General features: G+C 67.2%; 92 protein-coding genes. 36 read left to right on the forward strand and 56 right to left on the reverse strand.

The annotated features are described in order from the left end of the window. Window positions 1–308: 308 nt before the first annotated feature. Both VGV37_RS22535 and VGV37_RS22540 read left to right on the forward strand, forming a co-directional pair. Window positions 309–3866 (forward strand): NahK/ErcS family hybrid sensor histidine kinase/response regulator, encoded by a 3558-nt coding sequence (locus tag VGV37_RS22535; RefSeq protein WP_326882018.1) that lies wholly within the window; start codon window positions 309–311, stop codon window positions 3864–3866. Then, window positions 3863–4537 (forward strand): response regulator transcription factor, encoded by a 675-nt coding sequence (locus tag VGV37_RS22540; RefSeq protein ID WP_326882019.1) that lies wholly within the window; start codon window positions 3863–3865, stop codon window positions 4535–4537. Before VGV37_RS22535 ends, VGV37_RS22540 begins: the two co-directional genes overlap by 4 nt. Before the next feature lie 165 nt (window positions 4538–4702). Here the strand turns inward: VGV37_RS22540 and VGV37_RS22545 are convergent, their stop codons facing one another. Further along, on the reverse strand, window positions 4703–7093 hold the full coding sequence (locus VGV37_RS22545) for a PAS domain S-box protein (RefSeq protein ID WP_326882020.1): 2391 nt from the start codon (window positions 7091–7093) through the stop codon (window positions 4703–4705). A gap of 238 nt (window positions 7094–7331) precedes the next feature. Here VGV37_RS22545 and VGV37_RS22550 point away from each other — a divergent pair, with 238 nt between their 5' ends. Next, window positions 7332–8507, forward strand: coding sequence for a zinc-dependent alcohol dehydrogenase (locus tag VGV37_RS22550; protein ID WP_326882021.1), 1176 nt, complete (start codon window positions 7332–7334; stop codon window positions 8505–8507). 66 nt (window positions 8508–8573) lie between these two features. Beyond that, the gene (locus tag VGV37_RS22555; RefSeq protein ID WP_326882022.1) at window positions 8574–9245 is read left to right on the forward strand and encodes an HAD family hydrolase; all 672 of its coding nucleotides are present in this window, start codon (window positions 8574–8576) and stop codon (window positions 9243–9245) included. A gap of 355 nt (window positions 9246–9600) precedes the next feature. On the opposite strand, the gene VGV37_RS22560 is transcribed toward VGV37_RS22555, so the two are convergent. The 3 genes from VGV37_RS22560 to VGV37_RS22570 all read right to left on the reverse strand — a co-directional run bounded on the left by VGV37_RS22560 (window position 9601) and on the right by VGV37_RS22570 (window position 13433). Then, complete coding sequence (locus VGV37_RS22560; RefSeq protein WP_326882023.1) at window positions 9601–10503, reverse strand: manganese catalase family protein; 903 nt, start codon at window positions 10501–10503, stop codon at window positions 9601–9603. A gap of 298 nt (window positions 10504–10801) precedes the next feature. Further along, on the reverse strand, window positions 10802–11314 hold the full coding sequence (locus VGV37_RS22565; RefSeq protein WP_414638071.1) for an Hsp20 family protein: 513 nt from the start codon (window positions 11312–11314) through the stop codon (window positions 10802–10804). Between the two features lie 424 nt (window positions 11315–11738). Further along, a complete protein-coding gene (locus tag VGV37_RS22570) occupies window positions 11739–13433 on the reverse strand; it encodes a methyl-accepting chemotaxis protein (RefSeq protein WP_326882024.1) in 1695 nt (564 codons plus the stop codon). A 579-nt stretch (window positions 13434–14012) separates the two neighbouring features. Here VGV37_RS22570 and VGV37_RS22575 point away from each other — a divergent pair. The 12 genes from VGV37_RS22575 (at window position 14013) to fabI (ending at window position 27714) form a co-directional block, all read left to right on the forward strand. Continuing rightward, window positions 14013–14825: an IclR family transcriptional regulator gene (locus VGV37_RS22575; protein WP_326882025.1), complete on the forward strand. Its 813-nt coding sequence runs from the start codon at window positions 14013–14015 to the stop codon at window positions 14823–14825. A gap of 7 nt (window positions 14826–14832) precedes the next feature. After that, the gene (locus tag VGV37_RS22580; protein WP_326882026.1) at window positions 14833–15969 is read left to right on the forward strand and encodes a four-carbon acid sugar kinase family protein; all 1137 of its coding nucleotides are present in this window, start codon (window positions 14833–14835) and stop codon (window positions 15967–15969) included. Then, on the forward strand, window positions 15969–17012 hold the full coding sequence (gene pdxA / locus VGV37_RS22585) for a 4-hydroxythreonine-4-phosphate dehydrogenase PdxA (RefSeq protein WP_326882027.1): 1044 nt from the start codon (window positions 15969–15971) through the stop codon (window positions 17010–17012). Before VGV37_RS22580 ends, pdxA begins: the two co-directional genes overlap by 1 nt. Next, the gene (locus tag VGV37_RS22590; protein WP_326882028.1) at window positions 17009–18136 is read left to right on the forward strand and encodes an iron-containing alcohol dehydrogenase; all 1128 of its coding nucleotides are present in this window, start codon (window positions 17009–17011) and stop codon (window positions 18134–18136) included. Before pdxA ends, VGV37_RS22590 begins: the two co-directional genes overlap by 4 nt. Before the next feature lie 12 nt (window positions 18137–18148). Beyond that, complete coding sequence (locus VGV37_RS22595; protein ID WP_326882029.1) at window positions 18149–19027, forward strand: dihydrodipicolinate synthase family protein; 879 nt, start codon at window positions 18149–18151, stop codon at window positions 19025–19027. A 75-nt stretch (window positions 19028–19102) separates the two neighbouring features. Next, window positions 19103–20518 carry a sodium:solute symporter family protein gene (locus VGV37_RS22600; protein ID WP_326882030.1) on the forward strand — a complete coding sequence of 472 codons (1416 nt, stop codon included), beginning with the start codon at window positions 19103–19105 and terminating at the stop codon, window positions 20516–20518. Beyond that, window positions 20515–21729, forward strand: a complete 1215-nt coding sequence (locus tag VGV37_RS22605) for a sialidase family protein (RefSeq protein WP_326882031.1) — start codon at window positions 20515–20517, stop codon at window positions 21727–21729. The genes VGV37_RS22600 and VGV37_RS22605 overlap by 4 nt, the downstream gene beginning before the upstream one ends. Next, window positions 21713–22453 carry an SDR family NAD(P)-dependent oxidoreductase gene (locus tag VGV37_RS22610; RefSeq protein WP_326882032.1) on the forward strand — a complete coding sequence of 247 codons (741 nt, stop codon included), beginning with the start codon at window positions 21713–21715 and terminating at the stop codon, window positions 22451–22453. The genes VGV37_RS22605 and VGV37_RS22610 overlap by 17 nt, the downstream gene beginning before the upstream one ends. A 128-nt stretch (window positions 22454–22581) precedes the next feature. Further along, window positions 22582–24342: a PHA/PHB synthase family protein gene (locus VGV37_RS22615; protein ID WP_326882033.1), complete on the forward strand. Its 1761-nt coding sequence runs from the start codon at window positions 22582–22584 to the stop codon at window positions 24340–24342. 38 nt (window positions 24343–24380) lie between these two features. Beyond that, window positions 24381–25757 (forward strand): bifunctional enoyl-CoA hydratase/phosphate acetyltransferase, encoded by a 1377-nt coding sequence (locus VGV37_RS22620; RefSeq protein WP_326882110.1) that lies wholly within the window; start codon window positions 24381–24383, stop codon window positions 25755–25757. Beyond that, window positions 25757–26926, forward strand: coding sequence for an acetate/propionate family kinase (locus tag VGV37_RS22625; RefSeq protein WP_326882034.1), 1170 nt, complete (start codon window positions 25757–25759; stop codon window positions 26924–26926). The genes VGV37_RS22620 and VGV37_RS22625 overlap by 1 nt, the downstream gene beginning before the upstream one ends. Further along, window positions 26923–27714: an enoyl-ACP reductase FabI gene (gene fabI / locus VGV37_RS22630; protein WP_326882035.1), complete on the forward strand. Its 792-nt coding sequence runs from the start codon at window positions 26923–26925 to the stop codon at window positions 27712–27714. Before VGV37_RS22625 ends, fabI begins: the two co-directional genes overlap by 4 nt. A 43-nt stretch (window positions 27715–27757) precedes the next feature. Here fabI and VGV37_RS22635 read toward each other — a convergent pair whose 3' ends face one another. From VGV37_RS22635 to VGV37_RS22645, 3 genes are read right to left on the reverse strand one after another with little or no spacing between them, the layout of a single operon-like run. After that, window positions 27758–29362, reverse strand: a complete 1605-nt coding sequence (locus tag VGV37_RS22635; RefSeq protein ID WP_326882036.1) for a bifunctional aspartate transaminase/aspartate 4-decarboxylase — start codon at window positions 29360–29362, stop codon at window positions 27758–27760. A 14-nt stretch (window positions 29363–29376) separates the two neighbouring features. Further along, window positions 29377–31056, reverse strand: coding sequence for an aspartate-alanine antiporter (gene aspT, locus VGV37_RS22640; RefSeq protein WP_326882037.1), 1680 nt, complete (start codon window positions 31054–31056; stop codon window positions 29377–29379). Between the two features lie 31 nt (window positions 31057–31087). Then, window positions 31088–32161 carry an NAD(P)-dependent alcohol dehydrogenase gene (locus VGV37_RS22645; protein WP_326882038.1) on the reverse strand — a complete coding sequence of 358 codons (1074 nt, stop codon included), beginning with the start codon at window positions 32159–32161 and terminating at the stop codon, window positions 31088–31090. A 188-nt stretch (window positions 32162–32349) separates the two neighbouring features. Here VGV37_RS22645 and VGV37_RS22650 point away from each other — a divergent pair, with 188 nt between their 5' ends. The 4 genes from VGV37_RS22650 (at window position 32350) to VGV37_RS22665 (ending at window position 36106) form a co-directional block, all read left to right on the forward strand. Further along, window positions 32350–34218, forward strand: coding sequence for a PAS domain S-box protein (locus tag VGV37_RS22650; RefSeq protein ID WP_326882039.1), 1869 nt, complete (start codon window positions 32350–32352; stop codon window positions 34216–34218). Beyond that, complete coding sequence (fixJ, locus tag VGV37_RS22655; protein WP_326882040.1) at window positions 34208–34828, forward strand: response regulator FixJ; 621 nt, start codon at window positions 34208–34210, stop codon at window positions 34826–34828. Before VGV37_RS22650 ends, fixJ begins: the two co-directional genes overlap by 11 nt. 107 nt (window positions 34829–34935) lie before the next feature. Next, entirely contained in the window at window positions 34936–35322 is a 387-nt protein-coding gene (locus VGV37_RS22660; protein WP_326882041.1) for a response regulator transcription factor, read from the forward strand. Window positions 35323–35422: 100 nt separating this feature from the next. Beyond that, entirely contained in the window at window positions 35423–36106 is a 684-nt protein-coding gene (locus VGV37_RS22665) for a helix-turn-helix domain-containing protein (RefSeq protein WP_326882042.1), read from the forward strand. Between the two features lie 75 nt (window positions 36107–36181). Here the strand turns inward: VGV37_RS22665 and VGV37_RS22670 are convergent, their stop codons facing one another. From VGV37_RS22670 to VGV37_RS22680, 3 genes are all read right to left on the reverse strand, one after another. After that, window positions 36182–37861, reverse strand: coding sequence for a dihydroxyacetone kinase family protein (locus VGV37_RS22670; protein ID WP_326882043.1), 1680 nt, complete (start codon window positions 37859–37861; stop codon window positions 36182–36184). A gap of 28 nt (window positions 37862–37889) precedes the next feature. Further along, window positions 37890–38642: a 2-keto-4-pentenoate hydratase gene (locus VGV37_RS22675; protein ID WP_326882044.1), complete on the reverse strand. Its 753-nt coding sequence runs from the start codon at window positions 38640–38642 to the stop codon at window positions 37890–37892. A 229-nt stretch (window positions 38643–38871) separates the two neighbouring features. Next, window positions 38872–39816 (reverse strand): LysR family transcriptional regulator, encoded by a 945-nt coding sequence (locus tag VGV37_RS22680; RefSeq protein WP_326882045.1) that lies wholly within the window; start codon window positions 39814–39816, stop codon window positions 38872–38874. Window positions 39817–39904: 88 nt separating this feature from the next. Here VGV37_RS22680 and VGV37_RS22685 point away from each other — a divergent pair, with 88 nt between their 5' ends. Then, window positions 39905–40702 carry an NAD(P)H-dependent oxidoreductase gene (locus tag VGV37_RS22685; protein ID WP_326882046.1) on the forward strand — a complete coding sequence of 266 codons (798 nt, stop codon included), beginning with the start codon at window positions 39905–39907 and terminating at the stop codon, window positions 40700–40702. A 45-nt stretch (window positions 40703–40747) separates the two neighbouring features. Here the strand turns inward: VGV37_RS22685 and VGV37_RS22690 are convergent, their stop codons facing one another. The 3 genes from VGV37_RS22690 to VGV37_RS22700 all read right to left on the reverse strand — a co-directional run bounded on the left by VGV37_RS22690 (window position 40748) and on the right by VGV37_RS22700 (window position 45587). Further along, window positions 40748–44056, reverse strand: coding sequence for a DEAD/DEAH box helicase (locus tag VGV37_RS22690; protein ID WP_326882047.1), 3309 nt, complete (start codon window positions 44054–44056; stop codon window positions 40748–40750). A gap of 15 nt (window positions 44057–44071) precedes the next feature. After that, window positions 44072–45268, reverse strand: coding sequence for a DUF2252 family protein (locus VGV37_RS22695; protein ID WP_326882048.1), 1197 nt, complete (start codon window positions 45266–45268; stop codon window positions 44072–44074). A gap of 115 nt (window positions 45269–45383) precedes the next feature. Further along, window positions 45384–45587: a hypothetical protein gene (locus VGV37_RS22700; RefSeq protein ID WP_326882049.1), complete on the reverse strand. Its 204-nt coding sequence runs from the start codon at window positions 45585–45587 to the stop codon at window positions 45384–45386. A 379-nt stretch (window positions 45588–45966) separates the two neighbouring features. Between VGV37_RS22700 and VGV37_RS22705 the strand changes: the two genes are divergently transcribed. Next, window positions 45967–47037: a transglutaminase family protein gene (locus tag VGV37_RS22705; RefSeq protein ID WP_326882050.1), complete on the forward strand. Its 1071-nt coding sequence runs from the start codon at window positions 45967–45969 to the stop codon at window positions 47035–47037. Window positions 47038–47067: 30 nt separating this feature from the next. Here the strand turns inward: VGV37_RS22705 and VGV37_RS22710 are convergent, their stop codons facing one another. From VGV37_RS22710 to VGV37_RS22760, 11 genes are all read right to left on the reverse strand, one after another. Beyond that, window positions 47068–48129, reverse strand: a complete 1062-nt coding sequence (locus VGV37_RS22710; protein ID WP_326882051.1) for an ABC transporter ATP-binding protein — start codon at window positions 48127–48129, stop codon at window positions 47068–47070. Between the two features lie 19 nt (window positions 48130–48148). Continuing rightward, window positions 48149–48937, reverse strand: coding sequence for an ABC transporter permease (locus VGV37_RS22715; protein WP_326882052.1), 789 nt, complete (start codon window positions 48935–48937; stop codon window positions 48149–48151). Window position 48938: 1 nt separating this feature from the next. Then, on the reverse strand, window positions 48939–49820 hold the full coding sequence (locus tag VGV37_RS22720) for an ABC transporter permease (RefSeq protein WP_326882053.1): 882 nt from the start codon (window positions 49818–49820) through the stop codon (window positions 48939–48941). Next, window positions 49817–50878: an ABC transporter substrate-binding protein gene (locus VGV37_RS22725; RefSeq protein ID WP_326882055.1), complete on the reverse strand. Its 1062-nt coding sequence runs from the start codon at window positions 50876–50878 to the stop codon at window positions 49817–49819. Before VGV37_RS22725 ends, VGV37_RS22720 begins: the two co-directional genes overlap by 4 nt. A gap of 13 nt (window positions 50879–50891) precedes the next feature. Beyond that, a complete protein-coding gene (locus tag VGV37_RS22730) occupies window positions 50892–51857 on the reverse strand; it encodes a dipeptidase (RefSeq protein ID WP_326882056.1) in 966 nt (321 codons plus the stop codon). Between the two features lie 12 nt (window positions 51858–51869). Continuing rightward, on the reverse strand, window positions 51870–52577 hold the full coding sequence (locus tag VGV37_RS22735; protein WP_326882057.1) for a hypothetical protein: 708 nt from the start codon (window positions 52575–52577) through the stop codon (window positions 51870–51872). Next, on the reverse strand, window positions 52574–54310 hold the full coding sequence (locus tag VGV37_RS22740; protein WP_326882058.1) for a hypothetical protein: 1737 nt from the start codon (window positions 54308–54310) through the stop codon (window positions 52574–52576). The genes VGV37_RS22735 and VGV37_RS22740 overlap by 4 nt, the downstream gene beginning before the upstream one ends. 1 nt (window position 54311) lies before the next feature. Continuing rightward, window positions 54312–55028: an IclR family transcriptional regulator gene (locus VGV37_RS22745; RefSeq protein WP_326882059.1), complete on the reverse strand. Its 717-nt coding sequence runs from the start codon at window positions 55026–55028 to the stop codon at window positions 54312–54314. A 155-nt stretch (window positions 55029–55183) separates the two neighbouring features. Then, the gene (locus VGV37_RS22750; RefSeq protein ID WP_326882060.1) at window positions 55184–56167 is read right to left on the reverse strand and encodes an ABC transporter substrate-binding protein; all 984 of its coding nucleotides are present in this window, start codon (window positions 56165–56167) and stop codon (window positions 55184–55186) included. Between the two features lie 80 nt (window positions 56168–56247). Continuing rightward, the gene (locus tag VGV37_RS22755; RefSeq protein WP_326882061.1) at window positions 56248–57051 is read right to left on the reverse strand and encodes an SDR family oxidoreductase; all 804 of its coding nucleotides are present in this window, start codon (window positions 57049–57051) and stop codon (window positions 56248–56250) included. Between the two features lie 22 nt (window positions 57052–57073). Further along, the gene (locus VGV37_RS22760) at window positions 57074–57928 is read right to left on the reverse strand and encodes a TauD/TfdA family dioxygenase (RefSeq protein ID WP_326882062.1); all 855 of its coding nucleotides are present in this window, start codon (window positions 57926–57928) and stop codon (window positions 57074–57076) included. Window positions 57929–58224: 296 nt separating this feature from the next. Here VGV37_RS22760 and VGV37_RS22765 point away from each other — a divergent pair, with 296 nt between their 5' ends. Genes VGV37_RS22765 through VGV37_RS22785 form a run of 5 tightly spaced genes read left to right on the forward strand, consistent with a single transcriptional unit; the run spans window position 58225 to window position 62105 of the window. Further along, the gene (locus VGV37_RS22765; protein WP_326882063.1) at window positions 58225–59226 is read left to right on the forward strand and encodes an amidohydrolase family protein; all 1002 of its coding nucleotides are present in this window, start codon (window positions 58225–58227) and stop codon (window positions 59224–59226) included. Continuing rightward, window positions 59223–60035: a sugar phosphate isomerase/epimerase gene (locus VGV37_RS22770; protein ID WP_326882064.1), complete on the forward strand. Its 813-nt coding sequence runs from the start codon at window positions 59223–59225 to the stop codon at window positions 60033–60035. Before VGV37_RS22765 ends, VGV37_RS22770 begins: the two co-directional genes overlap by 4 nt. A gap of 25 nt (window positions 60036–60060) precedes the next feature. After that, complete coding sequence (locus VGV37_RS22775) at window positions 60061–60636, forward strand: hypothetical protein (protein ID WP_326882065.1); 576 nt, start codon at window positions 60061–60063, stop codon at window positions 60634–60636. Between the two features lie 18 nt (window positions 60637–60654). Next, window positions 60655–61428, forward strand: coding sequence for an SDR family NAD(P)-dependent oxidoreductase (locus VGV37_RS22780; protein WP_326882066.1), 774 nt, complete (start codon window positions 60655–60657; stop codon window positions 61426–61428). A 2-nt stretch (window positions 61429–61430) separates the two neighbouring features. Then, complete coding sequence (locus VGV37_RS22785; protein WP_326882067.1) at window positions 61431–62105, forward strand: ThuA domain-containing protein; 675 nt, start codon at window positions 61431–61433, stop codon at window positions 62103–62105. Here the strand turns inward: VGV37_RS22785 and VGV37_RS22790 are convergent, their stop codons facing one another. Then, complete coding sequence (locus VGV37_RS22790) at window positions 62106–63032, reverse strand: LysR family transcriptional regulator (RefSeq protein WP_326882068.1); 927 nt, start codon at window positions 63030–63032, stop codon at window positions 62106–62108. Between the two features lie 283 nt (window positions 63033–63315). Here VGV37_RS22790 and VGV37_RS22795 point away from each other — a divergent pair, with 283 nt between their 5' ends. The 3 genes from VGV37_RS22795 (at window position 63316) to VGV37_RS22805 (ending at window position 66802) form a co-directional block, all read left to right on the forward strand. After that, window positions 63316–64140, forward strand: coding sequence for an ABC transporter ATP-binding protein (locus VGV37_RS22795; protein ID WP_326882069.1), 825 nt, complete (start codon window positions 63316–63318; stop codon window positions 64138–64140). Further along, window positions 64137–65651 (forward strand): ABC transporter permease, encoded by a 1515-nt coding sequence (locus VGV37_RS22800; protein WP_326882070.1) that lies wholly within the window; start codon window positions 64137–64139, stop codon window positions 65649–65651. Before VGV37_RS22795 ends, VGV37_RS22800 begins: the two co-directional genes overlap by 4 nt. 101 nt (window positions 65652–65752) lie before the next feature. Further along, a complete protein-coding gene (locus VGV37_RS22805) occupies window positions 65753–66802 on the forward strand; it encodes a phosphotransferase family protein (RefSeq protein ID WP_326882071.1) in 1050 nt (349 codons plus the stop codon). 46 nt (window positions 66803–66848) lie between these two features. Here the strand turns inward: VGV37_RS22805 and VGV37_RS22810 are convergent, their stop codons facing one another. The 12 genes from VGV37_RS22810 to VGV37_RS22865 form a co-directional block, all read right to left on the reverse strand. Beyond that, window positions 66849–68039 (reverse strand): ABC transporter substrate-binding protein, encoded by a 1191-nt coding sequence (locus VGV37_RS22810; protein ID WP_326882072.1) that lies wholly within the window; start codon window positions 68037–68039, stop codon window positions 66849–66851. 72 nt (window positions 68040–68111) lie between these two features. Beyond that, a complete protein-coding gene (locus VGV37_RS22815) occupies window positions 68112–68807 on the reverse strand; it encodes an ABC transporter ATP-binding protein (RefSeq protein WP_326882073.1) in 696 nt (231 codons plus the stop codon). After that, window positions 68807–69514 carry an ABC transporter ATP-binding protein gene (locus tag VGV37_RS22820; protein ID WP_326882074.1) on the reverse strand — a complete coding sequence of 236 codons (708 nt, stop codon included), beginning with the start codon at window positions 69512–69514 and terminating at the stop codon, window positions 68807–68809. Before VGV37_RS22820 ends, VGV37_RS22815 begins: the two co-directional genes overlap by 1 nt. Further along, window positions 69511–70509 (reverse strand): branched-chain amino acid ABC transporter permease, encoded by a 999-nt coding sequence (locus tag VGV37_RS22825; protein WP_326882075.1) that lies wholly within the window; start codon window positions 70507–70509, stop codon window positions 69511–69513. Before VGV37_RS22825 ends, VGV37_RS22820 begins: the two co-directional genes overlap by 4 nt. Then, a complete protein-coding gene (locus VGV37_RS22830) occupies window positions 70506–71354 on the reverse strand; it encodes a branched-chain amino acid ABC transporter permease (protein ID WP_326882076.1) in 849 nt (282 codons plus the stop codon). Before VGV37_RS22830 ends, VGV37_RS22825 begins: the two co-directional genes overlap by 4 nt. Window positions 71355–71366: 12 nt before the next feature. Continuing rightward, window positions 71367–72137, reverse strand: coding sequence for a glucose 1-dehydrogenase (locus tag VGV37_RS22835; protein ID WP_326882077.1), 771 nt, complete (start codon window positions 72135–72137; stop codon window positions 71367–71369). Window positions 72138–72142: 5 nt separating this feature from the next. Next, a complete protein-coding gene (locus VGV37_RS22840; RefSeq protein WP_326882078.1) occupies window positions 72143–72916 on the reverse strand; it encodes an SDR family oxidoreductase in 774 nt (257 codons plus the stop codon). Continuing rightward, window positions 72913–73107 carry a hypothetical protein gene (locus tag VGV37_RS22845; protein ID WP_326882079.1) on the reverse strand — a complete coding sequence of 65 codons (195 nt, stop codon included), beginning with the start codon at window positions 73105–73107 and terminating at the stop codon, window positions 72913–72915. The genes VGV37_RS22840 and VGV37_RS22845 overlap by 4 nt, the downstream gene beginning before the upstream one ends. Window positions 73108–73118: 11 nt before the next feature. After that, entirely contained in the window at window positions 73119–74558 is a 1440-nt protein-coding gene (locus VGV37_RS22850) for a phenylacetate--CoA ligase family protein (protein WP_326882080.1), read from the reverse strand. Next, window positions 74555–74962 (reverse strand): Zn-ribbon domain-containing OB-fold protein, encoded by a 408-nt coding sequence (locus VGV37_RS22855; protein WP_326882081.1) that lies wholly within the window; start codon window positions 74960–74962, stop codon window positions 74555–74557. Before VGV37_RS22855 ends, VGV37_RS22850 begins: the two co-directional genes overlap by 4 nt. Before the next feature lie 2 nt (window positions 74963–74964). Next, window positions 74965–76122: a thiolase C-terminal domain-containing protein gene (locus tag VGV37_RS22860; protein WP_326882082.1), complete on the reverse strand. Its 1158-nt coding sequence runs from the start codon at window positions 76120–76122 to the stop codon at window positions 74965–74967. Window positions 76123–76139: 17 nt separating this feature from the next. Then, window positions 76140–76937: an enoyl-CoA hydratase/isomerase family protein gene (locus VGV37_RS22865; RefSeq protein ID WP_326882083.1), complete on the reverse strand. Its 798-nt coding sequence runs from the start codon at window positions 76935–76937 to the stop codon at window positions 76140–76142. A 115-nt stretch (window positions 76938–77052) separates the two neighbouring features. On the opposite strand from VGV37_RS22865, the gene VGV37_RS22870 reads away from it, so the two are divergent. Both VGV37_RS22870 and VGV37_RS22875 read left to right on the forward strand, forming a co-directional pair. Further along, window positions 77053–77883, forward strand: coding sequence for a FadR/GntR family transcriptional regulator (locus VGV37_RS22870; RefSeq protein WP_326882084.1), 831 nt, complete (start codon window positions 77053–77055; stop codon window positions 77881–77883). Between the two features lie 53 nt (window positions 77884–77936). After that, window positions 77937–79196, forward strand: coding sequence for an MFS transporter (locus VGV37_RS22875; protein WP_326882085.1), 1260 nt, complete (start codon window positions 77937–77939; stop codon window positions 79194–79196). Window positions 79197–79202: 6 nt separating this feature from the next. On the opposite strand, the gene VGV37_RS22880 is transcribed toward VGV37_RS22875, so the two are convergent. The 5 genes from VGV37_RS22880 to VGV37_RS22900 are packed head-to-tail and all read right to left on the reverse strand — an operon-like array spanning window position 79203 to window position 85260. Beyond that, window positions 79203–80504 (reverse strand): four-carbon acid sugar kinase family protein, encoded by a 1302-nt coding sequence (locus tag VGV37_RS22880; RefSeq protein ID WP_326882086.1) that lies wholly within the window; start codon window positions 80502–80504, stop codon window positions 79203–79205. A 7-nt stretch (window positions 80505–80511) separates the two neighbouring features. Continuing rightward, on the reverse strand, window positions 80512–81783 hold the full coding sequence (locus VGV37_RS22885; protein ID WP_326882087.1) for a ribulose-bisphosphate carboxylase large subunit family protein: 1272 nt from the start codon (window positions 81781–81783) through the stop codon (window positions 80512–80514). Window positions 81784–81785: 2 nt separating this feature from the next. Beyond that, window positions 81786–82337 carry a VOC family protein gene (locus VGV37_RS22890; RefSeq protein WP_326882088.1) on the reverse strand — a complete coding sequence of 184 codons (552 nt, stop codon included), beginning with the start codon at window positions 82335–82337 and terminating at the stop codon, window positions 81786–81788. A 20-nt stretch (window positions 82338–82357) separates the two neighbouring features. Continuing rightward, the gene (locus tag VGV37_RS22895) at window positions 82358–84229 is read right to left on the reverse strand and encodes a TRAP transporter large permease subunit (protein WP_326882089.1); all 1872 of its coding nucleotides are present in this window, start codon (window positions 84227–84229) and stop codon (window positions 82358–82360) included. A 20-nt stretch (window positions 84230–84249) separates the two neighbouring features. Continuing rightward, complete coding sequence (locus VGV37_RS22900; RefSeq protein ID WP_326882090.1) at window positions 84250–85260, reverse strand: TRAP transporter substrate-binding protein; 1011 nt, start codon at window positions 85258–85260, stop codon at window positions 84250–84252. Between the two features lie 148 nt (window positions 85261–85408). Here VGV37_RS22900 and VGV37_RS22905 point away from each other — a divergent pair, with 148 nt between their 5' ends. Further along, window positions 85409–86437, forward strand: coding sequence for a LacI family DNA-binding transcriptional regulator (locus VGV37_RS22905; protein WP_326882091.1), 1029 nt, complete (start codon window positions 85409–85411; stop codon window positions 86435–86437). Between the two features lie 11 nt (window positions 86438–86448). On the opposite strand, the gene VGV37_RS22910 is transcribed toward VGV37_RS22905, so the two are convergent. Genes VGV37_RS22910 through VGV37_RS22925 form a run of 4 tightly spaced genes read right to left on the reverse strand, consistent with a single transcriptional unit; the run spans window position 86449 to window position 89817 of the window. Further along, a complete protein-coding gene (locus VGV37_RS22910) occupies window positions 86449–86880 on the reverse strand; it encodes a DoxX family protein (protein WP_326882092.1) in 432 nt (143 codons plus the stop codon). 17 nt (window positions 86881–86897) lie between these two features. Beyond that, window positions 86898–87752 carry an intradiol ring-cleavage dioxygenase gene (locus VGV37_RS22915; protein ID WP_326882093.1) on the reverse strand — a complete coding sequence of 285 codons (855 nt, stop codon included), beginning with the start codon at window positions 87750–87752 and terminating at the stop codon, window positions 86898–86900. Next, complete coding sequence (locus VGV37_RS22920; protein ID WP_326882094.1) at window positions 87745–88833, reverse strand: maleylacetate reductase; 1089 nt, start codon at window positions 88831–88833, stop codon at window positions 87745–87747. The genes VGV37_RS22915 and VGV37_RS22920 overlap by 8 nt, the downstream gene beginning before the upstream one ends. Before the next feature lie 6 nt (window positions 88834–88839). Further along, a complete protein-coding gene (locus VGV37_RS22925) occupies window positions 88840–89817 on the reverse strand; it encodes an amidohydrolase family protein (protein WP_326882095.1) in 978 nt (325 codons plus the stop codon). 142 nt (window positions 89818–89959) lie between these two features. On the opposite strand from VGV37_RS22925, the gene VGV37_RS22930 reads away from it, so the two are divergent. Then, a complete protein-coding gene (locus VGV37_RS22930) occupies window positions 89960–91312 on the forward strand; it encodes an MFS transporter (RefSeq protein WP_326882096.1) in 1353 nt (450 codons plus the stop codon). Here VGV37_RS22930 and VGV37_RS22935 read toward each other — a convergent pair. From VGV37_RS22935 to VGV37_RS22975, 9 genes are all read right to left on the reverse strand, one after another. Next, entirely contained in the window at window positions 91309–91812 is a 504-nt protein-coding gene (locus VGV37_RS22935; RefSeq protein WP_326882097.1) for a MarR family winged helix-turn-helix transcriptional regulator, read from the reverse strand. The genes VGV37_RS22930 and VGV37_RS22935 overlap by 4 nt on opposite strands. 87 nt (window positions 91813–91899) lie before the next feature. After that, window positions 91900–92511 carry a glutathione S-transferase family protein gene (locus VGV37_RS22940; protein ID WP_326882098.1) on the reverse strand — a complete coding sequence of 204 codons (612 nt, stop codon included), beginning with the start codon at window positions 92509–92511 and terminating at the stop codon, window positions 91900–91902. A 2-nt stretch (window positions 92512–92513) separates the two neighbouring features. Next, window positions 92514–93704 carry a 3-hydroxybenzoate 6-monooxygenase gene (locus VGV37_RS22945; RefSeq protein ID WP_326882099.1) on the reverse strand — a complete coding sequence of 397 codons (1191 nt, stop codon included), beginning with the start codon at window positions 93702–93704 and terminating at the stop codon, window positions 92514–92516. Window positions 93705–93829: 125 nt separating this feature from the next. Beyond that, entirely contained in the window at window positions 93830–94807 is a 978-nt protein-coding gene (locus VGV37_RS22950; protein ID WP_326882100.1) for an oligopeptide/dipeptide ABC transporter ATP-binding protein, read from the reverse strand. Beyond that, window positions 94804–95802, reverse strand: a complete 999-nt coding sequence (locus tag VGV37_RS22955) for an ABC transporter ATP-binding protein (protein WP_326882101.1) — start codon at window positions 95800–95802, stop codon at window positions 94804–94806. The genes VGV37_RS22950 and VGV37_RS22955 overlap by 4 nt, the downstream gene beginning before the upstream one ends. After that, entirely contained in the window at window positions 95802–96689 is an 888-nt protein-coding gene (gene ddpC, locus VGV37_RS22960) for a D,D-dipeptide ABC transporter permease (protein ID WP_326882102.1), read from the reverse strand. The genes VGV37_RS22955 and ddpC overlap by 1 nt, the downstream gene beginning before the upstream one ends. Window position 96690: 1 nt before the next feature. Further along, complete coding sequence (locus VGV37_RS22965; RefSeq protein WP_326882103.1) at window positions 96691–97707, reverse strand: ABC transporter permease; 1017 nt, start codon at window positions 97705–97707, stop codon at window positions 96691–96693. A gap of 94 nt (window positions 97708–97801) precedes the next feature. Next, window positions 97802–99364 (reverse strand): ABC transporter substrate-binding protein, encoded by a 1563-nt coding sequence (locus tag VGV37_RS22970; protein WP_326882104.1) that lies wholly within the window; start codon window positions 99362–99364, stop codon window positions 97802–97804. A gap of 54 nt (window positions 99365–99418) precedes the next feature. Beyond that, window positions 99419–100273: a MurR/RpiR family transcriptional regulator gene (locus tag VGV37_RS22975; protein ID WP_326882105.1), complete on the reverse strand. Its 855-nt coding sequence runs from the start codon at window positions 100271–100273 to the stop codon at window positions 99419–99421. A 178-nt stretch (window positions 100274–100451) separates the two neighbouring features. Between VGV37_RS22975 and VGV37_RS22980 the strand changes: the two genes are divergently transcribed. Both VGV37_RS22980 and VGV37_RS22985 read left to right on the forward strand, forming a co-directional pair. Beyond that, a complete protein-coding gene (locus VGV37_RS22980; protein WP_326882106.1) occupies window positions 100452–101192 on the forward strand; it encodes a hypothetical protein in 741 nt (246 codons plus the stop codon). Further along, a complete protein-coding gene (locus VGV37_RS22985) occupies window positions 101192–101401 on the forward strand; it encodes a hypothetical protein (protein ID WP_326882107.1) in 210 nt (69 codons plus the stop codon). The genes VGV37_RS22980 and VGV37_RS22985 overlap by 1 nt, the downstream gene beginning before the upstream one ends. Window positions 101402–101403: 2 nt before the next feature. Here the strand turns inward: VGV37_RS22985 and purU are convergent. After that, the coding region (purU, locus tag VGV37_RS22990) for a formyltetrahydrofolate deformylase (protein WP_326882108.1) at window positions 101404–102240 on the reverse strand (837 nt) is incomplete at its 5' end.

Here is a 102240-nt window from a genome sequence, read left to right on the forward strand (position 1 = left end):
GTCTATATCGGCGTGCTCGCCGGCGCGCTCAACCTCGCCGTCAGTGCGCTCGCCCATGTCCTGTTCGGCATGCTCGGCGTCGGCATCGGCACCGATGAGACCAAGCCCGAAGACTATCTGCTGACCAAGGCGTCCTGACACCCGGAAGGCCAGCCCGCCCGCCGCCGGCTCCGTGACGTCGGCGGGCGACTGACCCCGTTCCGCACGGCGCCAGCGGGGCCGCCCGACGCGGCTTCGGCCTCGACGGGTCCGGGGCGGTGTGACAGCCTGCCATCAATCGCGGTCGAGGAACCGTTCAGGGAGGAATCGTGCAGGCGTGGTGGGTATTGGCCATCTCCGCGCTCTATCTGGCGATGCTGTTTGCCATCGCCTGGTGGGGGGATCGGCGTACGAACCGGATCCAGGCCGGCCAGCGGCGGAACACAGTCGCGGCCGTCCTGATCTACGCGCTCACCCTCGCGATCTACAATACCTCGTGGAGTTTCTACGGTTCGGTCGGCCGTGCCGCCGCCGGCGGGCTGGATTTCCTGACGATCTACCTGGGACCCCTCCTCGTGCTCGGGCCGGGACGCCGCGTGCTGACCGACGCCATCGCGGTGGCGAAGGCGCAGAACGCGACCTCCGTGTCGGACTTCATCGCTGCGCGCTACGGCAAGAGCGGGCTGGTTGCGGCGACCGTCACGCTGGTCGCGCTGATGGCGACGTTGCCCTACATCGCCCTGCAACTGAAGGCGATCGCCGTCAGCTACGACGTGCTGACCGGTGCCGTCGAAGGCAGCGGACGTCCGGACCTGCCGTTCTGGCAGGACTCGGCCTTCGCCGTCGCCATATCGATGGCGCTGTTCGCCATTCTGTTCGGCGTGCGCCATGTCGAAGCGAGCGAGCGGCATCGCGGCCTGATGCTGGCCATCGCCTTCGAGAGCCTGGTCAAGCTCGCCGCCTTCCTGGCCGTAGCGCTTTTCATCATGTTCGGCATCGCCGACGGTCCCCGCGACATCTTCGCCCGCGCGGCGGCGGACCCGCGGCTGCCGGGGCTACTCCGTCCCGGGCTGGACTGGCCGGCCTGGATCATGCAGACCGTCGTCGCGGCGCTCGCCTTTCTCTGCCTGCCGCAGGCGTTCCATGTGGCCGTGGTCGAAAACGAAGGACCGGGCCAGGTGCGGGCGGCACGATGGCTCTACCCAGCCTATCTCGTCAGCCTCAGCGTCGTGATGTTGCCGGTGGCGCTCGTCGGGCTGTTGACCTTCGGCAGCCATGCGATCAACCCGGACAGCTTCATGATTGCACTGCCGCTCCACGCCGGCAGCGCGCGAATGGGGCTCGTCACTTTCCTCGGCGGCTTGTCGGCGGCGACCGGGATGGTGATCGTGTCGGCGGTCGCCCTCTCGACGATGGTGTGCAACGACGTCGTCATGCCGCTGCTCATGCGGCTGCCGCAATTCGGCCAGCACACCCGGGTCGGCGGTGTCGCGCCCGTGCTGCTGCGGGTCCGCCGGCTGGCGGTCATCGCGGTGCTGGCGCTCGCCTATCTGACCTATCGGCTGACCGACAGGGCCTACCCGCTGACGCTGATCGGCCTCATGTCCTTCGTCGCGGTCGCGCAATTCGGGCCGGGCTTCCTGGGCGCGCTCTATTGGCGCCGGGCGACGCGGTCCGGGGTCCTGAGCGGTCTGGGCGTCGGTTTCGCGGTCTGGGCCTACACGCTGCTGCTGCCCTCGGTCGGCAATGGGGCGCTCATCTCCGACACGTTGCTGAAAGCCGGGCCGTGGGGCGTCGGCTGGCTGCGTCCCATGGCACTGTTCGGGCTGAACTGGAAGGATCCGATCTCGCATGCCGCCTTCTGGAGCCTGCTGGCGAATTGCCTGGTGTTCATTGCCATCTCGCTCATGCAGGAACAGAGCCCGCTCGAGCGATCCCAGGCCAGGGCCTTCGTCGTGCATGGCGAGCCGGGCCTGTCGCCGGCCCGTCCCTGGCGGGCGGTGCCGGCGCTGTCCGACCTGCAGGCGCTGGCCGTCCACTATGTCGGCCGCGAACGGGGCGAGACCGCGCTCGAGGCCTATCTCGCCCGGCGCCGGGCCGACGGGCCGCCGATCGACGGCAGCGGGTTGGCCGACCGGCATGCCGTCGATTTCACCGAGACCCTGTTGTCCGGCGCGGTCGGGGCCGCGTCCGCGCGGGTCATCATCGCCGGATCCCTGCACGGTCGCATGCTGTCGCGCAGCGATGCCATGGCCATGCTGGGCGAGGCGTCCGAAGCGCTCGGCTCTGGCCGCCGCCTGCTCGAAGGCGCGCTGGAGAGCGTCGGTCAAGGCATCTGCGTGATGGATGCGGCGTTCACGGTCGCCGCCTGGAACCAGCGCTTCCTCGATCTGCTCGCCCTGCCGCGCGATCTCGTCCGCGTCGGCACGCCGCTCGCCGACATCATCCGGTTCAACACGTCGCGCGGCGAATATGGCGCCGACGACCTCAACGCCCTGGTCGTCAACCGCGACCGAGACGCGCTGGCATGGCCCTATACCTACGTTCGGGAACGCCCCGACGGTACCGTGCTCGAGGTTCTCTACAACCGCATGCCCAGCGGCGGCTATGTCTCGACCTACACGGACGTGACCGAGCGGCATCGGGCGGCGGCTGACCTGAAGGAAGCGAACGAACGCCTGGAGCAGCGGGTGAAGACCCGCACGGAGGATCTGCAGCAGGCGAAAGCCCAGGCGGAGCAGGCGAATGCCGCCAAGACCCGTTTCCTGGCGGCGGCGAGCCACGACCTGCTGCAACCGCTGAACGCGGCACGTCTGTTCGCCTCGGCACTTCGGGAGGATATCGTCGCTGCGGCCGGCGCGGTGCCGGAGGGGCACCGCCAGCGGGAGCTGGAACTTTCGGCCAACCTGCTGGCATCGCTCCGCTCCACGGAATTCCTGCTGGGCGATCTGCTCGACATCTCGTCCCTCGACTCCGGCGCGATCAAGCCGGACGAGCGCGCGTTCGCGATCGGGCCAATCCTCGGCGAACTGGGCGTCGAGTTCGCTGCCCTGGCCGGAGAACGGGGCCTGACCTTCCGCATCGTGCCGTCCGGCCTCACCGTGCGGAGCGATCCGCGCCTGCTGCGCCGGATCGTCCAGAATCTCCTGTCCAATGCCGTCCGCTATACCCGGACGGGCGGCGTGCTGCTGGGCTGCCGCCACCATGCCGACCGGGTCCGCATCTCGGTCTACGATACCGGGCCCGGCATCGCACCGGAGGACCAGGCCGTCGTGTTCGAGGAATTCCGGCGCCTGCAGGCGTCCGACACGGGTGCGCAACGGGGCCTCGGCCTCGGCCTCGCGATCGTCGATCGTGCCGCGCGGCTGCTGGGCCATCGCGTCATCCTGCGCTCGGTCATGGGCCGGGGGACCTGTTTCTCGGTCGAGGTGCCGCTCCAGGATGCGGCCCTCTTTCCCGTTCCGGCGCCGACCATGCCTGTCCGGGACATGGTCGCCGGGCTGCGGGTGCTGTGCATCGACAACGAGCCGGCCATCCTGCTCGGCATGCGCGCGCTGATGGAGCCCTGGGGCTGCCGGGTGACGACCGGCCGCGATGGTAAGGAGGCCACGGCGGCTCTGGCCGGCACGATACCCGACCTCGTTGTGGCCGATTATCATCTGGGCACGGCCGAACATGGGCTTGGCCTGATCGCGCGGCTACGATCGGAATGGGGACGGCAGGTCCCGTCGCTGCTGCTGACGGCGGATCGATCGGAGGTGGTCCGGCAGGCAGCGATGGCGGCCGGCTGCGACATCCTGGGCAAGCCGGTTCGCCCGGCGTCGCTCCGGCGCTTCCTGGCCGCGGTGGCGCTGGGCGAACCATCGGACGTCGGAGGGGCGCCGTGAAGATCATCGTGGCCGACGACCACCCGCTCGTGCAGGAAGCGCTCGGTCATGTCCTCGCCCAGAGCTTCCCCGACGCCGCGATCCTGCCTTGCTTGTGCCTTGCCGACGTCACGGCAACGGTCGCCCGCCATCGGGCGGATATCGACCTCGTGCTGCTCGATCTCCATATGCCGGACTCCCAGGGCTTCGCCGGCCTGTTCCAGATGCTGTCGCTGTATCCCACGGTGCCAGTCGCCATCCTTTCCGCGACCGAGGATCCGGGCACCATCCGGCGAGCCCTCGATTTCGGGGCGTCCGGATATATCCCCAAATCATTGTCCATGGCGCGGATGGCCGATGCAATCCGTGGCGTGCTGGGCGGCGAAATCTGGGCACCCGAGCATCCGAACGATGGCGGCGGAGGCGGTCACGACAACGCCGAATGGGCCCGACGGTTCGCGTCCCTGTCCCCGCAGCAGATGCGCATCCTGGCGCTGGTACGGGAAGGCCGTCTCAACAAACAGATCGCCGGCGACCTCGGCATCGCCGAACAGACCGTCAAGGTTCATGTCTCGACGATTCTGCGAAAGCTCCAGGTGGGTAGCCGGACGCAGGCGGCCGTCGCGGCGGATCGGCTCGCCATCCACAGCCCGCAGATGGCCGATCGGCCGGTTCGACCGTCCGACGCGTGAGTTCCCGGGCGGATCGCGGGGGCGGGCTACCGATCGCCCAAGTCCGGAGCCGGGATGATTTGGCCCGGATCAAAATTGACCTCGGCCTGAGGAAGGCGGCCCATGCGCGCCGCCGCCAGACTGGTGTTCTAATCGGGCTGACGTCCAGCGTTACCGATCGCAGCGTCAACGCTCTCGAGGAGGGGCGGTCCTCTGCGCCTTCAGCGCATTTTCCAGAGTCAGGTGCAGAGTGTCTCGGCGGTAAGGCTTCACGACGAGCACCGCGTCGAGGAGTGCGGCCTCGGATCTGACCCCACTGTCACCCGTCGCGAGAACCAGGCACAGGTCGGGCCTGGCGGCGCGGGCGTCCCTCGCGAGTTGCAGGCCAGAGACTCCGGGCAGCCCGACGTCGGTGAGAAGGATGTCCACGAGACCGTCGTCCAGGATCTTCAAAGCCTCCTCGGCCGTGCGGGCCTCCTTTACCTGGCAGCCAGCCTCGCTCAGCATTTCCGCCGTCGTGGCACGGATGGGCTCGTCATCTTCGACCAGCAGGACCGTCGCGCCTTTGAGCGCGTCGGGGTGGGTCTGTTGCTGCGGCGCCCGGGCCAGGACCCGCCTCTGAGCGTGATTGGCCAGCACGTGCCGGATCTTCCGGGCCAGCGCGTCGCGTGTATAGGGCTTGGCAAGCAGCTCCACGCCAGGATCGAGCCGTCCGCCGTGCACGATGGCATTTTGGGTGTAGCCGGAGGTGAAGAGGACCGCAACATTGGGAAGCCGCTCCTTGGCTCTTCGCGCGAGTTCCGGGCTGCGCAGCGCGCCAGGCATCATCACATCGGTGAAGATCAGGTCTATCGGTATGCCGCTGTCGACGATGACAAGGGCGGCCGCGGCATCCCTCGCCTTGACCACGCGGTAGCCAAGCTCCGTCAGCATGGTGATGGCGACGTCGCGAACCTCGTCGTCATCCTCGACCACCAGGATGGTCTCTTCTCCGCCCCTCGCCTCGCCGGAGGGAGGACCGACCAAAGCATCCTCGGTCGCCGCCTCTCGCGGGAAATACAGCTTCACCGTCGTTCCGGCGCCGACCTCGCTATAGATCTTGACGTGTCCGCCGGATTGCTTGAGGAAGCCATAGACCATGGCGAGGCCCAGTCCCGTGCCCTTGTCTTCCGCCTTGGTTGTGAAGAACGGCTCATAGACCCGATCCAGGATTTCCGGTGGAATGCCGGACCCTGTGTCGGTCACCGCGATCATCACATACTGTCCCGCCGCCAGATCGTCATGCTGGCGGACATACTCGTCGTCGAGGAAGGCGTTGCTGGCCTCGATCGTCAGCCGGCCTTCGCCGTTCATCGCGTCCCGGGCGTTGATCGCGAGGTTCAGAATGGCATTCTCCAGCTGATCCGGATCGATGAGGCTGTTCCACAGCCCGCCGGCGACCACCGTCTCGACCTCGATCTCCCCACCGAGGGCGCGACGCAGCAACTCGTCCATGCCTTTGATGACGCGGCCGACGTTCACCACCCTCGGTTCCAGCGGCTGACGCCTTGCAAAGGCGAGCAACTGGGATGCCAGTTTCGCTCCGCGCGCAACGCCCGCCAGGGCGCTCTGGACACGCATCTCGGCGCGGGGATTGCCGGCGAGGTCCCTGCCCAGCAGTTGCAGGTTTCCGCTGATCACCTGCAAAAGGTTGTTGAAGTCGTGGGCGACCCCGCCGGTGAGCTGTCCAATCGCCTCCAGCTTCTGCGACCGGATCATCGTCGCATGCGCCTGCTGGAGAGCGGCCTCGGCCTCCCGGCGTTCGGTGATGTCCCGGGTCACCTTGGCAAAGCCGAGCAGCTTGCCGTCGTCGTCCCGGATCGCGTCGATCACGACGTGCGCCCAGAAGGGAGTACCGTCCTTGCGTAGCCTTTGGCCCTCGTGCTCCCAGCGTCCGTCCCGCGTCGCGGTCTCCAGGCCGGTACGCGGAAGGCCTGCGGCCCGATCCGCTTCGGTGTAGAAGTTGGAGAAATGGCGCCCGATGATCTCCTCGGGCGCATAGCCTTTGATGCGCTGGGCGCCTGCGTTCCAGCTCGCGACGTGACCGTTCACATCCAGCATGTAGATGGCGTAATCGGTCACGCCTTGCACGAGCAGCCGGAATTGCTCCTCGCTCTGCCGTAATTTGGCCTCGGCGGCTTTCCGCTCCGTCAAGTCGCGGGTGATCTTGGCGAAGCCGACGAGGTCGCCCTCGGGCGAGCGGATCGCGTCGATGACGACATGGGCCCAGAACTGTGTGCCGTCCTTGCGCACGCGCCAGCCCTCGCGCTCGAACCGACCGGTCCGCGCGGCCTCCTGCAGCGCCGAGGCAGGGACGTTCTGCGCCCGCTCGGCCTCCGTGTAGAAGGTCGAGAAATGATGGCCGATGATTTCATCGGCTTCGTAGCCCTTGAAGCGCTTGGCGCCGGGGTTCCAGCTGGTTACATGCCCGTCGCGATCCAGCATGTAGATCGCATAGTCGGTAATCGCCTCGACGAGGAGCCGGTAACGGCCCTCGCTGGAGTGAGCGGCTTCGAAGTGATTGGAGCTTTTCGTCATCGTCCTATCCAGCCCGGGGCGGGTTGCGAGACTTCTCACCGTCGAGGACCTGAAAAAGTGCCGGGGCGGCCGGGTATAGTTGGAGATCGTCGAGAGTCCCCGTTGGGTTCCCGGGCGATTGAGCGCCAGGCCATCGAGGCGCGCGGCTTCGACCGCTCCCGGCCGTCGATAGCTCCCGCATGGAACCTGCTTCCCGGCTGCATGTTGCGGATGACATACACCAACGGGAGGCGTTTCGATGCGTGCACTGTGCTGGCATGGAAAGGGTGACGTTCGCGTCGATACCGTTCCTGATCCGACGATCCAACATCCCCGCGACGCGATCATCAAGATTACGGCGTGCGCCATCTGCGGGTCGGATCTGCACCTCTACGACGGTTACCAGCCGACCATGGAAAGCGGCGACATCCTCGGCCACGAGAACATGGGCGAGGTGATCGAGCTTGGGTCCGAGGTCACCAATCTCAAGATCGGCGATCGCGTCGTCGTACCCTTTACGATCAGCTGCGGCCAATGCTGGTTCTGCCAGAAGGGTTTGTTCTCCTGTTGCGACCGGACCAACCCGAACGCCGAAATGGCCCGCAAGGCCATGGGCCAATCACCCGCGGGTCTGTTCGGCTTCAGCCATATGCTGGGCGGCTACAGCGGGGGCCAAGCGGAGTATTTGCGCGTTCCCATGGCCGACGTGGGGCCGATCAAGGTGCCGGACAGCGTGACCGACGAACAGGCGTTGTTCCTGTCGGACATCTTCCCGACCGGATACATGGCCGCAGTCAACGCGCAGATCGAAGACGGCGACACCGTCGCGATCTGGGGCTGCGGCCCGGTCGGCCAATTTGCCATCCGTTCAGCGTTGATGCTGGGCGCCGGAAGGGTCATCGCGATCGACGAGGTGCCGGAGCGCTTGGCGATGGCGGTCGCCGGCGGTGCCGAAACGATCGACTTCTCGCAAAGCGATGTGCACGACGAGCTGATGTCCCGCACCAAGGGCCGTGGCCCGGACAGCTGCATCGATGCCGTCGGTTGCGAAGCCGCGGGGCACGGTGCCGCGGATGCGGTGATGGACAAGGTCAAGGCGGCGACGTTCCTGGCGACCGACCGGGTTCACGTGCTGCGGCAGGTGATCATGGCCTGCCGCAAGGGCGGCACGGTCTCCATTCCCGGCGTCTATGTCGGCATGGGCGACAAGCTGCCGATCGGCGCCCTGATGAACAAGGGCCTGACGGTAAAAACCGGTCAGACCCATGTCCAGGCTTACACCAAGCCCCTGCTGGCTAAGATCGAAGCGGGTGAGATCGACCCCAGCTTCGTCGTGACCCATCCGGCCAGCCTGGAAGACGCGCCCGCGATGTATGAGAAGTTCCGAAACAAGGAGGACGGCGTCATCAAGGTCGTCCTTCGCCCCGAACGTTAGCAGGCGATACGACGCCGCAGGTGATTGCCCGGCCGCGGCGCCGGGCAATCACCTCTTGGAGGCAACATGGCGAAGGCAGTCATATTCGACATCGACGGCACGCTTCTGGATAGCGTCGATCTTCATGCCCGTGCTTGGGTAGAGGCGTTCAGAGATTTCGGCCACACCGTCGAATTCCAGGAGGTTCGGGGCCAGATCGGCAAGGGCGGTGACCAGCTCCTCCCCGTATTCCTGTCCCCTGCGGAGATCGGGAGCCAGGGAGAGGGTCTGGAGAAGCACCGCAGCGCGATCTTCAAGGAGCGCTACCTGCCGGAGGTAATGGCGTTTCCCGATGTTCGCCGCCTGTTCCAGCGGTTGCTGGAGCACGGAATGAAGGTGGCTCTCGCGTCGTCGGCCAAGGGCGACGAGCTTGAGACCTACAAGCAGATCGCCGGGATCGAAGACTTGATCGATGCCGAAACCTCTTCGGACGATGCCGACAAGAGCAAACCGCACCCGGACATTTTCGAAGCGGCCATCCAGCGGCTTGGCGCCGTTCCGCGCGCAGCGATCTATGTCGTAGGAGACACGCCATACGATGCCGAAGCTGCGGGGAAGGCAGGCCTCCGGACCATCGGCGTGACCTGCGGCGGCTGGTCGGAAGACGAATTGAAGAGAGCAGGCTGCATCGAGGTCTATGCGGATCCGGCAGACTTGCTGGACCGCTACGATGAGTCGCCCTTGGCAGAACCGGAATGAGCGATCCGGCTCCAGCGTCCGACGGCCCGCTCCATCAAACGGGCGGGGCGGCTCGAGCCGTCCATTTCAATGAAACGACAGCTGCTCCACGATCGAAAGGAGCGAGGGTTCGTCCGGTTCCAGCGTGATCTCCAAAGTCGCCCGCTGTTCCTGCGGTCGTCCTCGACCCAGTGCAGCCCCACAGGACCGGCAGAGTCAGCAGGGTGCCGATCGCGCCCCGCAGGAGTTGTCGATGCCTCCGCCTGCGGCGGGGACGGCCAGAAACCCACGAACTGGCGAAAAGTTTCGAGCGACAGCGAGCCGTCGCGTGCAGGGAAGGCCGCCGGGGATGGCAAAAACATCCCCGGCGAAGCCGCTATTTCTTGGTGATCTTGGTCATGGTGCCGCTGCCGGGGCCTGCCCCGAGATCAGCGCCGGTGACCGGATCGGCCTCCGGATGGGACGCCGTTCGGACAGCAGCTGCGGCGACCAGCTTTTCGGACTGCCGGTCCAGCTTGACGCTGGCAAGACCGTCCCCGCCGTCGACCGCGACCTGCTTTTCCGGATCGTCGACATGCTCCCACTGCGGGCCGCTGTTCCACGAGCCCTTGTTCATCTCGCCGTCGCCGCGCGAGAGGTGGTAATATTTGTCGGTGAATTCCGGCACGCCCGGCAGCTTGCCCGGCGGAAAGTTCGGCTCGATGGCATAGAGCGCCTTCTCGAACGACTTCTGGTGCGCAATCTCGCGCGTCATCAGGAAGCCCAGCGCATCCTTGATGCCCGGGTCGGCGGTGATGTTGATCAAACGTTCGTAGATGATCTTGGCCCGTGATTCGGCCGCGATGTTCGAGCGTAGATCGGCCGTGGGTTCGCCGATCGTGTCGACGTAGTTGCCGCTCCAGGCCTGGCCGGCCGAATTGATCAGCGCGGCGCCGCCGCCATAGAGCAGCGACGTCGTGTGGCTCTCCCCGCCGGCGGTGATGTCCGCCAGCAGCTCCATCTCCTCCATCCCTTCGGACATCTTGCCTTTCACGCCCTTGTTAAGCATGCAGATGATGGTGCCGATCACTTCGAGATGGCTGAGTTCCTCGGTCGCAATATCCTGCAGCAGATCCTTGCGGCCCGGATCGCTCTCGGCCAGCGCCTGGCTGAAATAGCGCATGGCGGCGGCAAGTTCGCCCTGCGGGCCGCCGAACTGCTCGAGCATCAGGCTTGCCAGCACGGGGTTCGGTTCCGCGACCCGGACCGTGTACATCAACTTCTTGTTATGCATGAACATTTTACGTTCCTTCACGCGAGCGAAATGACCAGTCGGCAAGACGGCCGCCTTCGGCGCTGGATGAGCATCCAGCCGTTGAGCGAAGAAATGTCCGTGCCGATGGAGTGAAGGAACAACCGCTCATATTTGGAACGGTTCCAGCAAGTCGGGGGTCCGAAGCCGTCTCGCCGCGAACTTCGTCGGCCTGCAACCGCAACGGGCTCCTGGTGTGCGGCCGCGCTGGGTCCAGTGCTATCGAAAGCCGAGCGGTGACAGGGTGTCGTCCGCCTCGCGGACGACACCCGCCGGAAGGATTGCGTTACGCAGCTTCCTGGTCGATCAGCTTCGGCTTCGACGAGCCGCCGTTGATCTGGATGGTCCGGGGCTTCATCGCCTCGGGAACTTCGCGCTTCAGTTCGATCGCCAGGATGCCGTTTTCCAACGACGCGCCAGTCACCTCGATGTGCTCGGCGAGTTCGAAACGGCGCTCGAAGCCACGGCTGGCGATACCCTGATGCAGGTACTGGCCACCTTCCCTGGGCTGACGCTTGCCAGCGACGAGCAACTGGTTGGGCCGGGCCGTGATCGTGATGTCATCCAGACCGAAGCCGGCTACCGCCAACGTGATGCGATAGGCCTGCTCGCCGGTCTTCTCGATATTGTACGGCGGGTAATTGTCGATCGGAGCCGATTGCAGAGAATCCTGCAACAAATTCAACACACGATCGAAACCGACGGCCGAGCGATAGAGTGGGGCGAAGTCGAGAACACTCATGATCCACATCCTCCTGCGAGCAACATGAAACCAGCGGGATACCGCTGCTGTGAACATCCGTCGGACCCCTTCGGGCATCCGACGACGGCAATTTAGGAAGCGACTTTTCAGCCTTCAAGGGGTGGAATCTGTTGTCGGCAATTTTTTTGAACGACCTTTGGCTTAGGAGCGCTTCGGGCCCTATCTGCTTATGGGTGTGCTTGCCATAGCGGTCGTCGCCTTGGGTCAGGTACGGGCGCTGCGCGGTCTTTCCACAGGTCGATATCCTTTGCGCGGAGGCAAGTTGCCCGGTTTCCTCCGGGGGCATCCAACGTAAGTATAATTCATGATTACGCGAATAACTCAGACGTAGCTCGACCCCGGGGGGTGTGCGCGTTACTATCGAATTTACGCGGGCGGCGGCGGACCATGCGGTGTAGGTCTTCCCCAAGGGTGGCGACCCGGTCGCCGGCCACGATCTGCAGGTCGTCGGTGTTGCTTCTCAGGCCGTGCGAATCTTGTTGAGGAAGCTGTCGACGTCCCGGCGCAGAGTCTCCGCCTGTTTGCCGAGATCCTCGGCCGAGACCAGGACCAGGTTGGCGGCGGCGCCGGTCTCGGCCGCCGCTTGGTTGACGCCGATAATGTTGGACGACACCTGACCGGTGCCCTCGGCCGCCTCTTGTACGTTGCGCGCGATCTCCTGGGTCGCGGCTCCCTGTTCCTCGACGGCGGCGGAGATCGTGGTCGCGATCTCGCTCATCGAGGCGATCGTCCCGCCGATGCTCTTGATGGCTTGCACTGCCTCGTTTGTGGCGCCCTGCATCGCGCTGATCTGAGCCGAAATCTCCTCGGTCGCCTTCGCCGTCTGCGCGGCGAGAGACTTTACCTCGGTGGCGACGACCGCGAAGCCCTTGCCCATTTCACCGGCGCGCGCCGCCTCGATCGTCGCATTGAGCGCCAGGAGATTCGTCTGGCTGGCGATGTCGCTGATCAGCTTCACCACGTCGCCGATCTTCTGGGCCGCGGCTGACAGACCCTGAACGCTCGCGTTGGTATTGTTTGCTTCTACGACCGCCGCCCCGGCAATCCTGGTCGACTGAGTGACCTGACGCCCGATCTCGCTGACCGACGAGGAGAGTTCCTCGGTTGCCGACGCGACGGTCTGCACATTGGCCGTCGCCTGCTCGGCGGCCGCGGCCACGGTGGTCGCCTGCGCGCTTGCCTCTTCCGCGGTCACCGACATGCTTTGCGAGGTGGCCCGCATCTCGGTCGCCGCCGAAGCGAGGGCATCGAGCGAGTTGCGCACGCCGACCTCGAACCCCGCGATATGCTGCTCGATGGCGGCCTGACGCCTTTCCTTCTGGTCCTGCTCCCCCTTCTGCTCAGCCTCGAGGCGGCGCATTTCGGTGAGATTGTCTTTGAACGCCTTGAGGGCCCGTGCCAGCAGGCCGACCTCGTCCTTGCGATCGCCGCCGACGACATCGACGGCGAGATCGCCTCCGGCGAGCCGATTGAGTGCGCCGGTCACACCCTGAAGGGGCCGAACCACGAGGTAGACGACGATGGCGCCGAGCAGTGCCAGCGCCGTGAAGAGGCCGATCGAGGCGACGAGGAGCAGCGAACGGGCGGTGTCGCTCCTGAGAGCGGTCGCGTCGTGCCGGGCCTGATCCATGTCGCCCATGTTCCGGGCGATCCGCTCGTCGAGAAGGGCCACGGCGGCCAGGCGATCTTTCCGCAACTCGCCGAACGATAGGGTGGTAGAGGCGCCGCGATCCCCCTTGAGGCTGAGTTGAAGACTTTTTTCGCCGGTTTCGGCGAAGGTCTGAATGGCATGTTTTACGCTCTCGACCGCCTGCCGTCGTTCGGCGGTATCCGCCAGAGCGGCGAGCTTGTCGGTGCCGGCCGCGGCGACCGCGATCTGCTTGCGGAACTCGTCCGCGAACGCCTTCGCTTCCGCCTCGCGCGTTTCCAGAATGACGTTCTTTTCGGCCGACGCCGAGGCGTTCAGGGCGGTGGCGATCTGCAAAGCGGTCACCGCGCGGGGCGCGGTCACGTCGATGACAGACTGGAGGCTGGTCCCGAGCCTGTCGACACCGCCGATGGCCTGCCAGGCAATCACGACGGCGACGGCGACGAAGATCGCCACGGGAATTATCAGCTTCTGGATGAGCTTGAGATTGGCGAAGAAATGAAGCACTTGGCCGGTTCCTTTCGCATGAGGCAACCATAGCGCCGGGCAATTTCTCAGTCGTCCATTGCATCGCGGGAGTCCGCTTGCCCGGATGCAGCGCAATTCAACGCCGGACCATGGATCGAAGGCCCGTCACACCACGATGGACGCATGATCACATGGAGAAACAGCATCTCACGTCACCAGTGGCTTTTCAACGAACCGAGATCCGCAAGTTGCAATGCTGAATAAAAGTTATTCGAAGAATTGCGATGGAATACTGGACGCGCGTCGCCGCCGGAAAGGGGCGGATGTTCGCCGGCCAGCCACGCCGGCGCGTTCGCGCCCCTGCGATGAGATGGCCCGTTGCTTCTGGTCCCTCGAGCCCACGGACCTGGGATGCGGCCTCGAAGCGGTCCTCGCCGGCATCCCAAACCCATGAATCAGGCCCAGGCGATCGCTTGACCGCATCGGGCGCGGCGGCGCCAGCCGTCGCTTTGTCGAAGTCATTTGACATTCGGTCGTTCCAAGGTGTATTTATAATCCGAACAAATGTTCGGAATCCGATCAAATGATGTCGGACCGTGCATCTCGGGAGGAGCCGCCATGGCGGACGTGGAGAACGCGAAAAACCTCGTGCAGTCGGCCGCGAAGATCTTTGCCGTGTTGCGCGCGTTCGAGCCCACGATGCCGGAGCTGACGATCACCGACGTCGCCGGTCGCGGCGGGCTGGATCGCGGCACGGCCTTTCGGCTCATCCACACCCTGGTGTCGCTCGGCTATATCTGCCCCGTCCCAGGAACCAAGCGTTTCCGGCTTGGGCTCAAATGCCTCGAGCTCGGCTTTCTCGCGCTGTCCTGTCAGGACCTGAAGGGGCATGCGGCGCCCCTGCTGCGCGAACGCGTACCGTCCGTCGCGGACGCGGGATCGCTGGGCGTGCTCGACGGCGCGGACGTCGTCTATCTCGAACGGGTGGACGACGGTGCCGGACGCCATGACGTGGACCGCCGACCGGGCCGCCGTATTCGAGCCTACGGTGCCGCGCTCGGTCATGCTCAACTCGCCTTCCTGCCCGAAGCGCGGCAAATCGAGATTCTCGAGAGTGCCGAACGGGTGAAACTGTCCGAACGGACGCTCACCAAGCTCGACGACCTGCTGGACCGGCTGCGCCAGGTGCGCAGCCGGGGCTACGCCATTTCCGATGGGGAGAACGCCTATGGCTTGCGCACGATCGCGGCGCCGGTGCTCGACGCGTCCGGTCTGCCGATCGCGGGCGTGAGCTTCACGATCGACGCGAGCCGCATGGATCTCGACGCGTTCGTCGCCCTGGCGAAACCGGAAATCCTGTTCGTGGCCCAGCAATTGACCGATGCCGTCCGGTACTCCGCCGGCGCGATCGGCGTTGCCGCGAGGCGCTAGGCCCGGCATGAGTGCGACGATCCGCCTGCTCGCCGACGACCTGACCGGGGCGCTCGACACCGCGGCCGAACTCGTCGGCCTGGCCGGACATCGCCCCTTGCTTGCTTTCTGGCACGATGCGCTGCCTGCGGCGCTGCCGGCCAATGCAGCACTCGACAGCGGCACGCGGGAACTCGACGCCAAGGCCGCCGTATCCGTGGTGGCCGAGATGTCGGCCGCCCTGTCCGATGCCACGCTCGCCTACAAGAAAATCGACAGCCTGCTGCGTGGCCCCACTCTCGCGGAAGCGGCAGCCTGCTTCCGCGCTGGCGGGTGGGACCGGGCGGTGCTGGCGCCGGCCTTCCCGTACCAGGGCCGGATGACCCGGGGCGGTTGGCAGCATGCACGGGACGCCTTCGGCAACTGGTCGCCGATCCGCGGCGGCGACATCGTGGCGCGCCTCGAGGCAGAAGGCCTTCCGGTTCACCGGGGGCGCATCGGCCAGCCGCTTCGACCCGGCATTTCGGTGTTCGATGCGGAGACCGATGCCGACCTGCGGCATGTGGCGGCACTCGGCCGTGCGGTGCCCGGTTCCATCTTGTGGATCGGGACCGGCGGCCTCGCCCAGGCACTCGCCCATGCCAAACCGGGTGAAGCCAGCGGGCTGCTGCCGCAACCGCTTCTCGGCCTGTTCGGCTCCGACCAGGCGGTGACCGCAGGGCAACTGGTCGCTTGCGGTGCGGACTGGGTTCGATTGCCCGACGGCGCGGCCGCTCAGGCAGCGGCGCTGACGTCGATGCTGCAGACCAAGGGCCGGGTGCTGGCCAGCCTCGATCTGCCCACGGGTCTTGCTCGTGCCGAGGCGGCAACGCGCATCGCGGGCGAGTTCGGCCGGCTGGTCCGGGAGATGCCGCCGCCGGGCACGTTGTTCGTCGCCGGCGGCGAGACGCTGCGTGGGCTGTGCCTCGCGCTCGATGCCCACGGCCTCGAACTGCAAGGGCGCCTCGTGCCCGGCTTGCCCCGCTCCATTCTGCGCGGCGGCCCGTGGGACGGCGTCACCGTCATTTCCAAATCGGGCGCCTTCGGCTCCCCCACCCTGCTTCGCGATCTGGTGCTGGGAGTCCTGCCCAGCAGGGCCGGCACCGAAACGGAAAGGACTTCCTGATGCCTGTGCCTCGCCCTCTCGCCATCACCATGGGGGATCCCGCTGGAATCGGCCCCGAGATCATCGTCCGGGCGGCCGCCCGGCTGCGTCCGCAGATCGAGGCGGGCGAATTGCGGTTGCTCGTGATCGGCAACAACAAGGCCTTGGAACAAGCGAGATCGCAGTTCACGCCCGAACTGCAGATCCCCGAGGTCGGGGAGACGGATGCGGTCTGGCCGGCGCTCGCTTCCCTGCAGGCCGGGCCAGAGGGCGAGCCGATCCTGCCCGGCCAATTGTCCGCCGATGGCGGCCGCTTCGCCTTCCTCGCCGTGGAGCGCGGCGTCCGCCTGGCGCAGTCCGGCCGGGTCGGCGCCATCGTCACGGCGCCACTCAACAAGGAAGCGCTCAACAAGGCCGGCTACCACTACCCCGGCCACACCGAGATGTTGGCGGAACTCACCGGCGTGAAGGGTTCCTGCATGATGCTCGCGCACGGCAACATGCGGGTGAGCCATCTCACGACGCATATCGCGCTCGAGGACGTGCCGAAGCGCGTGACGCCGGAGCGGCTGCGCCGGGTGATCGAACTGACCCACGAGGCACTCCTCCGGCTGGGCATCGGGCGAGCGCGCATCGCGTTGGCGGCGCTCAACCCGCATGCCGGCGAGGGCGGATTGTTCGGCCGGCACGACATCGACGTCGCAACGCCGATCATCGCCGAGGCCGTCGCCCGCGGGCTGGACGTCGTCGGCCCCGTGCCCGGCGATACGGTGTTCGTGAAGCTGCGCGCCGGCCAGTATGACGCGGTCATCGCGAACTATCACGACCAGGGACATATTCCCGTCAAGCTGCTCGGTTTCGAGGTCGATCCGGTCACCGGCAAATGGAACGACCTCTCCGGCGTGAACATCACCCTCGGCCTGCCGATCATCCGGACCTCGGTCGACCATGGCACCGCGTTCGACATCGCCGGCAAGGGCATCGCCAACGAGCAAAGCCTGGTCGAGGCGATAGAATATGCCTCGCGCCTTGCCGGCGCCGGTACCACGGAGACGGCAGCGTGAGCGCGCTCCTGACCCCGATCGGGATCGAGCGCCCGACTGCGATCAAGTTCGGCCCCGGCCTCGTGGCCGAGGTCGGCGCCTTCGTCCGGGTCCAAGGCTACATGCGGCCGCTCGTCGTCGCCGATCCGTTCAATGCAGGCCGCGTCGACCTGTTGGCATTGCCCGGCGATCCGGCCGTGTTCGGCAGCGTGCGCGCCGAGCCGGACATCGCCAACCTGGAGGCGCTGCTGGCCATGGCCGAGCGCGTTCGTCCCGACGTCGTGATCGGCTTCGGCGGCGGCAGTGCCATGGATCTCGCCAAGCTGGCGGCGGTCCTGCCCGGCAGCGGCCAGTCGATCCGCGATGTCGTGGGACCGGAGAAAGTAAACGGCCGGCGGGTCGCCCTGATCCAGGTGCCGACCACCTCGGGCACCGGCAGCGAAGCGGGCGCCCGCGCGCTCGTCACCGACCCGGCGACGCAGAACAAGCTCGCGGTCCAGAGCCGCCACATGCTGGCCGACCTGGCCGTGGTCGATCCGCTGCTCACGCTCACCGTACCGGCCGCCGTCACCGCGGCCACCGGCGTCGATGCGCTGGCGCATTGTGTCGAAGCCTATACGAGCCGCAAGGCGCATCCGCTGATCGACATCTACGCCATCGAGGGCATTCGCCTGGTCGGCCGCTTCCTCGGCCGGGCCGTCCGCGACGGCGGCGATCGCGAGGCCCGCGCCGGCCTGTCCCTCGCCTCGCTCTATGGTGGCTTCTGCCTGGGGCCGGTCAATACGACGGCGGGGCACGCCGTCGCCTATCCGCTCGGCACCCGCCATCACATCCCGCACGGTCTCGCCTGCGCGCTTATCTTTCCGCACGTGCTGGCCTTCAATGCGCCCGCCGTGGTCGACAAGACGGCCCACGTCCTGGACGCGCTCGGCCTGTCGGTCGAGGGCGAGGCCGCCATAGGTGCCGCCGCCCGCACATGGTGCGAGGCGCTCGGTATCGACATGCGGCTATCTCAGCATGGGGTGGCGGCGGACGATCTCGAAATCATGGCGGGCGAGGCCCATGCCATTCGCCGCCTGCTCGACAACAACCCGCGAGACATCAGCCCGGCCGAGATTCTGGCCATCTACCACGCGGCGCTTTGAGGAAACGTACCCATGGATCGACCCATTGCCGGCGTGTTCTGCGCCTCGGTCACCCCGGTCACCGCCGATCTGGCGCCGGATCATGCCGCCTTCGTCGCCCATTGCCGGCATCTGATCGAGCAGGGCTGTGACGGTGTCGCGCTGCTTGGTACCACAGGCGAGGCGAACTCGTTCTCGGGCAGCGAACGCAAGGCATTGCTCGAGGCCGCGGTCTCGGCCGGGATCGCTCCCGACCGCCTGCTGCCGGGTACCGGGGTCGCCGCCTGGTCCGAGACGGTCGACCTGACCAGGCATGCGCTGTCGCTGGGCGTCACCCGCGTGGTGATGCTGCCGCCGTTTTACTATAAGGGGATCTCGGACGACGGCCTGTTCGCGGCCTATGCGGAGATTGCCGAGCGGGTGGCCGACCCACGCCTCAAGGTCGTGCTTTACCATATCCCGCAGTTTTCCGGCGTCCCGATCACGTTTCCGGTCATCGAACGCCTGCGTGCCCGGTATCCGGACACTTTCGTCGGCATCAAGGATTCGAGCGGCGAGCTGAACAACATGCTGGCGCTCGTCGAACGCTTCCCGAATTTCTCGGTGCTGGCCGGGGCCGATCCGCTGATGCTGCCGCTGCTTCGCCAAGGCGGCGCCGGCTGCATCACCGCGACCTCGAACCTGGTCGCGTCCGATCTCGCCTTCATCTTCCGCAATCACGCCGACCCGGCCAAGGCGGCCGAGGTCGATGCCGCCCAGGCCCGTGTCGTGGCCGCCCGCACGCGCGTCTCTCAATTCGCGCAGATCGCCTCGATCAAGACGTTGCTCGCCCGCAGCACGGGGCACGCGAACTGGGCCAATCTGCGGCCGCCGCTGCTGCCGCTTACCGCGGCCGAAGCCGCGGAACTCTAGTCACCGTGGCCGAGACCACGGAACTCTAAGCAAAAAACCAAAACGGTAACGTCAGAGCTCGGGAAGGAAACGGCAATGAACAGCTTCAGCGCCTTCGACACCGGCATCATCATTCTGATGGTGGTCGTCTATATCGTCTTCACGAGCTGGCTGACGTTCCGCCTGCGCAGCCGGACCTCGGACCAGTTCATGACGGCCTCCCGGGCGTTGCCCCCGGCTGTGATTGCCGTCCTGCTGATGAGCGAATTCATCGGCGCCAAATCGACGGTCGGCACCGCACAGGAAGCCTTCAATTCCGGGTTCGCCGCCAGTTGGTCGGTGTTCGGCGCGTCGATCGGCTTCTTCCTGTTCGGGCTGTTTATGGTCAAGCGGCTCTACAATTCAGGCGAATACACGATCTCCCAGGCGATCGCCCAGAAGTACGGCCGCTCGACCATGCTGACCGTGTCGCTGATCATGATCTACGCGCTGCTGCTGGTGAACGTCGGCAACTACGTCAGCGGCGCCGCGGCGATCGCGACGGTGCTCAAGATCAACTTGCCCGCCGCGATGTGCCTGATCGCGGTGGTCAGCACATTCTACTATGTCTTCGGCGGCTTGAAGGGCGTTGCCTACGTCACCGTCCTGCACAGCATCGTCAAGGTCATCGGCATCGCGCTGATCCTGGGCGTGGCCCTCTATGCCACTGGCGGCATCAGCCCGATGGTCCAAGGCTTGCCGGCGCAATATTTCACCTGGGACGGCGCCATCGGCGGTTCGACGATCGCCGCCTGGACCATCGGTACGGTCGGTGCGATCTTCTCGACGCAATTCATCATGCAGGCGGTATCGTCCGCGAACAACGCGCGCGACGCGCGACGCGCCACCTTCTATTCCGCGGCCTTGTGCCTTCCGCTCGGCGTCGCACTGGGCCTGATCGGCGTCTGCGCGAAGTTTCTCAATCCGACGATGAACAGCCTCTATGCGCTGCCCATGTTCATGCAGGGCATGAATCCGTTGCTCGCCGGATTGGTCACGATCTCGCTGATCGCCTCGGCGTTCGTGAGCGTCAGCACTGTCGCGCTCGCCATCGCGTCGCTGGTCATGCGCGACTTCTACATCCCGCGCTTCAAGCCCGAGCCCGCACAGGAGCTGAAGGCGACCCGGATCATTTCGCTGATCATCGCCTTCGTGCCGCTGATCTGCGTCTTCTTCGTACCGGAGATCCTGAAGCTGTCCTTCTTCACCCGCGCGCTCAGGCTGTCGATCGGCATCGTCGCGGTGATCGGCTTCTATGCCCCGCTGTTCCGCAGCGGCAGGGGCGCCACGCTGGGGCTGCTGGTGGCCGCCGTATCCACATCCGTGTGGTACCTGCTCGGCAACCCCTATGGCATCGACAACATGTATGTCGCCGCGCTCACGCCGATCCTGGTGATGATGGTCGAGCGCGCCATCACTTGGCCAAATCGACCCGTCGGCGCCGAGCGGGTTGCCGGAGGAAACCTTTCATGATCGCCACGCTCGCCCCTACACCCGCCCCGAGCCTGCTTGCGCAAAAGGACGGGATCCTGCGGCCGGCGGAGGCCGATCCGGCGCGGCTCGAGGCCTATCTGCCCTCGCCATGCGTGCAGAACCATGCCGCGAACATCATGCCCTTGCCGGGCGGCGATCTCGCCTGCGTCTGGTTCGGGGGCACCCAGGAAGGCATCCCGGATATATCGGTATATTTTTCCCGTCTCGCCGCCGGCGATGAGCGCTGGTCCGACGCGGTCCGGCTCTCCGACGATGCGGCCCGGTCGGAACAGAACCCGATCCTGTTTCCGGCACCGGACGGGCTGCTTTGGCTGCTCTGGACCGCACAGGTTTCCGGCAACCAGGACACCGCCATCGTCCGCCGCCGCGTCTCCGCCGACAACGGCCGGAGCTGGGGCGAGATCGAAACGTTGTTCGACACGGTCGGGCGTTCCGGCGTGTTCGTGCGCCAGCCGCCGGCCGTGCTGGACAACGGCGACATCCTGCTGCCGATCTTCTATTGCCACGGGCGACCCGGGGAAAAATGGGTCGGCAGCTACGACACCAGCGCGGTTCGCATTTCGGCCGATGGCGGCCGTACCTGGCGGGAGCATGAGGTGCCGCACAGCACCGGCTGCGTGCATATGGATGTCTCTCAGCTCGTGGACAGCACGCTTCTCGCCCTGTTTCGCAGCCGGTGGGCCGACAACATCCATTCCAGCCGGTCGAACGACCGGGGCCGCACCTGGTCGGCCCCGATTGCGACCGACCTGCGGAACAACAATTCCTCGATACAGTCCACCCGGCTGGCCAACGGCCATCTGGCACTGTTGTTCAACGACACGAATGCGGAAGGTGTCGTCGAACGCCGCGCCTCGCTCTATGACGATATCGAGGACGATTCAGGTTTGAAGGAGCCGGATGCCAAGCCGGGCGAACGGCAGGCGGTCTGGGGCGTGCCGCGGGCACCGTTGACGCTGGCGCTGTCGGAGGATGGCGGGCGAAGCTGGCCGCGCAAGCGCAACCTCGAAGTCGGCGACGGCTACTGCATGACCAACAATTCGCGCGAGCAGCTGAATCGCGAATATTCCTATCCCTCGATCAAGCAAGGCCCCGACGGCGCGCTCCACATCGCGTTCACCTACTTCCGGCAAGCCATAAAATACGTGCGCGTCGCCGAGGACTGGGTGGGGCATGGTGACGACCGCTAGCCGGGCGATGGCGCCGCCGGACCAGCCGATCGGATCGTCAGGTCCCCGGCATGCCCTGGTCACGGGGGCCAGTTCCGGTATCGGTGAGGCCGTCGCGATGCGCCTGCTGGCGGACGGATGGGCGGTGACGGGGTTGAGCCGCAGGCCTCCCGGCGTCCACGCGCCCGGCGTCACCCATCGCGCGCTCGACCTGGCGGTTGCCGACGCATCGGCGATCCGGTCGGCGCTCGACGGGCGGCCGGCCGTCGATGCCCTGGTCCATGCGGCGGGGTTGCTGCGCGTCGGCGCGCTCGGCACGCTCGACCGCGAGGCGGGAACGGCGATGTGGCGGCTGCATGTCGAGGCGGCCTCGCTCCTGGCCGACGCGGTGGCACCCCGCATGGCGCAAGGCGGTCGCATCGTGCTGATCGGCAGCCGTGTCGCTGCCGGGGCGGCCGGCCGGAGCCAGTACGCCGCGAGCAAGGCGGCACTGGTCGGCCTGGCGCGGTCCTGGGCGATCGAGCTCGCCCCGCGCGGCATCACCGTCAACGTCGTCGCGCCGGGGGCGACCGAAACGCCGATGCTGCTGGATCCGGCACGGGTCTCGTCGCCGCCGCATCGACCGCCGATCGGCCGGTTCATCCAGCCGGCGGAGGTAGCGGCACTCGTGGCATTTCTGCTCTCTCCGGACGCTGGCGCCATCACCGGCCAACAGATCGTCGTGTGCGGCGGCGCTTCGCTTTAGCGGTTCTTGCAGGCTGTTTTTCCAAGACGGGGCCGGGGGGCAAAGACGCCCCGCCACTTGATCGAGATCAAAACCAATGGCGACTGTGCACTGCACAATCGCGATCTCATCAAAGAGGGAGCGGTCGCATGGATGGCTTGAATTCACAGACGTTGCGTGATCCCCAGGCGGCCGCCGTCCCCGGCGTAGCGCCACCGTCGCTCGACACGGTCCGCCGGCCGGCGTTGCGCGACCTGGATCGGATGTTCCATGCCGGCGAGGCGCGACTGACCTCGGGCCTGTCGCCGGTCGGTCTCTGGCTCGCCTATGCCGATTGGGCGCTCAACCTCGTCAACGCTCCGTTCCGCCGGGCGGAGCTGGCCGGCACGGCGATCAAGCAGGGTCGGCGAATGCTCGAAGCGGCGACGGGCCGGCATGTCGTCGACCCGCTGCCGGCGGACCGTCGCTTCCGCGATCCGGCGTGGCAGCAGCCGCCCTATGCCTTTCTGCACCAGGCATTTCTGCTGATGGAGGAATGGTGGGCCGAGGCCAGCGACGGCGGCGAGGCCGTCGGCCGCCATAATGCCCAGGTCGTGTCGTTCGGCATCCGCCAATGGCTGGACATCTTCTCGCCGTCGAACCTGCCCTGGCTCAATCCCGAGGTCATGGCGGAAACGGTGAAAACCGGTGGCGGCAACATTCCGGCCGGCCTCACGAACCTGCTCGAGGACATGCGGCAGAAGGTGACCGGCCAACCGCTCGCCAAGCCGGTCTATGCGGCCGGCGAAACGCTCGCCGTCACGCCGGGCAAGGTCGTGTTCCGCAACGCGCTCATCGAACTCATTCAATATAGCCCGACGACCGAGACGGTCCGGCCCGAGCCGATCCTGATCGTGCCGGCCTGGATCATGAAATATTACATCCTGGACCTGTCGCCCCATAACTCGCTGATCCGCTTCCTGGTCGGCCAGGGCTACACGGTGTTCGCGATTTCCTGGCGCAACCCGGGCTCCGGGCAACGCGATCTTTCCATGGACGACTACCGCACCCTGGGGCCGATGGCGGCGCTGGACGCGATCGGGCAGGTCTGCGGCCCGGTGCCGGTCCACGGCTGCGGCTATTGCCTGGGCGGCACCTTGCTGTCGATCACGGCAGCGGCGATGGCGCGCGACGGCGACGAGCGGCTGGCCAGCGTGAGCCTGCTCGCGGCCCAGACCGATTTCACGGAGGCGGGCGAGTTGCAGCTGTTCATCAGCGACAGCCAGCTGGCCTTCCTCGACGACGTCATGGCCGAGAGCGGGACATTGGACAGTGCCCAGATGGCCGGCGCGTTCCAGATGCTGCGTTCGAACGACCTGGTCTGGTCGCAGGCGATCAACAGCTACATGCTGGGCCGCCACACCGAGGCGAACGACCTGATGGCATGGAATGCCGACGGCACCCGCATGCCGGCGCGGATGCATTCCGAATACCTGCGTCGGCTGTTCCTGAACAACGAGCTGGCCGAAGGCCACTTCATCGCCGGCGGCAAGCCGGTGTCGCTGACCGACATCCGGGTGCCGTTCTTCGTCATCGGCACCGAGGCCGACCATATCGCGCCCTGGCATTCGGTCTACAAGGTCCACCTGCTGAACCCGGGGGAAATCACCTTCGTCCTGACCTCGGGCGGCCACAACGCCGGCATCGTCAGCGAACCCGGCCATGCCCACCGCTCGTTCCGCCTCGGCAGCCACGCGGCCGGCGATCGCTATGTCGACCCTGACGAATGGGCCGTCACGGCCGAACGGCGCGACGGATCCTGGTGGCCGGTCTGGACCGATTGGCTGGATCAGCGCAGCGGCCCGGTTCAACCGCCGCCGCGGCTCGCCGACGGTCCCGCGGCACCCGGCAGCTACGTGCTGGAAAAGTGAGCGCGCTCATGGAGTTGAACGCAGCACCTCGCGATCCGATGATCGAGAATCGCACCTTCGACGAAATCGTGGTCGGCGACAGCGCCAGCAGCGAGCGGACCTTGACGCAGCAGGATATCGACCTGTTCGCCGTCGTGTCGGGCGACGTCAACCCGGCCCACATGGATCCGGCCTATGCCGAGACGGACCTGTTCCACAAGATCATCGTCCATGGCATGTGGGGCGGCGCGCTGATCTCGGCCGTGTTCGGCACCCGGTTGCCGGGACCGGGCACGATCTACTTGTCGCAGGACCTGCATTTCCGCGCGCCGGTCGCGATCGGCGACACGATCACCACGACGGTGACGGCGCGGGAAAAGAAGCCGGAGAAGCACCGCATCATCTTCGACTGCGTCTGTACCAACCAGGCGGGCCACGCGGTCATCACCGGCACGGCCGAAGTCCAGGCGCCGACCGAGAAGGTTCGACGCCCGCGCATCGAACTGCCCGAAGTCCGTTTGAGCAGGCATGAGCGCTTCCGTGCCCTGCTGATCCGTACGGCCGGCCAGCCGCCGGTGCCGATCGCGGTCGCACACCCGTGCGATGATCTCTCGCTGGGCGCCGCGGTCGAGATGGCGAAGGCGGGGCTGGTCGTGCCGATCCTGGTCGGGCCGGCGGCGAAGATCCGCGCGGTCGCGACTGCCGCCGGGATCGATATCTTCGCCTATCGTATCGTCGACGTACCGCACAGCCATGCTGCCGCGGCCATGGCCGTGGCGCTGGTGCGCTCCGGCGAGGCGGCGCTGCTGATGAAGGGCTCGCTCCATACCGACGAGCTGATGCACGAGGTGGTGGCGCACGACACGGGCCTGCGGACCGAACGGCGCCTCAGCCATGTCTATGTCATGGATGTGCCCTCATATCCTCGGCCGCTGCTGATCACCGACGCGGCCCTCAACATCGCGCCGACGCTCGAGGAAAAACGCGACATCATCCAGAACGCCATCGACCTGGCCCATATCATGGGGACCGAACTGCCCAAGGTCGCAATCCTGGCGGCGGTCGAGACGGTCAATCCGCTGATGCGCTCGACCCTGGACGCGGCGGCGCTCTGCAAGATGGCCGACCGGGGCCAGATCACCGGCGGCCTGCTCGACGGGCCGCTCGCCTTCGACAATGCGGTCAGCCCGGCGGCGGCCAGACAAAAGGGCATCGTCTCGCCGGTCGCCGGCCAGGCCGACATCCTGGTCGTGCCGGACCTGGAGGCGGGCAACATGCTGGCCAAGCAATTGTCCTTCCTGGCCGGCGCCGATGCGGCCGGCGTCGTCATCGGCGCGCGCGTGCCGATCATCCTGACCAGCCGTGCGGATTCCGAGCGCACGCGCATCGCATCCTGCGCCATCGCCGTGCTCATGGCGCGCGCCGGAGCCGTCTGATGCCCAACGCTATCCTTGCTCTCAATGCCGGTTCCTCCAGCATCAAGTTCGGCCTGTTCGAAATTACCGATACTCCGCACCGGATCGCGCGGGGCGAAATCGGGGGCATCGGTACGGCGCCGCATTTCGTCGCCCGCGATGCCGGCGGCGCGATCATCGGGGAGCGGCGCTGGCCCGACGCGTCGGCAAACCACGAAGCCTTGCTGGGCGGCCTGCTGGAATGGATCGAAGCCCACCTGGGCCAGGACACGCTCGTGGCCGTCGGACATCGGGTCGTGCATGGCGGCCGGGATTTCACCGGCCCGGTGCGGCTCGACGACAAGATGCTGGCGGCGCTCGACCTGCTGACACCGTTGGCGCCATTGCATCAGCCGCACAGCCTGTCGCCGGTGCGTGCGCTCATGGCGGTCAAACCGGGCCTGCCCCAGGTCGCCTGCTTCGATACGTCGTTTCACCACACGCTGCCGGCGGTCGCGACCCGTTTCGCCTTGCCGCGGGCGTACGAAGCCGAGGGCATCCGGCGCTACGGCTTCCATGGCCTGTCCTACGAATATGTCGCCGGCGCTCTGCGCCGGACCGCGCCTTGGGTCGCGAGCGGTCGGGTGATCGTCGCCCATCTGGGCAATGGCGCCAGCCTGTGCGCGATGCGCGATGGCATCAGCATCGATACGACGATGGGCTTCACGGCCCTTGATGGGCTGATGATGGGCACCCGCTGCGGCACGATCGATCCGGGCGTCATCCTCTATATGCTGCAGCAGAAGCGACTTGCCGCCGCCGAGGTCGAGACTTTGCTCTATCAGCGCTCCGGCCTGCTCGGCGTCTCCGGCCTTTCCAGCGATATGCGGGTGCTCCTGGAGAGCTCGACGACGGAGGCGCGTGAGGCGATCGAGCTGTTCGTGTTCCGGATCGCGCGCGAGGCGGCAGCGTTGGCCGGCTCGCTCGGTGGGTTGGACGGCTTCGTCTTCACCGCCGGCATCGGTGAGCATGCCGCCGAGATTCGCGCGGCGGTCTGCGCGCGTCTCGCCTGGTTGGGAGTCGCGGTGAGCCGTGCCGCCAACACCATCCACGCCGACCGGATCAGCACCCGCGAAAGCCGTGTCGAGGTTCGGGTGATCCCGACCGACGAGGAAGCCATGATCGTGCGTCACACATTGGAGACGATATGACCGACCTCGCCCAGATCGCGCCGATCGTCGACCTGCGCGGCAAGCGCGGGCTGATCGTCGGCATCGCCAACGAGCACAGCATCGCCACGGGCTGCGCCCAGGTCTTCGCGGCCGCCGGCGCCACGCTCGCGGCCACATATCTGAACGCCAAGGCTGAAAGCTACGTCCGCGCCGTGACCGACATGCTGCCCTGTCCGCTGGTACTGCCGTGCGACGTGCGCGAGCCGGGCGCGCTGGAATCCGTCTTCGAGCGGGTGCACGCAGAATGGGGCAGCCTGGATTTCCTGCTGCATTCGATCGCCTTCGCCCCGACGGACGACCTGCACGGTCGGGTCACGGATTGCTCGGCGACCGGCTTCGGCGTCGCCATGGACGTGTCGTGCCATTCCTTTATCCGCATGGCGCGGCTGGCCGAGCCGCTGATGGCCGAAGGCGGCTGCCTGCTGGCCGTGACCTTCTATGGCTCGGCCCGGGTGGTCGAGCATTACAACCTGATGGGCCCGGTCAAGGCGGCGCTGGAAAGCACCGTGCGCTATGTGGCATCCGAGCTGGGGCCGAAGGGCATTCGCGTCCATGCCGTCTCGCCCGGCCCGATTCGCACCCGCGCCGCCAGCGGCATCGACCGGTTCGATACCTTGCTGGAACAGGCGGCCGCCCGGGCGCCGGAGCATCAGCTGGTCGATATCGTCGATGTCGGCAATCTCGCGGCCTTCCTGGTCAGCGATGCCGCCCGGCACATCACCGGGACGATCATCCCGGTCGATGGCGGCCAGCACCTGCTCGCGTGAGGCGGGCGGCCGGTGGTCGAACACCACTGGCCGCCCCTTCTTGCTATTGCGCCTTGAACTCCTCGTAATATTGATCCGCCATTGCCCGCAGCGCACGTCCGATGCTGGCGTATTGATATTCGTTGAGATTGGCGAGCGACACGCGGCCGGCCGGCTGTTTCGTCCCGAAGCCACGACCGGGTAACAGCACGATGCCGGTCTCGTCGGCGATACGGAACAGCAGGTCGCCGGCACTGAACTTTTCGCGGACCCAGGCAGCGAACTTGGCGCCATGAAGCTTCAGCGAAATATCCTCGAGGTCGAGCAGCGTATAGTAATCCACCGCATTCGGATCGGCCACGACCGGCAGCCCCAACTCGCGATAGAGCGCCGCTTCGCGCCGGCGGATCAGCTTCTTCAATTCGGCCTTGTAGCCGTCGCTCTCGTCCATGAGCGCGAAGAGCGCGAACAACACCATCTGCACCTGCTGCGGCGTCGAGAGGCCGGCCGTGTGGTTGAGTGCCACGGTGCGGCTGTCTGCGACGAGCCGATCGATGAAGCTCAAGGTCCGCACATCCGGCACGATCGAGCCATAGCGCCGGTCGAGCGTCCGTTTCGCCGTCTCGGGCAGCGCCGCCAGCTTCCGGTCGAGCACGTTCTGCTTGTGGGTGGCGATGACGCCCAGGCGCCAGCCGGTCGCGCCGAAATATTTCGAGAAGGAATACACCAGGATCGTGTTCTGCGGGCAGATCGCGAACAGCGAGCGGAAATCGTCGGCGAAGGTGCCATAGACGTCGTCGGTCAGGATGATGAGGTCCGGCCGATGGTCGCGGACGATCGACGCCAGCTTCTCCAGGCTGCGGTCATCCATCTTGACCGAGGGCGGATTGCTCGGGTTGACGCAGAAGAACACCTTGATCGCGGGGTCCTTCAGCTTGTCCAGCTCGGCATCGGGATATTGCCAGCCCTGGGCCGGATCGGCGTTGATCGCGACTTCCTGCAGCCCGTATTCATCCAACTGCGGGATCTCGATATAGGGCGTGAAGACCGGCATGCCGATTGCCACCTGGTCGCCCCGCGTGACCAGGCCGTTCTGCTTCAGCGTGTCGAAGATATAGGTCATCGCGGCCGTGCCGCCCTCGACCGCGAACAGATCGACGCTGTCGGTCGGCAGGGATCCGCCGATCATCTCTTTCACGATGTACTGGCGGACGATGTCCTCGCTGACCTTCAGCATCCGTGGCGGAACGGGATAGGTGCTGCCCAGGACGCCTTCGACCATCTCATGCAGGAAGGCCGAAGCCGACAGGCCCAATTGGTCGCGCACGTAGCTGAGCGCGCGGGCCATGAAGACGACGCCGTCCTGGTCGCGATGCTCGGCGGTGAAGCGCTCGAACCGGCCCTCGATGCCCTCGATCTGGGGCAGGCCACCGACGCCGTTCGGCATGTAGGAGAACGAGAGTTCCGCCTCCGCCGTGGCGAACAGCCCCAGGTGGAAGAAGGCGCGGCGCGGCAGCGTCGCCAGGAAATTCGGGTTGCCCCGGCCGGCATTCAGCATGAGCCGGTTCTGCTTGCCCTGGGCCAGCTTGATCAATTCATCCTTCAGCTCGAACGGGCTGAGCTTGGCGAACTGGCGATAGTCGGTCTGGCTCTGCTTCTGAACGGTCATCTTGCGTCTCCTATCTACGCCAGGGCCACGACGAGCGGGCCGAGCAGGGTGAGAAAGACGTTCGCCAGCGCGTAGGTGATCGCGAAGGGCACGGTGGGAATGGAGTTTCCGGCCTTGTCCAGGACCTCGCCAAAGGCGGGGTTGGCGCTGCGCGAGCCGGCAAGCGCACCGGCGAAGATCGCCGTATTGCCGTAGCGGAGCACGTAACGGCCGACGAGCATGGTGAGCAGCAGCGGCAGGATCGTGACCGCGACACCGATCAGGAAGATCGACACGCCGCTGGTGGCGATGGTGGTGACCGCCTGCCGGCCCGACTGCAGGCCGACCACGGCGACGAACCCCGCCAGGCCCAGGTCGCGCAGCAGGGTCGATGCCGCCGTGGGCATGTTGCCGATCGCGACATGCCGGCTGCGATACCAGCCGAAGGCGAGACCGGACAGCAGTGCGCCGCCGCCGCTGCCGAGCGTCAATGGAATGGCGCCGAGCCGCACGACGAGGAGCCCGATGGCGAGGCCCACGACCAGACCCAGGCCATGAAACACGAAATCGGTCTTGTCGCTGGGCAGGATCAGGGTGCCGACCAGCTTGGCGGCGCGTTGCACATCCTCGGCGGTGCCGTAGAGCGTGACGACGTCGCCGGCCGCGATTTTCGTGTCGGGGACCAGCGGCAGCGCGGTGCCCGCCCGGTTGACGGCGACGACATAAATGCCGTGGCGCAGCGCGCCGGCCGTCGCCTGCCGGATCTGCTCGATGGTCTGGTCAGCGAAGTCCTTGTTGGCGATCGCGATATCGCGCGTCACCATGGTGATCGCCATGTCGTCGGATGCCGGCAGTTCCGGCCCGAGGCGTTCGGCGCAAGCGACGACACCGGCCCGGCGGCCGACGACGAGCACGATGTCCTGGGCCTGGAGCGCCAGTCCCGGTCCGACGCCGACCGTCGCCCCGTTGCGTTTGACCCGCTCAATGGTGATCGTGCCATCCGCTTCGATCTTGCCTATGGTCTGGCCACCCCCCTGCTCGATACGGAACAGCCGGCCGACCAGATCCGAGAGTGCGGGCTGTTCGCCGACGCCATAGACCGCACTTCCGGCGAGCAACGCTGCCTGGGCCTCGATCGCATCGTCGCGGATGCCGCGGCCGGTCAGCCAGGGCAGCACATTGACGCACATGATGATCGCGCCGAACGAGCCGAAGATGTAGGTGACGGCATAGCCGACCGCGACATTGGCCTGCAGGTGCTGGACCTCGTCGGCGGCGAGCCCCAGCTTGGCGATGGCGGCGCTGGCCGTGCCGATGATCGCCGATTGGGTCAGCCCGCCCGCGGCGATGCCGGCGGCCAGTCCCTTGTCGAGACCGAACATCCGGGCCAGCACGACGACGGTCGCGAGGCCGCTCAGGGCCAGAACGGCAGCCATGGCGATCTCGCGCAGCGACTGACGGCCGAGCGAACGGAAGAATTGCGGACCGCTCTCATAGCCGACCGCATAGATGAACAGCGCGAACAGGACGGATTTGACGCCGCTGTCGATCGAGATGCCGACCTGGCTGATGACGCAGGCAACGAGCAGCGATCCGGCAACGCCGCCCAGCTGGAACTTGCCGAAATGGAATTTGCCGACCCAGTAGCCACCGGCGAGAGAGAGGAAGAGCGCGATTTCGGGCGCCTGATTTAAGAGAGAATGCAGCCAGGGCATGATTCTCGGGTCCTCTCGATGGGAGTGAAGCTCAGGGTGTGATCGCGACCTTGAGCACGCCGTCGCGCTGGTGGCCGAACAGCTCGTAGGCCGCCTCGATCTGGTCGAGCTTGAAGCGGTGGGTGACCAGCGGCTTCAGATCGATCCGGCCCGACGCGATGACCGACATCAGGCGGCGCATCCGTTCCTTGCCGCCCGGGCAGAGCGTCGTCACGATCTTCAGGTCGGCCAGGCCGGCCGCGAAAGGCGCCAACGGAATGGTGAGGTCGGTCGAATAGACGCCGAGGCTCGACAGCGTCCCGCCCGGGCGCAGGACGCGCAGCGCCGCTTCGAAGGTGGTTTGGGTGCCCAGGGCCTCGATCGCGACATCGACGCCGCGCCCTTCGGTCAGGCGCATGATCTCTTCGACCGGGTCGACGGCGTTGAAATCGACCGTGTGGCTGGCGCCCAATTTGGACGCCGCGGCGAGGCGGGCCGGTACGCTGTCGACGGCGATGATCATGGTGGCGCCACGCAACTTGGCGCCGGCCGTGGCGCACAGGCCGATCGGCCCCTGGGCGAACACGACGACCGTGTCGCCGATGCGGATTTCGCCACTCTCGGCGCCGCTGAAGCCGGTCGACATGATGTCGGGGCACATCAGCACCTCTTCGTCGGTAAGGCTGTCCGGCACTGCCGCGAGGTTGGCCATGGCGTCGGGCACCAGCAGATATTCGGCCTGGCAACCGTCGATGGTATTGCCGAACTTCCAGCCGCCGGCGGCCTTGAAGCCGTGCCTGGTACCGGCGCCATCCTGGCTGGCGCAGCCGCACAGGCAGGCGGCACTGTAGCCGCTGGGCGTGATGGCCCCTGCGATGACGCGCTGGCCCTCGTGAAAGCCTTCGACCGCGCTGCCCAGCCGCTCGATGATGCCGACCGGCTCGTGTCCGATGGTCAGCCCCCGCGCGACCGGATATTCGCCCTTCAGGATATGGAGGTCGGTGCCGCAGATCGTCGTCGTCGTGATGCGCAGCAACGCGTCGAGCGGACCCACTTCCGGGATCGGCTTGTCGTCGAGCACGATGCGTCCGGGTTCCGCGAAGATCGCCGCCTTCATCTTGGCCATGCCTGCCTCCTGTCGAAGATCGGCGTCATGAAGGCGCCGGCGGCAATCGCCTGTCCTTGATCCGGATCAAGGAGATGTGCCGCCGCGGCGGGTACCCGCACGTGCTACAAGGATGCGACGTTCCGCATGCGCTCACATGTTTTCGCGATCGGAGCACGATATTGGCCTCGAAACCCCTGGATCCCTCGATGCCGGTCGATGAGGACAAAGAGAGTCAGCTCGCGCTCGAGGCGGGCGGGACCGGGACATGGCATTGGGACTTCGCCAGCGGCACGATCCGCCTGTCCGGGCGCTCCCGCGGCTTGCTGGGGGCCCGCCGATCGTCCCTGCAATTCCAGGAATTTCTGGCGCATGTCCACCCGGACGACCGTGAGGGCGTCGATCGCGCCTTGCAGGCGGGCGTTCGGGATGGCCAGGAACACGACATTGATTTCCGCATCGTCGTCGACGATGACTCGGGCCGCTGGCTTCGCATGCGGGGGCGCCCTTTCGCCGATGGCGATCATCCGGTCGAGAGCCGGGGCATCCTGATCGAAATCGCGCGGCGCAAGGCGGTCGAGCTGGCCAACAGCCGGCTGGCCGCGATCGTCGCCTCGTCGGACGATGCCATCATCGGCAAGACGCTCGACGGCATCGTCACCGATTGGAACCGTAGCGCCGAGACTATTTTCGGCTATTCCGCCGCCGAGATGATCGGCAGCTCGATCTCGATCCTGATGCCGCCGGGGCAGGAGGACGAGACTGCCGCCATCCTCGACCGCATCCGGCGCGGCGAGCGGGTCGACCATTTCGAAACGCGCCGGCGCCGGAAGGACGGCCAGATCATCGACGTCTCGCTGACCGTCTCGCCGGTCTGGGACAATGACAGCCACTTCCTGGGTGTCGCCAAGGTCGCGCGCGACATCACCGCCGCCAAGCGGTCGCTGACCGCGCTCGCCGAGCGCGAAGCCCATCTGCAGTCGGTGCTGGATACCGTGCCCGATGCCATGGTCGTCATCGACACGGTGGGCATCATGCAGTCGTTCAGCGCCACGGCCGAGCGGCTGTTCGGCTATACCGCAGCAGAGGCGATCGGCCGGAACGTCAGCATCCTGATGCCCGAGCCCTATAAGAAGCAGCATGACGGTTACCTCGATCACTACATGACCACCGGCGAGCGCCGCATCATCGGGCTCGGCCGCCTGGTCGTGGGCCAGCGCAGGGACGGCTCGACCTTTCCGATGGAGCTGTCGGTCGGCGAGATGCGGTCGGGCGATCGGCGCTTCTTTACCGGCTTCGTGCGCGACCTGACCGAGCGGCAGCAGACCCAGCGCCGGTTGCAGGAGCTACAGGCCGGCGTCATCCACATGTCGCGCTTCACGGCTCTGGGCGAGATGGCCTCGACGCTCGCCCACGAACTCAATCAGCCGCTGACGGCGGTCGCCAGCTATCTGAAGGGCTGCGGGCGGCTGCTCGACGGCAACCAGCCGGACGATCTGCCGGCGGTGCGCGATGCGATCGACCGGGCGGCAGAGCAGGCGCTCAGGGCGGGGCAGATCATCCGCCGGCTGCGCGAATTCGTGGCGCGGGGCGAAAGCGAGCGGCAGGTCGAGAACTTGGCCAAGCTGATCGAGGAGGCGAGCGCGCTCGCCCTGATCGGTGTCAAGGAAACCGGGGTTCGGACATCGCTGGCGTTCGACGATCGGGTCGAGTCCGTGCTCGCCGACAAGGTCCAGATCCAGCAGGTGCTGCTCAACCTCATTCGCAACGCGGTCGAGGCGATGCAGGAAACCACGGTACGGCAGCTGACGATATCCACCCGCAAACTCGATGACGAAACCGTCGAGATCAGCGTGGTGGATACCGGCCCCGGCATCGCGCCCGACGTGGCTCAGCAGCTGTTCAAACCGTTCGTCACCACCAAACGACAAGGCATGGGGGTCGGATTGTCGATTTCCCGCACGATTATCGAGGCCCATGGCGGCCGGATCTGGGCCGAACCCAACCCGGGTGGCGGCACGGCATTCCATCTGACGCTCCGCACGGTCGGCGAGGAGGGCGCGGTAGATGGCGAGTAGCGCGGTGGTGCATCTGATCGACGACGACGAGGGCGTGCGCCAGGCGGTGGCGTTCCTGCTGAGCAGTGCCGGCCTGGCGGTACGCGTTCATGAATCGGCAGTGGCCTTTCTGGACGCGCTGCCATCGCTGCAGCCGGGCTGCATCGTCAGCGACGTGCGGATGCCGGGCATGGACGGGCTGGAGCTGCAGCGTCGGCTGAAAACACTGGGCGTCACGCTGCCGATGATCATCATGACCGGCCACGCCGACGTCTCTCTGGCGGTGGAGGCGATGAAGGCGGGAGCCGTGGACTTCATCGAAAAGCCGTTCGACGATGACCTGATCCTGTCGGCGATCCGCGCTGCCCTCGACCTTTATGACAAGACCGGCTATCGCGAGACCGAGATCGCCCAGACCCAGGCGAAGCTGAAGTCGCTCTCGACCCGGGAGCGTGAGGTGCTGGACGGGTTGCTGGCGGGCCATCCGAACAAGACCATCGCCTATGACCTGGGTCTCAGCGCCAGAACGGTCGAGGTTCATCGCGCAAGCCTGATGACCAAGATGGGAGCGACCAGCCTGTCCGAGCTGGTGCGCATGTCGCTGATCGCGGGACTGTTGCCGTCCGGCTGATCCCCGGTTTTTGCGCCACATCAAAGCGCCCGCGGCAATTCGCTCGTACGGTCGACGTTCTGCATCTTCACAAAAAGGGCTCGGGAGAGCCGACGGAGCCCAGGGCAATGACCTCAAGACAGGACGTCGTCTTCGTCGTCGACAGCGATCTGGCCGTCCGCCAAGCCCTAAAATTCGTGCTCGAAGTCGAAGGCTTCGTGGTTCACCTCTGCGCAAGCGGACTGGAACTGGCAGCCCATCCCGACCTGCCTCGGGCGGATTGCCTCGTGATCGAGGACAAGATGCCGCTGACGAACGGCCGCTCGGTGCTGGATCGCCTGGTGGAGCAGGGTTTTCAAGGGCCCATCATCCTCATGACGAGCCATGTCACCGACAGCCTGCGTCGCCGCGCCGTTCTGGCCGGGGTGCGGCATGTGCTGGAAAAGCCGTTCCTGAACGGCGCGCTGGTCGACAGCATTCATGAAGTGCTCGGCCATCCGGCCCCGTCGATCTGACGGGCGCGTACGTAGAATCCCGTAGGATCAAACACAATATCCGATCGGCCTCTCCCGGCAGACAAAGAGCGCATCGCGTGACGTCTTCCAGGAGATTTCGATGTCCCTAGCCTTTGCGTTCCCGACGGATCGTCCCGCTATCGCCGTTCAGACGGCGGCAGCGCGGACGCCCTGGACAATGGAGACCGGCCTGTCCACCGTCGGGCCCGTGCTGCATTTCGTGCAGGACCAGGGCATCTATGGCGAGGGCGATGCTGCCGACGCGCTGTTCAAGGTCGTGTCCGGTGTCGTCAGAACCTGCAAGTTCCTCCGCGACGGCCGCCGGCTGATCGACGCCTTCCATGTCGCAGGCGACGTCTTCGGCGTGGAAGCGGGGGCCGACTACAGCTTCTCCAGCGAGGCGGTCTGCGATTGCACGGTGGTCTCATACCGCCGCCGCAGTCTCGAAGCGTCGGCCTCGAAGGATACCGGCCTGTCCCTCGACCTGTTTTCCTATGCGATGCGGAGCCTGGCACGCGCCCAGGTTCATGCGCTGCTGCTGGGTCGGCGCAGTGCGGTCGAGAAGGTGGCGGCGTTCCTGGTCGAATGGGCAACCCATTCGACCGATACCGACACTGTCATGCTGGAAATGGCGCGCCAGGACATCGCGGACTATCTGGGGCTGACGATCGAGACCGTCTCGCGCACCCTATCCCAATTCGAGCGCGACCGATTGATCGCGTTCTCCAGCCTGCGTCATATCCGCCTGACGGAGCCGGCAGTGCTTCGGGCTCTCAATTCCTGAGCCGACGATGGCGTCGAAATTTTTTGCTGGTCTCGGTCTCGGCCATTGCCTCCGGCTTCCTTTGCTTGAGCTCGCCTACGAACGAGATGCCGAGGCCAGCGCGCCCAGCCAGATGGCGACCGCCGCGGCCCCGCCATCGACGGTCCCCACGGCCCGATGGCCCAGGTATTGGGCACGCCCCAGGCGCGGGCTCATGGCGGCCGTCGCATCGGCCCCCTGCTTCGCTGCCATGGCCGCCGCACCCAGCGCCATGGTCGGACCCTCGGCAACACGGGCCTCAAAGGTATCCACGGCCGGCTGCAGGGCATCGATCATCGTCCTGTCGCCGGCGGTGGCGCCGCCCAGTTCCTTGATCGCATCGAGGCCGGCCCGGAAGGCCTTGGCCCAGTCGCCTTGTGTCGGTGCCGTCGCGCGCGGCAGGGTGCGGGCGGCGCGGATCAGGGCCGTCGCGTAGAATGGTCCCGAACTGCCCGCGATCGCGCGGCGCAAAGTACCGCCGATCTCGCACAATGCCGCCGGCGCGCTGACCCAGGTGCTGTCGGGAAGGGCCAGAAGCGCTTCCGCGCCGCGCCGCATGCTGATGCCCAGGTCGCCATCACCCGCGGCGCTGTCGAGCGCGGTCAGATGGTCTTCCGCCGCCAGCAGGGCTTGGGCTGCGGCCGCGACGAAGTCCCGGATTCGCCCGGCGCCCGCGACCTTCGGGAAATCGCCGATGGTCTCCGCAGATGCCGGAACAGGACGCATTTGTCGCGTAGCCGGCACGCGGCCGTCGCCGACCCAGGCCGGCGCCAGGGTCGGGGCATCCAGCAGGGCAAGGCGCGCATCGTCGAGCGACAGCACCGACAGCGAGCAGCCCGGCATTTCGAGTGCGGTCATGTAGGTGCCGGCAAATGCCCGCTCGACGGTGATCCCCCGTCGCCGCAGTTCGCTGAGCGCCCGGCGGGCGACGATCGCCAGCTCCATCGGCGGCGTTCCGCCCAGGTTGTTGACCAGCAGGGCGATCCGGGCGCCGGCGCTGAGACGGCGATCCTCGACCAGGGTCGTCACCAGCCGGTCGACGATCGCGTCGGCCGGCAGGGCCTTGGTCCGTTCGACGCCGCGTTCGCCGTGGATGCCGAGGCCGAGCTCGATCTCGTCCTCGCCGAGCGTGAAGCCGGGGGTTCCGACCGCCGGCACGGTGCAGGCGCCCAGCGACACGCCCATCGAGCCCAGGGCGCCGGCGGCCGCTTCGGCGATGTGCTTCACCTCTGCGCGGGACAGGCCGGCGGCCGAGGCGGCACCGGCGATCTTGTGGATCAGCACGGTGCCGGCGATACCGCGGCGACGAGCCGGCTCGACCGTGTCGCGTAGTGCCACGTCGTCGGCCACGACCACGACATCCGTCGGGATGCCCTCGGCGCTCGCCAGTTCGGCGGCGAGGCCGAAGTTCAGCCGGTCGCCGGTGTAGTTCTTGACGATCAGGATGGCGCCGGCCGGACCGGCGACGGCGCGGATGGCCGACAGCACGGCATCGACGCTGGGCGACGTGAAGACGTCGCCCGCCACTGCCGCGTGAAGCATCCCGGCGCCGACATAGCCGGTATGGGCCGGCTCATGCCCGCTGCCGCCGCCCGAGATCAGCGCCACCTGCCGCTGGGCGGAGGGCGGCAGGTCCGCCCGGACGATGACGTTCTCGGTTTCGAGCAGGGCCTGGCCCGGATGCAGGTCGGCTTGCCCCTCCAGCAGCTCGCGCACGACGGCGCGAGGATCGTTCACCAGTTTCTTCAATTCGCGAACCTCGCGTTCAGGCGGGGAGGTCGATTTCCGCGGTGCCGAAATCGGTGAAGGTGACCGTCACATGGTCGCCCGGTTTGGCGAACGGCATGCCGGTGCACGTTCCGGTCGTGATGACCTGGCCCGCCTTCACGCCCGTCGACTTGCGCAGTTCGTTTACCAGTGCTACGGCCGGCAGCAGCGGGTCGCCGGTCGGATGCTCGCCCCGCTTGCGCACGACCGTTTCGCCGTTGATCGCCAGGGTCACCTCCAGATCGGCGAGCGCATGGTCCCGCCAATCCGGCCGCACGGTGCCGACGACATAGACGCCGTTCGACATGCAGTCCGCCGTACGGTCCAGCACGGGAACGTCCGGATAATTGCGGAAGCGGGATGCGACGACCTCGATGCCGACCAGGGCGGTCACGGCCGCCATCACCTCTTCACGGCCGTATTCCTGGTCCCGCGAGGGCAGGGCGCGGTCGAACCGGAAGCCGATTTCCCCTTCGATGCCCAGCAGGGGCACCTGGCTTGCCTGCTTGGTCGCGGGGCTTTCCAACAGGCACGAACCGAGGATGATGCCGCGCGTCACCTGGCCTTGGGGAAGGGCGACCTTCCAGCCCGCGATCGTGTCGCCGAGTGCCGCTGCAGTCGCATCCTGGATCGCATGCGCCTCGGCCAGGTCCGCGGGCTTCGCTTCCGGCGGCAGTGCTTCAAGCCAGTCGCCGGTGCGGCGGGCCGCCACCAGCAGTTTCACGGCGGCGTCGATCGTCTGTTGGCTCATGTCAGCTTGCCTGTCCGATATCCAGAACGCGGATGGGCGCGCCATCCAGGAACGCAAGCGCATTTCAATGCCTTGCTCGAAGGAGACACGATAGACCTCGGCGGTGCCGTAGCCCAGATGCGGCGTCGGCACGGTGTCCGGTAAGGTGCGCAATGGGTGTTCGCGATCTCCGCGCAGCGGGCCAGACCCCCTTCCGGGTCGGCGCAACGCCCTGGCAGGGGGGCTTCCCTCATCCGCCAGCCGCATCCGCGAGCGATCGTTTCTCGATTCCCGGCATGTCGCCGATCCGCTCGACCAGGAAGTCGACCAGCAGCCGGATCCGGGCGATGCCGGTCCGCTCCGGAACGATCAGCATGCTCAGCGGCACGGACGGCAGCGAATAATCCGGCAGGATCGCTTCGAGCCGGCCGGCGATCACCAGATCGTCGACCAGCCATCGATGGGCCGGCGCAATGCCGCGTCCGGCGACGAGCGCATCGCGCGCGGCGAGCCCATGGTCGACCCGGAGGCGTCCGCCGAATGGCACCGCGTGGCGTTCGCCGTCGGGTCCCTGCAAGACGATCGTGTCGCTGCCCGCCACGTTCGACATCCTGATGCCCTCATGCCCCGACAAATCCTGCGGGACGATCGGCCGACCGCGGACGGCCAGATAGTCCGGTGCCGCGACCAACAGGCGCCGGCTTTGTCCGAGGACCCGCAACTTCATGGAGCTGTCGGGGATCGGACCCAGGCGAAGCGCGATATCCACGCCCTCGCGCACGAGGTCGATGCGCTCGTCGGTCAGGCTGAGGTCGATCCCGATATCGGGGTAGCGGTCCTGAAACGCGAAGATCATCCGGCTCGCGTGCAACACGCCGAACGCGGCTGTGCAGGATATCCGGACCGTGCCGGCCGGCGCGCCGCGCGTGCCCTGCGCTTCCTCGCCCGCCTGCTCGACCAGGCGCAGGATCTGGACGCAGTTGGCGTAATAGAGGCTGCCTTCGTGGGTCATCGTGACCCGCCGCGTGGTCCTGCTGAGCAAGGACACGCCGAGGGCTTCCTCGAGTTCGCGCAACTGGCGCGTTACCGTCGATTGCCCGATGCCGAGTTCGCGCGCGACCGCCGACAGGCTGCCGCGCTCCGCCACGCGCATGAAGGTCCGCATGCGCTCCAGCGTGACGTCGGATCTATCCATTATTCGGCATGATCTTATGCATTATCCTTATCTACCGGATCGTGTCGGCATTGCCTACCTCGAGGGTCGTTTCCCTTGACGGTGACCCATGAAAATCCTCCTCGTCTTCGCCCATCCCGAACCGCGCTCGCTCAATGGTGCGCTCCGCGATATCGCCGTTGCGGAACTTCAGAACCAAGGGCACGAGGTGCGGGTTTCGGACCTCTATGCCGATCGGTGGAAGTCCGAAGTCGATCGAGCCGACTTCCCCTCGCTGCCGCCGGATGCGCGATTCAAGCCTGCCGCGGCCTCCGGAGAGGCGTTCGCCGCCGACGCGCTGACCGGCGACGTCCGGGCCGAACAGGGGAAGCTCCTATGGGCCGACGTCCTGATCCTGCAGTTTCCGCTGTGGTGGTACGGCATGCCGGCGATCCTCAAGGGCTGGGTCGATCGCGTCTACGCCTACGGCTTCGCCTATGGCGTGGGCGAGCATAGCGATCGGCATTGGGGCGACCGCTTCGGCGAAGGCACCCTCGCCGGCAAGCGCGCCATGCTGCTGGTCACGACCGGCGGCTGGGAGACGCATTATTCCGCCCGCGGCATCAACGGACCGATCGACGACCTGCTGTTCCCGATCAACCACGGGATTCTCTATTATCCGGGTTACGACGTGCTGCCGCCGTTCGTGGCCTACCGGGTCGATCGTCTCGACCAGGCCGCTTTCGAACCCATTGCCAAACGCCTGCGCGAGCGGATGCGGACGCTCGCGACGACCTCGCCCATTCCCTATCGTCGGCAGAACGGCGGCGACTATCTGATCCCGAACCTGCAACTCCGTCCCGGCCTGGAAGATTTCGGGGCATCCGGTTTCGCGCTCCACCTGAACCGTGCAGGAACGGCCGGTTAGGGTAGGCAGGCATGGCCGCAGCCAGGTCATTTCCGACGAGCGCGCTCAGGGTGCCAGGCGCGTCAGCAACCGCTCGACCGTGGTGAGGCGCGCATCGAAATCGTCGAAGTTCCCGGGGATGACCAGGCGTTCCTCCTTGGCCTGGGCGGCGGGGACCAGTGGCCGGATGCGCTTCAGGACGGCGCCCATGGCCTTGGGCAGGGTCAGCGCGATGCCCTTCGGTCCCGCATCGACCTGACGGACGCCGGCGGCGGCGGCCAGGCTTTGCAGGCGGGTGCAGGTGAGCAGGGTCGATGCCGCGGCCGGCAGCGTGCCGAAGCGGTCCGCCAGCTCCTCCTCGAACGCGTCGATGTCGCCGATCTCATCCATCCGGGCAAGGCGGGCATAGAGATTGATCCGAGTAATCGCGTCCGGCACGTAGTCGGTCGGGATGGCGCCGGCTTCGCCCAGGTTCAGCACGGGTTTCGCCGCGGTCTCGACGCGTTCGCCCTTCGCCAAGGCCATGGCGCGGGACAGCAGCCGCTGATAAAGCGCCGCGCCGATCAGCTTCACGTGGCCGGCCTGCTCCTCGCCGACCAGGTCGCCGGCGCCGCGGAAGTCCAGGTCACGGGCGCTGATCGCCAGACCGGATCCCAGCCGGTCGAACGCCTCGAGCGTCGACAGCCGCGCACGGGTCGCCTCCGGCATCTCCTCGTCGGGATCGGCCAGCAGATAGGCGATGCCTTGGTTCCGGCCGCGCCCGACCCGCCCGCGCAACTGGTGCAGCTGGGCCAAGCCGAAACGGTTGGGATGCCAGACGAGCATGGTGTTGGCGCGGGGCACGTCGAGCCCGCTTTCGATGATGTTCGTCGCCAGCAGGACGTCGCCGTCGCCGTCGGCGAACCCGACCATGACCTCATCCGCCTGTTCTGCCGCCAGATCGCCATGGGCGATCTTCACGGCCAGCTCCGGAACCAGCTCCCTCAGCCGGCCGGCCATGGCGTCGATGTCCTCGATGCGCGGCACGACGAGGAAGCTCTGCCCGCCACGCCGCTTTTCGCGCAGCAGCGCGGTTCGGACCGTAGCGCCGTCGAACGGGACGAGGAAAGTACGGATCGGGCGGCGGCGCGACGGCGGGCTGGCGATGACGCTGACGTCCTGGATCCCGACCAGGGCGGATTGCAGGGTCCTGGGAATGGGCGTGGCGGTCATGGTCAGCAGGTGCCCGTGTCCGGCCAACGCGTGCAGCCGCTCCTTCGCAGCCGTGCCGAACTTCTGTTCCTCGTCGATGACCATCAGGCCCAGATCGGCGAAGGCGATGCTCTTTCCGGCCACGGCATGGGTGCCAACCACGATCCGCACGGCGCCCGACGCCAGGCCATCCCGGACGGCCCGGGCCTCGGTGGACGAAACGAGCCGAGAGAGCGGAGCGACCTCGATGCCGGTTCCGGCGAAACGGCGCTGAAAGGTCTGGAGATGCTGCCGTGCCAGCACGGTGGTCGGCGCCACGATCGCCACCTGTCGGCCGCCCAGGGCCACGGCGGCGGCGGCCCGCAAGGCGACTTCCGTCTTGCCGAACCCGACGTCGCCGCAGACCAGACGATCCATCGGCCGCCCGCTGGCCAAGTCATCGAGCACGGCTTCGATCGCAGCCGCCTGGTCGGGCGTCTCGGGATAGGCGAAGCGAGCGACGAACCGAGCGAATGGCTCCCTGGGCGGCACGATGGGCGGGCAGGAGGCCGCTGCCCGCGCCTTGGCCAGGGCCACCAGATGGCGAGCCGTCTCGTCGATCTGCCGGCTGACCTCCGCCTTGCGCTTCTGCCAGGTATCGCCCTTCAGGCGATCCAGGCCGACGGCATGTGCCCCGGCCCCATAGCGCCAGACGAGGCCGATCTCGTCGATCGGCACGAGCGCGCTGGTTTCGCCATGATATTCGATGCGCAGCAGATCGCGCTCGGTCCCATTCACCTCGACGAGTTCCAGATCGCGCAGCACGCCGACGCCGTGATCCTCGTGGATCACCACGTCGTCGATCCGGAAATCGGGGTCGGCGACCAAGGTCGGCCGCGCGCTCGCCCGGTCGACGAGGCGTCCGCCGAACACGTCCGATGCCGAGACGACCAGAAGATCCAGGCCGGCGTCGAGGAACCCGGCTTCGAGATCCGCGCCGAGCACGGCGATCGACCCTGCCGGGAGGGACAAGGCAGCATCCCAGCTCTCGACCTCGCCGGGGACCAGATCCAGCCCCCGGCGCACGGCCTTGGCCATCGCCCGCGTCTCTGCGGCCACGCCCGCCAGCACGACGCGCCGGCCTTCGGCCCGATGCCGCTCGACCAGCTCGCACAAGGCCCGTCCCGGGTTTCGCCGCGTGGCAAGGCCGATGACGGGTTCGATGGTTGTCAGGTCGAGGTCAATCGCCGCCCATCGCTCCAACGACGCGGCCAAATCCTCTTTCGACAGATAGAGGTCGCTCGGCGGCGGTGCCTTTTCTTCCCGGGCGCCCAGCGTGCGGCGGGCATCGAAGGCTTCGTCGATCTGCTCGCCGACCAGCTGCAGGCGCGACAGCGCTTCCGGATCTCGCGAGAACGCGGGCTTGGGGATCAGGTCAAACAGCGTCTGCAGCCCGCCATAGGCCTGCGCCAGACGGTGCTCATCCCCGGCAGCGCGGGCCGCTTCGCCCGACAGGATCAGTTCGGAGGCCGGCCCCAGGATCAATTCTTCGATTTCGTCTTCGGTCCGCTGCGTCGCCGGATCGTAGCGCCGCAGCTCGACGAGGGTGCCTGCCTCGTCGAGCGAGAGGCGAACCGGGCGCGCGGCATCCGCCGGAAAGATGTCGATGACCTCGCCGAACAGTGCGATCTCGCCCGGCTCGTCGACGCGGCTGTCCCCCCGATAGCCGGTCGCGTCCGCGAATGCCGCTAGCGCATCCCGATCGACCGATTGGCCCCGGCGGAGCGTCAGGAAGGCGTCGCTCACGATCGACGAAGGCGGCAGGCGTTGGACGATGGCGTCCGGCGAGGTGACGAGGACGAGCGGTCGCGACGGCTTGCGCGTGAGCACGGACAGCACGCTCATGCGTCGCCCCATCACGTCGGGCGACGGGGGCGCGCGGTCGTAGGGCAGGCAGTCCCAAGGGGGCAGCACCAGCGCCTCGGCCTGGGGTGCCAGGCCCCGCAAGGCCCGGCCGATCTCCTCGGCGCGGCGATCGCTCGATGCCAGATGGACGAGCGTTTCGCTTTCCGCCTGGGCATGACGGCGGACGAGCGCCGCCGCAACGGCCGCACTCGGTGGCTGACCGGAAGCGGCACCCGTCCGGCCGACCGGCGGGTGCGCCCCCGGCTGCAGGGCCTCGCCGCCCTTGGGACGCTCGGACATCGGCGCTATGTCCGGTCAGGCGGCAAGCGCATAGCGCCGGCAATGCTCGAGATAGGCGCGCTCGTGGGTCGCGACCAGATCGACGACGCTGGCCCACAGCCACGAGGGCGCGTCGAGGCTCTTCGAGCGGTTGCGCCGCAACTCGGCCAGCCAGGTGCTGCCGTCCAAAGTCCCCATCTGGCGCGCATGGGCGCGGCCGACCACGGTCGACAGGAAGCGGGCGACGCTCATCGCCTCCTCCCGCGTCAGTCGCTCGAGATCCAGCTTCAGGTCCTGCGGCAGCAACTCCCGGATGAACACGGCCTTGTCCATGAGGCGGCGGGCCAGCATTCGGTCGCCCAGGAAGGGCGACATGTGCCGCGCGCCCTCGACCACGCGCTCACCATTGTCGCGTGGCATGGTGGCGCCCGGATGGCGCGGTGCTGCGGTGGCGATGGCTTCCTTGACGTCGACCAGGCAATGGCGCGCGTCCTTGCCCTTGCCGATCTCGACCAGGACGGCGAACCGCATCAGCCCCAGCGAACTGCAGCCCTTTTGCCAATAGGCGGCGTCCATGACCTTGATCGGGGCCGTGTCGTCGCGCTGGCGCAGTGATGTCATGAGCTTGTGCATGCCGTCTTCGGCGAACAATCGGTGGATCGCGTGCTTCTCGCCTGAAGCCAGCGGCCAGAACCGTTTGCCGAGCGGGATGGTCGGTTCGGTGCCCTCGATGCGCTCGTCCGCCAGATGTTTCCAGGACCGTCCAGCGGCCCGCCGCAGGGTCTGTTTCACCAGATCCGGCGCCGACCCGGTCGCGTCACCGTCGTCGAACGCCTCCTCGTAGCCTTCCATCATCTGCTCGAGCATATGTGCGGTCGTGATGCCGGGCAGATCGGAACCGCGGGCGGCCATCGCCAACGACAGGCCGAGTCGGACCAGGTCATGCGCTGGATTGCCGATCACGGTCTGGTCCAGGTCGCGGATCTGGATATCGATCAGCCCTTCCGCACTGGCGACCGGCCCCAGATTGCCGACGTGGCAATCGCCGCAGATCCAGACCGGCGGTCCGTCCGGCAACGAGGACCGGTCCGCCTGTTCGAGCCATTCGTAGAATTTCACGGTGCTGCCGCGGACATAGGCGTGGGCGGATTCGGCCATCTTGCCGTTTCGACGGGCCGTCAGCCGGCCCGACCGATCCTCCGGCCGCGCGGCTTGGTCTTCAGGCTTCGCCATGGGTCATGTCTCGTGATGCTGAAGCGGAAAACGCTGGAGACAGGTGAACCCTGCGGCAGGGCGGGGAGTTCCCGGGCGGCAAGGCCGGGGCGAAATGCTCGCCCCGGCCTGACGACTACTTCTTGCCGCGCGCTGCGGTGCTCTTTTCATGAGCACTGCCCGAGGCTTTGTGGGCGGCTTCGGAGTGCGAATGGGCCTTGGTCGAATGCTCGTGCGCGGCGTCCTTGTCGTCCTTGCCGTGATGCTCGGCTGCCTTGCGATGGGACTTCGCCGCTTCGTCGTGATGTTCCGCGGCCTTGGTATGATGGGTCTGAGCCATGGGTTCGTTCCTCCGAGGGTCTGGATCGCTCTGAACGGCGACACCAGCACAACCCGTCGACCCATGAATTGGCTGCGCGTATCCTGTAAAAAATCTCTGTTACCTGTTCTTCTATATTAGAAGAAGCGAAAATATATTCAAAATGGAGAGATATAGTCCGTGGCTATGCTTCTTTTGGTGGATTGACCGCCCGGAAATTCATCTGATTGTGGGCTGCCGCCAGGACAGGCTGGCAGCGGGGGGGACAGGGCTCGCGTTATTCCGCTGACGCGGCGGGCATTCTTGCGGAACCCGGTGACCGCAGTCGGGTTCTGATGGCGGGGTCCATATCGCAGCCGTCGCTGCGGGCCGTGGGCTCAATCCGCAAAGGTTCGGTCAGATGAAACTCCGTGTCGGCTACGAGCTGGTTTACGACTGCCCCTGCGCAACGCCGATGATCCTGATGCTCAATACCCACTTCTCCCGCGTGGACGCGGTGCTGAGCCCCGATGTCCTGAAGACGGAGCCGCCGGTGCCGGTCGCCCAATACCGCGACGGTTTCGGCAACCTGTGCAGCCGGATCCTGGCGCCGCCTGGCCGCATTTCGCTGTCGACCGAAGCCTTGCTCGACGTGCCCGACCAGCCGGAGACCATGCCATCCGCCGGCTGGCAGCACCCGGTGGAGGAACTGCCAGACGATACGCTCGTCTTCCTGCTGGGCAGCCGGTATTGCGAGACGGACCTGATGTCCCACCTTGCCTGGCAGATGTTCGGCCACCTGCAGGGCGGCCGCGAACGGGTTCAGGCGATCTGCGACTTCGTCCATCATCACATCGCCTTCAGCTATGCGAGCGCCCGGCCGACCCGCACCGCCTGGGAGGCGTACCAGGAACGTTCGGGCGTCTGCCGCGACTATGCCCATCTGGCGCTCACGCTGTGCCGCGCCCTCAATATCCCGGCGCGGTATTGCACCGGATACATCAGCGACGCAGGCCTGCCGCCGACCGACGCGCCCATGGATTTCTGCGCCTGGTTCGAGGCCTATCTCGGCGGGATGTGGCAGACGTTCGATCCGCGCAACAACGCGCCGCGCACCGGCCGGGTGCTGATGGCCCGCGGCCGGGATGCCGCCGACATCGCGATCAGCACCAATTTCGGCGCGACCACGCTCGTCAAGTTCCTGGTCGTCTGCGAGCCGGCGGTGCAGGGCGAGGCCCCGGCGATGGCGCTCTCGATCGACGAGGCCTACAGCAGTTCGAACGGGGATCGCTGGCAGGTCGTCCGCGATCCGTCGGCGGGACGGACCCTGGTCCGCCATATTCCGAACGCATCGTCGGGCGGGATCGCCCGGGAGTTCTCGGTCCAGGAATTCCTGAGCGTGAACGGCTCCGGTCCGGAATATGCCGCGGTGCGCCATCTGATCGAAACGGCGCCTGGCGCCGGCTTGCCGGGTCCGGGCGCGGCGCTCTGAGGCCCACACGCGCCTTCTATCGACCGTCCCTCAGATCACGTGCACGCGGGCAGCATCCCACTCGATGGTGCAGTCGTCGCCGCGCGCGACCGGGGGCATGTCGATGCCCGGGACCCGGACGCGCAGGTCGCGCCCGGCCTTGCGGCCGACGACCAGATAGCTTTCGCCATAGTTGACCACTTCCTCGATCCGCATGGTGCTGCCGGTCGGGGAGGGCGCTGTGGCCGCCGGCCGGATGCGGATCGTTTCCGGTCGGATGAGGATGGAGACGTCCCGGCCGGCCGGCAGATCGCGTGCGCCGGTCGCGATGGTGCCCAGGCATTCCACGTCCACCACGCCGTCGCCCAGGGTCCGGCCGCGCAGCAGGTTGCTGTCGCCGACGAAGGATGCGACGAAGCTGGTTCGCGGCGTGAAATAAACCTCGGTCGGCGACCCGATCTGCTCGATGCGCCCCTGGCTGAACACGGCGATCCGGTCGGACATGGCCATGGCCTCGGTCTGGTCGTGGGTGACGTAGATCATCGTCACGCCCAGTTCGCGATGGATGCGCTTCAGCTCGATCTGCATCTGCTCGCGCAAGGTCTTGTCCAGCGCGCCCAGCGGCTCGTCGAGCAGCACCAGATCGGGTTCGAACACCAGCGCCCGCGCGAGCGCCACGCGCTGCTGCTGGCCGCCGGACAGTTCGGCCGGCTTGCGCGCCGCGAATTCCGACAGGCCGATCATCGCCAGCGCGGCCGCGACCTTGCGGTCCGCATCGGCCTTGGGCACGCGGCGCATGCGCAGCGGAAACCCGACGTTCTGCGCGGCGCTCATGTGCGGGAACAGGGCGTAGTTCTGGAACACCATGCCGATGTTCCGATCGTAAGGTTCGACCGCGTCGATGGTCCGGCCGGCGATGCCGATCTCGCCCGCGGTCGGCCGCTCGAAGCCGGCGATCATCATCAGGGTCGTCGTCTTGCCCGAGCCGGAGGGGCCGAGGAACGACACGAACTCGCCCGGCTGCACGTCGAGGTCGATGCCATCGACCACGTTCTGGCCGGCGACATAGCTTTTCGAGATCGACCGGAGGGTCAGCGAACGGGCGGCGTTCATGGGCAGGCTCCAAATCGGATCAAGCGGGGTGCCGCGGCCGTCTCGCCCGGACCAGCCGCGCGGCGAGCTGCATGCCGATGACGGCCAGGACGGCGGCGAGCAGCAGCGACGAGGCCGCGGAGATCGCCGGGTCGGCCTCCATCTGGAAGCTGTTGAACATCTGGCGCGGCAGGGTGGCGCTGTCGCGGCCGGAGATGAAGATCGCGATCACCGCTTCGTCGAACGAATGGATGAACGCGAACAGGGCGGCGACCAGGAAGGCCGGGCGCAGCACCGGGAAGGTCACCAGGCGAAACGTGGTCAACGGCCGCGCGCCGAGGTTGGCCGCCGCGTTCTCCAGCCTTCGGTCGAAATTGACCAGCGCCGACGTCACGGTCAGCACCACGACCGGGATCGACAGGCAGGTATGGGCCAGGATGACGCCGGTCATGCTCTGGACCAGGCCCAGCAAGCCGAAATAGCTGTAATAGCCCAGCGCCATGACGATGTGCGGCACGATCAGCGGCATCAGTACGAGCAGCCGGAACAGGGCGCGGAAGCGGAACTGGTGGCGCACCAGCGCGAACGAGGCCGGCACGCCCAGCAGCATCGCCAGCACCATCGTGCCGCCGCCGATCAGGAAACTATTGACCACCGGCCCGGTCCAGTTGGGATCGGAGAAGAAGTGCCGGTAATAGCCCAGCCAGAATCCCGGCGGCGGAAACTGCAGGGACGGCGCGGTGCTGAACGACATCGGCACGACGATGAACATCGGGCCGGCGAGCAGGATCGCGATCAGCAGCGACAGGGTCACCGTGGAGCGCGCCATGTCACCTCCACATCTTCTCGATGCCGAACAGCCGGTCATAGAGCACGAACAGGGCGACCGCGGCGGCGAGCAGGATCATCGAGGTCGCGGACGCGGCGCCGAAATCCAGCAACTCCTCGATCTCCTGGCCGATGCGGCCGGCGATCATCTTGTCCTGCGGGCTGCCGATCAGGGTCGGCGTCACGTAGAATCCCAGGCACGTGATGAATACGAGGGTGGCACCATTCAGGACGCCCGGCAGGCTCTGCGGCAGATAGACCGTCAGGAAGGCGCGCAGCGGCCGCGCGCCCAGGCTGAGGGCGGCGCGCATGTGCACCTCGTCGATCCGCTTCATGACGGCGTAGAGCGCCAGCACCATGAAGGGCACCAGCATATGGGCCATGGCGAAGGTCGCGGCGAAGGTCGTGAACAGCAGGCGTGGCGGCGGGCTGACGCCCAGCGCCACCAGCAACCCCACGACCGGCCCGCGCGCGCCCAGGATGACCATCCAGGCATAGGTGCGGACCAGGAAGCTGGTCCAGAAACTGAGGGCGACGATGCTCAGCAGGAACGCGCTGACCGCCCCGCCGCGGCGGGCCGCGACATAGGCGACCGGATAGGCCAGCACCAGGCTCGCGATCGTGACGATGAAGGCGGTGCGGAACGTCCGGCCAAGCACGGCCAGATCATAGTGGGAGGCGAAGAACGCGGTGTAGTTGGCGACGCCGAAGGTCGGTTCGCTGACGCTCATCCAGACGACGAGCGCCAGCGGCACCAGGAAGAACGCCGTCAGGAACAGGGACGCCGGCAGGTAAAGCAGGAAGGGGCCGCGCATCAGGGCCGACAGGCGTCGCCGCCCGGCCCGGGGTGCGGCCTCGATCTGCAATGCCGGCGCTTGGCTCATGTGGACAGCCATTGCTCGAAGCGCTTCGCCATATCGTCGAGCTGCGGCAGCAGCTTCTCGGCATCGAGTACGACGGATTTCGCCAGGTTCTCCGGCGAGGTCGGCATCCGGGCGACCACCTCAGGCGGCAGGAACTTGAACGAGGCCGGGTTCATCGGCCCGTAATTGTTCTTGGCTGCGAACGTGGCCAGGCGCTCCGGCGCTACCGCGAACTCGATGAAGCGCCAGGCGCTCTCGGCCCGGGGCGTGCCGCGCGCCACCACCCAGGTCGCGACGTCGATGACCGCCTGGTTGAACACCAGCTCGACCGGCAGGTTCTGGTCGACCATGGCCTGGGCGCTGGTGTTCCACATGCCGATCATCTCGACCTCGCCGTCGCGCAGCAGCTGTTGCGACTGCGGGCTCTGGCTCCACCAGACCCGGACGTCCTTCTTGATCCGGTCGAGCGACTTGAAGGCCCGGTCGAGGTCGTAGGGGAACAGCTTGTCGGCCGGCACGCCGTCGGCCATCAGCGCGAAGGCCAGCACGCGCGCAGGATAGTTCTGCAGGCAGCGTGCGCCCGGGAACTTTGCCGTGTCCCAGAAATCGGCCCAGCTCTTCGGCCCGCCGTTCGGGAAATGGTCCTTGCGATAGGCGATAATGTTGGCGAAGGCGTGGGAATTGATGCCGTTCAGCGTGACCGCACCCGGCCAGAGCGAGGCCGCCGGGACCTTGGTCTCGTCATAGGCGTCGATCAGGTTCGCCTTGTTGGCGCGTCCCAGTTCGGCCACGCCCAGGGTCGTGACGTCGAATTCATAGACGCCGGACCGGGTCTGGGCCGCCAGCTTGGCGAAGGAGACCGGTGAGATGGTCCGGATCTCGATGCCGGTCTCGGCGGTGAACGGGTCGAACAGGATGGCGCGCGCCGCCGCTTCCCAAGGACCGCCCCAGGTATTGATGTAAAGCGTTTCGGCGGCCCGGGCACGGCCGATGAACGGCATCGAGACCGCCCCGGCGGCGAGCGCGGTCAGCAGATGGCGCCGGGTGATCGGGGTGGTCGTCGGGCGGATGTCGGCCATGATGTGCCCTCCCTCAGCCCATGACCGCGCGATAGAGCCGCAGCCAGTTGCCGGACGTGATCTGCTCGACCTCGTCGGCATTGAAGCCGACCTTGGCCAGCGCCGGGCCGACCAGGGCGAGGCCGCTGATCTTCTTCAGCCACGCGGGCTTCTCGCTGGGGCCGGGCTTCGCGGCCGATCCGGCGCCGTACTGGATCGAGCGGGTCCAGCGTCCCGAGCGCATCCAATCCAGATATTCCTGGCTGGAATGATGGCTGAAATCGGTGCCGAGGCCGACATGGTCGATGCCGGCGATCTCGACCGTCTGGGCCACCATCTGCGCCCAGGCATCGACGCTGTCGCACGCCGGCTCCGGCGTGATGTTGCGATAGGCGGCACAGCCGATCACACCGCCCTTCTCGGCCAATGCCTTGATGATGGCATCGCTCTTGTTGCGCTTGTGCGGAAACACGGAGGCCGGGTTGGCATGGGTGATCGCGACCGGCTTTAGCGACCATTCGATCGCGTCCAGCGTGGTCTTGTCGCCGACATGGGACAGGTCGACCAGCATGCCGCACTGGTTCATCTCGCGCACGACCTCGCGGCCGAACCGGGCGAGGCCGGGATCGACCGCCTCGTAGCAACTCGAGCCCAGTTCGTTCTGGTTGTTGTAGGTCAGCTGCAGCACGCGCACGCCCAGGTCGGCGAACAGCCCGACATAGCGGACGCGGCCGTCCAGCAGGTTGGTGTTCTGGTAGCCCAGCAACAGCGCCACCTTGCCGGCGCGCTCGGCCGCCAGGATGTCGTCGGCGGTGCGCACGATGGTGACGATGTCCTCGTTCGCCCGGACCATGTCACGCCACTTGGCGACGGCATCGAAGGATTCGATGGCACCTTCCCAAAAGCCCAAGGTCGGCGTCACGCAGGTGAAGCCGCCGGCCTTCAGGTCCTCGAACACGCCTCGGTCGAAAAAGCCACATTGCAAGCCGTCGATCAGCATCGTGAGGTTCCTTTACGAGACGGAGGAAACAGGGGCGCGGCGCAGCCGGGTCGGATCCGCGGCGAGCATGGAGAGGTCGGTCTCGTCCTCGTCGGGCCGGCCGACGATGCGGCCATCGGCTTCGACGCGGACCGTGCCGGCATGGCGCCGGCTTTCGAAGGAATCGGGTGCGAGTGCGGCGTGGGAGGCCTCGTAGAGCGGCCACCAGGTGGCGGCCGACACGGGGACCCCGTCGAACCGCAGCTTGTCGAGCAGGCTGAGGCGCGCGACCGGGCGCGGGGAGATCCGGATCAGCACGCCGTCCCCGTCCGGGGCGGCGGTCGCCTCCAGGCCATAGCGCTCGGCCAGGCCTGCGACGATGCGCAGTTCCTCGGGCGCCACCAGATGGAGCGCCTTCACGTCGGCCTGTCCCGTCCGGCGCGACTGGTCGACCGCCAGGTCGAGCAGGCCGTCGGCGACGAGCCAGGCGTGCTGGTTCCCGCAATCGACGGTCATCATCGGCTGTTCCGCCACGATCCGCAGCGGCGCCGGCTTGTTGGCACCCAACCGCTCCAGTTGGGCGGCGATGCCGGCGAACCCGTCGCCGGGCAGGATGGCGGAATAGAGTGCGCAATCGCGGACCGACGGCAGCAGGCCCGGCGGCGCCCCGGCCGCCTGGACCAGCCGTTCCAGGATGAGGCGGGTCTCCCGCAGCGACAGGATCAGCAGGTCGGTGGTCATGACGTCGGCTCCGGCGGGTAGAACCAGTGCGGGTCGACGGTGCCGGCGGCGAAATCGTCGGGGGTGGGCGCGCCGTGGTACAGCACGCCGCGCAAGTTGCGGTTCAGGTAGTCGCGGGCCTTGTCGATGCCGTGAATGCCGACGTTGAGCAGCCGGGTGATCTGCGCCGGCATGAAATCCTCGCTCATGATGTCGGCATGGGGCGAGTGGAACGGCAGGCCGGCCAGCGCCTGCACCCGCGTGACGATCAGGCGGTGCAGCGGATGGGCGACCAGGAAGCGGGCGACGCTGGTGATGGCCGGTGTCGCGGCCAGGTCGCGGTCGAGCGCCACCACCAGGCGCGGCAGGTCGAGGCCGAGATTGTGCGCCTCGCCGATCTCCTCGCGCGGCCCGCGCCGGGGCTCCTCGGCGGTACGCGACTTGTACCAGACGTAACGCTGGGCGCGTTCGGAGGTGAGGTCGAGATCGAACGCCCAGCGATAGTCGGCCCGCAGCAGGTCGCGCAGGCGGCCGACTGTCATCTCCGGTCGGCCGACCAGTTCCTCGTCGATGACCAGTCCGTCCGCGAGCCCGTCGGCGATCTCCGGCACCAGCTCGATCATCAGCGACAGCAGGGTCTCGAACGCCTCCGGATGGACGCGGCCGTCGAGCGACTGGGTGAATTCGACGAGCGGCGTCCGGTCCGCGCAGCCGGCCTGCACCCGCTGGATCAGCGATGCCAGTTCCCGGCGGATCTGCGCCAGGTCGTCGGCGACGATGCTGCTGGGCGCGAAGGATTCATATTCGGCGCGGTCCTGCCGGCGGGCGAGGACCGCCTTGTCCAGCAGGGTCGCCAGCAGGTGCAGCGGAGCCGCGTCGGGATCGACCGGCACGAGCTTGCCATGGGCCACCGCCTCTTCCCGGATGGTCAGCCAGCGGTCGATCAGGCGCGGATGGTTGTTGACGAAGAACATCAGCCCCAGGGCCGACCCGTTGCCGACACCCAGGAACCGGCCGAGCTCGCCCGCCATCTCGACCGTCTGCGGCCCACCCTTCAGCCGCGCCAGGTGCTGGACCAGGTCGCCGGCGAACACGCGCATCATGTAGGCCGTCAGCATCTGCGCCTGCAGCGAGGCGCGCAGCGGGTGGTCGGCCTCGTAGGCCAGGAAGCTCTTGGTGCCGAACGTGCCGTTGCCGTCGATGCCGGTGTTGCGCATCAGGTAGCAGGTGCGGCCCAGCTCCTCGACCGGCGGCTGGCGGCCTGCCGCCAGATGGTCGGTCGCGAGGTCGAACAGCCGGCCCGACCGGTTGGAACGGGACCAGGTCAGGGTTTGCGTCGTGGCGCGGCCCTCGTACAGCTTCGGCAATTCAGCCCGCAGCTGCTCGACCTCGGTCGGAGACATCGGACCTTCGACGAGCGCGCCCATCATGTCCCAGGCCCGGCCGATGATCCGGCCGGTGCGCTCGCGCGACGACGGCTCGAAGGAGAACACCGGAAAGGTGAAGCGCCAGCCGCCGGCGTCGATCGCATAGCGCGCCGTGCCGCGGCCGCGCTCGTCGATCGTGAATTCCTCGCACCGGATCTGCCAACGTTGCCGCGCGGCGCGGGCGATCAGCGAGCGCGACGCACTGACCCGGGACGGCTGGATCGCCGCCAGCTTTTCCGGGCGCATCAGGTCGGACGAAGACCGCATCAGGGCCTGCGGCCGGATGCGGCCGGTCTCGCCGAGGTCGAGGGTCGAAAGGCCCATCATGTCAGACGTTTCCAAACTGGGCGCTGAAGCGGCGTGCCGCGGCGACCGCGATCGGGCCGCAGCGCGCATGATCGAAGCGCGTGGTCGGGCCGGAGATCGCGACCACGGCGATGCATTGGGTCGCCGCGTCGAACACCGGGGCGGCGACCGCCGCGACGAATTGGGGATCGACCGGGGCGAAGATCGCATAGCCGCGGGCCCGGACTTCGGCGAGGGCGTCGTCGTCGGGCAATTCGATGCCCTGCTCGCGCAGCCGGTCGCGCATCTCGGTCGACCCGAACGCGACGAGCACCGCGCCGGACGCGCTGCCGCCCAGGGCCATCCGGGCGCCGACGCGCAGGTCGGCCCGCAGGACCTGGCGGGATTCGACCCGGTTGATGATCACGGCGTGATAGCCGTCCAGCACCGAAATCGTCGCCGTCTCGTCGCTCTCTTCCACGACCGCCTGCAGCAGTTCGGTGGTCCGTTCCCCCAGGTTCGCCTGTTCGAGTGCCCGCACCGCATAGAATTGGAAGCGCAGGGCCAGACGATAGGCGCCGTCCGCCGTCTGCTCCAGCAGGCCCGCTTCCATCAGCGTGCGCAGCCGCTGATAGACCGCGGCGCGCTGGTCGCCGATCACCTTCACGACCTCCATCAGCCGCATCGGCTTGGGCGACGCGGCGATGACGTCGCAGACTGCGAGCGTTTTCAAGGTGGAGGAAAGGGAGCGAACGGCCATTAGTATTCCATATGAATACACTGTATTCTATTTATGTTGCGCCGTCGGAAAGTCTGCGTCAAGCCGGAAGATTTCGGGTTTCCGCATGAAAAGCCCGGTCGGAACCGGGGCTCCCTTCTTGGGCGAGATCGGCGGCCGGACCGTCCGGCCCTCGTTCAGGTCTGCAGATCCTTCGGCAGGAACTGCCGGTCGATGATCTTGTCCCACTCGACCGGACCTTCCCACTGGCCCTGGCGGATCAGGCCGTTGACGACGTTCTCGACGCTCGGCTGGTCGATGTTGCCGCGGCTCCAGTATTTGAGGCCGGCAAGGTGACGCATGACCACGGTCGCGGCATCGGCCGGCAGGGTGTCGCCGTAGCGCTTGGACGTGATCTTCGCGGCCTCGTCCAGGTTGGCGTAGATGAAATCGACCGCGTCGCGCCGGCCGGCGATGATGCCGCGCAGTTCCTCGGGATGCTGCTTCATGAAATCCTGGGTCGCGATGCCCACGTCCTGGGACATGCGCGGCAGGCCTTCCTGGGTGAAGACGACGCGGTATTTGCCGGACCGTTCGGTGAACAGCGGCTCCATGATGAACATGGAATCGAGCCCGCCATTCTCCATCGCCGACAGGCCGGAGCCGATCTGGCCCACGGCGATCAGCTTCATTTGCCCGCCCATGCCGGCCGCTTCCTCGGCCATCTTCGCCAAGGTCTCGCTGGTCGATCGTGGCGAGCTGATGCCGACCTTCTTGCCGGCGAGGTCCTTGATCGACGTGATGCCGCTGTCGGGCATGGTCACCCAGACGATGTCCTCGCTGGTATTGACGCTGTCATGGACGATCCGCACGTCGATGCCGGCCTTGAAACCGGCCAGCACGCTGGCCGTGCCCATCTCGGCATAGCCCAAATTGGCGCCCAGCATGTTGCGCAGGCCCGTGCCGCCGCCGACCGACGTGATCACGCCGGTCACGTCGACGCCATGCTTGGCGTAGAGGCCCAGTTCCAGCGCGACCGCGATCGGCGCCATGGTCGGCAGCGATTTGTAATAGGGCGCCATGATTTCCAGGGAAAAGGCGGCCGAGGCGCGGCGGGAGAACATCACCCCGCCGATGGCACCCAGTCCCATGCCGATGACGCTGCGCCGCGTAAGGTCCATCTTTTCCTCCTGGTTGGCCATGCCGGCCTTCGTTATCGAGGGGGCGTCTTGCGCGCCCGTTCATGCCGACACGCATGCGATCAGCCCCCTTGTGCGGGGTCGGCCCGCTTCGAGGAGGGGCGGACGCCGCCATATTGTGCCCAGGTCGAGGCGACCTGCCAGCCGGCATCCACGATCAGGTTGATGCCGGTGATCGCCGACGCGCGCTCGGATGCCAGGAACTCGATCGCCTCGGCCACCTCGTTCGGCTCCACGGCGCGGCCGAGGGCGGTGAAATCGCCCGGATGGGCGGCATAGCGGCCGGACTCGATCCGCCGGGCCACCCGGGGCACCAGGGTCGATCCGGGCGAGATCGAATTGACCCGCACCCCGGACCGGCCCCATTCCCCGGCCAATCCCTGGGTCAGGCTCAGCACCGCCGTCTTGCTGGACGCATAGGCATGGACCGGGAACGAGCCCAGTGCCGCGATCGAAGAGATGTTGACGATGCTGCCCCAACCCTGCTCGGCCATGCGCGTGCCGAACGCCCGGTTCGCCAGGTAGGTGCCGGTCAGGTTGATCCGGAGCGTGCGTTCCCACACCGCCATCGGCAATTGCGCCGGCGGCAGCACGTCCTGGAACACGGCGGCGGTGACCACGAGGGCCGTGACCGCTCCCAGCGTCTGCTCGATCTCGGCCGCGACCGCGTCGACCGCCTCGACATTGCCGATGTCCAGCGCGAAGCCATGGCCGGCCCACAGGCCTGCCACCCGGCTCGCTGCCTCGGCATCCTGGTCGCAGATCGCGATGCGCCAGCCGCGCTCCGCCATCAGGGCGGCCGTGGTCTCGCCGATGCCGTTGCCGCCGCCGATGATGACCGCGAGCCGATCCTGCCGTTCCGTCATGATGCGCTCCGCGCCCGGGCGGTCATTGCGGCCGCGAGCCCTTGACCACGACGCGCATCAGCACGCGCCGGTATTTGCCCATTTCGTAGTTCGCGACGGCCCGATGCAGCAGGCAGCGATTGTCCCAGAACACCAGGTCGCCGTCCTTCCAGGCATGGCTGTAGACGAACCGGTCCGACGTCGCGTGAACCAGCAGTTCCTCCAGCAGCGCACGCCCCTCGTCCTCCGGCATGCCCTCGATGTGCGAGCAATACATGCCGATGTAGAGGCTCTTGCGGCCGGTCTCGGGATGGGTACGCACCAGCGGATGGACGATCGAAGGGGCCGCCGCGATGTCGTCCTCGCTCGCGGGTGCGCTGCCGGTATAGCGGCGCATGAACTCCAGGCTCTGGACGGCCTTCAAACCCTCGATCCGCCGCTTGGTCGCATCGGGCAGAGCATCGTAGGCCTTGGTCATGTCGGCGAATTGCGTGTCACCGCCGTTCGGCGGCAGCTCGACCGCATGCAGCATGGTCAGGAGTGCCGGCGTCTTCAGGAAGGATTTGTCGGTGTGCCAGAAATAGGTCGAGCTGAAGAACGGCTTCTCGACCGGGTTGCCCGCATCGTCGAGGTTGGTGATGCGATGGACCGCATCCCAGCGCGATCCGTCTTCCTGCCGCACCTTGTGCTGTTCGACGTCGCCGAAGATCGACGCCAGATCATGGATGTTCTCCGGGCTCATGTGCTGGTCGCGGAACACCAGCACGTGATGGTCGAGAAAGGCCTGGCGCGTCTGCGCGATGATGGCGGGGGTCAGCGGCCGCGAGAGATCCTCGCCGACGATGGCGGCTCCCATGACCTCGGAAACCGGAGACAGGTTGAACTGCGCGGCCGACATGGTTCCTCCCCGCTTTTCGAGCGCCCAGGTGCGACCGTTCGAGCGGTCGGCATTCCTGAGTACGGGGCAGCGGGGCGGTCGTGCATAGCACATGTTTATTACCGTCCCAGGCAGAAATTGTCTGGGGCATGGTTCCCGGGCGCGCCAGACAATTTCGGCATTGGGTGGTGCAGAACGTGTCCTGGACGGGTCTGGACGGCTGCCGTCCTATGGGTCCGTCCGCCGGATCATGCGGGTCCGCGCAGAAGAAATCAGGAGGCCAGGGCCACGCGCCAGGCCCGGGGAGGAGTCCGCGAATGGCTGGCATCGCCACCGCTTCCTGCATCGACGTCCATGCCCATGTCCGCCTCGCCGCCACCGACGGCGCTGCGGGCATCCATGGGCCGGAAAACGGTATCGACGATCAGGGCCGCCCCTGGTACCGGGTCGGCAATTACAGGATCGTCGGCGTCAAGCACAAGAACAGCCCGTTCACCGACCCGGTGATCCGGCTGGAGCGCATGGCCAAGGCCGGCATCGATTTCCAGGTGCTGTCGCCGAGCCCGCTCACCTATTTCCACCACATCGACACCGCGTCCGCCCTGTCGTTCTGCCGTCGCTACAACGACGGCGTCGCGGCCCTGGTGCGCGAATATCCCGACAAGCTGGGTGGCCTTGCCGCCCTGCCGATGCAGGATCCGGTGGCCGCGAAAGACGAGTTGCAGCGCGCGGTCGGCGATCTGGGGCTTTGGGGTGCCGCGGTCGGCACGGAATTCGCCCTGCCGCTGCACAGCGAGCAGTTCGACCCGCTCTACGAGGCGTTCGTGGCGCTCGACGTGCCTTTATTCCTGCATCCGGCGCCGGCCGGCATCGACGGTCCGCCGGGCGATCCCAGCCTGAAGCGGTTCGACCTCGACGTGGTGGTCGGCTTTGCGGCGCAGGAGACCATCGCGGTCGCGACCCTGATCTTCGGCGGCGTGCTCGACCGTCATCCGAAGCTCGACGTCTGGATCAGCCATGGCGGCGGCAACGTCGCGTTCCAGGCGGGGCGCCTCGCCTGGGCCAGCCAGAAGCGCCCGTGGGCGACCGAGGCGATGAAGAAGGACGGCGCGTTCGAACAGGCGCTGACCCGGCTCTGGTACGACACGCACCTGAACGACGACCGGGCGCTGGCGCTGCTGACCCAGGTCGTCGGCCGGGACCGGCTGGTGTACGGCACCAATTTCGCCGGCTGGGACCAGCCGGACGACGGCGACCACGGTCCGGTCCCGCCGATCTGGGCGGATAACGCGCGCCGCCTGTTGCGCCGGAAGCGATGAACCCGTTGTCGCTGTCCTACTACACGGTTCCCGAGCTCGATCCGCCGAAGACGGTCGATGTGGCGGCGGCCTGCGGCTGCGACCATGTCGGCCTGCGCCTATTGGGCGGGCAGCCGGACGGCGAGCAGCCGCCGGTCATGACGGACCCAGTCCTGCGCCGCATGACGCTCGGCCGACTGAAGGACACCGGCGTGACCGTGCTCGATGCCAATACCGCGCGGCTGACCCCGGCGACCGTCGTTTCGAAGTTCCGTCCATTCTTCGAGGTCGCATCGGCCTTCGGCGCCCGCCATGCGCTCGCCACGGCCGACGATCCCGATCGCAACCGCCTGTCGGACCGGTTGGCCGAACTCTGCGACCTCGCGGCCGAGCACGCCATGATGGTGCAGCTGGAATTCGTGCCGTGGATGGCCATTGCCAGCGTCACGGACGCGGCCGATATGGTGCGTCGTGTCGGGCGGCCGAACCTGGGTATCGCCCTCGACGCACTGCATTTCGACCGGTCGGGCGGCCGGTTCGAAGAACTCGCCGACATGCCGCCGGCCTGGTTCGCCTATATGCATTTGTGCGACGCGCCCGCCGAATGGGCACCCGACAAGGCGGCGTTGCTGCATACCGCGGTCAAGGAGCGGCTGTTTCCGGGCGAAGGCGGCATCGATCTGGTCGGCCTGCTGCGCGCTCTGCCGGCGAACATTCCGCTGGCGCTGGAAATCCCGACCGAGACCCTGGCCCGCACCGTGCCGGCAAGGGAGCGCGTCGCCCGGGCGGTCGCGGCCGCCCGTCGGGTCGCCGCCGCCGCGCAGACTTGAGGCTTGATAGGGGGAGGTCCCGGAAATGAGTGGTCCCATCGCCGATCCGGTGGAAACCGGCCGTGCCGTCCGTGCCTGCGCCACCGCCGTCATCGAGGCGGTCCAGCGCTTCGGGAACGATCCGGACGCGATCAGCGCCGCGATCGACCCGGCGTTCCAGGCGCTGCTGGCGCGGTCCGACCTGCTGTCGATCGGCGTGCCGCGGCCGGGCAACCATGTCGCGATGTCCTGGTACCTCTATTACGACGGCGACCTGTCGCTGCTGATCTATCCGCTGGCCAAGGGCAAGGTCATCCCACCGCACGACCACGGCAATTGGGAGAGCATGTTCGTCTATCGCGGTGCCGTGAAGCATACGGTCTACGAGCGGATCGACGATCGCTCCGTCGAGGGCCATGCCGATCTCAAGATCGTCGAGGATCGGGTCCTGAAGCCCGGCGATTCCTCGGTCATCGCCCCGCCGGCCGACATCCATACCTTCATGGCGATCGAGGACGACACCTACGCCATCACCGTGGCGAGCGGCTTCTACAAGGAAGAGCGCTGCTATTTCCAGCCGGAGGCGAAGACGTTCTTCGTCAAGAACCCCAAGGCGGCCTGACGACCCGAGGAACCATTCATGAGCAGGATCGCACTGATAACCGGGGCCGGCGGCGGGTTGGGCGCAGCCATCGCCGGCCGGATGGCGGAAGACGGCTGCCGCGTCGTGCTGCTGGACAGCGATGCCGCGACCGTCGAGGCGCAGGCGCGCCGCATCCCGGGCGCGCTCGGCATCGCGGCCGACGTCACCGACGAGCATCGGATCGATGAAGCGGTCGCCGAGATCGTCGCCACCTTCGGTGACGCGCCGGATATCCTGGTCAACAATGCCGGCATCGTCCGGTTCGGCGATATCCTGGAGCAGAGCGTCGAGGACTTCCGCCGGGTGGTCGATGTCAATCTGGTCGGCACCTATATCGTCAGCCGGGCCGTCGGGCGGCGCATGGTCGCGCGCGGCAGCGGCGTCATCATCAACATCACGTCCCTGAACGCGTTGGCCCCCAGCCCGGATGCCGGTGCCTATCCGGCATCCAAGGCGGCGCTGGTCACCCTGACTCAGCATCTGGCGCTGTCGCTCGGGCCCCGCGGCGTACGGGTCAATGCGGTCGGGCCGGGCTTCATCGATGCCGGCATGTCGGCACCGATCTACGCCGATCCTGCCGTCCGCGAGACCCGGGGTTCGACGGTGCCGGCCGGCGGCATCGGCACGGCGGGCGACGTGGCCGACGCCGTGCTGTTCCTGGCGTCGGACAAGGCGCGCTACATCATGGGCCAGCACCTGATGGTCGATGGCGGCGTCTCGTTCAGCCTGAAACTGCAGATGCCGCGCAAGGCGCCGACGGTCCGCGCCTAGCCATGCGCAACCTGATCCTGACCGGCGGCATCGGCCACCCCTTCGCCGACGCCTCGGCCGCGCTCGCCGACATCCTGGCGGCGGACGGCATCGTCTCGACCGTCACCGAGGATATCGAGCAGGGGCTGGCCGGGCTCGATGGGTTCGACCTGGTCACGGTCTATGCGCTGCGCTGGCGTATGCTGATCGGCGAGAAATATGCACCCCATCGCGAGCAATGGGCATTCAGCCTGTCCGATGCGGGACGGCAGGCCCTGACCCGCTTCGTCGAGGCCGGCGGTGGCCTGCTGGCGCTCCATACCGCGGTGATCTGCTTCGACGATTGGCCAGGCTGGCACCGCCTGCTCGGCGCCGAATGGATCTGGGGCCGCTCCGCCCATCCACCGTTCGGGCCCGTCGCGGTCGATCCGACCGGAAAGGCCCACGCGGTAGCCGAGGGCGTCGTGTCGTTCGAACTGCGCGACGAGGTCTATGGCAATCTCGACATGGATGAAGACGTCGAGCCGCTGCTGACCGCCGATGCCGGTGCCGGGTCCTGGCCGGTTGCCTGGACGCGCCGGGCCGGGCAGGGCCGAGTCGTGGTCGATCTCTTGGGCCACGACCGGGCGTCGCTCGAGCAGCCGATGCACCGGCGCCTGCTTCGCCAGGGCGCGCGCTGGGCCGCCGAGGCGCTCTGATCAGCCGGCGACCGGCTCGAATGTCGGCTGCTCTGCGCACAGCTCGTGCAGCAGGCCTTTGATCACGCCGGCGATGCCGTTCACGGCATCGGGCGGTTCGCCGGTCTTGGGCCGGATCAGGTACAGCGTTCGCCAGAGCGAGGGCTCGACGATCTTGCGCACCTTCAGGGTCCCGGCCTCGACCTCGGTCGCGACGGCCGATGCCGGCAGGATGCCGCAGGCCAGGCCGCGGGCGATGACCGCCTTCATCGCCGGCATGGAATTGATCGGGAAGGTGATGCGCGGTGACAGGCCGGCGGCATTCATCTCGTCCTCGATCAGCCGGCGCAGCACGTCGCGCCCGCTCGGCATGGTCAGCTCCACGTCGGCCAGGTCGCGCAGGCGGATCGGCTCGACCAGGTCGTACGGCGATCCGGTGCTCGTCACCAGGTCCAGGATCTCGCGCAGCAGCGGCTCCTGGGTATAGGCGTGATTGGGCGGAGCGTTGTAGATCAGGCCCAGGTCGAGCTCGCCCGCTTCGATCTGGTCGTTCAGCACGTGGCTCAGTTCCTCGACCACGGTCACGGTCACGCGCGGCATGGTCGCGCGCAGCTTTTCCAGCAGCCGCGTCGCCAGGATCGACGACAGGCTCGGCGAGATGCCGAGCGTGATGAGCTGCGGGGAGCCCTCGACCTGCTCCCGCAAGGTCCGTTTCAGGTCCTGCAGGCGGCGCAGGATGAATTTCGCTTCGGTAAGAAAGGTCAGCCCGGCGGCGGTCGGCGTGGTGCCCAGGATGTTGCGGTCGAGCAGCTGCACGCCGAACTCGCGCTCCAGCGCCTTGATCTGGATGCCGAGTGCCGGTTGCGCGATGTTCAGGGTCGCCGCGGCCTTGGTAATGCTGCCGAGTTCGCAAACCCGGATGAAGCATTCCAGCTGACGACTGCGCATGCGGCGACGCTCCTTTCGACCGGTTCCGATGCTCGTTCCGCAGGCTGACGAGCGGGGCGCCGCCGGGCAAGCTAAAATTATATAGGGGGGTGCAGAAGGTGTCCTGGACGGGGTGCCGTGCGTCCCGCAGGGTCGTGGGAGAAAGCAGCGAGCCGCGGCAACAAGCTGCGGCCGGATCGGCCGTCTCTCGTCGGAGACCGCGCCGGCCGAGCGCGACGAGGGCGGAAATGCGCGACGGTTCGAAATTCCGGATCCAAACCGCGCCCCCATCCGGGGCATGCCGATGAGTGCCGCCGTGCCGCTGTCGGCCGCGCCGGCGGAAATCCATGCGCGCATGGCGGGCGTCTCGCGGATCTACGACGGCGGGGTGCATGCGCTGGGGCCGATCGACCTCGACCTGCGCCGCGGCGAGTTCTTCTCGATCGTCGGGCCGTCCGGCTGCGGCAAGTCGACGATGCTCGACGTGCTGGCCGGCCTGGGCATGCCCAGCGCGGGTTCGATCACCTTCGAGGGCAAGCCGGTCGCCGGCACGGTGCCCGACGGCGTGGGTGTCGTGTTCCAGGAGGATTCCTCGTTTCCCTGGCTGACCGTGCGCGACAACATCGGCTTCGGCCTGAAGCGCAGCGGCATGCGCGGGCCGGAATTGGCGGGCCGGGTCGAACATGCGATCGAATTCATGGGCCTGAAGGATTTCGCTTCCGCCTATCCGACCCAGCTGTCGGGCGGCATGCGCCAGCGGGTGTGCATCGCGCGCACGCTCGTGCTGCGGCCGCGGCTGATCCTGCTGGACGAGCCGTTCGGTGCGCTCGACCAGCAGACCCGCCTGCTGATGGGCGACGAGCTGCTGCGCCTATGGCGCGAAACCGGCGCCACCGTGCTGCTGATCACTCACGCGCTCGACGAGGCGGCGATGCTGTCCGACCGGGTCGGCATCATGTCGTCGCGACCCGGCCGCTTCATCGAGATCGTGGAAACCGGCTGGTCGCGCGACCGGACGAGCGAGATCGCCGCCGACCTGGCCTTCGGCCGGGTCACCAGCTACTTGTGGGAAAAGCTGCGTGGCGAGTCGATGAAGGCCATGTCCCGGGCGGAACACGTGGCGCCATGACGCGTTCGGGGCTGCAGCGGATCGGGATCGTCACGGGTTTGGTGGTGATGTGCGAGGCGGCGTGCCGCTTCGGCTGGGTCAGCCGGCACACCCTGGTGCCGCCGACGGAAATGGCCGCCACCTTGGCGGCGCTGATGCGGACCGAGGATTTCTGGTCGCAGGCCTCGTTCACCGCGGGCAACATCCTCGTCTCGTTCGTCTCCGCCGTTATCGTCGGCTTCGCGATCGGCGTCGTGCTGCACCGGCTGCCACGCACCCGGCGCGCGATCGAGCCGATGATCGCCAGCTATTACGCCCTGCCGTTCTTCGTGCTCTACCCGCTGTTCATCGTGCTGCTCGGCATGAATGCGCTGCCGATCATCTTCATGGGCTTCCTCTATGCCGTCATGGCGATGATCACCGGCACCTTGACCGGCCTCGACCGGGTGCCGCGCATCTTCCTGAAACTGGCCCAGACCTATCGGATGGACCGCCTCAGGCAAGCGCTGCTGATCCAGTTGCCGGGGGCGGCACCCTATGTCTTCACCGGCGTCAAGCTGGCCTTCGGCTATGCCATCACCGGCGTCATCGGGTCGGAATTCATCCTGTCCAACAACGGGCTCGGCTACGGCATCGCGTTTTCCTACAATAATTTCGACGACCGGACGATGTACGCCTTGCTGGTCTTCGTCCTGGTGTCCGTCTCGATCCTGACCCTGGTCCTGCATGCCGCCGAGCAGCGGGTGCAGTACCGCGCGCGGGCGGGTGCTGTGGCGCGTGCCGCCGACGAGGTGGGCACCGCCGGCCGCTGGCTGGGCCTCGCGGCCTGCATCCTCGTCATTCTCGTGGTCTGGGAAATCGTATTCCTGCGGGTCGGGCAGGAGGCGGTCGCCTCGCCGCTCACCAGCTTCCGCCGGCTTGGTATTCTGCTGACCCAGGACGATTTCTGGGCGAACGTGGCGGAGACCATGCGCGCGCTGGCGCTGTCGCTCGGCCTGTCTTGCGTCGTGGGCGCGCTGGTCGGCATGGCGCTGGGGGTCAGCAAGGCCGCATCCGATGTGCTGGCGCCGCTGCTGATCGCGTTCTATGCGATGCCGAAGGTGACGCTCTATCCCGTCATCCTGCTGTTCTTCGGCATCGGCCTCGCGGCCAAGGTCGCGTTCGGCGCGATCTACGGCATGATCCCGATGATCCTCATCACCATGAACGCCATCCTGTCGATGAACCCGTCGCTGCGCCGGACCAGCCAGGTGATGCACCTGACGCGGGTGCAGTACCTGTGTACGGTCGTCCTGCCGGCGACCTTGCCGGAAATGGTGTCGGGCCTGCGCATCAGCTTTTCGATCACCCTGCTGGGCGTGATGATCGGCGAGATGTTCGCCTCTCAGCGCGGGCTCGGTTTCATGATCATGAACAGCATGGGCGTCAACGACACCTCGACCATGATGGCGGTCACCGTGTTGATCAGCATCTTCGCGCTGACCATGAACGGCGGCCTGATGCTGCTGGACACGCGCTTCCGCCGAAGCTGATCTGGCGATCGACACTTGAATTTTCTGTCCGACAGTTGAACAGTTCACGGGCCGGTTCCGCAGGGCGGGCGGAATATTTCGATCGATCAGGGAGACCGTTCTTGAGCAGTGGCGCCGAAGTTACCGAGGTCCGGGCCGGACATGCGTTCGATACCGCTCGGCTTGCCGAGTATCTGACGCAGCATCTGGAGGGCTTCTCGGGTGCGGTTAGGGCCCGGCAATTTCGCGGCGGCCAGTCCAACCCGACGTTCCTGATCGAGACCGAGCAGGGCCGTTACGTGCTGCGCAAAAAGCCGCCGGGCCAGTTGCTGCCGTCCGCGCATATGATCGAACGGGAATACCGCGTCATGCATGCGCTGCGCGACAGCTTGGTGCCGATCATCGGTACCAAGCTGCTGTGCGAGGATCCTTCCGTGATCGGCACGGCGTTCTACCTGATGGATTTCGCCGAGGGCCGCGTGTTTCGCGACCCGGCGCTGCCGGACATGACGGCCGGAGAACGGCGCGCGATCTACGGCGCCATGAGCGACGTGATGGCACGCCTGCATGCGGTCGACTGGCGAGCGGTCGGGCTCGAAGGGTTCGGCAAGCCGACCGGGTACCTCACCCGGCAGATCGCGCTCTGGACGCGCCAGTACGAGGCGGCCAAGACCCAGGAGATCCCGGCGATGGACGCGTTGATCCGCTGGCTGCCGGCGCACATGCCGGCCGACGAGGCGACGACCATCGCACACGGCGACTTCCGCCTGGAAAACCTGATGTTCCACCCGACGGAGCCGCGGGTGCTGGGCGTGCTCGACTGGGAACTGGCGACGATCGGTCATCCGTTCGCCGACGTGGCCTATAATTGCATGATCTGGCACCTGGATCCGGCGACGCCGAGCCTGGGCGGCCTCAAGGGCCGCGACCTCGCGGCGCTCGGCATTCCATCCGAGGCCGATTATCTCGCCGACTACGCCCGGAGCGCCGGCCGCGCGCGTATCGAGAATTATCCGTTCTTCCTGGCCTTCGCGTTCTTCCGCTTCGCCTCGATCGCCCAGGGCGTCTATGCGCGTGCGCTCGCCGGGAACGCCAGTGCCCCCAACGCGCTCGAGGTGGGCTCGCTGGCAGGGCCGCTCGCCGATCTCGGCTGGCAGGCGGCGCAGGGCTGAACCGACCGATGCCCGGTCCCATCAGGGGCCGGGCGCCGGTCTGCCGTCAGCCGGGCATCTTGCACGTCACCGCCGGGGCCACGTCGGCGGCGCTGACCGTCGTCTTGACCACCGGGCGCAGCACGCCGTCGACCTTCTCGACCACGCCGAAATAGTTCGGCTTCAGCAACTGGTGGTCTTCGGCGCGCAGCTTCAGCTTGCCCATGATGGTGTCGAACTCGCCGCCGGACATCGCCTTGGCGACGTCGTCCGGCTTCACGCTGTTTGCCGTTTTCACCGCCTGGAACAGCACCTGCATGCCCAGATAGGTCTCGCCCTCGAAATTGGTCGGCGGCGTGTTGTATTTCGCGGTCCAGGCCTTCACGAACGTCTTGTTCTCGGGCGTGTCCAGGGTCGAACTGTAGTTGATGATGCCGTAGATGCCCTGCGCCGCGTCGCCCAGCGTCTTGACCGTGCCGTCGGTGGTGAAGCTGACGCCGGCGACCGTCACCGAACTGGTCAGCCCGAACTGCTTCGCCTGCTGGGCGAAGTTGATCGCGTCGCGGCCGGCGAGCACGACCCAGACGCCTTCGGCGCCGCTTTTCTTGATCTGCTCGATATAGGGCGCGAAGTCGTTCACGTCGGCTGGCGTGTAGAGGTCGGCGACCATCTCCTTGCCCATGCCCTTGGCGGCTTTGTCGAACAGATCGCCCGAGCCGCGGCCCCATGCGATGTCGGCGGCGACGACCGCCCACTTCTTTTCCTTCCGTTGGGCCAGCCAGGGCTTCACGGTCGCCGCATCCATCGCCGACTGGGTGTTGACCCGGAACACGCGCGGCACGCAGTTGGCACCGGTCAGCTCGTCCGCCTTGTTGATGGTCGAGATGTAGATCGAACCCCAGCGATCCATCAACGGCGCGATGGCGAGGCCTTCGCCGGACGCGATCGTGCCGGTCAGGATGGTGTAGCCTTCCGACACCAGCTTTTCGGACTGGCGGCGGGCCAGGTCCGGCTTCGCCTCGGTGTCGTAGGATTTGAACTCGACCATGTGGCCGGCGATGCCGTGCTGGGCGTTCGCCTCGTCCGTCGCGAAGCGGACGGCGCGCATCACCTCCTCGCCGAGCGTCGCGTAGGGACCCGACAGATCGGTCGGCACGCCGATGCGCAGCGGATCCGCCGCGAAGGCCGACGTCGCCAGCATGGCGGCAAGCATCGCGCTCCCGGCCGCCGCGGTGAAAGCATGGATCGACCTAGGCATTGTGCTCCTCCCCTGTTCCCGCCCGTCGGGCGGATGATGCGGATCGATCGTGTGTCGATCTCGTCGTATGGCTCAGATCGCGATGTGCCCCTGCAGGGCATCGCGGCTGACGTCGCGCAGAGAGCCGCTTTCGGCGACCGCGCCCTTGGACAGGACGTAGAACCGTTCGGCCACCCGGTGGATCAGGCTGACGTTCTGTTCGATCAGCAGGATGCCCATGCCGTCCTCGCCCAGCCGGACCAGCAGGGCGGCCAGGTCATCGACGATGACGGGCGCCAGGCCCTCGCTCGGCTCGTCCAGGATCAGCAGGTCGGGGTTCGCCATCAGCGCGCGCCCGATCGCCAGCATCTGCTGCTGCCCGCCGCTCAATGCCGAGCCCGGATTCATCCGGCGCTCGCGCAGGATCGGGAACAGCTCGTGGATCTTCGCCAGGGTCCAGGCGCCACGCCGGGCGGTGGCCGAGCCCAGCAGCAGGTTTTCCTCGACGGTCAGGTTCGGCAGGATGCCGCGGCCCTGCAGGACCACGGCGATGCCGTTCTGCGCCGGGGTATAGCCGCGCAGATCCTTCACCGTCCGGCCGCGCATCTCGACCCGGCCCTGGGCCACGCGGGTGCCGCCGCACAGCGTGTTCACCACCGTGGTCTTGCCGACGCCGTTGCGGCCGACCAGCGCCACCCGCTCGCCGCCGCCGACCTCGAAGCTCACGCCATTCAGGATCCGGGCCTGGCCGTAGAGCGCGTGTACGTCGTGGAACGCGAGCAGCGACATCACGCCTCCGTGCCCAGGTACGCGGCGATCACCGTCGGGTTGGCGCGGATTTCCGCACAACTGCCTTCGCTGAGCGATCGGCCGAGATGCAGCACGGTGATCCGGTCGCAGATCGAGAACACGACCTGCATGTCGTGCTCGACCAGCAGCACCGTCACGCCCCAGCGGTTCGCGAGGTCGCGCAGGATGCGGGCGAGGCCGAGGGATTCCTCCATCGTCAGCCCGGCCGCCGGCTCGTCGAGCAGCAGCACGCTGGGCCGGCCGACGAGGGCCAGAGCCAGGTCGAGCCGCCGCTGGTCGCCATAGCTGATCTCCGCCGCCGGCCGGTCGGCGTGCGCGCGCAGGTCCAGTTCGTCCATCACCTCGTCGATGTCGGCGTCCGCGACCGCCCATGAGGCGATGCGCAACTGCTGCTCGACCGACAGGTCGGGGAAGATGTTCGTCCGCTGGAACGAACGGGCCATGCCGCGCTTGCGCCGTTGCTGCGGGCTGAGGCCGCTGATGTCCATGCCGTTCAGCAGGACCCGGCCGCCGGGATGCTTCGCCCGGCCCGACAGCACGTCGATCAAGGTCGACTTGCCGGCCCCGTTCGGCCCGATCAGGCCGCGGATCTCGCCCTGGCGCACCGCGATGTCGACGCCGTCGAGTGCGGTAAACCCGCCGAACCGGCGGGTGAGCCCGATGCCTTCGATCGCGAGCCCCTTCATCGCCGCCGCAATCCGATGAGGCTGCTCGCCAGGCCGACGATGCCCTCCGGCATGGTCAGGGTGACGAAGACCAGCACCGTGCCGACGATGGCCGGCCAATATTCCGCGAACTGGCCGGCCAGGTCCTTGATGTAGAACAGCACAATGGCGCCGATCGCCGGGCCGACGATGAATTTGGCGCCGCCGACGATGGCCATGACCAGGGCCGAGCCGGACAGGCTCCAGTGCAGCATCTGCGGGGCGATATAGCCGTTGTAGCTCGCCTGCAGAATGCCGGCGATGGCCGCGATGAAGGCGGCGATCGCATAGACCAGCGCGCGCGGCACGGTCGTGGACAGGCCGATGAAGCGCGCCCGTTCCTCGTTGTCGCGGATCGCGGCCGCGATCTGGCCGGTGCGGCTGGCCGAGAACAGCGTCAGGCCGACCAGGGCCACGACCAGGATGGACCAGGCGAGCACGACCATGACGGCCGGGTCCTGCAGGCCGCGCGTCGGCAGGCCGAACAGGCGGGCGGGCAGGTTGAACGACATGCCGTCGTCGCCCTTGGCCAGCTCGCGCCAGCGGAAGGCCACCTCGTAGAGCGCCTGGCCGATGGCGAGCGTGAGCATCGCATGGGCGACACCGGTCACCCGGGCCACGACCAGCCCGAACAGGAAGGCGACCAGGGTCGGGACGGCGAGGGCCAGGACGAAAGCCAGCTCCGGCGTCACCAGCGAACGGGCGATCAGGATGGCGAAGACATAGCCACCCAACCCGAAGAACGCCGCCTGGCCAAAGCTGATCCGGCCGTTCTGGCGGATCAGGAAGCCGACGCTGGTCGCCAGCAGCGCGTCGAACAAAGATTGCGCCATCAGCGACATCGCGACCTTCGACGGGGCGATCCAGGGCAGCGCGAAGCCGACGATCAGGGCGACGGCACCCAGCAGCAGCGGCAACAGCGGGATGCCGCGCCGAGGTTTGGCGCGCGGCGCGATGGTGTCGGCGGCGATCGTCACGAACGCGCCCCCCCGAGGCCGGTCGGGCGCCAGATCAGCACGCCGACCATCAGCAGCAACGGCAGCATGGTCGAGGCCCAGGGCAGGTAGATCGCCCCGAAATTATGGATCTGGCCGATCAGGATGGCGGCCACGAACGCGCCGCCGAAGCTGCCCATGCCGCCGACGACCACGACCACGAAAGAATCGATCAGGATGTAGTTGCCCATGGTCGGCGACAGGGTCAGCAGCGGCCCTGCGACCACGCCGGACAGGCCGGCGAGCGCCGTGCCCAGGCCGACGACGATCAGGCTCAGCCGGTCGACGTTGATGCCCTGGATCGAGGTGATCCGGGCATCCGCGCTCGCGGCGCGCACATAGAGGCCGATCCGGCTGAAGCGCAGCCACGCCGTCAGGGACAGGGCGACCAGGATGCTGACGGCGATGACGAACAGGCGGTAGACCGGGAACGGCGATCCGGCGATCTCGATGGTGCCCGACAGCAGGTCCGGCATGGGATAGCGCAGGTACGCCTTGCCCCAGACCACCGTCACCAGGGTCTCGAGGATCAGCAGCAACCCGAAGGTCACGAGCACGGTGACGATGTGATCCTGCTTGCGCAGCGCCCGGAACAGGGTCGCATCCAGGACGCAGCCGGCCACGGCCATCGCTACCACCGCGACCAGCAGCCCGCCCCACCAATAGCCCGCGGCGGCGACGGAATAGCCGACATAGGCGCCGGTCATGAACAGGGCGCCATGGGCGAAATTGACCACTTGGCGCAGGCCGAAGATCAGCACGAGCCCGACGGCGAGCAGATACAGCAATCCGCCATAGACGACGCCGTTCAGCACCTGGATCAGCATGTGCCCGCCCCCTTATCCTGCCGTGTAGCCGCCGTCGACGTACAGGGTCTGACCCGTGACGAAGCCGGCGGCTGGCGAGGCGAGGAAGACGAGCACCCCGGTCACGTCCCCGACCTCGCCCAGGCGGCCGAGTGCCGAGCGGGCCAGCACCCGGTCATAGAGATGCGGCTGGGTGCGGATCAGGTCGCGGTTGAGGTCGGTGACGATGACCGTGGCGCCGATCGTGTTGACCGTGATGCCGTGGGGTCCCAGCTCGAAGGCGAGTGCCGCGCCGAAATTCGCCAGTCCCGCCTTCGACGCGCAATAGGCGGTCCGGGTCGCCATGCCGCGCCCGGACAGGATCGATCCCATGTTGACGATGCGGCCGTGGCGCTGCGCGATCATCGGCCGGGCGAAGGCGCGCGAGCACAGGAAGGCGCCGGTCAGATTGACGTCGAGGATCGAGCGCCATTCGTCGAGCGGCAAGTCGGCCAGCAGCTTTGGCGAGGTGACGCCGGCATTGTTGAACAGGATGTCGACCGTGCCGAATTCGGCGACGACCGCGTCGCGCGCGGCGTCGACGGACGCCTCCTCGGTGACGGAGGCCTCGACCACGAGCGCCCGGCGGCCGGCCTGGCGGATCGCGGCCGCGGTCTGCTCCAGCTTCGCGACGTTGCGGCCGACGACCGCGATATCGGCGCCGGCCTCGGCGAGGGCCACGGCGGCGGCACTGCCGATCCCGCCGCCGCCGCCGGTGACGACGGCGACGCGGCCTTCCAGGCTGAACGAAGGGCTGGGGCTCATCCTCATCACATCGCCATCTGGCCGCCGTCGACCGGCAGGGCGACGCCGGTGATCATGCGGGCTTCGTCGGACACGAGAAACAGCGCGGCACTGGCCACGTCTTCCGGCTCCGGCATGCGGGCCAGCGGGATGGTCGCGCGGAACCGCTGCAGCGCCTCCTCGCGATCGGCCGCCATGCCGGGCAGGAACGCCTGCAGCATCGGCGTCTCGATCACCGTCGGGCACAACGCATTGACCCGGATGTTCTGCGGCGCCAGCTCCAGCGCCAGGCTGCGGACCAGGCCGACGATGCCGTGCTTGGCCACGGTGTAGAGGCTGAAATTCGGCTTCGCCTTCAAGCCTTGCAGCGACGAGGTGAACAGCAGCGCCGCACCGGCGGGATTGCGCCTGGCACTGTCGCGCAGCGCCGGCAGGGCAGCGCGGGCCATCTGCATGACGCCGAACAGGTTGACGCGCAGCACGCGCTCCAGCGTCTCGTCGTCGACATCCTCGAACGGCCCGGTGAACGGGCCGCCGGCATTGTTATGGACGATGTCGAGGCCGCCGAACCGCTCGACGGCGAATTCGACGGCGCGCGCGTTCTGGTCGCTGGCCGTATGGTCGCAGCGGATGAAGGCCGCCGCTGCTCCGATCGCCTCCGCCACCGCCCGGCCGCGGTCCTCGGCGATGTCGGCGATCACCACCTTGGCGCCCTCGGCCGCGAAGCGCTCGGCGACCGCGCGGCCGATGCCGGACCCGGCTCCGGTGACGAGAGCGACCTTGCCGGCGAGACGGCTCACGAGCGCGCCTCGCCGGCGCCGATCGGCGCCACCAGGTCGATCAGCGCCGCGATGCGGCCGCGCAGATGGCAATATTGCCCGACCAGCAGGGCATCCTGCGAGCGGCACAGGCTTTCGGCATCCGACAGCATGCGCGTCAGGATCTGATGGTCGCGCTCGGACGGGTCCGGTGCGAGATGGGCGGTCCTCAAAAGACGCCTCCCTATAGGCGATAGCCTTGTTGGCGCTCGTCCTTCCAGCGGCGAGCCTTGTAACTGAACTCCGGCAATTCGCTGCGGGCGCAGAGAACCGCCGTCATCCAGACGTTCGTGCGTTCCTTGATCGAGGTCCGGACCGCCTCGACCAGCCGGCTGCAGGCTTCCGGACCGCTCGATGCGATGGCTTCCGACAGGGCCAGCCGAACCTCGACCTCGGTCTTGCCGTCGGCGCTCGTGTAGACCCGCCCGGCATACTCGACGATCTCGCCGTGGGAGAATACGGCGGCATCGATCGCCGAGGGCCAGACGTTGTTGCCGCGGATCTTCATCATGTCGTCGAACCGGCCGATCGTGCCGCACTCTATGGCATTCCAGGCGCGTCCCGAAGCCGCGTCGCGATGGGACACGAAGCGCACCGCGTCGCCGGTGCGGAAGCGGATGACCGGAGAGCCCTCGATCGACAGGTTCGTCACCACCAGCTCGCCCATCTCGCCCGAGGCGACCGGCTTCAGGGTGACCGGGTCCAGCACTTCGCACAGGGTTTCCCACTCGAACAGCGACATCAGCCCGCGGCCGCCGCTCGCCGACAGGGCGCCATCGGCACAGGTCGAGGCGCCGAAGCCGGCGCATTGCGTGCTGCCGTAGCCTTCCTGCAGCCGGCAGCCCCACAGCGCCTCGATCCGCTGGGCCCATTCGATCGGATAGCCTTCGGCCGCGATGAACAGGGTCCGCAAGGTCGGGAACGCGCGGGCCGGCTCCAGGCCGCGGCGCACCAGGGCTTCGGTCAAAGTGTGGAGATAGTTCGTCGAGGCATAGATGAAATTGACCTCGCCGATCTTCAGCATCAGGTCGATCTTCGCCTCGGTCGAGGTCGAGCCGCCGACGTGGAATGCGGTGGCGCCGATGATGCGCAGGCCTTCGCCCGGTCCCCAGCCACCGGTGGTCAGGCCGCCGGCCGGCACGCAGTTGATCGCGAGGTCGCCGGCGCGCAGGCCGGCCAGGAACCAGGGCAGGGCATGCATGTAGCCCTGCATGTGCACGTCGTGCTGGCTGCGCCCGTAGATCTCCTGCCCCTGACCCGACGTGCCGCCGGTCATGTTGACGAGCGCCACCGCTTCGCGGGCGATGCCGAGCCGTTCGCCGAACGGCGGATGCTCCGTCTGGTCGGCCAGGAAGGCGCCTTTGGTCGACAGCGGGAAATGCTCGAAGAACTGGTCGAGCGAGGTCAGTGCCTCCGGGTCGATCCGTCCCTCGTCCATGCGCCGGCGGTAATAGGTACTGGTCCGGTACAGGCGCTGCAGCTGCCGACGCAGCTTCTGCAACTGCAGTGCTTCGAGTTCGGTCCGGGACAGGGCGGCGAGGCTGGCGAGCCGTGCCGATTCCAGGAACGGAACCTGCCGGGGATCGTCGCCCTGCCTCATGCCCTGCGCACCGGCGGTCGTCATGACGGCTCGAACAGCGGCAGGGAGATCTCCGGCGTCGCCTGCCGGAACGTGACCTTGACCGGCATGTCCGCCGTCACCTCTTCCGGCGTGCAGCCGACGATGTTGGTGGCGATGCGCACACCTTCCTCCAGCGCCACCAGCGCCACGACATAGGGCACGTCGCCGGCATAGACGTCGCGCGGGACGGGGTGGCGCACGACGATCCAGCTGAACACGCGGCCGCGGCCGCTGCTCTCGACCCAGGTCTGCTGGTCCGACTGGCAGTTCGGGCAGAAATGCGTCGGCGGAAAGCGCGTGTGGCCGCAGCTGCCGCACCGCTGCAGCAGCAGCTTGCCCTCGCGGCAGCCTTCCCAGAACGGCCGGGTCTCGACGTCGGGCACCGGCAGGGGCTTTGCGTAGGTCATGGTCAGTTCCTCAAAACCATCGCGCTGCCGCACGTCATCGCGCCGGCGGTGGTCAGGCAGGTCTCCACGTCGGGGACCTGCCGCAGACCGGCGTCGCCGCGCAGCTGCTGGACCGCTTCCAGCACGTGGTTCAGCCCGTGGATGTAGCCTTCCGACAGCAGGCCGCCGTGGGTGTTGAGCGGCAGGGCACCGGTGCGGGCGATGCGGCCGCCGCCGATGAACGACCCGCCTTCGCCATCCTTGCAGAAGCCCAACCCCTCGAGCTGCATCAGCACGCTATAGGTGAAGCAATCGTAGATCTGCGCCATGTCGATGTCGGCCGGGCCCATGCCCGCGCTCTTCCACAGGTCGTCGGCGATGTATTTCGCGTAATTGTGCGAATGGTCCGGCCAGCGGATCGCGTCGAACAGGTCCTCACCCTGGTTCGGGCCGCCACCATAGGCGCCGCCGGCAATGTAGACCGGCTTGTGCTTCAGGTCGCGCGCACGCTCGGCCGTGGTGACCACGACCGCGCAGGCCCCGTCGGTTTCCAGGCAGATATCGAGCATGCGGAACGGATCGACGATCATGCGCGAGGCCATGTAGTCGTCGAGGGTGATCGCCTCGCGCTGCATGGCGCGCGGATTGTCGATCGCGTTGCCGCGGAACGTGACCGCGATCTCGCCCAGCTGCTCGGCGGTCGTGCCGTACTCGATCATGTGGCGGCGGCACCACATGGCCATCGCCTGGGGATAGGTGATCCAGCCGAAGGGTGCGGTGAATTGCGTGATGCCCTGGGCCGACAGTTCCCGGCCGCCGCCCAGCCGGAATCCGGACCGGCCGTTCATCGCGCGATAGCACACCACGGTCTTGGCCAGGCCGGCCTCGATCACCGCCGCCGCCGTCAGCACGATCATGTTGGCGGCATTGCCGCCGCTCAGGAAATCATTGGCATAGCGGACGTTCGGCACGCCGATCTCGGTCGCGACCGAGATGGACGGCACGGAATCATTGAAGTTGAAGCTGACGAAGCCGTCGACGTCGCCGACCTTCAGGCCGGCGTCGCCGATCGCCGCGAGGCTGGCCTCCGAGGCGAGGCTGCGCACCGTGCGGCCGGAGTTCTTCGAGAACTGCGTCCAGCCGATGCCCGCGATCGCGTATTTATCCCGCAGCGAATACATGAGATTGGCCCCTTCGATCAGCTCGAGAACACCGGCTTGCGCTTTTCCTTGAACGCGACCAGCCCTTCGGTCGCGTCGGGTTCGGTCGTGGCGTAGCGGTGGACGAAATCGATTTCCTGCCTGAGGCCCGTCTCGAGGTCCGTGGTCAGCGTCAGGTTGGCGAGGTGCTTGGCCCCGCGCAGCCCGGCGCGGCTCTTCTCGCCCAGGCGGGCTGCAAGCGCCGTCACCGCGGGCTCCAGCTCGCCATCCGGAACCACTTCGTTGACCAGGCCGATCGCCTGTGCCTGCTCGGCGGTCAACAGGTCGCCGGTCAGCATCAGGTGCTTGGCGCGCAGCAGCCCCACGGCGCGCGGCAGCCGTTGCGAACCGCCGGCCCCCGGCAGCTGGCCGAAATTCAGATGGCCGTCGCCGATCTTGGCGGAAGCGGTCGCGACCACCAGGTCGCAGGCCAGCAGCAGCTCCAGCCCGCCCGCGACGCACACGCCATTGATCGCCGCGATGTAGATCTTGGACGAGGCCTCGATGGCGCAAAGCATCCGGAAGAAATCGTCGAGGAAGCCGGTGAACCGGTCCGGATGGCGATAGAGCTCGATGTAACCGTCGAGGTCGCCGCCGGCGGAAAAGCTGCGGCCGCGCCCGGTCACGATGACCGCATAGACGTCGGACCGCGCCTCGAGCGCCGCTATCGCGGCCTTCAGCTCCCGCACCGTGGCCCAGTCCAGCGGATTGAGCTTGTCGGCGCGCGTCAGGGTCAGCCGGGCGATCGAGCCGTCCCAGCTTACCGCGACATTCGTGTCGCCGACCAATTCGCTCACACGTTCCTCCGGGCGCCATACTGGCCAACAGTCCGTTTGTCGGACAATTCCAATTACTGTATCATCGCGAGCGACCCCGTCAAGGGAGCGGCGAGCGATGGCGGAAAGGGCTATCTTGGAAATCACGAGACACAGCCAAGGACCCGACGTGCAGGAACATGAGTTCAGCCGGATCGAACGTGCACCGGCCTATCGTCTGGTCTATGACGCGATCGAACGGCAGATTCTGGCGGGACGCCTGCGCGTCGGCGATCCGCTGCCGGCGGAAACGCAGCTGGCCGAGCAGTTCGGCGTCAACCGATCGACGGTGCGCGAGGGCATCCGGCTGTTGGAGCAGAGCGGCCTGGTCGAGCGCGATGGCGGCAAACGCCCGCGCATCTCGGTGCCCCATTACCTGGATCTCGCCTCGTCGGCCAGCCGTGCCCTGATCCTGCACATGGTGACGTTCCGTGAACTCTGGGAAGCCTCGATGGTGCTCGAACCCGCGATCGCCGAGCGGGCGGCCGGGCATATCGACGAAAAGGGCCTGGCCGACCTGTCCGCCAACATCGCGGCCATGACGGCGGAGGTCGAGGGTATCGAGACCGGCCGGCCGGCCGACGTGTACGGCTTCGTCGGGCTCGACCGGGCCTTCCACGAGATCCTCGCCAACGTCTGCGGCAACCGCGTGCTGGCGCTGGCGCACGAACCGGTGACGTCGCTGTTCATCCCGGCCGGTCGGATCATCCTGCCGCGGCTCAAGACCTATCGGCGCGTGCTCGACGCCCATCGCTACATCTTCGACTGCCTCGTCGCCGGCGACGCGCCCGGCGCGCGCACCTGGATGCACAAGCACATGGATGATTTCCGCCGGGCCTATGAATTGACCGCGTTGTCGCTCGACACGTCGCTCGACGCCGCCAGCCTCGGCATGGTCAACGGCACGGCCCAGGCGCACAGCCGGTAGGGGAGGTCTCGGGCCAACTTGCCACGCCGGTCAGCTTCGCCCAAAGTCGCGCCATGAACCTTTCCACCCAGACACCTGCCGCCGCTGCGGACGATTACGCGCCCGACGGCCGCTATGCCTTCATCCGAATGGGCGTTTCGCTGCTCGTCGCCACCCTGGCCGGGGTCGGGATGTGGGCGGTCATCGTCGTCCTGCCGAAGGTGCAGGCCGAGTTCGGCGTCGACCGCGCGGCGGCCTCGGCGCCCTATACCCTGACGATGCTGGGTTTCGCCTTCGGGACGATCACGCTCGGGCGGCTGGCGGATCGCGTCGGCATCATGGTGCCGATGCTCATCGCGTGCGTCTGCCTCGCCCTGGGCTTCGTGCTGGCCGGGCTGGCGCCCAGCCTCGTCATGTTCTCGGCCGTACATCTGCTGCTGATCGGCATCGGCGCCGGTGGCGGGTTCGCGCCGATGATGGCGGATATCTCCCATTGGTTCGTCAAGCGGCGCGGCCTGGCGGTCGTCATCGTCGCCTCCGGCAATTACCTGGCCGGGGCCCTATGGCCGCTGATCATCAACGCGCTCATGCCGCTGATCGGCTGGCGCGGCACCTATATGGCGATCGGCGGGTTCATCGTGCTGACCCTGCTGCCGGCCACCTTGTTCCTGCGGCGGCGCCCGTCCGCGCGCATGATGACCGAGGCTGATAATGCGACCAAGGCTTCCGTGGTCGACGTCGGCGTTTCGCGGCGGCTGCTCATCGGCTTGCTGATGCTGGCGGGATTTTCCTGCTGCACGGCCATGTCGATGCCGCAGGTCCATATCGTCGCCTATTGCGGCGACCTCGGCTACGGCGTCGCGCGCGGTGCCGAGATGTTGTCGCTCATGCTGTTCCTCGGCATCGTGTCGCGCATCGGCTCCGGCTTCGTGGCGGATGCCATCGGCGGCACGGCGACGCTGCTGATCGGCTCGCTCATGCAGGGCGTGGCGCTGCTGCTATACCTCTATTTCGACGGGCTGACGTCGCTCTACGTCGTCTCCGGCATCTTCGGCCTGTTCCAGGGCGGCATCGTGCCGATGTATGCCGTGATCTGCCGCGAATTGCTGCCGCCACGCGAAGCCGGCGCGAAGATCGGCCTCCTCGTCTCGTCGACGATCGTCGGCATGGCGTTCGGCGGCTATTTCTCCGGCGTGATCTTCGACGTCACCGGCTCGTATCGCATGGCCTTCCTCAACGGCGTGCTGTGGAACGCGCTCAATCTCGCGATCGTCGGCTGGCTGCTCTGGCGCCGCCGCAAGTCCATACCGGTTCCGTTCGCCACGGCGGCCTGACCGTCGTCAAGGAGTACCGGCGATCAGTGCGTCATACAGGTCCGTGCCGCCCATCTGACCGCCCTTCAGCATGATTTCCAGCCCGTCGAACGCGGGATCGTCGGCGCGCAGGCGGCACAGAGCGACGCCGGGGCCGAACTGGCCCAGCCAGATCAAACCCCAGGGCGCCAGGGCCTGGACCGCGTGGCTCGACGTGTCGCCCCCCGCGATGCCGACGCGCGACACGGGATGGCGTTCCAGCACCCGGCGCAGCAGCCGTGCGCAGGCTGACGCCAGCAGGCTTTGGACCTCGGCGACCGTGCCGGTCGAGGCCGCGGTGTGGGCCAGGACGTGCCGGCCGTCACGCAGCAGTTCGGCGATGCGGGTCTCGATCTCCGGAACGTAGGCCGGGTCGTCTTGCACCAGCCGCATCGCATCCAGCGGCACCTTCACATAGGCCCCGGTCGCGGCGATCTGGCGCGCATTGACCGGCGACATGCTGCCGGCCAGCAGGAAGACCGGACCGCGTGCCGGCGCAATGCGCCCATCCCGGGCGCGACGGTTCAGCTGCCAGTGATCGATCAGGGCCTGGGCCACGCCGCTGGCACCGACCACCAGCAGCGGTGCGGCCCGCGCCCGCTCCCACAGCAGCCGGCCGATCATGCCCAGGTGAGCCTCGGTGCCGACGTCCAGCAGGATCGGCCGGATCGTGGCGTCGGTCGCGAGCAGCCCGTCCAGCATCTCGTCCAGTTCTGCCGCCGGACGGCCGTACGCGCGCCAGTCGATCAAGCCGATCGGTGCCAGGCCCTGCCGGCGGAGGTGCCGGCGCAGGTCGGCCTCGTCCATCGGCGTGACCGGGTGGTGCTGCATGGTCGGATGCCGATCGATCCGATGGGCCGGCCCACCCGCTTCCGACACGGCGAAAAGCTGACCGAACAGGCAATGGCGCCCCAGGCTGGGCTGCCCGCCCAGGATCGGCACGAACGGGTTGGCGAGCGGCGCGTGGAGCGTTTCGATCGCCGTCGCGATGTTGCCGACGTGCGGCGCGCTGTCGAAGGTCGAGCAGCATTTATAGTGGAGGACCCGCGCCCCGCTGACCGCCAGGAACCGGGCGAGCGGTTCGAGTGCGCGCCGCATCGCGTCCGGCGCCATGGCCCGGGCCGCACCGGCGATGCCCAGCGCGTCCAGGTCGCCGACCGCCGCCAATTGCTTGGCGCTGGGCACGTCCAGGAACAGGAAAGCCCTGAGGCCGGCCTGGGCCAGGGTGGCGAGCGTGTCGCTGGCGCCGGTGAAATCGTCGCCGTACCAGGCGAGCTTCAAGCCCGACATCGCGGCGTCAATGGCCGAAGAAGGCGAGGGCGTCGCGCAATTCCGGTGAGGTGAGCGCCGCCGTCGTCAGGCTTTGTCCCGTCCGGACCGCGTCCCAGGCCTGGTGCAGGCTGCGCACGCCGGCGGCCGCTCCGCCCGGATGGGCCAGGATGCCGCCGCCGGCCATGAACAGCAGGTCGGCGCTCGGCACCGTCTCCAGGGTGATCGGCAGGGTGCCGGCCCATTGCCCTGACGAGAAAGCCGGCATGACCCGGTCGTCGAGATCGTTCGGATCCGCAAGCGGGGTCAGGCAATCGCGCGCCGACGTTCGGACCTCGTCGTCGCTTTGCGAGAATTTGCCCTGCAGCCCGTGGACATGCATGTGGTCGACGCCGGCCAGGCGCCACAGCAGCTGGTAGGGCTGGAAATCCATGCCGAGCGCCGGCGCGCGCGAGAACATGCCGAAGCCGTTGCGATGGCCGTGGACGGCCAGGCCGGTCTCGCGCCGGATCGCCTGGACCGACGAAAATCCGCACCAGTTGAGGCTCATCATGACGCAGCTGCCGCCCTCGCGGGCGACCAGCTCGGCATGGCGCCGCATCGCCTCGTGCTCGTCGCTGATGTTGAAGGCGACCATGACCGCCTTGCCGGTCCGGTCGCGCCAGCGCCGCACCCGGTCCATCACCGCCCGGATCCGCTCGCCGATCGGCGCATGGGCCGGGTCCGCGCAGACCTCGTCGTCCTTGATGAAATCGATGCCGGCCGCGCACAGGTCGCCGACCAGGTCGCCGGTCGCCTCGGCCGAGAGGCCGACGTTCGGCTTGATGATCGTACCGATCAGCGGCCCTTCGGCAACGCCCGTCAGGGCCCGGGTGCCGGCCACGCCATGGCGCGGCCGCTCGAAGCGCGCACGGAATTCGGGCGACAGGCGAATGTGCTCGAGGCGCACCCCCGTCGTTTCGCCCAGGTCGTACAGGTTGCCGGCCACGGTCGCGGCCAGGGTCGGCAGGTTGGTGCCGATGTTGGCGGTCGGGAACGACACGGTCACGCGCGCCCGGTGCCAGACGCCGTCCGTGCGCTTTCGATCGAGCAAGGCGTTGGGCAGGCTGGGCGTTGCGGCCGGCTCCAGCGTCTCGATCCGCTCGACGGTGGCGCGGCTGCGGGCGCGCAGGTCGTCGGTCTCGCCCGCCACGCGCACGAAGGTGCCGCTGCTCTGTTCGCCGGCCAGCACCTCGGCCACCTTGGCCGGGTCCAGCGGCGTTTCGATCAGGTAGGTCGCTTCCAGACGGTCCGCCATCATGGTCAGAGCGTGGCCAGGTCGGGGAAGGGACGGACCGGGTCGCGCCCGTCCCAGCCCTCGGCGGCGGCACGGATCAGGTCGAACAGTTTGCCCTTGGGGCCGGCGACCTCCGACAGTTCGATGACCGTGCCCGGATGCACGCCCGGATGGTCGCCCTGGTCGAAATAGGCGAAGCGGCCCTTCTCGCCGACCTCGCCGCTCATGACCGGCCTGAAGCCCTGCCGTTCGAGCCTGGCCAGATCGTCGTCGTAGGACTGGGTCCAATAGGCGACATGCTGCAGGCCCATATTCCCGCGGTCCATGAATTCGCGGTACATCGACGGCGCGCCGTTGCGGGTCTGGATCAGTTCCATCTGCAGCGGACCCGAATTGGCGAGCGCCACCGAGTTGTGCACCTCGTAGCTCTCGCCGCGGAACCGGTAGTTCCGGATCGGCACGCGCTCGTTATAGAACCAGGGGCCGATGCCCAGCACCTCGCTCCAATAGGCCATGGCGGCCTCGATGTCCGGCACGACGAAGCCGGCCTGGCGGATCTGGCCGAAAAAGCGACTCATGAGCGTACTCCGGAAACGGATCAGGAAGGGAGGAAGCCGGTCGACAGCCAGGGCACGGCCGCGACGATGACGAGGCCTGCGAGCAATGCCGCGACATAGGCCCAGATATGCTTGATGCCTTCGTCGGGACTGATCTTGCTGATCGCGCAGGCGCCGTAATAGCCGACGCCGAACGGCGGCGAGAACAGGCCGATGCCCATCGCCAGGATCACGACCATGGCGTAATGCACCTCGTGGACCCCGGCTTGGCGCGCGATCGGGAACAGCAGCGGTCCGAACAGGACGATGGCCGGAATGCCTTCGAGCACGCTGCCCAGCACGACGAAGACGAGGATGGAGATGGCGAGGAAGCCGTAGGCCCCACCGGGGATGCCGGCCATCAGATGGGCCAGGTCGCGCGAGAAGCCCGACTGGGTCAGGCCCCAGGCCATCGCCGTGGCGCAGCCGATGATGAAGATGATGGCGCCCGACAGCGATGCGGTCTCGACCAGCATGGGCACCAGCCGCCGCCACGGAAACTGGCGGTAGACCAGCAGGCCGACCAGCGCCGAATAGACGATGCCGATGGTCGACACCTCGGTCGCCGTCGCCACGCCTTCGACGACTGCCGCGCGGATAACAAACGGCAGCAGCAGCGCCGGCAATGCCACGACCAGCAGCCGCGCGATCTCCGACCGGCTGTGGCGCTTGACGTGGCTCAGGTCCTCGCGGCGATAGCGCCACCAGACGACGCTGCACAGGGCGATGCCCAGCACGAGGCTCGGCAGCAGGCCGCCGGTGAACAGCGCCGTGATCGAGACCCCGGTGACGGAACCGATGGTGATCAGCACGATGCTGGGCGGGATCGTCTCGGTCTGCGCGCCGGACGTGGCCAGCAACGCCACCAAGTCGCCGGGCTTGGCGCCACGCTTCACCATCTCGGGAAACAGCATCGGCGCGATCGCTGCCATGTCGGCGACCTTGGAGCCGGAGATGCCCGAGATCAGGTACATGGCGCCCAGCAGCACATAGGACAGGCCGCCGCGCACATGGCCCAAGAGGCTCGCCAGGAACTGGATCATGGCCTTGGCCATGCCGGTCATCTCGATGAGCAGGCCCAGAAACACGAACAGCGGCACGGCCAGCAGGATCAGGTGCGACATGCCTTCGTCGACCCGCCCGACCATGACCAGCATCGGTGTCTGGGTGGTGAGCGCCAGATAGCCGAAGGTGGCGAGCGCGAAGGAAAAGGCGATCGGCACGCCGGCGAACACGGTGGCGCCGACCCCGACCACGAAGAAGATGACCAGGTTGGCCTTGCCGAGCGGCGCCAGCACCGGCCCGGCCAGCCAGAAGGCGGCGACGATGGCGGCGGTGACGCCGAGCGCTACCAGCCGGTCGCCCAGGGTGCCGACCCGGACCAGCCGAAGGGCAGCGGCGAGGATCATCAGGCCGATGCCCACCGGCAGGGCCACCGCGCGCCAGGCACTGCTGATCTCGAGCGCCGGGGTCACGATGTCGGCCTCTTCGCTGGCATAGTCCCAGGCCGGCCTCACGATCAGCACCAGGAAGGCCAGCGAGGCCGCGATCGCGAACGTATCGAGCAACACCCGCGAGCGGAGCCCGAAGCGGCTGACCAGTGCGGTCATGCGCATATGCTCGCCGCGGCGAAGCGCGATGACCGCGCCCAGCATCGACAGCCACAGGAACAGGATCGACGCCAGCTCGTCCGACCAGACCAGCGGGTGCTGGAACCCGTAGCGGGCGACGACGCCGGAAAACAGCACCAGGATTTCCGTCAGCACCAGCAGGGCCGCCGCCGCCTCGACCGTGACGGCGAGCGCGGACTCGACCCGTCCGGCCGCCGCCGCGAGACCGCGGAGACGGGCTGGCGTCCGACCCTGTCGGGACATGGCGGTCACAACGGCCACCGCTAGGCCAGCTTGCCCACGGACTGCTCCAGTAGGCCCCAAGCCTCGTCGCCGAAGCGGCCCTTCCAGTCGGCATAGAAGCCCGAATCGCGCAGGGCAGCGCGGAAACTGTCGGCCGCCGGCTTGTTGAAGGCCAGGCCCTTGGCCTGCAGGTCGGCCTGGACGGTTTCGTTCAGCTTGCGGATGTCGTCGCGCTGCTTCAGCCCGGCATCGTTGATCGCGCCGGCGACGATGGTCTTCAGGTCGTCCGGCAGCCGCTCCCAGGTACGGCCGTTCGCGATGAACCAGAAACCGTCCCAGATATGGTTGGTCAATGAACAGTATTTCTGCACTTCGTTGAGCTTCGCCACCTGGATGATCGGCAGCGGATTCTCCTGCGCGTCGACGATCTTGGTCTGCAGCGACGTATAGACTTCGCTGAACTGCAGGCTGACCGGCGAGGCCGACAGCGCCTTGAACATGGCGATGCTGAGCGGGCTGACCGGCACGCGGATCTTCAGGCCGTTCATGTCATGGGCCGTTTCGATCGGCTGCTTGCTGCTGGTGGTCTGGCGGAAACCGTTGTCCCACATGCGCTCGAACGCGTGCAGGTGCATCTTGGCCATGGCGTCGCGGACATGGGCGCCCAACTTGCCGTCCATGGCGGCCCACACCTGATCGTAGTCGGCGAAGGCGAAGCCCACCGCATTGATCGCCGCGACCGGTACCAGCGTCGCCACGACCAGGGCCGACGGCGTGAAGAAATCGATGCCGCCGCTGCGCACCTGGGCCAGCATGTCGGTATCGCCACCCAATTGGTTGTCCGGGAAGATCGTGATTTCGACCCGGCCCTTGGACTCCGCCTTGATCCGGTCGACCGCTTCCTGCGCACGGATGTTCAGCGGGTGGGTCAGCGGCAGGTTGTTGCCGTATTTGAGGGTGAATTCCGCGGCGCGCGCCACGCCGGGGGCCGCGAGCGCGAAGGGCGCAGCCGCGAGCGATTGCAAAACGGTACGCCGGGACAGAACGGCCATTGACGCTTCCCTCCAAATGACTTTATCGATGATGCAATTTGATGCGCCATCACTCCGGATTTTGAGCAAAAATATTGACGATCGACGGGATGTGTCAAACCATCATAATGATGGTTTTTGATGTGAAATCGCGCCGGGAAATGAACCGATGACCGGTCGGGCGCGGATCGGGGATGTCGCACGCCGGGCCGCCGTGTCGGGTGCCACGGTCGACCGCGTGCTGAACCGCCGTCCTGGCGTGCGCGAGGCGACGGTGCAACGCGTGTGGGCCGCCGCGCGGGAGCTGGGCTACCTGTCGGAAGCCGATCTCTTCGCCAGCCTCGCCCCGTCGCCGATGCGTCTCGAGTTCCTGCTACCGGCCGGCACGAACCGCTATCTGCGCATGCTGGGCGAATACATCCGGAATGCCGAGGAAGTGCTGTCGCCGTTCAACGTGCGCTGCCGCTGCCACTTCATCGACAGTTTCGACCCGCAGGTTCTGGCCGAAAGCCTGCTGCGTTATGGCAAGGGCGCCGACGGGATCGCATTCATGGCGTTGGAACATCCCGTGGTGCGCGAGGCCGTCAATGCGCTGGCCGCGCGCGGGGTGCATGTCGTGACCTTGATCTCGGACCTGTCGAATTCCCGGCGGGCGGCCTATGTCGGCATGGACAATCGGGCGGCGGGCCGGACCGCCGGCTACCTGGTTGGGCGCCTGCTGGGGCCGCGCGGCGGCCAGGTCGCGATGATCGCCGGCAGCCTCAGCTATCGCGGGCACGAGGAACGCGAGATGGGCTTCCTGCACGTGATGCGCGAGATGTTCCCGTCGCTGGGCGTGGTGGGCCTGCGCGAAGGGCACGACGATGCCAACAACAATTACCGCCAAGCCCGCAGCCTGCTGGCGCAGCATGGCGACCTGGTAGGGCTCTACAACATCGGCGGCGGGTCCGGCGGTATCGGCCGGGCACTCAAGGAAACCGGGCGGGACCGCCAGGCGGTGTTCGTCGGGCATGGCCTGACGCCGGACACCCGAAGCCTGTTGATCGACGGCACGCTCGACGCCGTGATCACCCAGGATCCGCCGTCGATGGTGTCGAACTGCATCCGGATCTTCACCAACCTGCGCGATCAGCGCGAGCCGATGGCTGGCGTCGAGCCGATCCGGATCAGCATCATCTTCCGCGAGAACCTGCCCTGACGGGCTCTGCGTCAAGCCGCCTGTCTGGGACGCAGCAGGATCGCCTGCAGGGAATAGTTGCCCGGACCGAACGTCGCGATCAGGCCCAAGCCGCCCATCAGGCCCAGGTTCTTCAGGAAATTCACCGTCTGCGACACGACCGTGGCATCGGTCGCCGCCCAGAACTGATGGAACATCAAGGTGGCCGCGAAGGTGAAGGCGATCAGGATGCTCGCCGCCGGCCGGGCCAGCAGGCCCAGCAGCACCGCCGTGCCGCAGCCGAGTTCGATCGACAGGGCGCCGGCCGCCAGCACCTTGCCCAACATGCCACCCCCGCCCGGCAGGCGCGACGCGGTCACGCTGAACGCCAGGATCTTGCCGATGCCGCTGTAATAGAACAGCGGGGTGAACAGGATGCGGGCCGCGAGCAGCGCGACGTTCTTGAAGGGATCATTCTCGGACATGCGGCATCTCCTCGAGCTTATTTTCCGGAAGGCTTCAGGCCGAAATCGTATGTGAGGAAGCGGAACGGCCCGGTCATCCGGCCGTCGCCCGAATCGTGCCGGGTGAAATCGGCGATCAGCGAATTCTTCACGCCGAATACCGCATCGGAATCCAGGTACGGGCTGTCGGCCGCGAAGACATGGGTCACCAGCGTCTGGTAGCCCTCGGCCGCAATCATGAAATGGATGTGGGCCGGACGATTGGGATGGCGCGCGGTCGCCTGCAGCATGTCGCCGACCGGCCCGTCGTCGGGGATCGGGTAGAACGAGGGCATGACGGATTTGAAGGAAAACTTGCCGTCCGCGCCGGTATGGAAACGGGCGCGCAGCAGAGCGGTCTCCAGTTCCGGGCGCTGCACGTCGTAATACCCGTCCCGGTCGGCCTGCCAGACGTCGACGATCGCACCGGCCAGCGGCCGGCCGTCGGCGCCGCTGACCGACCCGTCGACCAACAGCGGTTCACCCGGCAGGCTGCCGGCGATGTCGGCGCCTAGCGGAAATTCCGGTGGTCCGGCGACGTAGAACGGGCCGAGCACGGTCGTCTCGGTGGCGCCGTCGGGCATGCGATGGTTGATGGCATCGACCAGCATGGATAGGCCGAGCGTGTCCGACAGCAGGATGAATTCCTGCCGCTTGTCGGTGCACATCCGGCCGGTGCGGGTCAGGTAGTCGATGGCGTATTGCCATTCCTCGAACGTCAGTTCGACGTCGCGGGCGAAATCGTGCAGATGCCGCACCAGGCTCTGCATGATTTGTTTCAGGCGCGGATCGGGCGTGGCCGTGAAACGGTCGAGCACGGCCGCGGTGATGTTCGTCTCGTCGAAGTCACGCACGGGCGGGGTTCCTGTCGGCAAGGGGGCGCAGCGGTGCGCCGCGATGGGCATCGCCCAGCAGGGCGCGGATCGACGGCTCGGAGATCGGCCTGGGATTGGGATAGGGCACGGCCGCCGCGAATGCGGCGAGCCGGTCGAGGTCCGCCTCGCGCACGCCGAGCGCCGCCAGCGACGATGGCGCACCCAGCGCTATCGCCAGGTCGAGCAGGCCCTGGGCGGCGTCCGCCGTGCCGAGCGCGCGGGCGATCCGGGCCATCGCCTCCGGTGCCGCCCCGGCATTGAACCGGGCGGCATGGGGCAGGATGACCGTGTGGGTTTCGGCATGCGGCAGGTCGAGGGCGCCGCCCAAGGTATGGCACAGCTTGTGGTGCAGCCCCATGCTGGCCGCATTCAGCACGGAGCCGCACAGCCACGCGCCATAGAGTGCGTCGCTGCGCGCTTCGCGGTCGTGGGGCGTCGTCGCCAGGCGAGGCAGGGCGCGGGCGAGCGCCCGGATGCCTTCCTCCGCCAGCAGCGAGACCACCGGGTTGCCGTCGAACGCATACAGCGCCTCGACCGCATGGGCGATCGCGTTCATGCCGGACACGGCGGTGAGCGGACCGGGCAGTGTCAGGGTCAGGTCGACGTCGTAGAGGATGACCTCCGGCAGCACTTTCGGGTCGCGCAGGGTCGTCTTCCTGCCGTCGACGGTCTGGCCGAGGATCGAGGTCGCCTCGGAGCCGGCATAGGTCGTCGGGATGACGATCTGCGGCAGGTCCGTGCGCAGGGCCAAGGCCTTGCCGAGGCCGACGGTCGACCCGCCGCCGAGCGAGACGATGCAATCGGCATCGATCCGGGAGACCAGCGCCAGGGCGTCCTCGGTGACCGCCACCGGCGTATGCATGGTGGCGCCGGCGTAATGGCCGGCCGCCAGCGTGCCCAACTGCTCGACCAGACGCAGCGCCGCCGCCTGTTGCTGCGGCGTCGACAGCACGAGGGCGCGCTGGCGGCCCAGCCGCCGGATCTCCTGCGGCAGTTCGGCGACCGTGCCGGACCCGAACAGCACCCGGACCGGCCAAGCCATGTAGGTGAACGGTGGCATGGCGGGTCAGTCGAGCTTGAACAGCGACCGGGCGTTGCCGCGCCCGATCTTGTAGCGGTCGTTCTCGGCGATCGCGGTCGTGTCGAACCAGGCGGCGGCATGGTCGATGTTCTCGAACGGCCAGTCGGCCGAGAACAGGATCCGGTCGGCGCCGATCTCCAGCATCGCGTCGATCAACGTCTGGGTGCGGAAATTGCCCGAGGTCGTAATGTGGAAGTTCTCACGGAAATACTCGGCGATCTTGCGTTTGGCCGGATAGCGGTTCTGTTCCTTCATCCACTTGTTGTGGTTGTCGACCCGCCACATGGAATAGGGCAGCCCCTCGCCCATATGCCCGATGATGATCTGCAGCTTTGGATGGGCATCGAACAGGCCGGATCCCATCAGGCGCAGCGCATGCACCGCGGTTTCCTGGCCGAACGCCCAGGTCGGCCCCATCAGCCAGCGATGCCCCTCGTAGAGCGCGGCATCCTTGGCGAGAGGGTTGCGCGGGTGCAGGTAGAACGGCACGTCCAGCCGTTCGACCTCGGCCCAGAACGGCCAGAATGCCTTGCCGTCGTAATAGACGGCATCGTCATGCTCGGCGACCTGGGTGAAGCCGTTGACCAGCGCGCCCTTGAAGCCCAGCTCGTTCACGCAGCGGGCCAGCTCGCGCGCCGCCGCCTCAGGGTCCTGCATCGGCAAGGCCGCCAGGCCCTGGAAGCGATCGGGGCGGCGTTGCACCTGCTCGGCCAGGAAGTCGTTGGCGCGCATCGACAGGCCGATGGCGTGCGCGCTGACCCGGATGGCCTGGACCGCCGGAGCGTTGAGCGACAGCAGCATCATCTCGATGCCGTGGGCGTCCATCTCGCTGAGGCGGCGATCCTGGATGTCGAGCAGGCGGGCCTTCAGTTCCGGCCAGTCGCTCTCCGGCGAAAAGCCCGCACTGTCATTCACCGTTTCGTCGAGCGCGAAATGCTCCTCGAGCGCGATCTTGCCCTGCATCTTCCGGTCCTTCCTTAGCGCCTCGTCGGCGAATTTCCCGAATGAGGCGCCTCCGTCGGCATTGTTGTCAATGGGAATGTTGCATTGACAACAATGCCGACGGAAATCATTATCTGAAAAAATCGGATAGGGGAGGCGCGCCATGCATACGGAAACCCAGGTCAACGTCGAGACGGAACTGAGCGAGGCGCGGGTTGGCCGGCTGCATCGCACCCTGGGCGTGCTGATCACGCTCATGACCATGTTCGACGGCTATGACACCTTCAATCCGGCCTATGTGATCCACTATGTCGCCGGCCCCTGGGGCCTGACACCAGGCCAGGCGGGCTTCCTGGTCAGCAGCGGACTGGTCGGGTTCCTGGTCGGCGCCGCCGGCCATGGCGCGGTTGCGGACCGGCTGGGGCGACGCCGGACGATGATCGCCGGCCTGTGGCTGGTGAACCTGTTCACCCTGCTGACACCGCTGCTGGGGCATGGTTTCGCGGTGTTCTGCGGCATGAGGATGCTGACCGGCATCGGCCTCGGCGTGCTGCTGCCGCTCGGGACCACCTACATCAACGAACTGGCGCCGCGGCGCGTCAGCAACGTCTTCTCGCTGTGGGGCGTGACGCTCGGCTGGTCCTTGGGCGGGACGGTCGCCGGCCTGGTCGGCGTATTCCTGACGCCGCGCTTCGGGTGGGAAATCCTCTATTGGGTCGGCGCGTTGTCGATCCCGCTGACCTTCGTGCTGCAGGCCGTCCTGCCGGAAAGCCCGCGCTTCCTGGCGGCGAAAGGCCGGACCGAGGAATTGCGTGCCCTGCTTGGCCGGCTGCGGCCGGAACGGGCCGCGAGCTATGCCGCGGCTGCACTGGTGCTGCCGCCTGTGCCGCGCGTGCGCAATCCGATCGCGGCGTTGCTGGAGCCGCGCTATCGCCGCGTGTCGCTGACGATCTGGGCGACGTCGTTCCTCAGCCTGTTCTGCGTGTTCGGCCTGACCGGCTGGATCCCGACCGTGATGATGCAGCGGGGCGAGAGTTTCGCGGCCTCGTTCGGCTTCGGCGCGCTGATGCAGATGACCAGCTTCCTGGGCGGGCTGACCCTGGCCGGCATCGTCGACCGGCGGCCGTCACGCGCCACGCGGTTCCTCAGTACCTGGTGGCTGGTCGGTGGCTTCAGCGTACTGGTGCTGCTGTTCGCCGACAGCCATGTCGTCAACCTGGTCTCGGTCGCGGCCTCCGGCTTCTTCATCGTCGGCGCCCAGCATGTGCTGAACAATTTCACCGCCAGCAGCTACGAGACCGGAATGCGTGCTTCCGCGGTCGGCATGGAACTGGGCGTGGGACGCGTGGGCGCCATCCTGGGTCCGTTCGTCGCCGGGCTGCTGCAGAGTGCCACCCATGGGTCGCAGGCGATGTTCTGGACGTTGGGTATCGCGGCCCTGGTCGGTGCCGGCACCATCGCGTCGCTCGGGCTGCGCGGTCCGCAGGCGCCGGAGGTTCAACTCGTCCGCAGTTAGTCGGACGCCGCCTTGCGTCGCGCCTTGGGCTTGGCGGCCTCGGCGGCGTCCCAGGCGTCCAGTTCGGCCTCGAGCATGTCGACGTTCTGGTAAATCACGTTCAGCGTCGCCTTGAGCGCATCGATCTCGGCGGCGCTGAGCGCGCCGGTCGCGACCTGCTCGTAATAGTGGGCGCGCGGCTGCAAGCGGGTAACCAGGACCTTGCCGGCATCGGTCAGGCCGACATGCAGGCTACGCTGGTCGTTCTCGGGACGCACGCGCGTCACCAAACCCCGGCGCTGCATGGTGGCGACGAGCCGCGACAGGGTCGACATTTCCATGACCGTCAGCACTGCCAGGTCGCCCAGGCGCTGGACGCCGTTCTCCTCGGCCAGGAACGCCAGCACCCGGTACATCGGCAGGGTCAGGTCGTCGCGCTTCAGCTCGCGGGCGAACAGCTCGCCCATGCGCACGCCCAGGCGGGCCAGCAGATAGGGCAGGGCGCGGGACGGACGATACAAGGCGACGTTGCTCCGACGAAGTTTCGGAGCAACGATAGCCTCACAACCTTTCGACCTGCAACGCTTGTGTCGACAATCGTTGCGTCGTTACGCGCCGAAGCCCTCGGCCGCCAGCGCTTTCGTGATCGCCGGCCGGGCGCGCATCGTCTCGTAGTGGCGCAGGCAATTGGCCGGCAGGTCCAGCTTCATGCGTTCGCGTGCCCAGAACTCCGTATAGAACAGGGCGGCGTCGGCGATCGAGAAGGTGCCGAGCAGGAAGTCCTTGCCCTCCAAGGCCTTGTCCATCAGGGCAAAGGCATTCGCGACGATGTCCCGGCCCTTGGCCTTGACCGCATCCTGGTCGGCACCAAAGTTTTCCGGACGGAACAGCCGCGAGAAGCCCTGCATGTGCAAGGTGGCCACGACATAGTCGATCGCCTCGAGCGCGCGGACCTGGCCGTCGACATCGTCCGGCAGCAGCTTCGCCTCCGGGTTGGTGCGGGCGAGCCAGGTGGCGATCGCCGGGAATTCGGTCAGGATCGAGCCGTCGTCCCGCTCCAGAGTCGGCACCTTGGACTTGGGATTGATCGCCTTGAACGCGTCCGAGTACTGCTCCTTGGTCGCGAAATCGATCTTCTGCAGATCGTAGGGCTTGCCGATTTCCTCGAGGATCACGTGGATGCCGAGCGCGCAGGTGCCGGGACCGTAGAAAAGCTTCATCGTCAGGGCCTCGATGGTTGAGCTTGGGTGTCGTAGAGCCAGGCGAGAGTGTCGCAGAATTTATCCTGTGTCATCCCGCGCATCATCTGGTTGCGCAGCAGGGCGTGGGCGCCGGCCGGGTGGTAGACGTGGGTGCCCAGCTCCCGGGCCTGCAACTGCACGCGGGCGGTACGCAACAGCCGATCGGCCCGATAGCTCTCCAGGCCCGCCTCGATCCGGTCCGGATGGTCGGCCAGGTTTTGCGCCAGGCTGACCGCATCCTCCAACGCCATGCAGGCGCCCTGGGCGAAATATTGCAGCATCGGATGGGCCGCATCGCCCAGCAGCACGACCCGGCCGTCGATCCAGTTCTCCACCGGATCCCGGTCGCAGATCACCCACGCCCGCCAGTTCCGCCCGTGATGGATGATCGCCTGGGCGCGCGGATGCACGCTGGCGAAGCCCGCCATCACGTCGTCATGATCGATCGGCCGGCCGGCGAAGGCCTCCGCCGGGTCGTTGTGGCAGGTGATGGCGAGGTTGAAGCTCTTCCAGTCGGACAGCGGGTAATGCACCAGATGGCATTTCGGTCCGGCCCAGAGCGTGGCGGCGTTCCAGCGCAGGTCTTCCGGCATCAGTTCGGTCGGGATCACCGAGCGATAGGTCGTGTGTCCGGCGATGCGCGGGACGCCATCGCCGATCATCTGCTGCCGGATCGCCGATTTCAGCCCATCCGCGCCGATCACCAGGCGGCCGCGGATGCGTTCGCCGGACCGCAGGAGGGCGACGGAGCCCGTGCCGTCCTGGTCGTACCCGACCACGTCGCAGCCGGTCCGGAGTTCGATCGCGGGGTCGGCCTCGCAGGCGCGCAACAGCACGCCATGCAGGTCGCCGCGGTGCACGACGGCGTATGGGTTGCCGAAGCGGCGGCGGAACGGCTCCATCAGGTCGACCAGGGTGATTTCCTCCCCGGTCAGCGCGTCCATCAGGCGCAGGTGATCGACGAACACCGAAATGGCGCGGGCCTCTTCGCCGACTCCCAGCCGGTCGAGCGCATGGAAGGCGTTGGGGGCGAGCTGGATGCCGGCGCCGATTTCCCGCAGCTGTGCCGCCCGCTCCAGCACGGTGACCCGCCGCCCGGTTCCGGCGACGGCGAGCGCGGTCGCCAATCCGCCAATTCCACCGCCGACGATGACGATCGGTTCGTCCGGCATTTCGGCATTCTCCCCAAAGCCGCCCCAGGATCAGGCGCGGCTGCCCGGCCTGATGGGCGTTGGGAATATTGTAGCAGCATCATTTGCGAATGCAACGTTTGTGAATGTAGAGAAAGATTTTCACATCATGTTGCGGGGAGGTCGCCTTGGGCGCGATGGCAGCGCACGAGGTGGGCGGCACCGGCATTCTCGACCGCTTCCAGTCTTTGCGGCCGATCGCATCCCTCGCCGGCGACCGGGCAGCGGTCGCGGAAGAAGCAGCCGGTCGGCAGGTTCCGGTTGGACGGCAGTTCCTGGGTTTCCACCATGTCGTCGTCGTCGACGGGCTGGCCGATGCGCGGCACCGCGTCGAGCAGCAGCCTGGTATAGGGGTGTCGCGGATGGCCCAGCAATTCCGCCGCCTCGCCGATCTCGACGATCTGGCCCAGGTACATGACGGCGACCCGGTCGGCGATGTGGCGGATGACCGCGACATCGTGGGAAATGAACAGGTAGGTCAGCCGGTGGCTGCGCTGCAGCTCGACCAGCAGGTTCAGGATCTGGGCTTGCACCGAGATGTCGAGTGCCGAGGTCGGCTCGTCCAGGATGACGACCTGCGGATCCGCCGCCAGCGCGCGGGCGATGGCGATGCGCTGGCGCTGGCCGCCGGAAAACTCGTGGGGATAGCGGTCGATATGTTCGGGGCGCAGGCCGACCTGGGCGGCCAGCCGTTCGGCCAGGGCGCGCAGGTCCTGCCGGGCCGCCCGCTGGCGCAGGAACACCGGCTCGGTGATGACGCGCCAGACGCGCATGCGCGGGTCGAGCGAGGAATTCGGGTCCTGGAAGACGATCTGGGGCTGCACGCTGCCGGCGGCGCCCGCGACCTGCTCGACATGGATCCGTCCGCCGGTCGGCTTGACCAGGCCGATCAGCACCTGGGCGAGCGTGCTCTTGCCGCAGCCGGATTCGCCGACGATGCCCAGGGTCTCGCCGCGGGCGAGTGCGAAATCGATGCCGTTCAGGGCATGGGCATGCCCGGTCGGCCGGCCGCGCCAATCGCGGCCGACGGGGAAATGCACCGTCAGGTGCTCGACGCTCAACGGGCCGCGGGCGTCGGCGGTCATGCCTCTGCACTCCCCAGGCTGTCGAGCCAGCAGGCGCTTCGGCGCCCCTCCGCGCCCGAAACCGGCGCCAGAGGCGGCCGCTCGGCACATTTGCCGAAGACATGGCTGCAGCGATTGGCGAAGCCGCAACCGATCGGCGGCTGCCGCAGGTCCGGCACGTTGCCGGGGATGGCCCGCAGCAGCGCCTTGGGTGTCGCCTGCTCGGGCAAGCCTTCCAGCAGGGCGCGGGTATAGGGATGGGCGGGCGCCGACAGCACGGCGTCGGTCGGGCCGGTCTCGACGATGCGGCCGGCATACATGACATAGACCCGGTCGGTGAATTGCGAGACCAGCCCCATGTCGTGGGTGATGAACAGGATGGCGGCGTTCGATCGCCGGGCCCGGCGGCGCAGCAGCGACAGGACCTGCCGCTGCACCGTCACGTCGAGCGCCGTGGTCGGTTCGTCGGCGATGACGATGGCGGGCTCGCTGGAAAAGGCGAGCGCGATCAGCACGCGCTGGCGCATGCCGCCGGACAGCTCGAACGGATAACGCTCCATGATCTCAGCCGGATCGGCGATGCGCATGTCGCCCAGCAGCCGGATCGCCAGGGTCTTGGCCGCCGCCCGGTCGATCGGCCGATGGCGGCGGATCACCTCGATCATCTGGCGGCCGATCCGCCGGGTCGGGTTGAGCGCGGTCAGCGGCTCCTGGAACACCATGGCGGCCTGGCCGCCGCGCAGCCGGACCAGCTCCCGCTCCGGCGCCGCCAGCACGTCATGGCCCAGCAGCGAAACCCCGCCGTCGATGACCCGGTAGCGGCCGTCCGGCAGCAGCCGCAGGGACAGCATGGCCATGACCGACTTGCCGCAGCCGGATTCGCCGACGACGCCGACGATCTCGCCGGCCCCGACCGACAGGGTCACGCCGTCCAGCGCGCGCACGGCGCCGCCATAGACCGGGAACTCGATGGTCAGATCCCGGATGTCGAGGACATGGCTCTCGGACGCAACCATCAGCGGACCTTCTGTTTCGGGTCGGTGAGATCGCGCAGACCGTCGCCGAGCAGGTTGAAGCCGATGGCGGTGAACAGGATGGCCGAGCCCGGAAAGGCCGAGTACCACCATTGGTCGAGGATATAGTTGCGCGCAACCGAGATCATGGCGCCCCATTCCGCCGCTGGCGGCTGGGCGCCGAGGCCGATGAAGCTCAAGGCCGCCGCCATCAAGATCGTGGCGCCCAGGTCGAGCGTCGCCTGCACGATGATCGGCGGCAGCGCGTTGGCGGCGACGTGCCAGCGCAGGATCTGCCAGGGGCTGGCGCCGAAGGTGCGCGCCGCCTTGACGTAGGCGGCCTCGCGGATCGTGAGCGTCTGGCCGCGCGACAGGCGGACATAGGCCGGGATCCGCACCAGTGCTATGGCCAGCATGGCATTCCACAGGCTGGGTCCGAGGGCGGCGGCGAGCGCCATGGTGAGGACGAGCGACGGCACCGACAGCAGGACGTCCATCAGGCGCATGACGATCGTATCGATGCGTCCGCCCACGACGCCCGACAGGCCGCCGATCACGGTGCCGATCGTTCCGGCCAGGAACACCACGAAGAAGCCGATCGAGACCGAGATGCGTCCGCCATAGAGGACGCGGGCGAAGATGTCGCGACCGACCTCGTCGGTGCCGAACCAGTGGACCGCCGAGGGCGGCGCCAGCCGGGCGCGCAGATTGACCATGTTCGGCTCGAACGGCAGGAATTGCGGGCCGAGCGTGATGGCCAGGAACACGAGCAGGATCATGACCAGCCCGACGACGGCGAGCGGGCTGCGCCGCAGCCGATAGGCGAGGTAGCCCCAGTCGATCCAGGCGCGAGGCACCGCGGCCGCAGGGGCGGAGGTCGGGGATGCCATGTCAGCCGATGTCCGTGATGCGCGGGTCGAGCGCCAGATAGATCAGGTCGACCGACAGGTTGACGAACACATAGGCGAACGAGACGACGATGGTGAAGCCCATCACCGCCGGGAAATCCAGCGACTGGATCGATGCCACCACATAGGAGCCCATGCCGGGCCAGGCGAAGACCGTCTCGGTCAGCACGGCGCCGTACAGCAGGTCGCCGAAGGCGAGGCCCAGCACGGTGACCGACGGGATGAGCGCGTTCGGCAGGGCATGGCCCAGCACCACGCGCAGCCGCGACAGGCCGCCGGCCCGCGCGGTCCGGACGTAATCCTCGTTCAACTGGTCGAGCATGGCCGAGCGGATCTGTCGGGCGACGACGCCGACATGGACGAAGCCCAGGGTCAGCGCCGGCAGGATCAGGTGGCGCAAGGCACTGGCGAAGGCGACCCCGTCGCCGGCCAGCAGGGCGTCGACCAGGTAGAATCCGGTGATCAGCGGGGGCGGCGCCACCATCTGGTCGATCCGGCCGCCCCCGGGCAACCAGTGGAGCCGGCCGTAGAAGCACAGGATGACGAGCAGTCCCAGCCAGAACGCCGGCGTGGAAATGCCGGTCACGGCGATGGTCCGCACCAGATGGTCGATCGGCCGGTCGCGCCACACCGCCGACATGACGCCCAGCGGAACGCCGACCGCGATGGCAAACAGCAGGGCGGCTACCACCAGCTCGATCGTGGCGGGAAAGAAGGCGGTGATGTCGCCCGAAACCGGACGGCCGGTGCGGATCGAGGTGCCGAGGTCGCCGTGCAGCAGGTCGCGGACATAGTGGGCGTACTGCTCCCACAGCGGCCGGTCGAGGCGCAGGGTCTCGCGGATATGGGCGACGATCTGGTCGGATGCCCGTTCGCCGGCGATGAGCCGCGCCGGGTCGCCCGGGATCATGTGCGAGATCGCGAAGGTGATGAGAGAGACGCCGACGACCACGAGGAACAGGAACCCCAGGCGGCGACGGATGACGTTCAGAAAGGACATGGCCGCTCGCTCTGCGCGGGCCGGAACGGGGCACCGTCCGTTCCCGACGAGAAGGATTGCCGGGACGGCGCAAGCGCTGCCGCCCCGGCCCGGATCACTTGGACTTGGACATCTCGTCGACGTTGTAGATCTGTTCAAGCATCGGATTGAACACGAAGCCCTTCACGTCGCTGCGCAGCGCCACCTGGCTGTTCTTCTGGAACAGGTAGACGTAGGCCGCGTCGGCGACGGTGATCTTCTGGGCTTCCTGGTACAGCTTGGTGCGCTCCGCCTGGTTGGACTCGACCGCCGCCTTGCGCACCAGTTCGTCGACCTTGGGATTGGAGTAGAACGAGCGGTTGCCCGACAGCCCCTGTTTGCCGGAGTCGAACCAATAGTTCATGAACATGTAGGGGTCGGAGAAATCCGGGCTCCAATTGCCGATGGCGATGTCGAAATCGCCCTTGCCCAGGCGTTCGCGGAACGTGGCGTTGGCGATGTTCTCGATCGACACGGTGGCGCCGACCTCTGCCAGGTTGGACTGGGTCGCGAGCGCGATCGGCTCCCAATTGGGATCCTTGTTCGACATCACGAAGCTCAGCTTGATCTTCTCGGCGCCGGCGGACTTCAGCAGTGCTTTCGCCGCGGCCGGATCATGGGCCGCCGGCTTGATCGAGGCATCGTAGCCCCACATGCCTTCGGGGATCGGGCCGCCCATGGGCTTGCCCTTGCCCAGCAGGATGCCGTCGATGATCGCGCCATCGTCGATGGCGGCAACGATCGCGCGCCGCACCTCCGGCTTGTCGAGCGGGGGCCGCTTGTTGTTCAGGTAGAGATACGTGACCTTGAGGCTCGGATACTCGCTGACCGTGATGCCGTTGCCGGCCTTCTTCAACGCGTCGAGCTGGTCGCCCGGCAGATCCTCGGCGATGTCCAGGTCGCCGCCCTCGAGCTGCAGGCGCCGCGCCGACGCTTCGGCGACGATCTTGGTTATGACCTTGGAGAAGGGCGGCTTGGGGCCGGCGAACTTCGGGTTCGGCTCGAGCACGATGCTCTGCCCCTTCTCCCAGCTGGTCAGCTGATAGGGTCCGCTGCCGGCGGTATGGCCGGACAGCCAGCCCTGGGCCTGGTCGCCATCCTTCTGATGCTCCATGACCTTCGGGTTGACGATGGCGGCGCCGTTGTTGGCCAAGGTGTAGAGGAACGGCGCGAACGGCGTCTTCAGCTGGAAATGCACCGTCGTCGGGTTGACGACCGTGACCACGGTCCCGTCCGGGAAGGCTTCCGACGGTCCCTGCTTCAGGGCGAACAGCCGGTCGAACGAGAATTTGACCGCGGCGGCATCGACCGGCGTGCCGTCGGCGAAGCTGTTGCCCGGCTTCAGCGTGAAATCCCACGCCAGATTGTCGGCCGAGACGGTCCATTTCGTGGCGAGGTCGCCCTCGACGCTCGTCAGGCCCTTGCCGTTCTCGGTCTTGTAGCGGACCAGCCGCTGATAGGCCGGGTAGGTGACGGTCCAGTCGTTGTTGTCGACGGTTACGCCGGGATCGAGCGTCTGCGGATCGGCGGACTTGCCGATCACCAGCACGTCCTTGGCGGTGGCCGCCCAGGCGGCGGGTGCCGCGGCCGCGGCGGCCAGGACGGTGATGGCCGCCACTATCTTGCTTGCATCTGACATGTCGGAAAGCCCCCTGTTAAGGATGTTGAGATCGTATGCTTTTTCTGGTTTCGACTACTTCATGTATTGCCCGAACAGCTCCTGGGCGTCGGACAGCCGGTCCAATTGACGTTTCACCGCGTCGCCGAGCCGGTCGGCGACGTCCAGCGTGAGCAGGCTGAGCGCGAAATGGATGCCCAGGGTCGAGCGGAACAGGAAATCGGAGTCTGCCGGCAAAGCCACCACATGGGGCGTAATTTCCGCAGCCCAGTGGCAGAATTCGTCGCAGAACACGATGACGTCCGCGCCCTGGTCGCGCGCCGCCCTGGCCAGCACCGGACCGTTGCGGCCATAACGGAACACGTCGATCAGGATCAGCGTCCGCTTCGGCGCCGGATCGGTCAGGACCTTGGCATAGACGCCGTCGCCGCCGTCGAGTTCATGGACGTTGGGCCGCACATAGCCCAGTCGCAACGCCAGGCCGGTGGCGAGGTAGCTCATGGTCTGGAACCCGGTGACGAATACGCTGTCCGCCTCGGCGACCAGCCGCGTGATGTCCTGCCAGATCGGCTTCGTGCGGTACTCGCAGACCTTGCGCATGGAAGCGACGGCCGCCTGGTACTGCACGTCGTTGTCGAGCGATGCGCGGCCCTTCTGGAATTCGTCGAACCTGCTGCCGATCCGGCTGACCGACGGGCCATAGACCTGGCGCCTGGTGACCTTCTTGGCGGCGGCCACATTCTCGAAGCCCAGCTTCTTGAAGAAGCGGGTCACGGTCATGGCGCTGACACCCGAGCGCTCGGCGATCGCGGCGCTGGTCTCGATCAGCACGGCGTCGGGATTGGCCGTCAGATAGGCGGCGACCCGCTTCTCGAGCTTGGTCAGCCCGGCCGCGCGCTCGGTCATCACCTCCAGCAGGTTTTCAACCATGACCGCGCGGCTCCATGCTTCCCGGGCACCACGCTATGACGGATTTCTACCGTCTTCAATAAAATGTTACGGCTTTATCTTTTCTGTTGATTTGCCGCGCGCCGACCAAGGTCGTGCGCAAGCGATCGACCAGGGTATATATTCCGCAGGGCAAGTCACAAGGCGATGGGGCGACGCGATGTCGATCGAATGGGCGCATGTCGGCCCGACCCTGGTGGCGGCGTTCCTCGCCTCGACGGTCGAGTTCGTCGAGGCGCTGACGGTGGTGCTCGCGGTCGGCACGGTCCGCGGCTGGCGCGGCGCGCTGGCGGGTGCCGGGGCGGGTTTGCTGGTGCTGCTGGCGATGATCCTCATCCTGGGGCCGGCCCTGACCCGGATTCCCCTGGGTCCGGTCCAACTGGTGGTCGGCACCCTGCTGCTGCTGTTCGGCATGCGCTGGCTGCGCAAGGCGATCCTGCGGGCCGCGGGCGTGATCCCGTTGCACGACGAGGCGGCGGCCTTCGCGAAGGAAACCGCATCCCTCAGCGGCCTCGGCACCAGAGATCGTGGCTGGGATCGGGTGGCGATCGCCGCCGCCTTCAAGATCACCATGTTGGAAGGGATCGAGGTCGTCTTCATCGTGATCGCGGTCGGTGCGGGCGGTCAGGGATTGCTGCTGCCCGCTATCCTGGGTGCGCTCGCGGCTTTGATCGCGGTCGTGCTGCTGGGCATTCTGGTGCACAAGCCGCTGACCAGGATCCCCGAGAACCAGCTCAAATTCATCGTCGGCGTCCTGCTCTCGGCCTTCGGCGCCTTCTGGGTCGGCGAGGGCATCGGCCTCACCTGGCCGCGTGGGGACTGGTCCATTCCCGGCTTGATCGCGGGCTTCCTCGCCGCCGCCCTGATCGCCGTTCCCGTCTGCCGGAAACGGGCCGCCTGATGGGCTGGCTCGGGACGATCCTGCGCGAGGCCTACGGCCTGTTCGTCGATGACGGCCTGTTCGCCGTGGCGATCCTGCTGTGGCTGGGCGTGACCTGGCAGATCCTGCCGCGCCTGGGTCTGCCACCCGATTTGGCGGGCATCGTCCTGTTCGGCGGCCTCGCGCTGATCCTGCTGGAGAGTGCCGTCCGACGGTCCAGGCGTCCCTAGGGTCAGTCCCGGAACACGACGGTGCGATGCCCGTTCACCAGCACGCGGTCGTCGAGGTGCCAGGCGAGTGCGCGGGCGAGCACGCGGCGCTCGATGTCGCGGCCCTTGCGGACCAGGTCCTCGGCCGAATCCTGGTGGCTGATCCGCTCGACGTCCTGTTCGATGATCGGACCCTCATCCAGGTCCGCCGTCACGTAATGCGCGGTGGCGCCGATCAGCTTTACCCCGCGTTCCTGGGCCTGGTGATAGGGCTTGGCGCCCTTGAAGCCCGGCAGGAAGGAATGATGGATGTTGATGCAGCGGCCGGACAGTTCGGCCGACATCTCGTCGGACAGCACCTGCATGTAGCGGGCGAGCACGGTCGTCTCGGCCGCGGTCGCGGCGATCAGGTCGAGGATCTGCGCTTCCTGCCGCCGCTTGGTCTCTTTGGTGACCGGCAGGTAGTGGAATGGGATGCCGTCGAAATCGAGGTGGGGATAGGTCTCGCGCGGGTGGTTCGAGACGATCCCGACGATATCCATCGGGATCTCGCCGATCCGCCAGCGGTACAGCAGGTCGGCCAGGCAATGGTCGAATTTGGAGACCAGCAGCATGACGCGCCGCCGCTCGTCGCGGGCGCGGATCCGCCAGCTCAGCGCGAAGTGCCGTGCCACCGTCGCGAACCCGTCGCGCACCGCATCGATCGTCTGGGCGGCCTCGTCGGCGCGGTTGAAGCGGATGCGCGCGAAGAACTTGCCGCTGTCGGTATCGTCGTACTGCTGGGCCTCCAGGATGTTGCAGCCCTGGTCGAACAGGTAGCCGGAGACGCCGGAGACGATGCCCGGCCGGTTGGCGCTGGA

It is taken from the genome of Aliidongia sp., assembly GCF_035943795.1.
Taxonomy (GTDB): domain Bacteria; phylum Pseudomonadota; class Alphaproteobacteria; order ATCC43930; family CGMCC-115725; genus Aliidongia.

Coding starts and splice junctions, on each gene's coding strand:
- VGV37_RS22545 (WP_326882020.1), bottom strand. CDS start 7,093: ATGACGAAAAGCTCCAATCACTTCGAAGCCGCTCACTCCAGCGAGGGC.
- VGV37_RS22550 (WP_326882021.1), top strand. CDS start 7,332: ATGCGTGCACTGTGCTGGCATGGAAAGGGTGACGTTCGCGTCGATACC.
- VGV37_RS22555 (WP_326882022.1), top strand. CDS start 8,574: ATGGCGAAGGCAGTCATATTCGACATCGACGGCACGCTTCTGGATAGC.
- VGV37_RS22560 (WP_326882023.1), bottom strand. CDS start 10,503: ATGTTCATGCATAACAAGAAGTTGATGTACACGGTCCGGGTCGCGGAA.
- VGV37_RS22565 (WP_414638071.1), bottom strand. CDS start 11,314: ATGTTCACAGCAGCGGTATCCCGCTGGTTTCATGTTGCTCGCAGGAGG.
- VGV37_RS22575 (WP_326882025.1), top strand. CDS start 14,013: ATGGCGGACGTGGAGAACGCGAAAAACCTCGTGCAGTCGGCCGCGAAG.
- VGV37_RS22580 (WP_326882026.1), top strand. CDS start 14,833: ATGAGTGCGACGATCCGCCTGCTCGCCGACGACCTGACCGGGGCGCTC.
- pdxA (WP_326882027.1), top strand. CDS start 15,969: ATGCCTGTGCCTCGCCCTCTCGCCATCACCATGGGGGATCCCGCTGGA.
- VGV37_RS22595 (WP_326882029.1), top strand. CDS start 18,149: ATGGATCGACCCATTGCCGGCGTGTTCTGCGCCTCGGTCACCCCGGTC.
- VGV37_RS22600 (WP_326882030.1), top strand. CDS start 19,103: ATGAACAGCTTCAGCGCCTTCGACACCGGCATCATCATTCTGATGGTG.
- VGV37_RS22605 (WP_326882031.1), top strand. CDS start 20,515: ATGATCGCCACGCTCGCCCCTACACCCGCCCCGAGCCTGCTTGCGCAA.
- VGV37_RS22610 (WP_326882032.1), top strand. CDS start 21,713: ATGGTGACGACCGCTAGCCGGGCGATGGCGCCGCCGGACCAGCCGATC.
- VGV37_RS22615 (WP_326882033.1), top strand. CDS start 22,582: ATGGATGGCTTGAATTCACAGACGTTGCGTGATCCCCAGGCGGCCGCC.
- VGV37_RS22620 (WP_326882110.1), top strand. CDS start 24,381: ATGATCGAGAATCGCACCTTCGACGAAATCGTGGTCGGCGACAGCGCC.
- VGV37_RS22625 (WP_326882034.1), top strand. CDS start 25,757: ATGCCCAACGCTATCCTTGCTCTCAATGCCGGTTCCTCCAGCATCAAG.
- fabI (WP_326882035.1), top strand. CDS start 26,923: ATGACCGACCTCGCCCAGATCGCGCCGATCGTCGACCTGCGCGGCAAG.
- VGV37_RS22635 (WP_326882036.1), bottom strand. CDS start 29,362: ATGACCGTTCAGAAGCAGAGCCAGACCGACTATCGCCAGTTCGCCAAG.
- aspT (WP_326882037.1), bottom strand. CDS start 31,056: ATGCCCTGGCTGCATTCTCTCTTAAATCAGGCGCCCGAAATCGCGCTC.
- VGV37_RS22645 (WP_326882038.1), bottom strand. CDS start 32,161: ATGGCCAAGATGAAGGCGGCGATCTTCGCGGAACCCGGACGCATCGTG.
- VGV37_RS22650 (WP_326882039.1), top strand. CDS start 32,350: ATGCCGGTCGATGAGGACAAAGAGAGTCAGCTCGCGCTCGAGGCGGGC.
- fixJ (WP_326882040.1), top strand. CDS start 34,208: ATGGCGAGTAGCGCGGTGGTGCATCTGATCGACGACGACGAGGGCGTG.
- VGV37_RS22660 (WP_326882041.1), top strand. CDS start 34,936: ATGACCTCAAGACAGGACGTCGTCTTCGTCGTCGACAGCGATCTGGCC.
- VGV37_RS22665 (WP_326882042.1), top strand. CDS start 35,423: ATGTCCCTAGCCTTTGCGTTCCCGACGGATCGTCCCGCTATCGCCGTT.
- VGV37_RS22675 (WP_326882044.1), bottom strand. CDS start 38,642: ATGAGCCAACAGACGATCGACGCCGCCGTGAAACTGCTGGTGGCGGCC.
- VGV37_RS22680 (WP_326882045.1), bottom strand. CDS start 39,816: ATGGATAGATCCGACGTCACGCTGGAGCGCATGCGGACCTTCATGCGC.
- VGV37_RS22685 (WP_326882046.1), top strand. CDS start 39,905: ATGAAAATCCTCCTCGTCTTCGCCCATCCCGAACCGCGCTCGCTCAAT.
- VGV37_RS22690 (WP_326882047.1), bottom strand. CDS start 44,056: ATGTCCGAGCGTCCCAAGGGCGGCGAGGCCCTGCAGCCGGGGGCGCAC.
- VGV37_RS22695 (WP_326882048.1), bottom strand. CDS start 45,268: ATGGCGAAGCCTGAAGACCAAGCCGCGCGGCCGGAGGATCGGTCGGGC.
- VGV37_RS22700 (WP_326882049.1), bottom strand. CDS start 45,587: ATGGCTCAGACCCATCATACCAAGGCCGCGGAACATCACGACGAAGCG.
- VGV37_RS22705 (WP_326882050.1), top strand. CDS start 45,967: ATGAAACTCCGTGTCGGCTACGAGCTGGTTTACGACTGCCCCTGCGCA.
- VGV37_RS22710 (WP_326882051.1), bottom strand. CDS start 48,129: ATGAACGCCGCCCGTTCGCTGACCCTCCGGTCGATCTCGAAAAGCTAT.
- VGV37_RS22715 (WP_326882052.1), bottom strand. CDS start 48,937: ATGGCGCGCTCCACGGTGACCCTGTCGCTGCTGATCGCGATCCTGCTC.
- VGV37_RS22720 (WP_326882053.1), bottom strand. CDS start 49,820: ATGAGCCAAGCGCCGGCATTGCAGATCGAGGCCGCACCCCGGGCCGGG.
- VGV37_RS22725 (WP_326882055.1), bottom strand. CDS start 50,878: ATGGCCGACATCCGCCCGACGACCACCCCGATCACCCGGCGCCATCTG.
- VGV37_RS22730 (WP_326882056.1), bottom strand. CDS start 51,857: ATGCTGATCGACGGCTTGCAATGTGGCTTTTTCGACCGAGGCGTGTTC.
- VGV37_RS22735 (WP_326882057.1), bottom strand. CDS start 52,577: ATGACCACCGACCTGCTGATCCTGTCGCTGCGGGAGACCCGCCTCATC.
- VGV37_RS22740 (WP_326882058.1), bottom strand. CDS start 54,310: ATGATGGGCCTTTCGACCCTCGACCTCGGCGAGACCGGCCGCATCCGG.
- VGV37_RS22745 (WP_326882059.1), bottom strand. CDS start 55,028: ATGGCCGTTCGCTCCCTTTCCTCCACCTTGAAAACGCTCGCAGTCTGC.
- VGV37_RS22750 (WP_326882060.1), bottom strand. CDS start 56,167: ATGGACCTTACGCGGCGCAGCGTCATCGGCATGGGACTGGGTGCCATC.
- VGV37_RS22755 (WP_326882061.1), bottom strand. CDS start 57,051: ATGACGGAACGGCAGGATCGGCTCGCGGTCATCATCGGCGGCGGCAAC.
- VGV37_RS22760 (WP_326882062.1), bottom strand. CDS start 57,928: ATGTCGGCCGCGCAGTTCAACCTGTCTCCGGTTTCCGAGGTCATGGGA.
- VGV37_RS22765 (WP_326882063.1), top strand. CDS start 58,225: ATGGCTGGCATCGCCACCGCTTCCTGCATCGACGTCCATGCCCATGTC.
- VGV37_RS22770 (WP_326882064.1), top strand. CDS start 59,223: ATGAACCCGTTGTCGCTGTCCTACTACACGGTTCCCGAGCTCGATCCG.
- VGV37_RS22775 (WP_326882065.1), top strand. CDS start 60,061: ATGAGTGGTCCCATCGCCGATCCGGTGGAAACCGGCCGTGCCGTCCGT.
- VGV37_RS22780 (WP_326882066.1), top strand. CDS start 60,655: ATGAGCAGGATCGCACTGATAACCGGGGCCGGCGGCGGGTTGGGCGCA.
- VGV37_RS22785 (WP_326882067.1), top strand. CDS start 61,431: ATGCGCAACCTGATCCTGACCGGCGGCATCGGCCACCCCTTCGCCGAC.
- VGV37_RS22790 (WP_326882068.1), bottom strand. CDS start 63,032: ATGCGCAGTCGTCAGCTGGAATGCTTCATCCGGGTTTGCGAACTCGGC.
- VGV37_RS22795 (WP_326882069.1), top strand. CDS start 63,316: ATGAGTGCCGCCGTGCCGCTGTCGGCCGCGCCGGCGGAAATCCATGCG.
- VGV37_RS22800 (WP_326882070.1), top strand. CDS start 64,137: ATGACGCGTTCGGGGCTGCAGCGGATCGGGATCGTCACGGGTTTGGTG.
- VGV37_RS22810 (WP_326882072.1), bottom strand. CDS start 68,039: ATGCCTAGGTCGATCCATGCTTTCACCGCGGCGGCCGGGAGCGCGATG.
- VGV37_RS22815 (WP_326882073.1), bottom strand. CDS start 68,807: ATGTCGCTGCTCGCGTTCCACGACGTACACGCGCTCTACGGCCAGGCC.
- VGV37_RS22820 (WP_326882074.1), bottom strand. CDS start 69,514: ATGAAGGGGCTCGCGATCGAAGGCATCGGGCTCACCCGCCGGTTCGGC.
- VGV37_RS22830 (WP_326882076.1), bottom strand. CDS start 71,354: ATGCTGATCCAGGTGCTGAACGGCGTCGTCTATGGCGGATTGCTGTAT.
- VGV37_RS22835 (WP_326882077.1), bottom strand. CDS start 72,137: ATGAGCCCCAGCCCTTCGTTCAGCCTGGAAGGCCGCGTCGCCGTCGTC.
- VGV37_RS22850 (WP_326882080.1), bottom strand. CDS start 74,558: ATGACGACCGCCGGTGCGCAGGGCATGAGGCAGGGCGACGATCCCCGG.
- VGV37_RS22855 (WP_326882081.1), bottom strand. CDS start 74,962: ATGACCTACGCAAAGCCCCTGCCGGTGCCCGACGTCGAGACCCGGCCG.
- VGV37_RS22860 (WP_326882082.1), bottom strand. CDS start 76,122: ATGTATTCGCTGCGGGATAAATACGCGATCGCGGGCATCGGCTGGACG.
- VGV37_RS22875 (WP_326882085.1), top strand. CDS start 77,937: ATGAACCTTTCCACCCAGACACCTGCCGCCGCTGCGGACGATTACGCG.
- VGV37_RS22880 (WP_326882086.1), bottom strand. CDS start 80,504: ATGTCGGGCTTGAAGCTCGCCTGGTACGGCGACGATTTCACCGGCGCC.
- VGV37_RS22885 (WP_326882087.1), bottom strand. CDS start 81,783: ATGATGGCGGACCGTCTGGAAGCGACCTACCTGATCGAAACGCCGCTG.
- VGV37_RS22890 (WP_326882088.1), bottom strand. CDS start 82,337: ATGAGTCGCTTTTTCGGCCAGATCCGCCAGGCCGGCTTCGTCGTGCCG.
- VGV37_RS22895 (WP_326882089.1), bottom strand. CDS start 84,229: ATGTCCCGACAGGGTCGGACGCCAGCCCGTCTCCGCGGTCTCGCGGCG.
- VGV37_RS22900 (WP_326882090.1), bottom strand. CDS start 85,260: ATGGCCGTTCTGTCCCGGCGTACCGTTTTGCAATCGCTCGCGGCTGCG.
- VGV37_RS22905 (WP_326882091.1), top strand. CDS start 85,409: ATGACCGGTCGGGCGCGGATCGGGGATGTCGCACGCCGGGCCGCCGTG.
- VGV37_RS22910 (WP_326882092.1), bottom strand. CDS start 86,880: ATGTCCGAGAATGATCCCTTCAAGAACGTCGCGCTGCTCGCGGCCCGC.
- VGV37_RS22920 (WP_326882094.1), bottom strand. CDS start 88,833: ATGCCACCGTTCACCTACATGGCTTGGCCGGTCCGGGTGCTGTTCGGG.
- VGV37_RS22925 (WP_326882095.1), bottom strand. CDS start 89,817: ATGCAGGGCAAGATCGCGCTCGAGGAGCATTTCGCGCTCGACGAAACG.
- VGV37_RS22930 (WP_326882096.1), top strand. CDS start 89,960: ATGCATACGGAAACCCAGGTCAACGTCGAGACGGAACTGAGCGAGGCG.
- VGV37_RS22940 (WP_326882098.1), bottom strand. CDS start 92,511: ATGAAGCTTTTCTACGGTCCCGGCACCTGCGCGCTCGGCATCCACGTG.
- VGV37_RS22945 (WP_326882099.1), bottom strand. CDS start 93,704: ATGCCGGACGAACCGATCGTCATCGTCGGCGGTGGAATTGGCGGATTG.
- VGV37_RS22950 (WP_326882100.1), bottom strand. CDS start 94,807: ATGACCGCCGACGCCCGCGGCCCGTTGAGCGTCGAGCACCTGACGGTG.
- VGV37_RS22955 (WP_326882101.1), bottom strand. CDS start 95,802: ATGGTTGCGTCCGAGAGCCATGTCCTCGACATCCGGGATCTGACCATC.
- ddpC (WP_326882102.1), bottom strand. CDS start 96,689: ATGGCATCCCCGACCTCCGCCCCTGCGGCCGCGGTGCCTCGCGCCTGG.
- VGV37_RS22965 (WP_326882103.1), bottom strand. CDS start 97,707: ATGTCCTTTCTGAACGTCATCCGTCGCCGCCTGGGGTTCCTGTTCCTC.
- VGV37_RS22970 (WP_326882104.1), bottom strand. CDS start 99,364: ATGTCAGATGCAAGCAAGATAGTGGCGGCCATCACCGTCCTGGCCGCC.
- VGV37_RS22975 (WP_326882105.1), bottom strand. CDS start 100,273: ATGGTTGAAAACCTGCTGGAGGTGATGACCGAGCGCGCGGCCGGGCTG.
- VGV37_RS22980 (WP_326882106.1), top strand. CDS start 100,452: ATGTCGATCGAATGGGCGCATGTCGGCCCGACCCTGGTGGCGGCGTTC.
- VGV37_RS22985 (WP_326882107.1), top strand. CDS start 101,192: ATGGGCTGGCTCGGGACGATCCTGCGCGAGGCCTACGGCCTGTTCGTC.